Annotated in this window: 107 protein-coding genes, 9 tRNA genes and 1 other annotated feature (1 of these 117 only partly in view); of the genes, 41 read left to right on the top strand and 75 right to left on the bottom strand. The window is 49.4% G+C overall.

What is annotated here, in order from left to right:
• Positions 1-322: the 5' portion of an MFS transporter gene (locus PGR23_RS02635; protein WP_045390297.1), read on the bottom strand. 1,262 nt of this gene lie to the left of the window's left edge; 322 of the gene's 1,584 nt are visible here — the first part of the coding sequence; the start codon lies at positions 320-322; its stop codon lies off the left edge, out of view.
• Positions 323-678: 356 nt separating this feature from the next.
• Between PGR23_RS02635 and uspC the strand changes: the two genes are divergently transcribed.
• A complete protein-coding gene (gene uspC / locus PGR23_RS02630; protein ID WP_045376202.1) occupies positions 679-1,101 on the top strand; it encodes a universal stress protein UspC in 423 nt (140 codons plus the stop codon).
• Positions 1,102-1,129: 28 nt separating this feature from the next.
• Here the strand turns inward: uspC and otsA are convergent, their stop codons facing one another.
• The 5 genes from otsA to PGR23_RS02605 form a co-directional block, all read right to left on the bottom strand.
• Positions 1,130-2,545, bottom strand: coding sequence for an alpha,alpha-trehalose-phosphate synthase (gene otsA, locus PGR23_RS02625; protein ID WP_045390293.1), 1,416 nt, complete (start codon positions 2,543-2,545; stop codon positions 1,130-1,132).
• Complete coding sequence (gene otsB / locus PGR23_RS02620) at positions 2,520-3,323, bottom strand: trehalose-phosphatase (RefSeq protein WP_063416464.1); 804 nt, start codon at positions 3,321-3,323, stop codon at positions 2,520-2,522. The genes otsA and otsB overlap by 26 nt, the downstream gene beginning before the upstream one ends.
• Before the next feature lie 161 nt (positions 3,324-3,484).
• Positions 3,485-4,465 (bottom strand): L-arabinose ABC transporter permease AraH, encoded by a 981-nt coding sequence (araH, locus tag PGR23_RS02615; RefSeq protein ID WP_396279560.1) that lies wholly within the window; start codon positions 4,463-4,465, stop codon positions 3,485-3,487.
• Positions 4,466-4,479: 14 nt separating this feature from the next.
• Positions 4,480-5,994 carry an L-arabinose ABC transporter ATP-binding protein AraG gene (araG, locus tag PGR23_RS02610; protein ID WP_063416466.1) on the bottom strand — a complete coding sequence of 505 codons (1,515 nt, stop codon included), beginning with the start codon at positions 5,992-5,994 and terminating at the stop codon, positions 4,480-4,482.
• Between the two features lie 61 nt (positions 5,995-6,055).
• The gene (locus tag PGR23_RS02605) at positions 6,056-7,036 is read right to left on the bottom strand and encodes an arabinose ABC transporter substrate-binding protein (RefSeq protein WP_045390492.1); all 981 of its coding nucleotides are present in this window, start codon (positions 7,034-7,036) and stop codon (positions 6,056-6,058) included.
• 776 nt (positions 7,037-7,812) lie between these two features.
• Between PGR23_RS02605 and PGR23_RS02600 the strand changes: the two genes are divergently transcribed.
• Positions 7,813-8,316 (top strand): non-heme ferritin-like protein, encoded by a 504-nt coding sequence (locus PGR23_RS02600; RefSeq protein WP_047045546.1) that lies wholly within the window; start codon positions 7,813-7,815, stop codon positions 8,314-8,316.
• Positions 8,317-8,373: 57 nt separating this feature from the next.
• Here the strand turns inward: PGR23_RS02600 and PGR23_RS02595 are convergent, their stop codons facing one another.
• A complete protein-coding gene (locus PGR23_RS02595; RefSeq protein WP_045390283.1) occupies positions 8,374-8,625 on the bottom strand; it encodes a DUF2766 family protein in 252 nt (83 codons plus the stop codon).
• 127 nt (positions 8,626-8,752) lie between these two features.
• On the opposite strand from PGR23_RS02595, the gene PGR23_RS02590 reads away from it, so the two are divergent.
• Positions 8,753-10,177: an MFS transporter gene (locus PGR23_RS02590; RefSeq protein WP_047045543.1), complete on the top strand. Its 1,425-nt coding sequence runs from the start codon at positions 8,753-8,755 to the stop codon at positions 10,175-10,177.
• Between the two features lie 44 nt (positions 10,178-10,221).
• On the opposite strand, the gene PGR23_RS02585 is transcribed toward PGR23_RS02590, so the two are convergent.
• Positions 10,222-10,860: an RpiB/LacA/LacB family sugar-phosphate isomerase gene (locus PGR23_RS02585; RefSeq protein ID WP_047045541.1), complete on the bottom strand. Its 639-nt coding sequence runs from the start codon at positions 10,858-10,860 to the stop codon at positions 10,222-10,224.
• Between the two features lie 383 nt (positions 10,861-11,243).
• On the opposite strand from PGR23_RS02585, the gene ftnA reads away from it, so the two are divergent.
• Complete coding sequence (gene ftnA, locus PGR23_RS02580) at positions 11,244-11,741, top strand: non-heme ferritin (protein WP_047045539.1); 498 nt, start codon at positions 11,244-11,246, stop codon at positions 11,739-11,741.
• 33 nt (positions 11,742-11,774) lie between these two features.
• Here ftnA and PGR23_RS02575 read toward each other — a convergent pair whose 3' ends face one another.
• Positions 11,775-12,014, bottom strand: a complete 240-nt coding sequence (locus PGR23_RS02575; protein WP_047045536.1) for a YecH family metal-binding protein — start codon at positions 12,012-12,014, stop codon at positions 11,775-11,777.
• A 193-nt stretch (positions 12,015-12,207) separates the two neighbouring features.
• Here PGR23_RS02575 and tyrP point away from each other — a divergent pair, with 193 nt between their 5' ends.
• Positions 12,208-13,419, top strand: a complete 1,212-nt coding sequence (gene tyrP, locus PGR23_RS02570; protein ID WP_045390269.1) for a tyrosine transporter TyrP — start codon at positions 12,208-12,210, stop codon at positions 13,417-13,419.
• Between the two features lie 27 nt (positions 13,420-13,446).
• On the opposite strand, the gene PGR23_RS02565 is transcribed toward tyrP, so the two are convergent.
• The 9 genes from PGR23_RS02565 to uvrY all read right to left on the bottom strand — a co-directional run bounded on the left by PGR23_RS02565 (position 13,447) and on the right by uvrY (position 19,594).
• Positions 13,447-14,115, bottom strand: a complete 669-nt coding sequence (locus PGR23_RS02565) for a YecA family protein (RefSeq protein ID WP_047045528.1) — start codon at positions 14,113-14,115, stop codon at positions 13,447-13,449.
• 121 nt (positions 14,116-14,236) lie between these two features.
• Positions 14,237-14,803: a DUF805 domain-containing protein gene (locus PGR23_RS02560; RefSeq protein WP_045390263.1), complete on the bottom strand. Its 567-nt coding sequence runs from the start codon at positions 14,801-14,803 to the stop codon at positions 14,237-14,239.
• A gap of 149 nt (positions 14,804-14,952) precedes the next feature.
• Positions 14,953-15,837, bottom strand: a complete 885-nt coding sequence (locus PGR23_RS02555; protein ID WP_320482771.1) for a dihydrodipicolinate synthase family protein — start codon at positions 15,835-15,837, stop codon at positions 14,953-14,955.
• 224 nt (positions 15,838-16,061) lie between these two features.
• A tRNA-Leu gene (locus tag PGR23_RS02550) sits at positions 16,062-16,148 on the bottom strand.
• 13 nt (positions 16,149-16,161) lie between these two features.
• Positions 16,162-16,235, bottom strand: a tRNA-Cys gene (locus tag PGR23_RS02545).
• Between the two features lie 40 nt (positions 16,236-16,275).
• Positions 16,276-16,351 (bottom strand) — tRNA-Gly (locus tag PGR23_RS02540).
• Between the two features lie 151 nt (positions 16,352-16,502).
• Positions 16,503-17,051, bottom strand: coding sequence for a CDP-diacylglycerol--glycerol-3-phosphate 3-phosphatidyltransferase (gene pgsA / locus PGR23_RS02535; RefSeq protein WP_045390257.1), 549 nt, complete (start codon positions 17,049-17,051; stop codon positions 16,503-16,505).
• Between the two features lie 57 nt (positions 17,052-17,108).
• Positions 17,109-18,941 (bottom strand): excinuclease ABC subunit UvrC, encoded by a 1,833-nt coding sequence (gene uvrC / locus PGR23_RS02530; protein ID WP_047045524.1) that lies wholly within the window; start codon positions 18,939-18,941, stop codon positions 17,109-17,111.
• Complete coding sequence (gene uvrY, locus PGR23_RS02525; RefSeq protein ID WP_015705978.1) at positions 18,938-19,594, bottom strand: UvrY/SirA/GacA family response regulator transcription factor; 657 nt, start codon at positions 19,592-19,594, stop codon at positions 18,938-18,940. Before uvrY ends, uvrC begins: the two co-directional genes overlap by 4 nt.
• 465 nt (positions 19,595-20,059) lie before the next feature.
• Here uvrY and PGR23_RS02520 point away from each other — a divergent pair, with 465 nt between their 5' ends.
• The gene (locus PGR23_RS02520) at positions 20,060-20,284 is read left to right on the top strand and encodes a DUF2594 family protein (RefSeq protein WP_015365908.1); all 225 of its coding nucleotides are present in this window, start codon (positions 20,060-20,062) and stop codon (positions 20,282-20,284) included.
• A gap of 68 nt (positions 20,285-20,352) precedes the next feature.
• On the opposite strand, the gene sdiA is transcribed toward PGR23_RS02520, so the two are convergent.
• Positions 20,353-21,075, bottom strand: coding sequence for a transcriptional regulator SdiA (gene sdiA / locus PGR23_RS02515; RefSeq protein WP_045390253.1), 723 nt, complete (start codon positions 21,073-21,075; stop codon positions 20,353-20,355).
• A 145-nt stretch (positions 21,076-21,220) separates the two neighbouring features.
• Between sdiA and PGR23_RS02510 the strand changes: the two genes are divergently transcribed.
• Positions 21,221-22,579, top strand: a complete 1,359-nt coding sequence (locus PGR23_RS02510) for a CoA transferase (RefSeq protein ID WP_396279559.1) — start codon at positions 21,221-21,223, stop codon at positions 22,577-22,579.
• 3 nt (positions 22,580-22,582) lie between these two features.
• Here the strand turns inward: PGR23_RS02510 and tcyN are convergent, their stop codons facing one another.
• From tcyN to tcyJ, 4 genes are all read right to left on the bottom strand, one after another.
• On the bottom strand, positions 22,583-23,335 hold the full coding sequence (gene tcyN / locus PGR23_RS02505; RefSeq protein WP_045390250.1) for an L-cystine ABC transporter ATP-binding protein TcyN: 753 nt from the start codon (positions 23,333-23,335) through the stop codon (positions 22,583-22,585).
• A complete protein-coding gene (tcyL, locus tag PGR23_RS02500) occupies positions 23,332-24,000 on the bottom strand; it encodes a cystine ABC transporter permease (protein WP_020078444.1) in 669 nt (222 codons plus the stop codon). The genes tcyN and tcyL overlap by 4 nt, the downstream gene beginning before the upstream one ends.
• A 15-nt stretch (positions 24,001-24,015) precedes the next feature.
• Positions 24,016-25,002: a D-cysteine desulfhydrase gene (dcyD, locus tag PGR23_RS02495; RefSeq protein ID WP_316423101.1), complete on the bottom strand. Its 987-nt coding sequence runs from the start codon at positions 25,000-25,002 to the stop codon at positions 24,016-24,018.
• 94 nt (positions 25,003-25,096) lie between these two features.
• Positions 25,097-25,897: a cystine ABC transporter substrate-binding protein gene (gene tcyJ / locus PGR23_RS02490; protein WP_045376245.1), complete on the bottom strand. Its 801-nt coding sequence runs from the start codon at positions 25,895-25,897 to the stop codon at positions 25,097-25,099.
• Positions 25,898-26,098: 201 nt separating this feature from the next.
• Between tcyJ and amyA the strand changes: the two genes are divergently transcribed.
• Complete coding sequence (amyA, locus tag PGR23_RS02485; protein WP_047077744.1) at positions 26,099-27,586, top strand: alpha-amylase; 1,488 nt, start codon at positions 26,099-26,101, stop codon at positions 27,584-27,586.
• A 39-nt stretch (positions 27,587-27,625) separates the two neighbouring features.
• Here amyA and yedD read toward each other — a convergent pair whose 3' ends face one another.
• Positions 27,626-28,045, bottom strand: coding sequence for a lipoprotein YedD (yedD, locus tag PGR23_RS02480; RefSeq protein WP_396279558.1), 420 nt, complete (start codon positions 28,043-28,045; stop codon positions 27,626-27,628).
• A 455-nt stretch (positions 28,046-28,500) separates the two neighbouring features.
• Here yedD and rcsA point away from each other — a divergent pair, with 455 nt between their 5' ends.
• Positions 28,501-29,133 (top strand): transcriptional regulator RcsA, encoded by a 633-nt coding sequence (rcsA, locus tag PGR23_RS02475; RefSeq protein WP_047045514.1) that lies wholly within the window; start codon positions 28,501-28,503, stop codon positions 29,131-29,133.
• Between the two features lie 41 nt (positions 29,134-29,174).
• Here the strand turns inward: rcsA and dsrB are convergent, their stop codons facing one another.
• Entirely contained in the window at positions 29,175-29,363 is a 189-nt protein-coding gene (dsrB, locus tag PGR23_RS02470; protein WP_015365898.1) for a protein DsrB, read from the bottom strand.
• Between the two features lie 134 nt (positions 29,364-29,497).
• Between dsrB and yodD the strand changes: the two genes are divergently transcribed.
• Positions 29,498-29,725: a YodD family peroxide/acid resistance protein gene (yodD, locus tag PGR23_RS02465; protein ID WP_396280097.1), complete on the top strand. Its 228-nt coding sequence runs from the start codon at positions 29,498-29,500 to the stop codon at positions 29,723-29,725.
• Between the two features lie 326 nt (positions 29,726-30,051).
• Here the strand turns inward: yodD and dgcQ are convergent, their stop codons facing one another.
• The 3 genes from dgcQ to PGR23_RS02450 all read right to left on the bottom strand — a co-directional run bounded on the left by dgcQ (position 30,052) and on the right by PGR23_RS02450 (position 32,986).
• Entirely contained in the window at positions 30,052-31,719 is a 1,668-nt protein-coding gene (gene dgcQ / locus PGR23_RS02460) for a cellulose biosynthesis regulator diguanylate cyclase DgcQ (protein WP_047045512.1), read from the bottom strand.
• Between the two features lie 99 nt (positions 31,720-31,818).
• A complete protein-coding gene (locus PGR23_RS02455) occupies positions 31,819-31,998 on the bottom strand; it encodes a YodC family protein (protein WP_396279557.1) in 180 nt (59 codons plus the stop codon).
• Positions 31,999-32,074: 76 nt separating this feature from the next.
• A complete protein-coding gene (locus PGR23_RS02450; protein WP_396279556.1) occupies positions 32,075-32,986 on the bottom strand; it encodes a DUF808 family protein in 912 nt (303 codons plus the stop codon).
• A 183-nt stretch (positions 32,987-33,169) separates the two neighbouring features.
• Here PGR23_RS02450 and yedA point away from each other — a divergent pair, with 183 nt between their 5' ends.
• Positions 33,170-34,081: a drug/metabolite exporter YedA gene (gene yedA, locus PGR23_RS02445; protein ID WP_045390224.1), complete on the top strand. Its 912-nt coding sequence runs from the start codon at positions 33,170-33,172 to the stop codon at positions 34,079-34,081.
• Here yedA and PGR23_RS02440 read toward each other — a convergent pair.
• Genes PGR23_RS02440 through drpB form a run of 4 tightly spaced genes read right to left on the bottom strand, consistent with a single transcriptional unit; the run spans position 34,056 to position 37,023 of the window.
• Positions 34,056-34,541 carry a very short patch repair endonuclease gene (locus PGR23_RS02440; RefSeq protein ID WP_045390221.1) on the bottom strand — a complete coding sequence of 162 codons (486 nt, stop codon included), beginning with the start codon at positions 34,539-34,541 and terminating at the stop codon, positions 34,056-34,058. The genes yedA and PGR23_RS02440 overlap by 26 nt on opposite strands.
• Complete coding sequence (locus PGR23_RS02435) at positions 34,522-35,946, bottom strand: DNA cytosine methyltransferase (RefSeq protein ID WP_213292427.1); 1,425 nt, start codon at positions 35,944-35,946, stop codon at positions 34,522-34,524. The genes PGR23_RS02440 and PGR23_RS02435 overlap by 20 nt, the downstream gene beginning before the upstream one ends.
• Positions 35,947-36,003: 57 nt before the next feature.
• Positions 36,004-36,699 carry a phosphohydrolase gene (locus PGR23_RS02430; RefSeq protein WP_045390215.1) on the bottom strand — a complete coding sequence of 232 codons (696 nt, stop codon included), beginning with the start codon at positions 36,697-36,699 and terminating at the stop codon, positions 36,004-36,006.
• A 42-nt stretch (positions 36,700-36,741) separates the two neighbouring features.
• Positions 36,742-37,023 carry a cell division protein DrpB gene (drpB, locus tag PGR23_RS02425; protein ID WP_045390212.1) on the bottom strand — a complete coding sequence of 94 codons (282 nt, stop codon included), beginning with the start codon at positions 37,021-37,023 and terminating at the stop codon, positions 36,742-36,744.
• A gap of 546 nt (positions 37,024-37,569) precedes the next feature.
• On the opposite strand from drpB, the gene ompC reads away from it, so the two are divergent.
• The gene (gene ompC / locus PGR23_RS02420) at positions 37,570-38,712 is read left to right on the top strand and encodes a porin OmpC (protein ID WP_213797641.1); all 1,143 of its coding nucleotides are present in this window, start codon (positions 37,570-37,572) and stop codon (positions 38,710-38,712) included.
• A 1,127-nt stretch (positions 38,713-39,839) separates the two neighbouring features.
• Positions 39,840-41,588: a hypothetical protein gene (locus PGR23_RS02415; RefSeq protein WP_396279555.1), complete on the top strand. Its 1,749-nt coding sequence runs from the start codon at positions 39,840-39,842 to the stop codon at positions 41,586-41,588.
• 646 nt (positions 41,589-42,234) lie between these two features.
• Here the strand turns inward: PGR23_RS02415 and PGR23_RS02410 are convergent.
• Positions 42,235-42,324, bottom strand: a tRNA-Ser gene (locus PGR23_RS02410).
• A gap of 90 nt (positions 42,325-42,414) precedes the next feature.
• Here PGR23_RS02410 and mtfA point away from each other — a divergent pair.
• Positions 42,415-43,215 carry a DgsA anti-repressor MtfA gene (mtfA, locus tag PGR23_RS02405; RefSeq protein ID WP_161801904.1) on the top strand — a complete coding sequence of 267 codons (801 nt, stop codon included), beginning with the start codon at positions 42,415-42,417 and terminating at the stop codon, positions 43,213-43,215.
• Between the two features lie 100 nt (positions 43,216-43,315).
• Positions 43,316-43,391, top strand: a tRNA-Asn gene (locus tag PGR23_RS02400).
• 52 nt (positions 43,392-43,443) lie between these two features.
• On the opposite strand, the gene ldtA is transcribed toward PGR23_RS02400, so the two are convergent.
• The 3 genes from ldtA to nac all read right to left on the bottom strand — a co-directional run bounded on the left by ldtA (position 43,444) and on the right by nac (position 46,436).
• Positions 43,444-44,385 (bottom strand): L,D-transpeptidase, encoded by a 942-nt coding sequence (ldtA, locus tag PGR23_RS02395; protein WP_045390203.1) that lies wholly within the window; start codon positions 44,383-44,385, stop codon positions 43,444-43,446.
• A gap of 76 nt (positions 44,386-44,461) precedes the next feature.
• Positions 44,462-45,412, bottom strand: a complete 951-nt coding sequence (gene cbl, locus PGR23_RS02390; RefSeq protein WP_396280096.1) for an HTH-type transcriptional regulator Cbl — start codon at positions 45,410-45,412, stop codon at positions 44,462-44,464.
• Positions 45,413-45,518: 106 nt separating this feature from the next.
• On the bottom strand, positions 45,519-46,436 hold the full coding sequence (gene nac / locus PGR23_RS02385) for a nitrogen assimilation transcriptional regulator NAC (RefSeq protein WP_045390201.1): 918 nt from the start codon (positions 46,434-46,436) through the stop codon (positions 45,519-45,521).
• 314 nt (positions 46,437-46,750) lie between these two features.
• Here nac and PGR23_RS02380 point away from each other — a divergent pair.
• The 3 genes from PGR23_RS02380 to PGR23_RS02370 all read left to right on the top strand — a co-directional run bounded on the left by PGR23_RS02380 (position 46,751) and on the right by PGR23_RS02370 (position 48,668).
• Positions 46,751-46,826: transfer RNA gene (locus PGR23_RS02380), tRNA-Asn, on the top strand.
• A gap of 117 nt (positions 46,827-46,943) precedes the next feature.
• Positions 46,944-47,657, top strand: coding sequence for a 4'-phosphopantetheinyl transferase family protein (locus tag PGR23_RS02375; RefSeq protein WP_348875965.1), 714 nt, complete (start codon positions 46,944-46,946; stop codon positions 47,655-47,657).
• 78 nt (positions 47,658-47,735) lie between these two features.
• Complete coding sequence (locus PGR23_RS02370) at positions 47,736-48,668, top strand: nucleoside recognition domain-containing protein (RefSeq protein WP_348875967.1); 933 nt, start codon at positions 47,736-47,738, stop codon at positions 48,666-48,668.
• Here PGR23_RS02370 and PGR23_RS02365 read toward each other — a convergent pair.
• Entirely contained in the window at positions 48,579-50,156 is a 1,578-nt protein-coding gene (locus PGR23_RS02365) for an alpha/beta hydrolase (RefSeq protein ID WP_396279554.1), read from the bottom strand. The genes PGR23_RS02370 and PGR23_RS02365 overlap by 90 nt on opposite strands.
• A 148-nt stretch (positions 50,157-50,304) precedes the next feature.
• Here PGR23_RS02365 and PGR23_RS02360 point away from each other — a divergent pair, with 148 nt between their 5' ends.
• Both PGR23_RS02360 and PGR23_RS02355 read left to right on the top strand, forming a co-directional pair.
• Positions 50,305-50,544, top strand: a complete 240-nt coding sequence (locus PGR23_RS02360) for a histidine kinase (RefSeq protein ID WP_045390193.1) — start codon at positions 50,305-50,307, stop codon at positions 50,542-50,544.
• A gap of 128 nt (positions 50,545-50,672) precedes the next feature.
• Entirely contained in the window at positions 50,673-52,127 is a 1,455-nt protein-coding gene (locus PGR23_RS02355) for an AMP nucleosidase (protein ID WP_045390191.1), read from the top strand.
• A gap of 92 nt (positions 52,128-52,219) precedes the next feature.
• Here the strand turns inward: PGR23_RS02355 and PGR23_RS02350 are convergent.
• From PGR23_RS02350 to PGR23_RS02340, 3 genes are all read right to left on the bottom strand, one after another.
• Positions 52,220-52,295, bottom strand: a tRNA-Asn gene (locus tag PGR23_RS02350).
• A 123-nt stretch (positions 52,296-52,418) separates the two neighbouring features.
• Positions 52,419-53,858, bottom strand: coding sequence for an EmmdR/YeeO family multidrug/toxin efflux MATE transporter (locus PGR23_RS02345; protein ID WP_045390189.1), 1,440 nt, complete (start codon positions 53,856-53,858; stop codon positions 52,419-52,421).
• A 95-nt stretch (positions 53,859-53,953) separates the two neighbouring features.
• Complete coding sequence (locus PGR23_RS02340) at positions 53,954-54,046, bottom strand: DUF5951 family protein (protein WP_221694692.1); 93 nt, start codon at positions 54,044-54,046, stop codon at positions 53,954-53,956.
• A gap of 5 nt (positions 54,047-54,051) precedes the next feature.
• Between PGR23_RS02340 and PGR23_RS02335 the strand changes: the two genes are divergently transcribed.
• The 3 genes from PGR23_RS02335 to PGR23_RS02325 all read left to right on the top strand — a co-directional run bounded on the left by PGR23_RS02335 (position 54,052) and on the right by PGR23_RS02325 (position 55,379).
• A tRNA-Asn gene (locus PGR23_RS02335) sits at positions 54,052-54,127 on the top strand.
• Positions 54,128-54,386: 259 nt separating this feature from the next.
• A complete protein-coding gene (locus tag PGR23_RS02330; protein ID WP_047045889.1) occupies positions 54,387-55,028 on the top strand; it encodes a hypothetical protein in 642 nt (213 codons plus the stop codon).
• 275 nt (positions 55,029-55,303) lie between these two features.
• Positions 55,304-55,379, top strand: a tRNA-Asn gene (locus PGR23_RS02325).
• A gap of 43 nt (positions 55,380-55,422) precedes the next feature.
• Here the strand turns inward: PGR23_RS02325 and PGR23_RS02320 are convergent.
• The 4 genes from PGR23_RS02320 to PGR23_RS02305 all read right to left on the bottom strand — a co-directional run bounded on the left by PGR23_RS02320 (position 55,423) and on the right by PGR23_RS02305 (position 60,270).
• Positions 55,423-56,778 carry a right-handed parallel beta-helix repeat-containing protein gene (locus tag PGR23_RS02320; protein ID WP_396279553.1) on the bottom strand — a complete coding sequence of 452 codons (1,356 nt, stop codon included), beginning with the start codon at positions 56,776-56,778 and terminating at the stop codon, positions 55,423-55,425.
• Between the two features lie 109 nt (positions 56,779-56,887).
• Entirely contained in the window at positions 56,888-58,321 is a 1,434-nt protein-coding gene (locus PGR23_RS02315) for a glycoside-pentoside-hexuronide (GPH):cation symporter (protein WP_047050692.1), read from the bottom strand.
• A 94-nt stretch (positions 58,322-58,415) separates the two neighbouring features.
• On the bottom strand, positions 58,416-59,426 hold the full coding sequence (locus PGR23_RS02310; protein WP_045391623.1) for a LacI family DNA-binding transcriptional regulator: 1,011 nt from the start codon (positions 59,424-59,426) through the stop codon (positions 58,416-58,418).
• A gap of 271 nt (positions 59,427-59,697) precedes the next feature.
• Positions 59,698-60,270 (bottom strand): hypothetical protein, encoded by a 573-nt coding sequence (locus tag PGR23_RS02305; protein ID WP_396279552.1) that lies wholly within the window; start codon positions 60,268-60,270, stop codon positions 59,698-59,700.
• Between the two features lie 131 nt (positions 60,271-60,401).
• Between PGR23_RS02305 and PGR23_RS02300 the strand changes: the two genes are divergently transcribed.
• Positions 60,402-61,292, top strand: a complete 891-nt coding sequence (locus PGR23_RS02300) for a LysR substrate-binding domain-containing protein (RefSeq protein ID WP_047078079.1) — start codon at positions 60,402-60,404, stop codon at positions 61,290-61,292.
• A 46-nt stretch (positions 61,293-61,338) separates the two neighbouring features.
• On the opposite strand, the gene PGR23_RS02295 is transcribed toward PGR23_RS02300, so the two are convergent.
• The 4 genes from PGR23_RS02295 to PGR23_RS02280 all read right to left on the bottom strand — a co-directional run bounded on the left by PGR23_RS02295 (position 61,339) and on the right by PGR23_RS02280 (position 64,658).
• Positions 61,339-61,677 carry a DUF1869 domain-containing protein gene (locus tag PGR23_RS02295; RefSeq protein WP_045391899.1) on the bottom strand — a complete coding sequence of 113 codons (339 nt, stop codon included), beginning with the start codon at positions 61,675-61,677 and terminating at the stop codon, positions 61,339-61,341.
• Positions 61,678-61,686: 9 nt separating this feature from the next.
• Positions 61,687-62,019, bottom strand: coding sequence for a DUF1971 domain-containing protein (locus PGR23_RS02290; protein WP_045391632.1), 333 nt, complete (start codon positions 62,017-62,019; stop codon positions 61,687-61,689).
• Between the two features lie 214 nt (positions 62,020-62,233).
• Positions 62,234-64,150 carry a putative bifunctional diguanylate cyclase/phosphodiesterase gene (locus tag PGR23_RS02285; protein WP_045391635.1) on the bottom strand — a complete coding sequence of 639 codons (1,917 nt, stop codon included), beginning with the start codon at positions 64,148-64,150 and terminating at the stop codon, positions 62,234-62,236.
• 10 nt (positions 64,151-64,160) lie between these two features.
• Complete coding sequence (locus PGR23_RS02280) at positions 64,161-64,658, bottom strand: molybdopterin-dependent oxidoreductase (protein WP_045391638.1); 498 nt, start codon at positions 64,656-64,658, stop codon at positions 64,161-64,163.
• 287 nt (positions 64,659-64,945) lie between these two features.
• Between PGR23_RS02280 and shiA the strand changes: the two genes are divergently transcribed.
• Both shiA and PGR23_RS02270 read left to right on the top strand, forming a co-directional pair.
• Positions 64,946-66,265: a shikimate transporter gene (gene shiA, locus PGR23_RS02275; RefSeq protein WP_289578550.1), complete on the top strand. Its 1,320-nt coding sequence runs from the start codon at positions 64,946-64,948 to the stop codon at positions 66,263-66,265.
• 12 nt (positions 66,266-66,277) lie between these two features.
• Positions 66,278-67,018 (top strand): lipoyl protein ligase domain-containing protein, encoded by a 741-nt coding sequence (locus PGR23_RS02270; RefSeq protein ID WP_396279551.1) that lies wholly within the window; start codon positions 66,278-66,280, stop codon positions 67,016-67,018.
• Positions 67,019-67,026: 8 nt separating this feature from the next.
• Here PGR23_RS02270 and PGR23_RS02265 read toward each other — a convergent pair whose 3' ends face one another.
• On the bottom strand, positions 67,027-67,761 hold the full coding sequence (locus tag PGR23_RS02265) for an HPP family protein (protein ID WP_289578548.1): 735 nt from the start codon (positions 67,759-67,761) through the stop codon (positions 67,027-67,029).
• 199 nt (positions 67,762-67,960) lie between these two features.
• Here PGR23_RS02265 and PGR23_RS02260 point away from each other — a divergent pair, with 199 nt between their 5' ends.
• Positions 67,961-69,070: an adenosylhomocysteinase gene (locus PGR23_RS02260; protein WP_213797632.1), complete on the top strand. Its 1,110-nt coding sequence runs from the start codon at positions 67,961-67,963 to the stop codon at positions 69,068-69,070.
• A gap of 38 nt (positions 69,071-69,108) precedes the next feature.
• Here PGR23_RS02260 and cobT read toward each other — a convergent pair whose 3' ends face one another.
• From cobT to dacD, 7 genes are all read right to left on the bottom strand, one after another.
• On the bottom strand, positions 69,109-70,167 hold the full coding sequence (gene cobT, locus PGR23_RS02255) for a nicotinate-nucleotide--dimethylbenzimidazole phosphoribosyltransferase (protein WP_045391648.1): 1,059 nt from the start codon (positions 70,165-70,167) through the stop codon (positions 69,109-69,111).
• Positions 70,168-70,194: 27 nt separating this feature from the next.
• Entirely contained in the window at positions 70,195-70,935 is a 741-nt protein-coding gene (gene cobS / locus PGR23_RS02250) for an adenosylcobinamide-GDP ribazoletransferase (protein ID WP_063414430.1), read from the bottom strand.
• Entirely contained in the window at positions 70,932-71,474 is a 543-nt protein-coding gene (gene cobU / locus PGR23_RS02245) for a bifunctional adenosylcobinamide kinase/adenosylcobinamide-phosphate guanylyltransferase (protein ID WP_396279550.1), read from the bottom strand. Before cobU ends, cobS begins: the two co-directional genes overlap by 4 nt.
• 172 nt (positions 71,475-71,646) lie before the next feature.
• Complete coding sequence (locus PGR23_RS02240; RefSeq protein ID WP_015365834.1) at positions 71,647-71,970, bottom strand: DUF496 family protein; 324 nt, start codon at positions 71,968-71,970, stop codon at positions 71,647-71,649.
• Between the two features lie 168 nt (positions 71,971-72,138).
• On the bottom strand, positions 72,139-73,197 hold the full coding sequence (locus PGR23_RS02235) for an FUSC family protein (RefSeq protein WP_045391654.1): 1,059 nt from the start codon (positions 73,195-73,197) through the stop codon (positions 72,139-72,141).
• Between the two features lie 101 nt (positions 73,198-73,298).
• Positions 73,299-73,769 carry a DNA gyrase inhibitor SbmC gene (gene sbmC, locus PGR23_RS02230; RefSeq protein ID WP_047036583.1) on the bottom strand — a complete coding sequence of 157 codons (471 nt, stop codon included), beginning with the start codon at positions 73,767-73,769 and terminating at the stop codon, positions 73,299-73,301.
• A 151-nt stretch (positions 73,770-73,920) separates the two neighbouring features.
• Positions 73,921-75,087, bottom strand: coding sequence for a serine-type D-Ala-D-Ala carboxypeptidase DacD (gene dacD, locus PGR23_RS02225; RefSeq protein WP_348875981.1), 1,167 nt, complete (start codon positions 75,085-75,087; stop codon positions 73,921-73,923).
• A gap of 386 nt (positions 75,088-75,473) precedes the next feature.
• On the opposite strand from dacD, the gene PGR23_RS02220 reads away from it, so the two are divergent.
• A complete protein-coding gene (locus PGR23_RS02220; protein ID WP_396279549.1) occupies positions 75,474-76,622 on the top strand; it encodes an acyltransferase family protein in 1,149 nt (382 codons plus the stop codon).
• A 155-nt stretch (positions 76,623-76,777) separates the two neighbouring features.
• Positions 76,778-78,199, top strand: coding sequence for an exodeoxyribonuclease I (sbcB, locus tag PGR23_RS02215; protein ID WP_396279548.1), 1,422 nt, complete (start codon positions 76,778-76,780; stop codon positions 78,197-78,199).
• A 38-nt stretch (positions 78,200-78,237) separates the two neighbouring features.
• Here the strand turns inward: sbcB and fusA are convergent, their stop codons facing one another.
• The gene (gene fusA, locus PGR23_RS02210) at positions 78,238-80,340 is read right to left on the bottom strand and encodes an elongation factor G (RefSeq protein ID WP_047045925.1); all 2,103 of its coding nucleotides are present in this window, start codon (positions 80,338-80,340) and stop codon (positions 78,238-78,240) included.
• Positions 80,341-80,578: 238 nt separating this feature from the next.
• Between fusA and PGR23_RS02205 the strand changes: the two genes are divergently transcribed.
• Entirely contained in the window at positions 80,579-80,890 is a 312-nt protein-coding gene (locus PGR23_RS02205) for an ArsR/SmtB family transcription factor (RefSeq protein WP_047045928.1), read from the top strand.
• 116 nt (positions 80,891-81,006) lie between these two features.
• Here the strand turns inward: PGR23_RS02205 and plaP are convergent, their stop codons facing one another.
• From plaP to PGR23_RS02185, 4 genes are all read right to left on the bottom strand, one after another.
• Positions 81,007-82,365 carry a putrescine/proton symporter PlaP gene (plaP, locus tag PGR23_RS02200; protein ID WP_015365827.1) on the bottom strand — a complete coding sequence of 453 codons (1,359 nt, stop codon included), beginning with the start codon at positions 82,363-82,365 and terminating at the stop codon, positions 81,007-81,009.
• On the bottom strand, positions 82,355-82,417 hold the full coding sequence (yoeI, locus tag PGR23_RS02195) for a membrane protein YoeI (RefSeq protein ID WP_098949253.1): 63 nt from the start codon (positions 82,415-82,417) through the stop codon (positions 82,355-82,357). The genes plaP and yoeI overlap by 11 nt, the downstream gene beginning before the upstream one ends.
• Positions 82,418-82,653: 236 nt before the next feature.
• Positions 82,654-83,535, bottom strand: coding sequence for a LysR family transcriptional regulator (locus PGR23_RS02190; protein WP_289578542.1), 882 nt, complete (start codon positions 83,533-83,535; stop codon positions 82,654-82,656).
• A gap of 37 nt (positions 83,536-83,572) precedes the next feature.
• A complete protein-coding gene (locus PGR23_RS02185; protein WP_045391752.1) occupies positions 83,573-84,397 on the bottom strand; it encodes an SDR family oxidoreductase in 825 nt (274 codons plus the stop codon).
• Positions 84,398-84,573: 176 nt separating this feature from the next.
• On the opposite strand from PGR23_RS02185, the gene hisL reads away from it, so the two are divergent.
• From hisL to hisIE, 9 genes are all read left to right on the top strand, one after another.
• On the top strand, positions 84,574-84,624 hold the full coding sequence (gene hisL / locus PGR23_RS02180; protein WP_009654477.1) for a his operon leader peptide: 51 nt from the start codon (positions 84,574-84,576) through the stop codon (positions 84,622-84,624).
• Positions 84,600-84,722 (top strand) — a sequence feature (His leader region). Its footprint overlaps the gene before it by 25 nt.
• 47 nt (positions 84,723-84,769) lie before the next feature.
• Complete coding sequence (gene hisG, locus PGR23_RS02175; RefSeq protein WP_045379285.1) at positions 84,770-85,669, top strand: ATP phosphoribosyltransferase; 900 nt, start codon at positions 84,770-84,772, stop codon at positions 85,667-85,669.
• Between the two features lie 39 nt (positions 85,670-85,708).
• On the top strand, positions 85,709-87,013 hold the full coding sequence (gene hisD, locus PGR23_RS02170; RefSeq protein WP_396279547.1) for a histidinol dehydrogenase: 1,305 nt from the start codon (positions 85,709-85,711) through the stop codon (positions 87,011-87,013).
• Positions 87,010-88,071, top strand: a complete 1,062-nt coding sequence (hisC, locus tag PGR23_RS02165) for a histidinol-phosphate transaminase (RefSeq protein WP_047066724.1) — start codon at positions 87,010-87,012, stop codon at positions 88,069-88,071. Before hisD ends, hisC begins: the two co-directional genes overlap by 4 nt.
• Complete coding sequence (gene hisB / locus PGR23_RS02160) at positions 88,068-89,135, top strand: bifunctional histidinol-phosphatase/imidazoleglycerol-phosphate dehydratase HisB (protein WP_047066723.1); 1,068 nt, start codon at positions 88,068-88,070, stop codon at positions 89,133-89,135. The genes hisC and hisB overlap by 4 nt, the downstream gene beginning before the upstream one ends.
• A complete protein-coding gene (hisH, locus tag PGR23_RS02155; RefSeq protein ID WP_045391767.1) occupies positions 89,135-89,725 on the top strand; it encodes an imidazole glycerol phosphate synthase subunit HisH in 591 nt (196 codons plus the stop codon). The genes hisB and hisH overlap by 1 nt, the downstream gene beginning before the upstream one ends.
• A complete protein-coding gene (gene hisA / locus PGR23_RS02150) occupies positions 89,725-90,462 on the top strand; it encodes a 1-(5-phosphoribosyl)-5-[(5-phosphoribosylamino)methylideneamino]imidazole-4-carboxamide isomerase (RefSeq protein ID WP_047045942.1) in 738 nt (245 codons plus the stop codon). The genes hisH and hisA overlap by 1 nt, the downstream gene beginning before the upstream one ends.
• The gene (hisF, locus tag PGR23_RS02145; RefSeq protein WP_045391773.1) at positions 90,444-91,220 is read left to right on the top strand and encodes an imidazole glycerol phosphate synthase subunit HisF; all 777 of its coding nucleotides are present in this window, start codon (positions 90,444-90,446) and stop codon (positions 91,218-91,220) included. The genes hisA and hisF overlap by 19 nt, the downstream gene beginning before the upstream one ends.
• Positions 91,214-91,813, top strand: coding sequence for a bifunctional phosphoribosyl-AMP cyclohydrolase/phosphoribosyl-ATP diphosphatase HisIE (gene hisIE / locus PGR23_RS02140; RefSeq protein WP_047045945.1), 600 nt, complete (start codon positions 91,214-91,216; stop codon positions 91,811-91,813). Before hisF ends, hisIE begins: the two co-directional genes overlap by 7 nt.
• Positions 91,814-91,888: 75 nt before the next feature.
• Here the strand turns inward: hisIE and PGR23_RS02135 are convergent, their stop codons facing one another.
• Positions 91,889-93,232: a phosphoethanolamine transferase gene (locus PGR23_RS02135; RefSeq protein ID WP_161801950.1), complete on the bottom strand. Its 1,344-nt coding sequence runs from the start codon at positions 93,230-93,232 to the stop codon at positions 91,889-91,891.
• 556 nt (positions 93,233-93,788) lie between these two features.
• Between PGR23_RS02135 and PGR23_RS02130 the strand changes: the two genes are divergently transcribed.
• Positions 93,789-94,967 carry an acyltransferase family protein gene (locus tag PGR23_RS02130; RefSeq protein ID WP_380377312.1) on the top strand — a complete coding sequence of 393 codons (1,179 nt, stop codon included), beginning with the start codon at positions 93,789-93,791 and terminating at the stop codon, positions 94,965-94,967.
• Between the two features lie 50 nt (positions 94,968-95,017).
• On the opposite strand, the gene PGR23_RS02125 is transcribed toward PGR23_RS02130, so the two are convergent.
• The 8 genes from PGR23_RS02125 to PGR23_RS02090 all read right to left on the bottom strand — a co-directional run bounded on the left by PGR23_RS02125 (position 95,018) and on the right by PGR23_RS02090 (position 104,319).
• A complete protein-coding gene (locus PGR23_RS02125) occupies positions 95,018-96,502 on the bottom strand; it encodes a glycosyltransferase (protein ID WP_049061320.1) in 1,485 nt (494 codons plus the stop codon).
• A 4-nt stretch (positions 96,503-96,506) separates the two neighbouring features.
• Entirely contained in the window at positions 96,507-97,676 is a 1,170-nt protein-coding gene (locus PGR23_RS02120) for a glycosyltransferase family 2 protein (RefSeq protein WP_289578535.1), read from the bottom strand.
• Between the two features lie 165 nt (positions 97,677-97,841).
• Positions 97,842-99,596 carry a glycosyltransferase family 2 protein gene (locus PGR23_RS02115; protein ID WP_430915565.1) on the bottom strand — a complete coding sequence of 585 codons (1,755 nt, stop codon included), beginning with the start codon at positions 99,594-99,596 and terminating at the stop codon, positions 97,842-97,844.
• Between the two features lie 22 nt (positions 99,597-99,618).
• Entirely contained in the window at positions 99,619-100,755 is a 1,137-nt protein-coding gene (locus PGR23_RS02110) for a glycosyltransferase family 4 protein (RefSeq protein ID WP_045391794.1), read from the bottom strand.
• Between the two features lie 6 nt (positions 100,756-100,761).
• Positions 100,762-101,652 (bottom strand): glycosyltransferase, encoded by an 891-nt coding sequence (locus PGR23_RS02105; protein ID WP_047045964.1) that lies wholly within the window; start codon positions 101,650-101,652, stop codon positions 100,762-100,764.
• Positions 101,649-102,800, bottom strand: coding sequence for a UDP-galactopyranose mutase (gene glf, locus PGR23_RS02100; RefSeq protein WP_047045968.1), 1,152 nt, complete (start codon positions 102,798-102,800; stop codon positions 101,649-101,651). Before glf ends, PGR23_RS02105 begins: the two co-directional genes overlap by 4 nt.
• 11 nt (positions 102,801-102,811) lie before the next feature.
• Positions 102,812-103,552, bottom strand: a complete 741-nt coding sequence (locus PGR23_RS02095) for an ABC transporter ATP-binding protein (RefSeq protein ID WP_045391802.1) — start codon at positions 103,550-103,552, stop codon at positions 102,812-102,814.
• Positions 103,552-104,319, bottom strand: a complete 768-nt coding sequence (locus PGR23_RS02090; protein ID WP_045391805.1) for an ABC transporter permease — start codon at positions 104,317-104,319, stop codon at positions 103,552-103,554. The genes PGR23_RS02095 and PGR23_RS02090 overlap by 1 nt, the downstream gene beginning before the upstream one ends.
• Positions 104,320-105,270: 951 nt before the next feature.
• Here PGR23_RS02090 and PGR23_RS02085 point away from each other — a divergent pair.
• Entirely contained in the window at positions 105,271-106,275 is a 1,005-nt protein-coding gene (locus PGR23_RS02085; RefSeq protein WP_045391808.1) for an NAD-dependent epimerase, read from the top strand.
• A 256-nt stretch (positions 106,276-106,531) separates the two neighbouring features.
• On the opposite strand, the gene ugd is transcribed toward PGR23_RS02085, so the two are convergent.
• The 5 genes from ugd to PGR23_RS02060 all read right to left on the bottom strand — a co-directional run bounded on the left by ugd (position 106,532) and on the right by PGR23_RS02060 (position 115,311).
• The gene (gene ugd, locus PGR23_RS02080) at positions 106,532-107,698 is read right to left on the bottom strand and encodes a UDP-glucose 6-dehydrogenase (protein WP_045391811.1); all 1,167 of its coding nucleotides are present in this window, start codon (positions 107,696-107,698) and stop codon (positions 106,532-106,534) included.
• A gap of 223 nt (positions 107,699-107,921) precedes the next feature.
• Entirely contained in the window at positions 107,922-109,286 is a 1,365-nt protein-coding gene (locus PGR23_RS02075) for a TolC family outer membrane protein (protein WP_396280095.1), read from the bottom strand.
• Positions 109,287-109,297: 11 nt separating this feature from the next.
• Positions 109,298-110,629: an HlyD family type I secretion periplasmic adaptor subunit gene (locus tag PGR23_RS02070; RefSeq protein WP_047078091.1), complete on the bottom strand. Its 1,332-nt coding sequence runs from the start codon at positions 110,627-110,629 to the stop codon at positions 109,298-109,300.
• 52 nt (positions 110,630-110,681) lie between these two features.
• Positions 110,682-112,457, bottom strand: coding sequence for a type I secretion system permease/ATPase (locus tag PGR23_RS02065; RefSeq protein WP_396279544.1), 1,776 nt, complete (start codon positions 112,455-112,457; stop codon positions 110,682-110,684).
• 250 nt (positions 112,458-112,707) lie between these two features.
• The gene (locus PGR23_RS02060) at positions 112,708-115,311 is read right to left on the bottom strand and encodes a beta strand repeat-containing protein (RefSeq protein ID WP_396279543.1); all 2,604 of its coding nucleotides are present in this window, start codon (positions 115,309-115,311) and stop codon (positions 112,708-112,710) included.
• Positions 115,312-115,343 lie beyond the last annotated feature (32 nt).

Below are 115,343 nucleotides of genomic sequence, written 5' to 3'. Positions count from 1 at the left end.
ACCCCATATCGCCTACCCACATCATTGAGTAGCTAAAGACACAGGGAATACCGAGCAAAATAAAAAATTTGCGTCTGCCGAATCGCTTACCCAGCCAGGTAGAGCCAAAGTTATCGGTTAAGAAGCCCATCAGGGGGCTAACGACCGCGTCGAGTACGCGCGCGGTGGCGAAAATGAGCGTCGCCTCAATGGGTGATAGCCCGCAGAAAGTGGTGTAAAAATAGAGTAGCCATGCTGCGGTAAGCGCGGTAGTTCCCGCGCCGAGAAAATCGCCGGAACCATAGGCGAGATAATTAGCCAAACCGATTTTTCGTGTTTTCATCGCCGTAAATCCTGTCTCTTTTTTATTAGATAACTTCGGCCTTACCAGGCTATACCGAAGTTTTGCGGATACATGGCTACAGTAAGATCATGAAAACCGGCTTACCTTTGCATTTTTGCCAGTACTAATCATTCAGTGGCAAAAAAACAAAGGGCCGGGCAACATGCGTCACCGATTTATAAAACAGCGTTTCTTTTAAAGCAAAAGAGAGAATCATTTTTGCGAGTCGGCTGCCAGAATCTGATATCACACGGCCGGAGAAAGGCGTTTTTAACCGCGCGAATACCCCTTGTGGAAAGATGGAATTAGGAGTAAAGAAAGTAGAAAGATCCCGTTGCGTATCTCAAGGAGGCTAGATGCCCTACTCTCATCTGTTAGTCGCCGTCGCCCCAACGCCGGAAAGCCGCATGTTGGTCAATAAAGCGGTGTCTATCGCACGTCCGCTTAATGCGCAGGTCAGCCTGATCACGCTGGCGACAGATCCGGAAATGTATAATCAGTTCGCCGCGCCGATGATGGAGAATTTACGTGAGATTATGCAGGAGGAGACACGTAGCTTTCTTAATGAACTCGCCGCCCAGGCGGACTATCCCATCAGTAAAATGACCATCGCCAGCGGCGAACTTTGTCATCACGTGAAGGATTTTTGCCGTCAGCATCACGTCGACCTGGTAATCTGCGGCAACCATAACCAGAGCCTGTTTTCCCGCGCAACCTGTTCAGCGAAGAATATCGTCGGCAGCAGCGGAGTCGATGTGCTGTTGGTTTCCCTGGAATAAGCTGATGCCGAAGCATCAGCCATTTTGACTACGCGGAGGGAGTAACTACGGTTGGCTGCTGGCAGCTATCTTCATGCGACTTTACACGCTTTAGATCGGCAACGAACTGCGCCTGCCAGTTATCAATATCATTATTCTCGATCGCCTTGAGCATTTTGCCATGGCGAATAATTCGCTCCGCAAGCGGCATAGTCAGAGCGCGGTCCAGCGCCGCCGCCACTTCATCGCGATCGTAAGGGTTGACGATGAGCGCGGAAGTCAGTTCATTCGCCGCGCCAGCGAACTGCGATAGCACCAACACCCCAGGGTTTTCAGGGTCCTGCGCGGCGACAAACTCCTTGGCCACGAGGTTCATGCCATCGCGTAGCGGCGTGACCAGCCCCACATCCGAATAACGAAATACCTTCATGAGTAGTTTGCGATCGAAGTGCTGATTCAAATAATACAGCGGCGTCCACCCCAGTTGACCATAGTGGCCGTTGATTCGCCCGGCGGCCGTTTCCAGTTGATGGCGGATATCCTGATAAGCCTGAACATCGCCCCGCGAAGTGGGCGCTATCTGGGTATAGCGAATTTTTCCACGATGCTGCGGGTAGTTTTCCAGCAGCGCCTCGTAAGCCTGAAAACGCTCCGGCAGCCCCTTGGAGTAATCCAGGCGCTCAACGGAAAAAATATTCTTAACTCCTTTTAGTTCAGCTTTCAATTGAGCCAACTTCGGCGGCAGCGGCCCGCTGGCGCTGCGCGCGACTTCCTGAGGTTCGATGCTTATCGGATAGACGGCAGTACGGAACGTCTTACCCCAGGCGCGGTATTGCTGGTGACCCACTTCGCACAAGGTCGTTTGTTGGGCGACGCAATCAACAAATGCCTGCCGGTCGTTTTCGGTCTGAAAGCCGAGTAAATCATAATCACAAAGCTGTTCAAGAAGCTCCGCATGTGGAGGTAAAGCGTTGAATATTTCAGGCGTCGGAAACGGAATATGCAGGAAGAAACCGATGCGGTTTTTGACGCCGTTTTTGCGTAATTCACTGGCAAATGGCAATAGGTGATAATCATGAACCCAAATCATATCGTCGTCGGCTAGCAGCGGCAGCAGTTTTTGCGCCACGGCGGCGTTAACGCGCAGATACCCCTCCCACGCCGGACGCTGAAAATTGACTAAGTCGAGACGATAGTGAAACGCGGGCCATAGCACCGCATTGGAAAACTGATTGTAGTAGAGCTCGTGATCTTCTTCGCTAAGGTTGAATGAGGCCCAGGAAATATCCCCTTTACTCACCTTCTTCAACGGCTGGCTATCATCGCCGATCTCCCCACTCCAGCCAAACCACGTGCCGCCGCTCGCCTTCAGCGCACCTAAAATACCCACCGCCAGGCCGCCAGCGCTGGCCTTTTTATCATTCGGCGTTGCAATACGGTTAGATACTACGACTAAACGACCCATGGTCATCCCTCCCGTTAGTGAATACATCCAGGCATTGCGTATTGTCGACGACGTGACGTAACCACTGATGTACGGCGGCAACATTTGCCAGCCGCCAGCGCGCCTGTGTGTCGCCTTGTCCAACTTTTATCGATACTCCGCCTAATTGATTAACCATAGTAAAACCCGCCTCATCAGTCAGGTCATCGCCGATAAATACCGGCTTTCGTCCCGCAAAAGGCGCTTCCCGCATAAACGCGGCAATCGCTTCACCTTTGTTAATCCCGCGCGGTTTGATCTCAACGACACACTTCCCTTGCTGAATGGCCAGAATCGGATAACGCTGCACGATATCCTGCGCCAATGCCAGGATGGCGCTCTGGTGTTGTGGCGCCTGGCGATAGTGCAGCGCAAAAGCGATGCCTTTATCTTCCAGTTCACTGCCAGGCAGCGCCAGTAGCGCCGAAGTTAATGCTTCGCCGACCTCACGGCTCAGCGCCGGCGGTAGTGATACATCATGTCTTTTTCCATTGATATCGCGGCGTTCAGCCCCGTGGACGCCGGCAAGCGGCAATCGCCAGTGACGGGTAAGTGCGTCGAGCTCTGCGAGTGAGCGCCCTGAAATCAATGCCACAGCGTCATGTTGCTGCTGTGCCAGTAATCGCAACATCTGAAGGACGTCTTCGGGGATAACAACCTGATCGGGATGAGGTTTGATATCGGCAAGCGTGCCGTCAAGATCCAGAAAAAATGCGTGGTTTCCGGTTAGCTCAGGCGGTACAGATATCTGGTCAGCCACCCTGTATTCCTCCTTATCATGGCCAGCATTACGCTGGTTGTTAACTAATTGTTAGCCATGTAAGTATAGACAGTGTGACCAGCCTCGCCATTTTTGATAGTCACCGCCAGCGCAGCGGGCGCTGGCGGGACATTATGAGTAGACTTAAAAGTTGCGCTCAATTAATGCGAACGTTTCGCTTTTTGCTTGTAACGGTCGAAGATAACCGCCGCCAACAATATCACCCCGCGGACCACATATTGCGAGAATGGCGAGATGTTCAGCAGGTTCATCGCATTCTCTACGGTACCCAGAATCAGGATCCCGGCCACCACATAAGAGATCTTACCGATCCCGCCTTTTAGCGATACGCCACCCAGTACGCATGCCGAGATCACAATCAGTTCATAACCAATTGAGGTCATAGGCTGACCACTGGTCATGCGCGAAGCCAAAATGATCCCCGCCGCCGCCGATACCAAACCTGAAAGAACGAAGATGATAATCTTGGTACGAACCACCGGTACCCCTGCCAGACGCGCAGCCTCCTCATTGCCTCCTATTGCCAGAGTATTGCGGCCAAAGGTGGTTTTATTCAGCAGCAGTCCAAAGACAATCAGGCAGGCAACCGTCAGCCAGATAGGCGCCGGCAAACCTAACCAGTTGGCATAGCCCAGGGTGAAGAAACGTTCATCCTCAATGCCAACCGCTTTACCATCGGAAATAATATAGGCTAGCCCGCGGACAATTTGCATGGTGGCCAGGGTCGTGATTAGCGCGTTGATCTTCAAACGCGCAATAACAAAACCATTCACCAGCCCGCTGACCGCCCCTAATAGTAATCCTGCGGCAATACCAATCCACAGGCTTTCGGTGAGATTAATCACCACCGCTGTTGTCACACCGGCGCAGGCAATCACAGAAGCAACTGACAAATCAAAATCGCCTGAAGCCAGGCAGAACAGCATTCCGCAGGCGACCATTCCCGACATGGAAATCGCCAGCCCTAATCCTTTCATGTTGACGAAAGAAGCAAAATTGGGAACAAAGATCACGCAGCCGATGAATAACACGGCGAAGACCACCAGCATTCCAAACTGATCCCAGACTCGGCCGAAACTGAAAGAGGATCGGGCAGCGCTGGGTGTAGTTACAGATGACATCATTCACTCCTTACTCAGGCTACGGCCTGGCTGACTTTAGGCATTGCAAGGCTCAGCGCCTGCTGTTCATTCGCGTCTTCATGCAGCAATTCACCGGCCACTTCACCTTCGCGCATGACGACGATGCGGTCGGCGACGCCGAGCACTTCTGGCAGGTCGCTGGAGGCAAAAACGACCGCCACGCCAGAAGCCGCCAGCGCATAGATAACGTTGTAGATTTCATGCTTTGCGCCAACATCAATGCCGCGGGTCGGTTCATCAAGCAGGATGACCTTCATCTCTTCCGACAACCAGCGACCAAGAATAGCCTTCTGCTGATTACCACCGGAAAGATTCATAATTAACTGCCCAGCTCCTGGGGTTTTAATATTGAGCGATTTGATATGTTGTTCGGCATTACTCGCTTCCCAGGCATTGTTAATCAGGCAGCCGGCATGAATATGCTTACGCCGGGCGCTGATATTGATGTTGTCGCGCACCGAATGTACCGGAATGATGCCCTCGGCTTTGCGATCCTCCGGACACAGCATCATTCCCGCCTGAATCGCCTGCGCGGGTTTGCGAATATTTATCGCCTGACCATCGATATAGACCTGACCGCCGGTAATTCTGCTGCCGCCAAACAGCCCCTTCATTAATTCGCTGCGCCCGGCGCCGACCAGACCAAACAGGCCGACAATTTCACCGCTGCGTACCGATAAACTGATTGGCATTCTGACGCCCGGCGCTTTAACCTCTTCGAGCCGCAGCCGCTCACTGCCATATTCACGCGCTTTCCAGCCGTAGATATCGCCAAGATTACGACCCACCATCGCTTGCACGAGCGCGTCGTGGTCCACCAGCCGCATGTCATCGAAGGTACGCACATAGCGGCCATCTTTAAACACGGTAATGGCATCGCTGAGAGCGAAAATTTCCTCCATACGGTGTGAGACATAAATAATCACTCGCCCTTCTTCACGTAGCTCGCGAATGACGCGAAAAAGGTTGTCGATTTCCCGTGCGGAGAGTGAACTGGTAGGCTCATCAAACGCGATGATCTTCGCGTTACGCGCCAGCGCCTTGGCAATTTCCACCATCTGCCACTGGCCGATCGACAAATACTTCAGCGGCGTTTCCGGGTCGATATCCAACCCCAGATGTTCTAACTGCAGCCGCGCTTCATAATTCAATAAAGACCGGTTCACAATGCCGCCTTTATGCGGCAACTGACCAAGATAGATATTTTCGGCAACGGTCATTTCCGGGATAAGATGCAGTTCCTGATAAATAATCGCCACACCGGCATTTAGCGCCGCGGTGGTATTACTAAATGCCATCTGCTGACCATCAATTTGCAGATACCCGGCAGTCGGAATGTAGTTACCGCTGAGAATTTTTAAGAGGGTGGACTTCCCGGCGCCGTTTTCACCCATCAGCGCGTGGATCTGCCCGCGATAGCAGTCAAAGCTGATATCAGACAGCGCTTTAACGCCCGGGAACGTCATGGTGATGCCGCGAAATGAGAGATAAGGGGTAGATTGTTGCATAACGACTCCGCTCTACTACGCATAACCTCCCGCCAGGGCGGGAGGCGGAATGAACCCGGCCTTACAGCCCTTTCTTCGCCAATTCTTGCTTAAAGTTATCGCGGGTAATCAGCACCACGTCGGTCACGGCGGTAAATTTCGGCGGCTCGGTCCCTTTGGTCACCCAGTTGTAGAGCATCTCACTGGTTTTATAGCCATGAATGTCCGGGCTTGGCAGCAAAGAGCCATAGAACCCCGTCGGCTGGGCTTTCGAAAGTTCGTTCACCGCGTCAACGCCGTTAATGCCGATACCGATAACATCCGGCGCTTTAAAGCCCTGGCCTTCAGTCGCACGTACGCCACCCAACACGGTGTTATCGTTCATGCCAACAATTAACCAGTGTTTGACCTGAGGGTGCTGAACCAACATGGAGTTGCCAGCATCGAAAGCCCCTGGGATATCATTAGATTTGGTTGGCACGCGATAGATCTGTTTTTCCGGGAAACCCGCCGCTTTCAGCGCGTCGATCGAACCGGTAGTACGGCGGCGGGCGGTATCCAGTTCATCGGCGGTAATCGCCATCACGCCGGTATCTTTCACGTCCCAGCCGCGTTTTTGCATCTCTTTATACAATTCCTGCCCCTGACGAGCGCCGATTTCGCTGGCGGCCATCATGACCAGCGGCACGCTCTCCATCGGCTTACCTTTGGCATTAACAAACTGATCGTCGACGGTGATAACTTTCATGTCATAGCCGCGCGCCTTGGCAACAATCGCCGACCCCAGTTTTGGGTCCGGCGTGCAGATGACAAATCCCTTCGCGCCGCTGGCGGCGAGGCTGTCGATCGCATTAAGCGTTTTTTCGCCATCCGGTACCGCGATTTTAATGACATCAAAGCCCAGGTCCTTGCCGGCTTTATCAGCAAATTTCCACTCGGTCTGGAACCAGGGTTCCTCTGGTTGCTTCACCAGAAAACCGAGCTTGAGGTTTTCAGCCATAGCTGATTGTGACATAACCGCCGCGAGGCCAATGGCCGCCAGCGCTTTAGTAAATTTGTGCATGGTAAACTCCAGCTTTATTTCGCTTTTCTGTAGGGAAAAATCGGACTTAAATTTTTTATCGGTCTTAAAACAAGGCATTAGAAAAAACGCAATCAACATTGCCGTTGTTAAAATAGTTTTAACTGGAAATTATTTATCCATACGAGAGCGTCATCACACCGCAGAATTACAGTAATTGCGTACATAAATTCAGCAAAAAATGACATAAAAAAAACGCTAATTGTCAGACAATTAGCGTCATGCGTGACATAATAATCCATATCATCAGCAGACTTATCCTTGTGGCTGCGTCGACGCTATCCCAGGCGACTCTGGCCTTCTATTCTCAGCCAGCATAGACGTTATTCTTCTACCCCTTACAAAAATGATCTATCACAAATTCATTCTCATCTCGCTATTTTCGAATAATGAATAAGCTATGATCGATATATGAAATTATCGTTAAATCAACTTTATTAATACAAATTAACTAGCTCTACGAATAATTAAACATAAGCATTTAAATTCAGATGGTTACAATACAATAATTACAAAAAACCAATTTAAACAATCGCTAAGCTGATGTTGTAACAAATCGTAAATTACTCGCGTTGAGAGTTTCCTTATTCAATATACAAGGGTATTCTTAATGTGTCGGCAGAAACAAATAAATGGTTAAGTGCAAATGGAAAGCACCGTATTTATTTCCTGCCCATTGCATTGCGCCTGCTGTATTCGCCTGTGCAAGGCGATGGTAGCGCGTCATACTTCCCTTGCGGATAAATAAGGATATTGTTATGGCAGTTCCAGGAATGGTTCAGAAATTAAATACCCAGATTAATCTTGAGTTTCACGCCTCAAATGTTTATCTACATTTAGGCGAATGGTGCGCGCAGCAGCGCCTGAACGGTACCGCAACCTTCTTACGTACCCGTGCGCAATCCAGCGTGACGTTAATGATGCAGGTTTTTGACTATATGAAAAAGGCCGGGGCCTGGCCAATAGTGAAAGCCGATGAAAGCTATCCCCCACAATGCTCAACGCTTGAAGAAGTGTTTGCCAAAACCCTTGAAGAGTATCAGCAACGTAGCAACATGCTGTCCGGTCTGGCGCAGGAAGCAAAAGCGCAGCACGATGACACAACGTGGCGTTTTTTGACGCTGCTGGAGAAAGAACAGCAGCAAGATGGACTTTTATTGCAAACCGTCCTTGATGAAATACGGACTGCAGATAAAGCCGGGCTCGGTATGGAGCAAACGGACCGTCGACTTCTCAATCTCATCTCGCCTCAACACCACTAATTGAATCCGGCCGTTCCTGACTGGAACGGCCGGGCAATCAACTGCGCAGTGATAAATCTAGTGCGCTTCACCCTGCGGGGTAAACTTCAGCTCAATCAATGCAATTGCTTTTTGTACTGCGCGCAGCGTAACCGGATCCGCCGAAGCAGGGTTGCTCGCAAAATCAATCGCTTTTAACTGGGCCGCCATTTTTTCGCGCACTTCGACCGGGGCGATAACGTCAATCACATCGAGGATCTGTTTGATGACCAGCTGGCATGCAACGACATCAGATACCAGCTCATCTTGTTCAGTGAAAGGTTGAGACATTTTTTACTCCTATTTTCAGGAGCGTAATAGTAACCTAAATCGCACCAGATAAAAAAACATGTGCGGGAGCGGCGAAAAGAAAACGTACCGCAAAGATACTTATTCACTTTGCTATGGCAACGACTCAATGGGTACAACAACAATTACGCCGAAAGCAGGCGCTTTTTCCGCCCCGGCATTATTGGTGGCTGGCGCTTTCTTTATGGAGTTTCTCGATGGCACGGTCATCGCTACCGCCCTGCCTGATATGGCGAAGGATTTTGGCGTAGCGGCGGTCGCGCTTAATATCGGCATCAGCGCCTACCTGATCACCCTCGCGGTGCTGATCCCCGCCAGCGGCTGGATTGCCGACCGCTTCGGCGCGCGAAAAGTGTTTACGCTGGCACTAGCCATTTTTACCCTCGCCTCCGTTTTCTGCGGTTTATCGCGCAACATCGAAAGCTTTGTGACAATGCGCATTCTACAGGGTATCGGCGGCGCGCTAATGGTCCCCGTCGGGCGACTGGCGGTGTTGCGCGCCACGCCCAAAGATCAGCTCATCAAGGCAATAGCCACGCTGACCTGGCCGGCATTGGTCGCACCGATAATCGGCCCGCCGCTCGGGGGCTTTATTACCAGTTACGCCAGCTGGCACTGGATCTTTTTTATAAACGTGCCGCTTGGGCTACTGGCGATGGCGCTCTCGCTACGCATCATTCCCAGCATCCGTGAAGAAGAACGCCGCCCCTTCGACCTCCCCGGTTTTGTGGCGACGTCATTGGCAATGATAAGTCTGGTGGCAGCTATGGAACGGCTCGGCGACCAGCAGCCACAAAGTTGGCAAACGCCGGCGCTCCTGGCGACGGGTATGGGATGTATGGCTTTTGCGCTACGTCATTTCCGCCGCGCCGCCTGGCCAATGGTACGGTTGGACGCTCTGCAGGTTCCGACTTTCCGGGTAACCATGTACGGCGGTTCACTGTTTCGCGCCTCGATAAGCGCCGTCCCGTTTCTGCTTCCGCTATTATTCCAGGTAGGGTTCGGTATGGATGCTTTTCATTCCGGGCTACTGGTGCTGGCCGTTTTCGTCGGCAATCTCACTATCAAGCCCGCAACCACGCCGCTCATCCGCTGGTTGGGTTTTCGCCGCTTATTGCTGATTAACGGTGCGCTGAATGTCGCCTCGCTACTTGCCTGCGCGCTGTTAACGCCGCAAACGCCGGTATGGCTGATAATGTTGATCCTCTATCTTGGCGGGGTGTTCCGTTCCATCCAATTTACCGGCGTCAGTACGCTCGCTTTTGCCGACGTTCCTTCCGCTCAGATGAGTTATGCCAATACGCTGTTCAGCACCGCTTCACAGCTGGCGGTTGGGCTAGGTATCACTCTCGGCGCCATCGGCATCCGCATCGGTGAACAGTTGAGCGAGTGGTTTAACCTGACGACTCTACCGGGAATTGATTTCCGTATGGCGTTTGTCTTTATTGCGCTGATTTGTTTGGTAGGGATGGTTGATACGTTGCACCTTACGCGAGATGCTGGCAGCACGGTATCCAGCAAAGAAAAACCATAGCAAACAGACCTGCACATGGATGCAGGCCTGTTTGAAAAGCCCTATCAACCAATAATCTGGCGGACAAAAGCTTCGATTTCTTTATCCTGGCAGTTTTCGAAGAAGCATTGCTGGAACCGCGGCCCGGAAACGGCGGTTTTTACCAGTTCCGGATCGATCGCCCGCAGGGTATCAAGATAATTTTCTTTCACCACCGCCGCTTTCACTGTGTTGAGGATGCCCGCGTTGCGTACCTGCGGTTCTTTGCGCTCAGGCGGATAACCTTCGCCATTGCGGCCCGTAAAGGCCTTCTCGAAGATAAAGCGCACGTTCAACTCCGCCCCCCAGCCAAAGCCTTTAGCAAAAGGCAGCGACAACGCGTTACCGTTGTTGATTTGGGCAAACAGGAAGGCATCCGCAGGGTCAATACAATAACCACAGACCACCCCTGGATGAATATTCAATGACATCAACGCGCCCTGACCTGTGCCGCAACCGGTCACCACGAAATCGACCGCTTTAGCGTTCAGCAGGATGCTGGCCATGATCCCCAGATGAATGTAGGTCAGATGATGGTCCTGTTCATCACTCATTCCCACGTTGTAAACCGGAAAGCCTTTCTCATCAGCAACGGTTTTCAACTCGTTGAGAATGATGGCGTTTTTGCTGGCCTGGCTGTTTTCCATCATCAGTGCGATTTTCATGCTTCACTCTCCTGAAAGCTGTGCGGGAGCGGCCCGCGAGTTCATTAGCGTTATCAGGACTCTACTACTTCATAAATGCATTTTCAAACTTTATGAAAAGCTGTTTTATAAATTACGTAGCGCTTCACACTTTAAGATCCGAGGCCCACGTACCGCCACCTTTGCCTCTGCGCCTAACGATGAGTATGTTGTCGTTGGGCTATCACTGACGGAATAATTATTAAATTAAAAGCATTCTCATCCTTTAATATATTGCCAATGCGTTTTATTCCCATTTGCATTTTTAATAATTAAATTTTTTAATTTACTTTTTGCAAATAAATAACTAACAAATTATAGTGGCGCCACACTATGTTTTATTCTTTATTTCCGGAGTGGACGCCATGCTGAAAGCAGAAATGATCGAAAAACTTAATGAGCAAATGAATCTTGAGCTTTATTCTTCTTTGCTTTATCAGCAGATGAGCGCATGGTGCAGCTACCATAGCTTTGAAGGCGCCGCCGCGTTTCTCCGCCGCCACGCGCAGGAAGAAATGACGCACATGCAGCGCCTGTTTGACTATTTGACCGATACCGGTAGCCTGCCGCGCATTAATGCCATTAGCTCGCCGTTTGCCGAATATACTTCACTGGATGAACTCTTCCGCCAGACCTATGAACATGAACAGTTAATTACGCAAAAAATTAATGAACTGGCGCATGCGGCGATGACCAATCAGGATTACCCGACCTTTAATTTCCTGCAATGGTATGTTGCTGAGCAGCATGAAGAAGAGAAATTATTCAAATCTGTTATTGATAAACTGACTCTTGTCGGTAAGAGCGGTGAAGGCTTGTACTTTATCGATAAAGAACTGGCAACCCTCGATACACAAAACTAATTCCCGCTGCGGCGGCTGCTGGCCGCCGCGTGTTCAATGACGGCAGATTTTACTTTCGCTGGTATTGAAGCCCTCTTCCACCGCAATGAATTTACCTTTCCGCTGCAAAAAAGCCACCAGTTGCGCCGCATCCAGCCCCTGCGCCGAACAGGTGTGAAAGCGCGCATCAATACCAAATTGCGTCTTAATTGCCGCTTCGAGACTGGCAACGCTGTACGATTCGCCCGATGCGATCATCATCTGTAATACTTCATGACCGTGAATAGATGACATAGCTCCTCCTGTAAAAACGTGCAGCATATATGAGTCTGCGCCTGGCGGCTTTGCGCCAGCGCAGTGTTTTCTGCCCGCCAGAAGTGTAAAGTTTTAATTACACACAATGTAACCTTCATTTGACGAAATCACTCATTTCACATACTCTGCGCGGCATAATTATTTGTCCATTCATTCACAGATAGAGAAAAGCGTGAAGAACCGCACTCTGGGTAGTATTTTAATCGTTGCCGGCACCACAATTGGCGCCGGTATGTTGGCGATGCCGCTCGCTTCGGCGGGAGTGGGTTTTGGCGTCACCCTGATATTACTGATCGCGCTGTGGGCACTGATGTGCTATACCGCCCTGCTGCTGCTGGAAGTCTATCAACATGTCCCTGCGGATATGGGGTTAGGCTCACTGGCGGCGCGCTATCTCGGCCGCTACGGCCAATGGGTCACCGGTTTCTGTATGCTATTTCTGATGTATGCGCTAACAGCGGCCTACATCAGCGGCGCCGGGGAACTACTGGCCTCTAGTCTGAATCAGTGGCTAAACTGGAGCCTGCCGCCTTCTGCTGGCGTATTGCTCTTTACCGGCATTGGCGGCGCGGTGGTGTGCATCGGGACCTCGCTGGTCGATCTGTTTAACCGCTTTTTATTTAGCGCAAAAATTATCTTCCTTGCGGTGATGCTGGTGCTGCTGCTGCCGCATATTCACCAGATAAATCTCCTGACCCTGCCGTTACAGCAAGGCCTGGCGCTGTCCGCTATACCGGTGATTTTCACCTCGTTTGGTTTTCATGGCAGTATTCCAAGCATCGTTAGCTATCTGAATGGCGATATTCGTAAGCTGCGCCGCGTCTTTATCATCGGTAGCTTTATTCCGCTGGTCGCCTATATTTTCTGGCAACTCGCCACGCTTGGCAGCATCGACTCTCCGGCTTTTACCGCCGTGCTGGCGAAGAATTCCGGCCTGAACGGCCTGCTGGCAGCAATCCGCGATGTTGTCGCCTCGCCGCATGTAGAAGTGGCGGTACATCTGTTTGCCGACTTCGCTTTGGCCACGTCTTTCCTCGGCGTCGCATTGGGTTTGTTTGATTACCTGGCAGATTTGTTCCAGCGTAAAAACACGCCTGCAGGACGTATTCAGAGCGGCATCATCACTTTTCTGCCGCCGCTGGCGTTCGCCCTGTTTTATCCGCAAGGTTTCGTGATGGCGCTGGGATACGCCGGCGTGGCGCTCGCCGTACTGGCGCTGATGCTGCCATCATTGCTGGTGATGAAGAGCCGTAGACTGCACCCGAAGGCGACATGGCGTGTACCCGGCGGCTCGATAGCGCTGTGGCTGGTGTTGAGCTGTGGAGTGGCGATTGTGGTCATTCAATTCTGTATTGTGGCGGGATTATTACCCGCAGTCGGATAAACAACAGGGGCCATTTGGCCCCTGTTGTTATTTAGCTAAGCAACACTGCTTATACTTTTTGCCGCTACCGCAGGGACAAGGATCATTACGCCCCACCTTGGTCTCATTTCTTACCGGTTGCTGCACGGCCGTCGGCTGAGCGTTTTCCATCCAGTAATTATATAAAGCCAGCGCCGCGGGCTTAATACTATCAATGCTTTCGACAAATTCGTCAGCCGTCAGCGTATCGAGCGCTTCGAAGCGTTCTTCCGTTCCGTGTAGCGCAATGGCATCAAGCTGCGGCTGCAGTTCAGCGGGTAACGTCGACCAATCACTGAGAGCAACGCCACGCATGTAGCCGAAGCACCACTCTTCAACAATAGTCAGCTCCTGCCCTTCAAACTCACGGGTGCCGAACAGGGGATCAAACTGCTCCGGATAGTCAGCCAGGCGTTCGGCGATGTCGCTCATATGCTGCAGGGTCAGGTTGACGAAACGGTCGCGCTCGCGATCGTTAGCCCAGCGCGGTACGTTATCCGCTCCGCCCCAGATAGCCAGCAGCCACTGCGCTGGTTCAATTTCGCTCGGTCCGGATAAGATAGCCGTCAGCAGACCATCAAGTTCAGAGACATCAAGGATGGCGCCTTCGGTGGCATATTTCGACAGGATCTCATCCAGCCACTCGAGTTCGCTTTCGTTCAGGGGTCCGGTTTTCATTAACAGGCTCATGATGGTAGAAAAATGGCGCTTACAGTAGCGAAAACGGGAGGAGAAAACCACCCGCTCTCACTATCACAGGTGAATTTATTAACGCCGGGCAGGCCCGGCGGAGAATCAGTTACATATCTTTAATGATATTAGCACGCATCACTTCGTATTCACTTGCGCTAATGACGCCGTCATCAAGCATTTTCTTAGCTTGCGCCAGCCGATCTCTAACATCATCCGCGGCAGAACTCTTACCCATCGTGTTACCACCGACATTGTCGTCGTTCTGTTCATCGCCAAAGCGGTTGCTGCCAATGGTGCCACGGGTGAAAATCATCCAAATCGACATCACCAATGCGGCCAGGCCGCCCAGCGCAATCACCCATACCCATACTGCGGCTCTACCCTCTTCGACGGTGGCGGCAATACCAATCAGGCCGATTAGCATAATGCCGTACGGCGCCAGCAACCACCAACCGGACTTATTGAGATCGTGCAGACGGCGCACCGCAACCGCGATCCCCGGAATGATAATGATTAACCCGAAGATACCGCCAACGACAGGAATCAATCCCAGGATCGCGGACAAAATAAAGTTAGCAATGGTAAAAACCACATATTCCTGGCGCGCGGAGCGGCCGCGGAACGTAGCGTATTTTCGAAAACAGTTCCCGTAGCTTTCAAGCAACGTGGCCATAAGATCCCTCATATATAATTATCATTGCCATTAAGGCTTCACATACCAAAAAGATATCAATACAGCGTTAACATTAACACCAGTGATATATTACCTTAAATAGTTTGTGAATTTCCTGATAAAAATAGGTAAGGGAAACGCGGTTAACTTCAGCGTAGACCCAGCTTATCCATAACCGATTTAACTTCGTTAATGGCCTCCGCGGAGAGTGGGACCAAAGGTCGTGGTAAACACTCTACTTCGGTCAGTTCGAGAATAGAGGCGGCGGCGGCAATCACTTTCAGACTGCCGTGCAGTCTAAACAATGCCCATAATGGCTCCAGACGCTCGCTTAATACCGATGCCAGCTGCCGATCGCCGCTCAGCGCTGCCGCGGTAATATTTTGGGCAATTTCCGGGAACAGGCCACCGCAAACTGAATACCACAAGTTACAGCCGGCGTTTAACCCTGCAGCGGCAAAAGCGTCGCCGCTGACGCCAATACTGACTCGTTGCGGCACGAGCTGACGAAGCGTAGCGACTCTGACACCAACCTGATCATCCGGCAAACCGGGGATCTTTATTGATGCAATATTAGCTAACGAGGCAATACGCTCAACAAGCGCATCAGAAAAGATCCTGTGGGTGGTACGCGGGTTATCATAAATGCAAATGGGTACCGACACATGGCGATCAACCGTCTGGAACAGGGTGAACACCTCGTCATCCGCCAGAGGCTGGTAATTCAACACCGGTAGCAGCAACGCGTCCGCCCCCGCCTGCTGAGCATCCTCTGCAAGACGTAAAATAGTATCCGTCGCCATCGCACCTATCCCGACCATCATCGGGATCCCTTGCGTATGCTGCTTTGCCGCCAACACAACCGTTTTGCGCTGCTCGCGGTTCAAATAGGCATAGCTGCCGGTCGAGCCCAGGATGCCCAGAGAATCAACTCGCGCCGAAACCAGACGATCGATAATTTTTATCAGCGCGCGGCTATCTACTTCATTGTCGCGCAGCGGCGTCAGTGGAAAAGCACACAATCCGGTAAACATATTTCCCCTACTCCTGTTGCCTGGTTCGAAAATCCCATTAAGCGTAGCAAGCACCGCAGGTTTTGTCATAGGACAAATAACGCTATAGCGCTGTGAGTCTATCTCAGCGGGTGGGGGAGGATGTCAGAAATGATGTCAGGAAATGACGCTTCAGAAATGGAAAAACCACCCGGAGGTGGTTTCACGACACTGCTTATTGCTTTGATTATTCTACTTTATCCCAATGGTACCCGGAGTGGGACTTGAACCCACACAGCGCGAACGCCGAGGGATTTTAAATCCCTTGTGTCTACCGATTCCACCATCCGGGCTCGGGATATAAAGTGGAGGCGCGTTCCGGAGTCGAACCGGACTAGACGGATTTGCAATCCGCTACATAACCGCTTTGCTAACGCGCCTTTAATACTTAAACACCCGCTACTGCCGATGCTTTTAATTTGGAGCGGGAAACGAGACTCGAACTCGCGACCCCGACCTTGGCAAGGTCGTGCTCTACCAACTGAGCTATTCCCGCATCATCAAGTAGATTAGCTAATCACTTGATTTTGTTATCGTCTGGAAGACTGTGCCGCCGTTCGATGCGTTGCATTCTACTTATCTCACGCGGTGAGTCAACGGTATTTTTCGCAACTTCGTCTCGTTTGCTGAAATTTGCGTCGAAACGATCACTGTTCAAGCAAATCGCCGCGCGCAGCGTTCAAATATTGTAGCATTGACCACAGCGTCAACACCGCTGCAACCATGAACAGAACGATACCAGCCCATTCCACCCACATATTCGGCCGCCACAGCATCCAGACCAGCGCCGCCATCTGGGCTGTCGTTTTCACTTTACCAATCCATGATACGGCTACGCTGCTGCGTTTACCCAGCTCTGCCATCCACTCACGAAGTGCAGAAATAATAATTTCACGTGCGATCATCGTCGCTGCCGGCAATGTCACCCACCAGGTATGATAGTGCTCGGCGACCAGCACCATGGCAATCGCCACCATCACTTTATCCGCGACTGGATCAAGGAAGGCGCCAAAACGCGTGCTTTGGTTCCAGCGACGCGCCAGATAACCATCGAACCAGTCGGTAACGGCAGCAACAAAGAAAATTAACGCGCAGACGAAAGGCGCCCAGCTAAAAGGCAGATAGAACGCCAGCACGAAAAACGGTATCAAAATAACGCGAAACAGAGTGAGCAACGTAGGAATATTAAATTGCATGGTAACAGGTAACTATATGTTGTAAGTGTAAATTAGCCCTATGGTGCTACAGAGCCCCTAATGTTTCAACGAGTAGAAGATCTTTTCTGCCAGTCCGTGAGATATCCCCGGTACTTGCGCAATTTCTTCTACACTGGCTTTCTGCAAACCCTGCAGACCACCCATATATTTCAACAACATCTGTCGGCGTTTCGGACCAACGCCGTCAATCGTTTCAAGAGTACTGGTACTTTTCACTTTTGCCCGTTTTTTGCGGTGCCCAGAGATAGCATGATCGTGCGACTCATCGCGAATGTGCTGGATAACATGTAAAGCAGGAGAATCCGGCGGCAGACTAAACCCCTCGCCTTCAGGTTCAAAGAATAATGTCTCCAGTCCGGCTTTACGATCGCTCCCCTTCGCTACTCCCAGCAGCAGCGGATGATTTTTGTCCCACGGTACATCCAGTTCGGCAAATACGGTTTTGGCCTGGCCAAGCTGGCCTTTACCGCCGTCGATCAGGATGACGTCCGGGATTTTGCTCTCTTCAATGGCTTTACCATAGCGGCGACGCAATACCTGATTCATTGCCGCGTAATCATCGCCAGGCGTAATACCGGTAATATTGTAGCGGCGGTATTCCGCCCGCAGCGGACCATTGCTATCAAACACCACACAGGAAGCTACGGTTTGCTCCCCCATGGTATGGCTGATATCAAAACACTCCATCCGCTTCACCGCAGGCAGTTTCAGTAACGTCGCCAGGGCCTGCAGACGCTGGCTGACCGTTGATTGCTGCGACAGTCTGGTGGTAAGCGCGACAGCGGCGTTGGTACGCGCCAGCTTCAAATAGCGCGCGCGATCGCCGCGGGGTTTGGTCTGCACATTCACCCGACGACCGGCAAGCTCGGAAAGCGAATCGGCAAGCAGGGTTTTATCGCCAAGGTTGAAATCGAGCAATATTTCCCCCGGCAGCGTTCGCATCTGGCTACCCTGCAGGTAGAACTGGCCTACGAAGGTTTCCACTACCTCCCCCAACTCAGTGCCACCCGGAACTTTCGGGAAATAACTGCGGCTACCGAGTACCTTACCCTGACGAATAAACAGCACATGCACACAGGCCATTCCGGCATCAAACGCCACGCCAATCACATCCAGGTCGTCGCCAGTATTGGAAACAAACTGTTTCTCCGTCACCCGACGTACCGCCTGAATCTGATCGCGGATACGGGCGGCTTCTTCAAATTCAAGCGCCTGACTGGCCTTTTCCATACGGGCAATTAGCTGGGTCAATACCTGATCGTCCTTGCCAGCAAGGAACAGGCGCACATATTCCACCTGCTGTTCGTACTCTTCTTCACTCACCAACCCGGCGACGCATGGCCCTAAACAACGACCAATTTGATATTGCAGACAGGGACGCGAACGGTTGCGATAGACGCTGTTTTCACACTGGCGAATGGGGAAGATTTTTTGCAGCAGCGCGAGCGTCTCGCGGACGGCATAACCGTTAGGGAACGGGCCAAAATATTCGCCTTTGGCGTGTTTAGCGCCGCGGTGCATCGCCAGTCGTGGATGGGTGTCGCCGCTGAGAAAAATAAAAGGATAGGATTTATCGTCGCGCAACAGCACGTTGTAACGTGGCTGGTACAGCTTAATATAGTTATGCTCAAGCAGTAGCGCTTCCGTTTCGGTATGAGTAACGGTTACGTCAATTTGCGCGATCAACGCCACCAGAGCCTCGGTTTTACGCGAAGCCAGGTTGCTGCGAAAATAGCTGCTAAGCCGCTTTTTCAGATCTTTGGCTTTACCAACATAAATGACGGTACCGCCGGCATCATACATACGATAAACGCCCGGTTGGCTGGTAACCGTCTTGAGGAAAGCTTTTGCGTCAAAAACATCACTCACTGACTTGCTAACGACTCCGCATTGCACAGGCCATGGCGAATTGCCAGGTGAGTAAGCTCCACGTCGCCATGAATGTTTAGTTTACTGAACATTCGGTAACGATAGCTATTCACCGTCTTGGGACTCAGGTTTAACTGTTCTGAGATCTCATTGACCTTTTGGCCCTTGGTGATCATCAGCATAATCTGCAATTCGCGTTCAGACAAACTGGCAAACGGCGATTCCGTTTTTTCCGGTTCAATCTGACTGAGCGCCATCTGTTGGGCAATATCGGAAGCGATATAACGCTGACCCGAAGCAACGCAACGAATCGCATTTACCACTTCCTGCGGGGCTGCGCCTTTGCTTAAGTAACCGGCGGCGCCAGCTTGCATAACCTTCGCAGGCAGCGGATTCTCAGTATGCACGGTCAACATGATCACTTTGGTATCGACAATAGAGCGCGCAATTTTACGCGTCGCTTCAAGCCCCCCGATACCCGGCATGTTCATATCCATCAGGACGACGTCCACAGGATTCGCACGGCACCACTTCACGGCATCCTCGCCGCAGCAGGCCTCACCGACAACTTTAATCCCTTTTATATCTTCCAGAATGCGTCGTATCCCTGCGCGCACTAGTTCGTGGTCATCAACAAGAAGTACGTTGATCAAAGGAATAATCTCCAGAATTAGGGATAACGCTACTGATAGTTTATCTCACATATATTACCGGGTTTTATCGTAACTTTAAAAGCCCAAAAAGTGTCCTGGAGAAGATTTCTATCCCATTCATGGCAATTTGTCTCCACACCAGGTGGAAACCTATACAGAACATATAGTTGGATTATGTTTCTTTTTTAACATTCCCCCTACAGAAGGAGCAAAAAAAGCAACAGAACAGCTCGCGGATAAATACGGTTCGAAGGATGTAACAATAATTAACTTCTCCCAAAAACAGCGGCAAAAATTAACGACGACCGTTAAGATGAACAGATATTATTCAGTAAATTTAACCGCTCAGCGCCCGAAACCTGGAACACAAATCACGCGCTCCTTTTTTTTCTACTGCTTGTGGTATACTGCGCCGCCTTAACATTTAGTATTGCGCAACAGCGCCGATAGCAAACGAGGATATCGATGAGCACACCAGATTTTTCCACTGCAGAAAATAATCAACAACTGGCGCAGGAAGTCTCCTGCCTGAAAGCGCTACTGACGCTAATGCTTCAGGCTATGGGCCAGGCGGACGCAGGCCGCGTGATTATTAAAATGGAAAAACAAATCGCGCAGATGGAAGATGAGGCTCAGGCTGCCGTATTCTCCAGCACCGTTAAGCAAATTAAACAAGCTTACCGTCAGTAAGAAAGGACCGGCTGAAAGTTATCACTGACAGCCGGTTTCACGTCTGACACGCAGAACGAACGATTCGCTCAAATTAATCCTGTTGCGACGGCATAACAGGCGATTTGCGTTTTGTTGGGCGCGTTAAATTTGCGCTGCATATTCTTCTGATGAAAATTGACCGTATTTTCTGAAATAGACAATATCATCGCCACCTCGGCGGAAGTTTTCCCTTCTGCGGTCCATTTGAGAATCTCCAGTTCGCGTCGGCTAAACTTCATCTCCGGCGGCATTACCATCTCATCCTCCAGCCGCAACAGCGCCAGCAGGCTGAGTTCGGTGAGCGTTCTCAGGCGCAATTCTAATTCGTCCTCCTGATAAGAACCCGGTTGCGCATTTTTCGCGGAAACCGATAAGAAGCCCAACGCATGATTTGGCAAGGTAAGACACTGCGTCACACCTTTATTTAAACCATGATCGCGCGCGCCATTCCATAATTCCGGCGTATCGCAAAAGAGCTGGTCATTCCACGGCAAATGCCCACGGAGAAAATTTTCTCTGCGCAATACCGGGTCAACAGCAAAATAATTCTCTGCCTGATAATGAGACATCCAGGCCTGAGGATAAGTTGATTGCAGCGTGAGTTTCGGACGCGTAAAAGGCACCGGATGGCGCACACAAAGTGCGTAGTAGTCGTATTCCAGCGCCTCTGTTTGTTGCTGGAGCAGGTTATAAACCGAATCCCCATCATGAGTTGACTGGAATTGTTGCAGCATTTCCCGCCGCCAGCTGAAAAAATCAATGTCCCTCATAACCTACCAAATAACCCCTGATTGATAATCATTATTATAAATACATAAAACTAACACATAAATCTTATTTATATGTATAAAATAACGTAGCCATCGCATTATTCGATTTTCGCTGACGATTATTTATCGAACTCTGGAGGAAAATATGCTCTCGCCGTCCTCGTCTATGCAGCTCTTTTCCCGGATGTGGCAAGACTTTAGCGCAAGCCCTGTCCCGCCAATCGAGTTCCGCCACCCAGGGGCTTTATCTTCTTGTTTTGCTGTCAGTGATTTTGCTGCCGCCTCAATGGGGATCGCCGCCGCTTACCTTACCCGCTTGTGCTCATCATCCGCCACGCCAATAGTGGATCGCCGGCTCGCGTCATATTGGTTTTCAGCCAGCGCCAAGCCGCACAATCGGCCAATACAGCAGCTTTGGGATCCATTAGCGGGAGATTATCAAACGGAAGATGGATGGATCCGACTGCATACGAATGCCGCCCATCACAGAATCGCCGTGGCGCAGATTCTGGGGCAACATGCGACGCGGAAAATGCTGGCTCAACAAGTTCGTCAATGGCGCTCGCATGCGTTGGAACAAGCGGTGGTGGAAAATGGCGGTTGCGCGGCGGCGATGCGCAGCGCGGAAGAGTGGCGAGCCCATCCGCAAGGCATCGCCGTCAGCCGGCAGCCGCTGCTGATAGAAGCAGATTTACCGCCGGGACCGTCGGTTGTTTGGCCTCTCTCCTCCTCCCGTCCTTTGTCAGGAATCAGGATACTGGATTTAACCCGGATTATTGCTGGCCCAGTCGCAACACGTTTTCTCGCGGGATTAGGCGCTGATGTATTACGTATCGATCCGGTCGACTGGCATGAACCCACGCTCGAAGAAGAGATTACGCTGGGTAAGCGCTGCGCCCGATTGAATATAAAAAAACAAATCGATAAGCAACATTTAATCACGTTACTCTCGCAAGCCGACGTCATTGTTCACGGTTACCGCGCTGACGCGTTGGATGCGCTAGGCCTTGATTGTCATACCAGAGCCGCTTTATCGCCGGGAATTGTTGATGTTTCATTGAATGCCTGGGGATGGGGGGGGCCATGGAGAAACCGACGTGGTTTCGACAGTCTGGTGCAAATGGCCTGTGGTATCGCTCATGCCGGTCAACGCTGGCGCGACGCGGATAAACCAATCCCGCTTCCGGTACAAGCCTTAGACCACGCGACGGGGTATCTGATGGCTGCTGCGGTATTAAAAGGGATAGGACAACGCATAGAGAGCGGCAAAGGTTATCGTGCGCGGCTGTCATTGGCGCGCGTCGCCGCCACCCTGATGGAGTGGCCAGGCGCACGGCATGAGATGCCTTTCGCGCCGCTGCAACGTCGTGATTTTCAACCTGCGATGGAATGGTCGACATTTGGTCTGGCTGAACGGCTCACATTTCCCATCCGCCTGTCGGGTACGCCCATTATCTGGTCACGACCGCCCTGCCGTTTAGGGTCGGCCGCGCCAGAATGGTAACATTTACTGCATTAAAAATTTCTCAAGGAACTGACGCGTCCGCGGCTGCTGAGGATTAGCAAATAGCTCTCTGGCCTTACCTTGTTCGACGATACGTCCCTGATCCATGAAAATGGCGCGATCGGCGACATCACGAGCGAAGCTCATCTCATGGGTCACAATAACCATGGTACGTTTCTCCTGCGCCAGCTGGCGTATGGTGTTGAGCACCTCGCCCACCAACTCAGGATCCAATGCAGAAGTCGGCTCATCAAAAAGGATAACGTCCGGGCGCATTGCTAACGCGCGGGCAATTGCCACACGCTGCTGCTGCCCGCCGGATAAACGACGCGGATAGCTATTTTCTTTTCCCGACAACCCCACCTTTGCCAGCAGCTCACGCGCCAGAGAAATGGCCTCGTTCTTATCTTCGCCTTTTACGATAACCGGCCCTTCAATAATATTTTCCAGCACCGTACGATGCGGAAACAGATTGAAGTTCTGAAACACAAAGCCAACATGCTGACGCAGGCGGCGGATCAACCCTTTTTGCTGGCTAATACTACGCGACGTATCGATAGTCACATCACCCACGCGAATGGTACCGCTTTCGGGGTGCTCAAGCAGGTTAATGCTGCGCAACAGCGTGGTTTTACCGGAGCCGCTAGGACCGATAATTGCCACCACTTCCCCTTCCTGAACCTCGAGATCGATACCGTGCAGCACGGTCTGCCCGTGGAATTTCTTCACCAGTTTTTTGACTTCAATCGCACTCATTTTGGATCACGCTCCTGGCGATTCAGCTGATTTTCAAAATAATTCTGCAAGGTTGAGAGTACGGTCGCCATCACCCAATAGATCAGCGAGGCGGCCAGATACATCGTAAAGACCTCCAGCGTACGCGAGGTAATTAACTGCGCCTGACGGAACAGTTCCGGTACCTGAATCGTCGCCGCCAGCGAAGTATCTTTGACGAGGCTGATAAAGCTGTTAGAGAGCGGCGGCAGCGCCACGCGGGCAGCCTGGGGTAAAATAGCCCGTCGCAAGGTCTGCCACGGCGTCATACCGATACTCGCTGCCGCTTCCCACTGCCCTTTATCTATAGAGGCAATTGCCGCTCGCAACGTTTCCGCCGCATAGGCCGCGGTATTCAATGACAGGCCAATCATCGCCGCCGGAATAGGATCCAACTCAATGCCGAACTGCGGCAGACCGTAATAGATCATAAACAGTTGAGCAATCAACGGAGTTCCGCGGAAAATGGAGATATACATCCGCGCCAGCCATCTGATCGGCCAGATGGACGACATGCGCATCAGTGCGAGGATAAAGCCCAGCAGCAGACCAAAGAACATGCCGCCGATGCTCAGTTGTAACGTAAAAACCGCGCCCTTTAACAGGTATGGTGCGGAATCAATGACCAGTTGGATACTTTCGTGCATTCTATTAATTCTGCATTAGACGTGCGGATGATAAGCAAACAGCGCTGGTGCGCCGCCAGTATGGATAAACAGAATCGGCCCCTCATCCTTAAAGCGATTCTGATTAATGCCGTCAATCAGACCGGCCATAGCCTTGCCGGTGTAGACGGGATCCAGCAGGATACCTTCCAGCTGCGCCAGTAGTTTCACCGCTTCCAGGCCTTCTTCATTGGGCGTACCGTATCCGGGAGCGAAATAATCATCCCACAAGGTAATTTCCGCTTTGGCCTGTAATTCAAGGCTATTCGCGACGGCTTGCTGCAGCGCAACCACTTTCGGCAACTGCTCGGCAACGCTACGTGACACGGTCACCCCAATTAATTCTGCGTTCGGCATTAGCTGTTCCAGGCCAACGGCTAGCCCTGCGTGAGTACCCGCGCTACCGGAGGCGACCACTACCGAGGAGATCTCCACCGCCCCTTCACACTGCTGGGCGATTTCCAGCGCGCTTTCGACATACCCCAACGCGCCAAGGGCGTTAGAACCGCCAACCGGAATGACATAAGGGCGATACCCCTGCGCTTCAATACGAGTCGCCAGCTCCTCAAGCTGCGCGTTAGAATCGGTCAATGCATCGCACATCTCGACCTGAGTATTGAACAGATCCAGCAGCAGGCGGTTACCGTTGGTCAGATAATTTTCAGCACGAGTGCCTATCGGATTTTCCAACAGCGCGACGCAGTGCAGACCCAGTTTCGCGGCGACGGCCGCCGTCTGACGCACATGGTTGGACTGAATGGCTCCAGCGGTAATCAGCGTATCAGCGCCCTCGCGCAGCGCATCAGCGGCAAGAAATTCCAGCTTGCGCAGTTTATTTCCGCCCATCGCCATGGGGGTAACATCATCACGTTTAATAAATATATCCCGCCCGAGATGATCGGACAGGCGCGGTAGATATTCGAGCGGCGTCGGCGCGCCAATAAATTCCAGGCGCGGAAAACGCGTTAAATTTTGTAGTGACATGGCACCTCCAGACTCAGTTATCCTTATTATGCACGCAGTTGCGTGCGAAATAAAAAAAGGCGCCATTATCAGCGCCTTTTTTCATCTGCAGACGTTACTTAGTGACGTCAGCACCAAACCATTTTTCTGAAAGCGCCTTCAGGCTACCATCTTTCTGCATATCGGCAATGGCGGTGTCCACCGCTTTCAGCAGATCTTCATTACCTTTACGCAACGCCACGCCGGATTCCTGACGGGAGAATGCTTCACCGGTTACGGCCAGGGTATTGTTGGTTTTCTTCACTAAATCCAACGCTGCCAGGCGATCGACCAGAATAGCGTCAATACGGCCTACGCGCAGGTCCTGATATTTTGTCGGGTCATCATCGTAGGTACGAATATCAACGCCCTGTACATTCTGGCGCAGCCACTCTTCATAATTGGTGCCCAGGCCAACGCCGACTTTTTTGCCTTTCAGGTCCGCTGCGGTTTTAATCACGCCTTCGTTACCCTTTTTCACCAGCGCCTGAATACCAGAAATAGTATACGGGGTGGAGAAGTCGTATTTTTTCTTACGCTGGTCGGAAATAGTGACCTGGTTAATCACCACATCAATTCGTTTGGAATCAAGTGAAGCCAGCATACCGTCCCATTTAGTAGGTTTGAGGTCCGCTTTCACACCGATGTGTTTCGCCAGCTCATTGGCAAACTCAACTTCAAAACCGGTCAGTTTGCCATCATCACCTTGATAACTAAATGGCGGGTATGTGCCCTCCAGGCCAACGCGCAGCGTGCCGCGCTCTTTGACCTGATTAAGCAGATTTTCAGCGGCGAAAGTTTTCACGCTCACACCAGCCATCAATGCTACGGCCATTGCGCCCATCAGCGCCTGACGACCCAGAAGTGCTAGTTTCATAGATACCCCGAATATGATGAGATTTTCGTGTAGTGTAAGGCGTTTAGCAGTAGCCTACCAACATCTATCCGCTACATCTTATGCCAATTTATTATATATGCAGCCATTTAGGGTATAGCGAAAAAGCAACGAAATTATTCATATTTGCCAGTTATCTCCCATACTGCAAAGGTCAGCTTGATGACGCCAGGAGCATGGAAGATGAAAAATCCCACGTTGTTGCAATGTTTTCATTGGTATTACCCGGAAGGTGGCGAGCTATGGCGGGAAGTAGAAGCCCTTGCGCCAAATCTTAACGAAATTGGCATTAATATGATTTGGTTGCCGCCCGCCTATAAGGGTGCCTCCGGCGGTTATTCGGTTGGCTATGATAGCTACGATCTTTTCGACCTCGGGGAATTCGATCAGAAAGGATCGGTTGCCACCAAATATGGCGATAAGGCCCAGTTATTGGCGGCAATTAAGGCGCTAAAAGAGCATCAAATTGCCGTCCTACTTGATGTCGTCGTTAATCATAAGATGGGCGCCGATGAGAAAGAACGCATTCGCGTACAACGCGTTGATGAACAGGACCGCACGCAAATTTCGGAAGAAATCATCGAATGTGAAGCCTGGACTCGCTATACCTTCCCTGCCCGTGGTGGACAATATTCACAATTCATCTGGGACTATAAATGTTTTAGCGGTATCGACCATATCGAAAATCCCGATGAAGATGGCGTATTCAAGGTGGTTAATGACTACACCGGCGAAGGCTGGAACGATCAGGTCGACGATGAAATGGGCAACTTCGATTATCTCATGGGCGAAAATATCGATTTCCGCAACCATGCCGTCACCGAGGAGATAAAATACTGGGCCCGCTGGGTCATTGAACAGACTGGCTGCGATGGTTTTCGCCTTGATGCCGTCAAACATATTCCGGCATGGTTTTATAAAGAGTGGATTGAGCACGTACAGAGTTCCAGCGAAAAACCACTCTTTATTGTTGCCGAATACTGGTCGCATGAGGTGGATAAACTACAGCAGTATATCGATCTTGTAGACGGTAATACCATGCTGTTTGATGCACCACTGCAGATGAAATTCCATGAAGCCTCACGTCAGGGGCGCGATTACGACATGAGTCAAATCTTTACCGGCACGCTGGTTGAAGCCGATCCCTTCCATGCGGTTACGTTGGTGACGAATCATGACACTCAACCGCTTCAGGCGTTGGAAGCGCCGGTCGAAGCCTGGTTTAAGCCGCTAGCCTATGCGCTGATTTTACTGCGTGAAAACGGTGTTCCCTCGGTATTTTACGCCGACCTGTTCGGCGCAAGCTATGAAGATACCGGTGGAGATGGCCAGACTTACGCCATCGAGATGCCGGTTATCGAGCAACTTCATGAGCTCATCGACGCCCGTCAGCGTTTCGCCCACGGCGTACAAACGCTGTGGTTCGATCACCCTAACTGTATTGCCTTTAGCCGCAGCGGTACCGATGAGCACCCGGGCTGCGTGGTGGTACTTTCTAACGGCGATGATGGCGAGAAAACGCTGCCGCTTGGCGAGAATTACGCCAATAAACGCTGGAAGGATTTTCTTAATAATCGCCAGGAGATGATTGAAACCGACGACGAGGGCAATGCCGTATTTACCTGTAACGCTGGTAGCGTCAGCGTCTGGGTCATTGAAGAGGTGCTTTAAAGCACACGGGCCGGCTTAAGCCGGCCCGCCAAAAATCGATTATGGCGCGGTTTTACTCGCCGCCTGGTTCTTTTTCCAGGCCTCTTCGCACTCCGGCGTTAAGCGCTCGACGCGGGTTAACGTCATTCGGTCATATTCCAGCGTATTTCCATTACGTTCAATAGGATAAATATCAAGGCTGCTGGTCACATTGTAGACCTGGTCATCGCGGTTCATTAATTTACCCGGCTCAGCAATCACCCGCTGCCACTGACGGCAATCGAGGGTATCCCCGTCTTTAGTGACGATAAACGTCGCAATCGCCTCAGGGCTTACCATCACGCTTTGCGGTCCCTTCGATTGCCAGAACCCTTCCAACCCTGCAGGCGCTGGCGCTTTAACCACTGCCTGATAGGTATCAACCTGTACGCATCCGGCCAAAGCAAGCAGCGCGCCAGCCATAACAATCTTTTTCATCATCCATCCCACAAACCGATAAAAAAGTATTGTGGCATTAAAGCGTTAAGGCCGCCACCCCTGCACGATGTGCCCGTTGCTTAACCTCACCGCCAATCCCGGCATTTACTCTTACCGATTATTATTAGTTGTATGAAACATGAATGAAAAATGCATTTTTTGAATACAACACCGATAACATCCATTTAATTGACTGCCGCCTCATAAGGATAATCCGAAAATAAATTGAAATAGTCGCGACGCCATGCCCCAGCGCCGGGCATTATTACTGTCAGGAACTGATTATTCTTTTTCTATGGCTTTACTTTAAGAATATTCCTGGCAAATTATGAGTATTATTAGCAAATAGTTTAGTCTGGCTAATGCTTTCCGCATAAAGTCAGGCGTTATAAAAATGGACTTCATCACACGGCCAGGCGCCAGATGAATTATCGTTACGTGTTGATTGAGGATGGGTCATGTCAACGATTATCATGGATTTGTGCAGCTATACCCGGCTAGGTTTAACCGGATATCTGGCAAGCCGGGGAATAAAGAAGCGCGATATCATTGAGGTGCGTAGTGCACTAAGTTTGAAGGAGCGCTGCGAATCACTGCGTCCGGCGGTTGTGTTTCTCAACGAGGACTGTTTTATACATCACGAAGAGAGCAACCAACTTATCCGCGACATCATTACCACCAACCCCGATACCTTATTTGTTATTTTTATGTCCCTGGCAAACATCCATTTTGACCACTATTTACTTGTGCGTAAGAATCTACTTATCAGTTCAAAATCGCTAACGCCGAAAGACCTTGATAACATTCTGGGTAATTATCTACAAACCGATACCGCCAATAATCTAAACCAATTACGCACCCGCATTCCTACTTTATCGCTCAGTCAGGCAGAATCGAATATGCTGCAGATGTGGATGGCCGGGCACGCGACTTCACATATTTCAAGACAGATGAATATCAAAGCAAAAACCGTCTCGTCACATAAAGGTAATATTAAGAAAAAGATCCAGACGCATAATAAACAGGTGATTTATCATATTGTTCGATTGGCTGAAAACATTACTTCCGGCATTTACGTCAATATGCGCTGATGGCAAACTGGCGGGTATCGCCGCCAGTTTCTGAATCGGGCCTACTCAGCTTTCTCAACAAAAATGCCGTCCGGGTGCCCCACTTCATTGAAAAACCAGATCCCCAGCGGGTAGTCTTCCAACGCCACAAGATACATGGTTCCTTCACTAAACGACTCAATTGCCAGTACTACCCCCGAACGACGTGGGCCACCGTCGGTCTTTACCGTGACACGATCGTTTACCTGCATAACTCGCCTCCTCTCGTTTTGAGCCAGTGTAGAACAAAACCTGCCTTCACGCAGCGTTCAGCCAGCGCAACTGGCGTTTTTATAGACCGTCTATACTTAAAGAGGCCCTGTCAGAGCCGAGCGAGGTAGTGATGATGAAATCCGCTAAAGACCGCGGTGTGACGAATACAGACGGGATTGACGTTAATGTCGATGCCCTGCTGGCGGCGATCAATGAGATAAGCGAAAGCGAAGTGCATCGTAGCGAAAATGATCCGCACCATGTCAGTATCGATGGTCGTAACGAACACACCTGGCGCGAGCTGGCTGAAGCTTTTGAGCTTGATATTCATGACTTTAGCGTTACTGAAGCCAATCGCTAAGCATAGGTGAAAAAAATCCCGACTCGCAGGAGTCGGGATCAAACTTGCTAATGCAAGAAGCACTTGAAAATTCGTTACACCGGGAAATCCGATGCATGGAAGACATTATCCTCAATTATTTTGCATGACAAGAAGTATTGATGATGAGAATTATTGAGAAATGCGGCTTATACGTACATCCAATTTAATAACCCAGGCGTGACAAGGCTTGCCCCTTATCGTTCTGTTACGGACGGTGCGGCGAAGCGGTGAGTTTTTTAGGAATTTTCCTATGCCGAACAATATCAACGCTGCAGAAAAGGTGAGCAATTTCACATTATCGAGTCCTATCCAGCCGAACAAACCCGGTTACGTCCATTCTGCTTAGCCAAATAGAGGCGATGATCGGCAATCGACTGCAGCTCCTCAAAGTTAAACTCCTCTGATATCTCGCTACTACTAACCCCCAGCGAGGCGCTGATCCGCAGACTAACGCTGTTGTGCAATAATATCTCCCGGCTATGGATACGCAGACGAATACGCTCAGCAATCGCGCGTGCTTGCGACAGTTGCGTGTTGGGTAGAACGATACAGAACTCTTCGCCGCCAACGCGGCCGGCAATATCCTCCTCGCGGATCTGCCCCATAATGGTGCTTCCCACCAGCGTTAAAACGCGGTCTCCGGCCTGGTGTCCGTGTTTATCATTAATACCTTTAAAATAATCCAGATCCAGCTGAATGACGGATATGGGCTGATTATTCCGCCGGCAGTTTCGGGCCGCCGCAATCGCCCTCTCAAACAGGGCGCCGCGATTTAACAGCCGTGTTAAAGCATCATGCCAGGCCTGCCATTCAAGCGACGCCTGTAACACGCTCATATTGATGACCATACGGCGGATAACCAACCAGGACACGATCAGCATGAGGGTAAACATTAACCACATCAGGGTCAGGGCGATGGAAATCGTCCCGAAATCACCACGCACGCCCTCCTTCAGGGTATGAATATGCAATAGTAGGCCGTCAAAGTTACGGATCTTTTCCCAACTGATATAGCGGGTTAACTGGCGTATGCCACCATGGTTATCATTGGCCAACGCATAGCGCAGTTTTTCTTGTTCCTCGGGCGAGAGCGGCGTCAGCACATCATCCGGCGCCGAAGAGGCCAGCAAGTTGAGCTGCTTGTCATACAGCTGATACTCGCCCATCTGCCCTCCTTTTACCGCACTGACGAGAAAATTCTGCAGGTCGCGGATGGAAAAATCCATCGCCAGCACGCCCAGCCAGTAGTGCTCATAATCCAGAGGAATCGAGGCCGTAACCACCTGCGGTTGCGTATACCCATCTTCCTGCTGGGTGGTTTGCCAGAGGATCCCTCGCCCCGGATTATCACGCTGGGTTTGCCGCATAAACCATGCTGACCCCGTATCTCGCGAAAACTGCGCCAGCACCTGGCTTGAACTGCGCGGAGCATCGGTGGTGGTGTAAAAGCCGCTGCGAGAAACGTAGGACATACGCTCGCTGAAGATTCGGTTATTGTTGGTCAAACGCAGAAGATAGCCAAGCTCAAGGGTAGCCATCAATTCATTGCTGGCCTGAGGATTGTTACGCGACAACAGGTCATCAGCGTCGACAAAAGAATCGGAGACTCCGTATACCGTCAGGGTACGCCGGTTGTTTAGCTCGACTGACCAGATAGGATCGTGACGTTTACTGATGTACTCCTGCTCGGCCCGGCGCAGAATGGCGAAATCCAGCGGGTTCTCCAGCGCCGATTGCATGCTGTTGCGGAAAAAGAGCAGCCGATTAAGATTAAATTGCAACAGCCCATCCATTTCATGGGCCACGTTCTCAAGATTATTACGTTGATTGGCGACGTAGGCCTCTTCCAGTACCCGGATTTCTCGCCAGATGAGTAACGTAGAAAAGAACAGCACCACGATGAAACAGATATTAACCACACGCCCCGGATTGAAGAGGCGACGGAACTTTTTTGGCCACAGCGGCTTATCCATTATTTACTCGCAGTACGGTCAAAGAAACCAACGACATCAACGCTCCTTGTCCGAACGTAATCAATATAAAAAGCGCCCGCACCAGCGGGCGCTGCACATCTAATTATGCTGCGAACGTTGCGCTTCGCCGCGGACCAGCTCATCTTCACGGAAGGCTTCACGCTGTACGACGTGACCGTCATACCACCGGCACTCCACCATGTCGCCGGCGATGCCGGTGACGACCATTCGCGGCCCGCCGCTTTTCCGTCTGACTTCATCACTGACCAACAAGACCATTTTTGCCTCCGGTATCAGGGAGAAACAGTTTCACCTTAGACGACGCCGGCCCATCTTGCGTAACCGGCGCTGGGATTTATTTCGCGTTACCGCGCAATGCGGTTATCGCTTTTACGACGCCAAAGACGATAGCGCCAATGATAAATCCTAGCACCAGATTAGCGACCACAGGCATTATGGATGCCAGCATTCCGCTCAGCCCATAGGCAAGATTTTCGATGAAATGATGCAGCGGCGCTACGCCGTGAACCACGATACCGCCGCCAACCAGAAACATCGCCAGGGTACCGACGAAAGTCAGAATTTTCATCAACCGCGGCGCGATGGCCAGGAGAGCTTTTCCTATCCATTGTGCCAGTACGCTTTTTTTCTCTACCAGCCAATAGCCCATGTCATCCAGCTTGACGATGACGCCCACCAGACCATAAACCCCGACGGTCACGAGAATGGCGATACCGGATAAAATCAGGATCTGATTAAGCAATGGCGCATCAGCCACAATACCCAGGGTTATCGCGACGATTTCGGCTGATAAGATAAAATCGGTACGGATCGCTCCTTTTACTTTATCGCGTTCAAAGGCCTGCGGATCCTGGGCTGCGAGCGTTTCCAGACGCTGCTGACGCAGTTTCGGGTCTTCCTTATTCTTACGCGCATGCAGGTTATGCAGCACTTTTTCAAAGCCTTCAAAGCAGAGAAAAGCGCCGCCGAGCATCAAAAGCGGCGTAATAGCCCAGGGAATAAATGCGCTGATGAGTAACGCCAGCGGCACCAGAATCACTTTATTCAGAAGCGAGCCTTTTGCTACCCCCCATACTACCGGGAGCTCGCGGTTGGCCCTTACGCCAGTGACCTGCTGCGCATTGAGAGAAAGATCATCACCCAGTACGCCAGCCGTTTTCTTGGCCGCCAGTTTTCCCATGACGGAGATATCGTCCAGCAGCGTGGCAATATCGTCCAATAAGGTTAAAAGACTACTTCCTGCCAAAATGTACTTCCTTCAATTTCTGTTTATGAAACATAGAGTATGAGGCAAAAGCGCCCTCTCGCCCAGAGATGTCACTAGTCAACAAAAAAATAACAAAAAAATCACATTGAAAGCGCTCGCCAGCACGTTAGTTTTCACGTTAACTATATGTCCCCTTTCTATCTTTTTTCGTCGTGAGGAAGTATGTCTACCCGTCAACTGTTACCCCTAATCGGCGCGCTGTTTGCGCTGTATATCATTTGGGGTTCAACCTATTTTGCTATCGCGATTGGCGTCGCCAGTTGGCCGCCGTTGATGATGGCCGGGATCCGCTTTCTCTCTGCCGGGGGCGTGTTGCTCATCTATTTGTTGGCCACCGGCCATAAACTCCCGGCCCGCCGGCCGCTACTTAATGCTGCACTGATAGGCATCCTGTTGCTCGCCGTCGGTAATGGCTTCGTCACCCTTGCAGAACATCAGCATGTACCATCAGGTATCGCTGCGGTAATGGTCGCCACCGTACCGCTGTTTACGCTCTGTTTCAGCCGTTTTTTTGGCATTGCCACACGCAAGCTGGAATGGTTCGGTATCGCGATCGGCCTGGCGGGAATTGTGATGCTCAATAGCGGCGGCAACCTCAGCGGCAACCCCTGGGGCGCATTGCTGATTCTGATTGGTTCCCTGAGCTGGGCGTTTGGCTCGGTTTACGGTTCGCGTATTGAATTACCAACCGGGATGATGGCTGGAGCGATTGAAATGCTGGCGGCAGGGATTGTGCTGTCTGCGGCATCGGGGCTCTCGGGGGAGAAACTCACTCAAATGCCGTCCTGGTCCGGTATTTTTGCTGTTGCTTATCTGGCCATTTTTGGCTCGCTTATCGCCATTAACGCCTATATGTATTTGATACGTAATGTAACGCCGGCAGTTGCTACCAGCTATGCCTATGTAAACCCGGTTGTCGCCGTGCTACTGGGAACCGGGTTTGGCGGCGAAAGTCTCTCCTTGATCGAATGGCTGGCGCTGGCGGTGATTATTTTCGCGGTCGTGTTGGTGACGCTGGGTAAATATCTCTTCCCTGCCCGTTCAACCGTTACGCCTTGTCAATCGGATCGATAATACCGATGCCGTGAGTGTCGATCTGCGCGCAATCCCCGCCGCCGCAGATCCACTCCTCCAGACGCTCGTTTAGGGCTTCATCGCTTAATTTCAGCCTCCCGCGGAGCGCGCACTCCCAGACAATAAGCACCCGCCAACCTTGTTCTACCAACAGCGCCAGGTCGCGGCGATCGCGCTGCACGTTAGCACCAATCTTTTTTAGCCAAAAATCGGTGCGCGTCGCCGGTACTTTAAACAGATAGCAGTGGTGATGATGCCAAAAGCAGCCGTGGGTGAAGATAACACAGCGGTAGTCAGGCAGCAGAAAATCAGGCCGCCCAGGAAGCGATGCCGCCTGAACGCTAAAAGTGAACCCGGCCTGCGTCAGTAGCGCCGCCAGCCGCTTCTCAATAGCCGTATCGCGGGTAGCGATAGCGCGCATATTTTTACTACGCGTGGCCTTATCGTGAACGTCCGCCATCGCTCTCTCCGGCAACACGTTGCTTTACCGCGACGGCAATTCGCGGCGCCAGCAGCTTCGCCACCGCGGCAAACACCGGAACAATCACCGAGTTGCCAAACTGGCGATAGGCCTGAGTATCGGAAACCGGAATACGAAAACGGTGCTCTCCCGGCGCTTCGAATCCCATCAACCTTGCGCATTCACGCGGCGTTAAGCGCCGCGGGCGACGCAGTTGATTCTGAGGATCGTCAAAATGCTTTTCGCCTAATGCCTTATCCCAACCGCGATCCACCAGGATCTCAGCGCCATCTTTGTAGTAGCGAGCAGAGAGCGTTCGCGCGACGCTGCCTGGATGAGTCGGGTCGACCAGACCGTAGCCAAAACCGTTGCCACGCGCCTGATGTTTACGCGCGTACCGGTAAAGATACTTCCACAGAACCGGCGTCAGGATGAATTTAGCATCGACGGTCGGATCTAATAACTCACCGAAGGTTGGCCGCTGCGGCGGATACAAACTGGCGATATCGCGCAGCGTAAATCCTTCATGCAACTGTAAGTCACGACGGAAACCCACCAGCACAATACGCTCGCGGTGCTGCGGCAGGAAATGACGCCCATCGATAACTTTGGGATCCTCGGCGCCCGCATGATCGGCATCCGCCACCTCATAGCCAAGCTCATCCAGCGTTTGCATGATAATGCGGAAGGTTCTTCCTTGATCGTGACTCTTCAGATTCTTGACGTTTTCCAGCACGAAGATCGGCGGACGGCGGGCGGCAATAATTCTGACGACATCAAAAAACAGTGTTCCCTGAGTTTCACAGGCAAAACCATGGGCGCGTCCCATGGCATTTTTCTTTGATACCCCGGCGAGGGAAAAGGGCTGGCAAGGGAAGCCCGCCAGCAGCACATCATGTTGCGGGATCGCCTCGCGGATAGACTTCGCCGCCTCTTCATCACTGATATCGCTGCGCTGGCTGAGAGTGATTTCGCGGATATCGGCGTTAAAGCTGTGCTCCTGTGGATCGCAATACCAGTTAGCTTTATAGGTACGTACAGCGTGTTTATTCCACTCGCTGGTAAATACGCACTGCCCGCCAATAGCTTCAAAGCCGTGGCGAATGCCGCCGATGCCGGCGAAGAGATCGATAAAACGAAACGCATAGTCGGGATGATGGCGCGGCGGAATCGGTAAAAGGCTCGCCAGATGCGCACACTCCGCGTTCGTCAACCGGCTTGCCGCACGGCTCACCGTCGCCACCCGTTTGAGTATCGCCGGGCTCCAGTGCTGATCGCCAACAGCAACCAGCTGTGCAACCAGGGTTTTGACATCATATATCGTCATCAGCTGGCGCAATAACGCCTGCGCGTGTTCCCCTGCCGGCTCAGACAGGAGCTTTTCTTTTGGTAAATTTTGCGGCATAACCTCAACCAGCACGGACAATTTTTGCAGAGAGTACCACAAATAGTCGCAACGGATTTAAACCGCAGGCGCAAAGCGGCGCAAAACCGCCTCATCCAACGACAGAGGGTTGCCGCGCAGTTCGGCGCTCAGCTTCGCCATAAATTGCACCAGAAATTGGGCATTATGCACCGCCAGCGCTCTCCCCTGCTCCGTTTGCATGGTCTCAGGCAGGCGTAGCAATTTACTCTGAAAATGGTCGAGGGCATATTTCTTGTCATCAAGATCGCGCTGGTCAGCAAAGGGGTCGTCAGCATCAAACAAAATAGTGTTCAACGCGCCGGAAACGGCAAAGACACGAGCCAGGCCAATCGCGCCCAGAGCCTCCAGACGATCTGCATCTTGCACAATTTTCGCCTCTACGCTTTGCGGTAATATAGCCGCACTAAAGCTATGCGCTTCAATAGCATGCATAACCGCAGGATAACGGTCGGCGGGAAAGTCGGGGAAAGCGCTTTGCAGGATAGACCGCGTTTTTTCTGCCGCCATCCGTGAGGACTGATGACGTTGAGGGTGATTTTTAGCCAGGCTGACAATATCGTGAAAGTAGCAGGCCGTCAGGATAACCAACTGGTCAGCGTCGCTATCGCCGACCAGTTGCTGCGCGGTACTCCAGACACGGCGAAAGTGAGATATATCATGAGCCGCATCTTCCTGCGCATGATGCGCATTTAACCAGTTTTCAAATCGTTGTTGCCATTCAGCTAATAACATGAGCTTTTCCTGATGCCTGGACCCGCTGTGAGCATAGCAACTTTAATCGTGCTGTTCATGTCCCTGAATTTGGGGACGCGTGTACCAGGCTATCGCCCCAAGGATGGACCCCACACCTCCCAGCACCAAGAAACCCAGTAGCGCGCCAATCCATTTGCCTGCCGTTGAACCCAATTCACCATCAATGCTGGCGCCGGGAATGCTTTGAATACGCCCCACTATCCACCAGTACCGCACCATCGCCCATACAAAGTAACCGCAAAAGGCGTAAAAAGCCCATAACGCCAGCTTTCCACCGGGGCTCCGTTTCGCTTTAGTGTCCATTAAATCCTTCTCCATACTTCAACTACTGCGCATGATCTCCAATCACACAATTGTGATGCGCGTCACATTATACAATTATCGTGCTTATCTGGAAGCATGAGTATGGTGCTGAGCGCTTTCGGCCACCCGCGAACGCAGGATTGGGTCGCTCCCTATATACTACGGATGTAGTCATGTTTTTAAATAAGACGATTTGATGAAATGTAGCGCCATTAATTATAAAATAATATTATTCCAAATGTAATTTATCAATATATAACCTGTCATGTTTTATATTATTTACAGTGCAAATGTCATTTCAATGGGTAATTTAAAAAACATTAATATCAACAAGAAAAATAAAACACCAATAAACCACAGAAATATTAATCAACTAAAGAATAAAAAATACATATATTGAATATAAAATAAATATTTTGAAATATTTTAATATACTTTTATTACATTTTTTATTTAATTAAAAATGAACTTAAGCGGCTAGTATCAATTCGTCATTCCACAGGGAATTAGACAATTCATATTAATTATGATTAAAGGGAATACATAATGAAAAGAAAAGTATTGGCTATTATGCTGCCGGCGTTATTAGCAGCAGGCGCGGCGCACTCTGCGGAAATTTATAACAAAAACGGCAACAAGCTTGACCTCTACGGAAAAATTGACGGTCTGCACTATTTCTCTGACGATGCTTCTGAAGATGGCGACCAAACCTACGCGCGTTTAGGCGTGAAAGGCGAAACACAGATCAACGATCAGCTGACCGGCTACGGCCAGTGGGAATACAATATTCAGGCGAACACCACTGAAGATGAAGGCGCTAACTCCTGGACCCGTCTGGGCTTCGCGGGTCTGAAATTTGCTGACTACGGTTCTCTGGACTACGGCCGTAACTACGGCGTTATCTATGATGTCGAAGCGTGGACCGACGTACTGCCGGAATTCGGCGGCGACAGCTACACCCAAACTGACGTCTTCATGCTTGGCCGTACCAACGGCGTGGCGACCTATCGTAACAGCGATTTCTTCGGCCTGGTTGATGGTTTAAGCTTTGCCCTGCAGTATCAGGGTAATAACGAAAACGCTGGCTCCGGCGAAGGCACCAATAACGGCGATGATCGTAAACTGGCCCGTGAAAATGGAGACGGTTTCGGTATCTCCTCTTCCTACGATCTCGGCATGGGCATCAGCTTCGGCGCGGCGTATGCTTCTTCTGACCGTACCAACAATCAGGTGGCCGCAGCGGCCAACAGCGCTTACGCCGGCGGCGATAAAGCCGATGCCTGGACCGTGGGCGCGAAATACGATGCTAACAACATCTACCTGGCCGCAATGTACGCGGAAACCCGCAACATGACTTCCTTCGGTAAATCCACCAGCAATCTTGGCGGCGGTATTGCCAACAAGACGCAGAACTTCGAAGTTGTTGCCCAGTATCAGTTCGACGATTTCGGTTTACCGCTGCGTCCATCCGTCGCTTATCTGCAATCTAAAGGTAAAGACCTGTACAACAGCGGCGACAAAGACCTGGTTAAATACGTTGATGTGGGTATGACTTACTACTTCAACAAAAACATGTCCACCTACGTTGATTACAAAATCAACCTGCTGGACGAAGACGACTACTTCTATCGCGCTAACGGCATCGCGACTGATGACGTAGTCGCGCTGGGCCTGGTCTACCAGTTCTAAGAGCCCCGCATGACCAAAGCCTGCCACGGGCAGGCTTTTTTCGTTTTTAGCAGTCAGCCGATCGCGGCATCGGCATACATCCAGCCATTGAAGTCATTTAAACTTTCGTCCTGGAAATGGCTCCAGCCCCCACGGTTCAGGAAAGCGGGAGATTTGCTCCCCCAATAAAGTTGCCCCTAATCCGCTGTTCAGAACCTATTCTAACGACATAAAAATCAGCTAATTAATAATTTTACTATATTACATTGATTTTACATCCAGCAATATTGGGTTGGCATACGGCTCTTATGAACTATCTGGCAAAATGATTGGCACGATCGGACAGTATTTTCTCGCCCCTGCACTGATGATTATCCGGCAACTCTTCTATTCGATTGCTGGCTGGCTCTCTCCTCTCGCCCCCTACATCTCCCACGATTTCTGCACCGGGATGGAATACCCCTACAAAAATGATCGTTTTGACCGATCGATTTAACAAAATCGATCTGTCATAACAATTATCCACACGAAAAATACGCCTTTAAAATATCCCCTTCACAGGGAAGAACATTTTGTGACTCTTAAACAGGTAATAACCGGGCTGGTTTACGGCGTGGAAGTTATGTCGTGTCGCATCACAACACGTTAAACCTGTTATGAAGAGCATGACTACAGCAGGCTTAGCTGTCTGATATGCATTGATTGAAAAAACGACAAATTGGTATAATTGCAAAGTGAAATTATTTAAATGTAAACACTGCATGCGCTGCGGTAAAAAGCTAGGGTTCTTCGAAAGATTAATGGCTGAGAAAGATTATCTCTGCGATGAGTGTTGTTCTAAAGTAAGCAAATACATGTATGACAAGAGACAATAAGTTTCCAACCGCAAGGCAGGAAAACGACTCAAATTCGCATGGATAAGTCTTATGATATGTAAAATCTCATGACCCGTGAACAAAGTAATGGGGTTCGTTTTCTCTTACAATTGCGACATCAATAGCGACCAATACGGATGGTCAATAATATTGATCAGGTTTGCCATTTGGTTGCGATAGCCAGGTACTAGTATTGTAAACAATCATCTCGGTTAGTTGTTAACCGTCCATTTCAATTTTTTATCGCGCTTTAAATAATCAAAAAGAGGAATAATGGAAACAGCAAAATGCTTACAGCGGTTGGTTATGCCAAACGCCAGGTTTGGGGCTTCTGAAAGCATGTACATCAGAGGGAGCCTTTTTTCATTTTCGGGAAATATCATTACCATATTTCCCGGAGGGAAAATTTCTTTTGATACCTATTACAATGGTTTTTCCACTATTCTCTGGAAAGAAAAATGCGGAATACACGATCTCGCGTTCAATGCATCAGGCACTGGGTTAGCCAAAATCAGCGCGATGCTCATTACAGAAGAAAATTCAAAATATGAGCTAGCATCGGCGACCGTGGCACTGGATAACCTCACTCGAGAAATATTCACCCTGGATTTGGGCAACACTCTCAATCGAGGCATTATATATATTGAAATAATTCCGATAGATGGAATTGTCTCCCTTAATAGCTGGGAATGGTTTACCACACAGTCTCCCCGCAGAGAGGTTAAGCTTGGGATATCAATTACACATTTTGATAGAAAAAAATACGTTATCCCATCAATGATGAGAATAAAGCGAGAAATATTAGAAGATGATAACTATCGTGGACTAATTGATTTTACTGTTATTGATAACTCCAATAATATAACAGCTAATGAGGCTAATGGAATTAAGGTCATTCCAAATAAAAATACCGGAGGTGCGGGTGGATTTATGAGAGGCCTACTTCATTACATTGATGAAGGTGATTTCACCCATACATTATTCATGGATGATGATGCAAGTTGTGAAGCTGAATGCATTAAAAAGACATACTCGATATTGAGTTATGCGTTAAACGACAATGCTGCAGTTTCTGGTTCGTTATTCGCAGGTGCGCGCCCCGACTCTTTAGTTGAGAAGGGAGCATTTTTTGATAGGGTATGTCATCCTATTTACTCAGGGTGGCGATTAAATGATGTGGAATCCCTGGTAAAAACAGAAACTCTAATACAATTCCCTAATTATGGCGCGTGGTGGTTCTTTGCATTCCCGATAAATCACGTCAAGAGTTTTGCATTTCCTTTTTTTGTTCGCGGTGATGATATCTTATTCGGCATGATGAACGATTTTGATATATTAACAACAAATGGCATTGCTTGTTACGCGGAGGAAGATTTCTCCTCTAAGACCTCACCGTTGACCGCCTACCTTGATACGCGAAATCATCTCGTGAATATGTTATATTTTGGCCGACCAGTTAAAGACATAATTGGTACATATATTTCATTTCATCTAAAAAGCCTGCTTGCTCATCAATATGGTAGTGCAGCCGCCATCAACCTGGCTTTCAAACATGTTTATGGCGCTCCCGATTTTTGGGGAAATAATGCAGACATGAAGGATGTTCGAGAAGAATTAAACTCTATTACTTTTAATGAAAAAATGAAACCGATATCTCCTCCAGATAACAGTATAGAGTTTAAGTGTAATTTCGAAAAAAAATCACGGCGATTTTTCAGAATTATTACGTTAAATGGATTTCTGGCGCCTTCAAAAAACAAAATTATTTATCAGGAAAAAACATCAGGCGTGTCGCTGAGACAGATTTTTAGGTACAAGAAGATCTTTTATTACGATCGAAGCACTAAAAATGGTTATATTGCTGAAGCATCAAAAAAACAGCAGGCCTTAGGGTTTATCAAGATACTCTTTAATACCTTAAAGATAATTATTACATCAAAAGCACAGCGAAAAAAATATTCAGAAGTGACTTGCAAGCTCACAACAGAAGGGTTCTGGAGAAAGATACTTCTTCGCCAATAAATACTCTTTCTCTCTTATTCGAGTGAATCCTATCCCGTAAGAAAAGAGTTTTTATTCTTACTGGCTATCAACGCATCAGATCTTTTTATAGTTGCAGGAGTTGAAGTATCAACAAACTGCAACTTTTTAATGTAATCCATTCACCCCGTCAAGCTGACTATACACGCTAGCATGTTTACGATGGTAAATTCAGTGAATCGATTTTATGCAGAATAATCATCACCGCACTACACATGAAGAGGCTCTGTTACGTAAATTATCGCTCAAGTCGTGTAGTGACAAGATGAGTTCATGACCACGTTTTTACCGGTGGGTGGCTGACAACTTACCGGCCCTGACATTTTATGAGCCTGCGGGCAAACCAGTTCCCTATTCTGAAGCCTTTTAGGGTTGCCTGGTCGCGATACTTCTTACAACTGCTATTTGTGTGAAATTCACGCGAAGTTAAACAACTTTCTGCGGTGATAAAACAGAGCGTCAGGTACGGGTTTATGACCGCAAATTGACCGTTTCGCCGACACTGGAGCAACCGATTTTCGAGGATTCAGAAGATGATGATTGATAAAAATATAGCGACGGAATATACCAACAGTATACCAAGTGTGATGGATGTCGTTGAAGGGATTTGGCGTAAGTGATTGAATAGTGGCGGAGAGAGGGGGATTTGAACCCCCGGTAGAGTTGCCCCTACTCCGGTTTTCGAGACCGGTCCGTTCAGCCGCTCCGGCATCTCTCCGCTGTTGAGGTTGCTATAATGCCAGGTTCTTTGGCATTTTAATAGCTCCAGTCCCTTAAATTGAGTTCAAGTGACGACTTTGCGAGCGATATGATGTTTAAATGGCCGTGGAAAGCAGAAGAACAGACAGGCAATGGCGAAATCCCATGGGAACAAGCGGTTGCCATTCCGGTTTTAGCGAACCTCACTCAACAGGAACAGCAGCAGCTGTGCCAAATGGCGGCACGTTTTTTACAGCAAAAACGTCTGGTGCCGTTACAGGGATTTGAGTTAACCCCCCTGCACAGCGCGCGTATCGCACTCCTCTTTTGCCTGCCTGTACTGGAACTTGGCCTTGAATGGTTAGATGGCTTCCATGAAGTCTTGATCTACCCTGCCCCCTTTGTCGTCGATGACGAATGGGAAGATGACATCGGCCTGGTACATAATCAACGCGTTGTCCAATCCGGCCAAAGCTGGCAACAGGGCCCCATTATCCTTAACTGGTTAGATATTCAGGACTCTTTCGACGCCTCCGGCTTTAATCTGGTGGTACATGAGGTCGCGCACAAACTGGATTCGCGCAACGGCGACCGCGCCAGCGGCGTTCCTTTTATCCCTCTGCGAGAAGTGGCTGGCTGGGAACACGATCTGCATGCGGCGATGAACAACATTCAGGATGAGATCGATTTGGTCGGCGAAAGCGCCGCCAGCATTGATGCTTATGCGGCAACCGATCCGGCTGAGTGCTTTGCAGTGCTATCTGAATATTTCTTTAGCGCCCCAGAGCTTTTCGCCCCCCGTTTCCCGGCGCTATGGCAGCGGTTCTGTCAGTTCTATCGTCAGGATCCGCTACAGCGTTTACGGGAAAACGATCTGCTGGATGAAGACGACGTGCGGATTGTTCATTAAAAGCTCGCTTTGAACTAAACTTAGCCATTCGAATCAGTTGCTTAAATTTAGCGTTGACACAAAAATGCGAGGCCAGTAGTATGCGCCTCGTTCACACGATTCCTCTGTAGTTCAGTCGGTAGAACGGCGGACTGTTAATCCGTATGTCACTGGTTCGAGTCCAGTCAGAGGAGCCAAATTTAAAAAGCCTGCTTTCGAGCAGGCTTTTTGCTTTTTAACGTTCATGGCTTAAAAACTGGCTTCCCCCGCTGAACTGCTAATATTCACCGGCATCCCGGATCGCCGCTGTAGTGCATAATCCGCACGACCGACGTTTACACCCGCTCCCTGCACAAACTCGCGTATTGCCGGGGTATACGGCAGCGGCACTTTGCGGTCTGACTCAAATTCCGAACGATTACGCGACAATGGTTCATGAACTTCCAGCCAGCGGCTGCCGTCCGGCTCGGTAGTGTACTTCACCGGCTGATCGATTATCTGTACTCGCGTGCCGACCGGCACATTATCGAACAGGTATTTAATGTCATCGTTGCGCAGGCGAATACAACCCTGGCTCACCCGCAGGCCAATGCCAAAATTGGCGTTGGTACCATGAATGGCATACAGCCTGCCGATATAGATAGCATATAGCCCCATCGGATTATCTGGCCCGGGGGGCACCATCGCCGGCAGGGTTTTACCTTCTTTGGCGTACTCACGACGGGTATTCGCCGTCGGTACCCAGGTAGGTCCTTCCTGTTTACGTTCCACCGTCGTCACCCAGTTGCGCGGCGTTTCACGCCCCGCCTGGCCAATACCGATCGGCAGCACCTCGACGGTAGTGCCCTCGGGCGGATAATAATAAAGCCGCATCTCGGCGACGTTGATTACGATACCGCTCCGTACGGTGGCAGGCAGGATCAATTGCTGCGGGATAATCAACGAACTACCGGATTTAGGCAAATAGACATCGACGCCGGGGTTAGCCTCCAGCATGTTGCTGAGCCCCTGCCCGTACTGCGCGGCAAAGGTTTCCAGCGGCTGGGTGTTACGCTCGGGCACGCTAATTTTAATCGGGCTGCCAACCAGACGACTCCCTTCCGGCGGTAACGGATAACTTACCGCCAACGCGCTGTAGCTGGCCAACATCATCACCAGAGAGCAAAGCAACTTCATACGCCGCACCATCATTTTCCCTTCCTCAGTCGCGACTCACGTGAATGAATTATAGCTGCTTTGGCACCTCCCGCTGACCTGCTGTCCGCACTCAGATTTGATAATCGATAGCCACTTCCTCCGGTTCCATCGCCTGGCGTTTAATCTCATCCAATGATAACCCGGCATTGCACAGTTCAATGAAACGCCAGACATAGTTACGCTGTAACTGACCGCGTTTTAACCCCAACCAAACGGTATTAGCATCAAAGAGATGGCGTGTTTCCAGACGGGTAAAGGTATCCGCTTCGCGAGCATCGCCGGATTGCTCCGCCACCAGCCCCACGCCCAAGCCCAGCTCCACGTATGTTTTAATGACATCGGAATCCTGAGCGCTGAGAACGATATCCGGCATCAGCCCTTTACGGGTGAAGGCTTCATCAATACGCGAACGTCCGGTGATCCCCTGCCGATAGGTAATTAACGGCCAGCGTGCAATAGCCTCAAGCGTCAGCGGCGTAACCTCAATCAGCGGATGATCTTTTGGCACTAACAAACTGTGGTGCCAGCGGAACCAGGGGAATGCCACCAGCGTCGGATCGTTACTTAAGCGCTCGCTGGCGATACCAATATTCGCCCCGCCGTTGTGCAGCAGCGCTTCGATTTCCTGCGGCGTCCCTTGCACTAACTCCAGCCGCACGTCGGGGAACAGTTCGCGAAAAGCTTTAATCACCGGAGGCAGGCTATAGCGTGCCTGAGTATGCGTGGTGGCAATGGTTAATACGCCTGAAGCGTCGTTGGTAAAAAGGTCGGCCAGCCGGCGGACATTGCTGGCTTCGTTGAGGATCCTTTCGGCAATTGAGAGCAGCGCTTTGCCAGGTTCAGTCATCCCCAGCAGACGCTTACCACGACGAATAAAGATTTCTATCCCCAACTCTTCTTCCAGCTCACGAATATGGCGGCTGACGCCAGATTGCGAGGTGTACAGCATGTTAGCAACCTCCGTCAGGTTGTAATCCCGACGGGCCGCCTCACGAATAATTTTAAGTTGCTGGAAATTCACCTTTTCCCCCAGGTCTTCAGACATAACATGATGTCTATTGTTAAAGTCTGTTTACCCGGCAAACAAATAATAAAAACCAGCAACTTATTCCTTAAAAGAATATAACCTAACTGACCAGCTGTAATTCACGATTCTCCAGGGACGGACGACTAACCAGCGACAGCAGGATATCTTTGACGGCCTGTGCTTGAGGAGATAAGCCGCCACGTGCCGAGGTATTCAGTGATAACGACAGACTCATCGACGGCGTGCTGATGCGCGCCATCCAGCCATTAGCCGTAGCACACAGCGCGCGCGCCGCCGATTCCGGCAATACGGTAACGCCCATTCCACTGGCGATTGCCGCAGTTAATGTGGTGATGGATTCGATCTCGCCAATTACTTTTGCCGACAGGCGGCGTAAAGTGAAAGCTTCGGTGACCCGGGCGCAAACGGCGCTATAGTCGCGCGGTAAAAACAGGCTCATTTCCGCGACGGCTGAAAGGTCAACGCTTTGCCCCGGACAGTTTTGCGTACCGACCAGATACAAATCCTCTTTCAGCAGCGGCTGGCTGACCACTCCCGCCACTGGCGAACGCTCATACAGCACCGCCATGTCCAGCTGACCGCCAAGCAGCTTGTCATTCAATACGCTGCCGCTGCACTCCTGCAGATATACGTTAACCTCGGGAAGTTCATTACGCACCGTTTGCAACAGCGGCATGGTGATCGCCGAAGCCGCAGTTCCCGGCGCAAGGCCAATTGCCACCTGCCCGCTCAGCGTCTGGCCAACGTTATGTACCGCCAGATGCGCCTGTTCACACTGACGTAAAATGGTCCGCGCGTGGGTATAGAGAATCTTCCCCGCTTCCGTTGGCGTGACGCCTCGCTTGGTGCGGATCAACAGTTTCTGCTCCAGTTCACCTTCCAGGGTCGCTACCTGCTGGCTCAGCGCCGGTTGTGCGATGTGCAAGACTTCAGCGGCCTGGGTCAGACTGCCGATATCGACGATTTTCACAAAATACTTCAGTCGTCTTAAGTTCATTTTGCCTCCTGTAAGGGAATGCCACTACTGGCCATTAAGTTACAGGTATTTTGCAAGATGCTTGCCAGGTTTTACGTCGCGACATCATCACCCTGCTGGTGCGGCAAAATAAGGGTTTGTGATAATACTGGTGGCTTCCATGAGCGCATGATATGCCCCATTAGGGGTATAAATGCACCATCACGGTGCATTGCGGCATGATTTATCATAAAAGGCTTTTGATTGTTGAAATTGTCAGCAGTCGCACGCTTTATGGCGATTCAGCCTTTGACAACACCGTCAGTCATCGATAATATGCGCCCCGTTCACACGATTCCTCTGTAGTTCAGTCGGTAGAACGGCGGACTGTTAATCCGTATGTCACTGGTTCGAGTCCAGTCAGAGGAGCCAAATTTAGAAAAGCCTGCCTTCGAGCAGGCTTTTTGTTTTATATTTCACACAACTCTTCTGCTTCGTTCATCACCTGCGCTATGGTAGCGCCATACTGGTTTTTCCTGATGAGTCTGCATGTTTATCGTTACCAACAGCTTTCACGATCTCCCCTTTATTCAGCACGCCGAATGCGGCTATCTTCGTGCTGACCCGGCGTTGACATTTTGTCGGGTACGTTTCGCCAGATCGCAACTACAGGACGCTCTTTTTAGCCAGTACGCCATCCCGCTCCCTCCTTCTCTTACTGGCGCCGTCGCAAAACGGAAAGCCGAATATTTGGCCGGGCGCTACTGCGCGCGCTATTTGCTGCAACAATCAGGTTGTTTCGAACCGGTGTTAACCGCTACGGATCGTGCGCCAATTTGGCCGGCAGGCTGGCGAGGAAGCGTCTCGCACAGCGAAGATATTGCCATCGCGGTGGTTAGCGCCGAGGACGACGGTTTGTATCCCGGGGTCGATATCGAGCATCTGCAACCGGGGATCATGCTGGAAAGCGCCGATATGTTTGTCTCGAGACCGGAACAGACGCTGCTTTCCTGTTGTGGTCTGGATAAGGAGTGGGCGCTGCTGCTGGCTTTCTCGGCCAAAGAAAGCCTGTTCAAAGCGCTTTATCCGCGCGTACAGCAGATGTTTGATTTCGATGCCGCCGCTATGGTCGCACTCGACCCGGCAAATCAGCGTTTCACGTTACGCCTTAATAAAACCCTCAGCGACGAGTTGCCCACAGGTAGCCAGTTCAGCGGCGAATACCACTTCCGTGAAGGCGCTGTTCTTACCTGTCTACGCTAACACACGAAAGCATGTTCATTTTGCCCCTTCAGGATTATGATGGCGCTAACTATTTGACCTGCATACAGTGATAGATAAATGGATGTCATCGGCATCATTATGTCAGCGGGAAAATCCTCCGTCGACGTAGCGCTTTATACCTTGTTACCCATTATGGTCGTCATGCTGATCATAATGAAATATCTCGAAGTCCGCGGAATTCTCGACATCATCGTGCGCTGGCTGGCGCCGCTGCTTAAGCCCTTTGGACTGACCGGCATGAGCGCCTTCGCGCTGATTCAGATAAATTTTGTGAGTTTTGCCGCCCCGCTCGCCACGCTGGCGATTATGGATAAACGTGGTGTTTCCGACCGACAAATAGCCGCCACCCTGGCGATGGTGTTCGCCATGGGCCAGGGCAACGTTTTCTACCCCTTAACGCCGTTCGGCCTGCACTGGCTGGCCGCAATCACCATTTCGATTGTCGGTGGACTCTGCGCCGCAGCGGTCTGCTGGTACGCCACCGGGCGTAAGTTATCCATTGTCGAGAGCAGCCGGGCAGAAGTGCTCCCGGAAAGCGAACAAAATAATCACGGGCTGATTGCGGTCATCAATAGCGCCGGCGCCGACGCTATCCGCCTGGCGCTTGGCGCCGTGCCGATGCTGATTTTATCTTTGACCATCGTCGGCCTGATGCAGGCGGCTGGCGTCATCGAGATGCTGCAGCGCGTACTGATGCCGCTGCTGCTATGGCTACATATCCCCGAAAACTTCGTCCTACCCGCGCTGGTGAAATGCGTGGCGGGCGGTACCGCCTATTTTGGGGTTATCTCCGAGCTGGCGCAGCAGGGTAAAGTGACGCTCAGCCAGATTAACGCCTCCGCAGGGCTCCTCATCCAGACCTTCGACCTACCCGGCATCGGCATTTTCCTTGGCGTCAGCTCAAGATTTGTGCGTCTTTTCCGCTTCGTCGCCCCTGCCGCCCTCATCGGTATTGCGTTGCGCACGGTATTGCACATCCTGTGGTTCTGAGAACGACGGCAGACGCTGATTGATCCGCTGCAGCAGATAGGGGAAAAACGGGTTAGAAGTAGCGCGCATTAACGCATCAAGGCCGACGCTCAGCGTCGCGGTCTCGCCGCGTAGCGAAATGGTGCCAAGGCTAATACCGCTAAGGTTTTTCTCCGTCGGCTCGCGGCCATACAGCGAATCGGTGATGGGGAATGGCACCGCAATATGCGAAAGCGAGTACATATCCTGCGGCCAGGCCAGATGCAGCGCCTGCGTTCTCTCTGCGGTTTGACCCGCCAGCGTCAGGCGCGCGACGGTATCAAGGGTGTGCTCAGTCGCGTTCGTCACGATAGTCGTAGAGTACGGACGCGGCGCCGGAGGTAACAAGGTATTCACCGCTGAGTAGGTCGCCGGGCGAAACAGCGCCCGCAGGTTCGCCGCCTGATTAATATCGAAAATCACCAGTTCGCTGCCGTTGTCCGGCAAATAGCGGTACAACGAATCAACCACCGCCCGGGTGCTGACTGTAGAATCAATCACCGATTGAAAGGTTAACACCGGGGCGAGAGAGGTTAAGCGTTGGCTCTGCGCCGCCGCAAGAATCTGTTTTTGCAAGGACTGGGTCAGCAACCACGACTGGCGCGCCGCCTTAACCGGAAAGGAATTGTACTTATAGGGGTTAAACTCCGGAACGACGTTTAGCCACGCCGCACGCGCAAAGGCGGGAAACACCGAAGGCAGGCCGGCAAGTCCTGCGAAACGGGCAAAAGCGGTTACGCCAATCATCGGCGATAACAGTATTATCTGCTGCGGCCTGACCAGCGATTTATCGGTCAGTTCATCGAGCGCATACTTCAGCGCCAACGCGCCGCCGTTAGAATATCCCACCAGATGCAGCGGCACATCCCCACCGGCAAGTCGCGTCGCTTCCCGAACCGCCAGGCGCGTTGTCGCCAGCCACTGTTGCCAATCAACGTGGGTTAATGCGCCCGGGGCGGTACCGTGGCCGGGTAAGCGCGGCGCCACTGCAATAAACCCCTGCCGTTGATACTCTTCCGCCAGATAGCGCACGCTGTAGGGGGAGTCGGTTAAACCATGCAGTAGCACCACCGCACCACGCGGTTTGCCGGATGGCAATAGTATAAAGGAGCGATTCCAGTCAGGCGTAAAGCGTGGTGGATAGACCAGGCTGTCGCGATAAAAGCGGTTTATCGGCGTTTTGTCAGCGGCAGGCAGTTGGTCACTGACCTCACGCCGCAAATCGGCGAAAATCTCATCTTCCCGTTTGAGATAGCTGGCAAAACTGGCGCGGTCGATTTCATCAGCGGTCATCTCATCGCCAGACCAGGTATGCCAGCGCTGCAATGCAGGTCCACGTTCCGATTCATATATTCGTCCGATGAAAAATACCACCACCACAATAACCGCCGCTGCCAGCGTTTTTTTCGCTAGCGAGACTATTCTTAATTCAGAATGATTCAGAAACTTGTTAAGCCGCATCAAAGCCATAAGCGTTATTTGCCTGTCCCGCTGCATCGCAGAGTTAAGATTTAACAACGTGAGCTAAACGTAAATTAAACCAATGGGTAGTTTCAGTTGTCTTTAAAGCGATAACACGTCAATTATCATGCCGAGTGTATCAAGCCAGGGTGAAAAAATGGAATGGTGGGTAAAAAAAGTACGGAAAAATTCATCTCCAGCAAGAACTTGCGTGGTTCTACAGAGCGGTCAGATCGTGGTGATTGCTGAAATCGAAAGCCGATGCAAACTGCAGGAAGGTGATAAGTTAACGCCTGGTCCTAATGCGCTTTATTACATCAACAATAACAGCGCGGCGACATTAAGAGTGATAAGCGCAAGTAATTTTAGCGCCGAACGCTGGGCACAGACTGCCTGACCCTGAGCGGCTAAGCTTTTATTATCAACGCGTTTGAATATTTACCCGGGACAGTAATTTTCCTTCGCCATTTTCACGCTGTAGCATACTATCGACAGTATCAGCAGACCTGAAACAAGGAGCGAATGATGAACCAGAAGGCCGTCAGTCTGACCCCGGAGCAGGCGCTTTCCCAGCTGGAAGCGCAGTATGAAAGAGCGGTTAACGCGTTGCGTAAGGCCATTGGCGAGTACATTCACCACAATATCCTTCCTGATGAAATAGCCCGTGCTGAAGGCTTATTCGTCTATCCTCAACTGTCTGTTTCATGGGATGGCGCCGAGCACAAAGCCTTAAAAACCCGTGCCTGGGGGCGATTCACCCATTCGGGCTGCTACACCACCACCATTACTAACCCAAAACTCTTTCGCGCTTACCTGCTGGAACAATTAACTCTGCTGTATCAGGATTACGGCGCGCATATTAGCGTTGGCCATTCGCAGCACGAAATTCCCTTTCCTTACGTGATTGATGGCTCAGCCCTGACGCTGGATCGCTCAATGAGCGCTGGATTAACACGTTATTTTCCAACCACCGAACTGTCGCAGATTGGCGATGAAACCGCCGATGGTCTGTTCCACGCTACCGAGTATTATCCGCTGTCGCATTTTGACGCCCGCCGCGTCGATTTTTCGCTGGCACGTCTGAAGCATTATACCGGCACGCCGGTTGAGCACTTCCAGCCGTATGTATTGTTTACCAACTACACTCGTTACGTCGATGAGTTCGTCAGCTGGGGCTGTAGCCAGATCCTCGATCCGGATAGCCCGTACATTGCCCTCTCCTGCGCAGGCGGGATTTGGATCACCGCCGACACGGAGGCCCCGGAAGAGGCGATTTCCGATCTGGCGTGGAAAAAGCACCAGATGCCGGCCTGGCACCTGATCACTAACGACGGTCAGGGCATTACGTTGATCAACATCGGCGTCGGCCCGGCGAATGCTAAAAATATTTGCGATCACCTCGCGGTGCTGCGTCCTGACGTCTGGCTGATGATTGGCCACTGTGGCGGCCTGCGTGAGAGCCAGTCGATAGGCGACTACGTGCTGGCGCACGCCTATTTACGTGATGACCACGTGCTGGATGCGGTGCTGCCGCCGGATATTCCCATCCCGAGCATCGCCGAAGTGCAGCGCGCGCTGTATGACGCCACTAAACAGGTTAGCGGCATGCCGGGCGAAGAGGTCAAACAGCGTCTGCGTACCGGTACGGTGGTGACGACCGATGACCGCAACTGGGAGTTACGTTATTCCGCCTCGGCGCTGCGCTTTAATCTCAGTCGGGCGGTGGCGATTGATATGGAAAGCGCCACTATTGCCGCACAGGGCTACCGTTTCCGCGTTCCTTACGGCACGCTGCTGTGCGTCTCCGATAAACCGCTGCACGGTGAAATCAAACTGCCCGGACAAGCGAACCGCTTTTACGAAGGGGCGATTTCCGAGCATCTGCAGATAGGGATCCGCGCCATCGATCTGCTGCGCGCCGAGGGCGACCACATGCACTCCCGCAAGCTGCGTACCTTCAACGAACCGCCGTTCCGTTAATCCCAGGAGAGCCCTGCGCGCTATGTGCGCAGGGAAAAATTGTATGGATGCAGAAAAGCAAAAAGCCTGCTCGAAAGCAGGCTTTTTAAATTTGGCTCCTCTGACTGGACTCGAACCAGTGACATACGGATTAACAGTCCGCCGTTCTACCGACTGAACTACAGAGGAATCGTGTGAACGGGGCGAATATTAGCGAGCACGCTCAGCCATGTCAAAGATGTTTTTTATAATGGCGATCGTTTGCCTATTTATTCCTCACTTCGTCTAAAAAGTAACGCTTTTTCAGTATATTCATGACTTTTCTTCCAGCCGAGCCTTTAATCGCGGGTACTTCCACAACCAACGCCCGGTGATCATCCGACGATAGAACAACAGGCCGCGCACCGCCCAGTCAAGCACCATACCCAGCCAGACGCCGATAACGCCCATACCCAGCATGATCCCCAGCGTATAGCCAGCAACCACCCGGCAGCCCCACATACCCAGCATCGACACCCACATGGTGTAACGCACGTCGCGTGCGCCTTTAAAGGCACAGGGCAAGGTCCACGAAAGCGACCAAATTGGCATAAACAGGGCATTGAGCCACAATAATTCTTTAACCACTACTTTTACATCTTCTTCGCTGGTATAGAACGAAGCGATCAGGCCGGCGAAAGGTGCGGTGCCCCAGGCGATAAGCGTCAGGATAATGGTCGACAGCCAGAACACGAACCAGGCCTGACGTTCCGCCTGGCCGACTTGCCCTTTCCCCAGACGTTTACCGGTAATAATGGTGGAGGCCGATCCCAGCGCGTTACCCGGCAAGTTAATTAACGAAGCCACCGAGAAGGCAATAAAGTTTCCGGCGATGACGTTGGTCCCCATACCGGCAACAAACATTTGCGTCAGCAGCTTGCCGCCGTTAAACAGTACCGATTCGATGCTCGCCGGGATACCAATACCCATCACTTCCCAGATAATGGCAAAGTTAAACGGTTTAAAGTAACTCTTCAGCGAAATGCGCAGCGCCGGGTTAAAACCGGTCATCAGTACCCAGATTGTTGCCAACGCACCAATATAGCGGGCAATAGTCAGCCCCAGTCCAGCGCCGACAAAGCCGAGCCCCGGCCAGGAAAAGAGGCCGTAAATCAGGATACTGCTGATAATAATATTGAGAATATTCATCCCACCGTTAATTAGCAGCGGTATTTTGGTGGTTCCCGCGCCGCGAAGCGCGCCGCTACCAATTAAAGCAATGGCCGCCGCCGGATAGCTCAGCACGGTCAGTTCGAGATAGGTTAGGGCCAGCGCTTTAACCTGAACCGTGGCGTCTCCGGCAACGATATCGATAATCTGCTGACCAAAAGCGTGAATAACCGCCGCCAGCACAATCGAGAACAAGGTCATGATCGCCAGCGACTGCCGCGCAGCCGCCCTCGCCCGCTTTCTATCGCGCTTGCCGAGGCTGAAGGCCACCACCACGGTGGTGCCAAGGTCAATCGCGGCAAAGAACGACATAATCACCATATTAAAGCTATCGGCTAAGCCCACCCCGGCCATCGCTTCTTTGCCGAGCCAGCTAACAAGGAAAGTACTCAGCACACCCATCAATAACACGCAGGCATTTTCCAACAGGATCGGTACGGCAAGGGGACTGATTTCACGCCAGTAGAGCACCCGATAGCTCTTGCGTTTTTTAAACCAGGACGTGCGCGCTACGGCCTGGCGTACTGCTGAAGTGACGTTCAAGGGAGACCTTAGTGAGAAGAGTTGAAACAACATTTCAAATGATGATTGAGAACTGCTAATCCTGCAAAGTATTTTTCCTGATAATTTGTTGGCAATTACGACAATTTGTTGAGAGATGCAGCAAGCGAAGCCCCACCACTGAATTGATATTTGACAAATTTTTTTTCGCCGCTAAGATACCACTCCACACGATTCCTCTGTAGTTCAGTCGGTAGAACGGCGGACTGTTAATCCGTATGTCACTGGTTCGAGTCCAGTCAGAGGAGCCAATTTTAAGAAAAGCAGACGTTCAGCGACGTCTGCTTTTTTGCTTTCCACTCTCTTCTGTTCGTTCGCTTCATCCACAGACATCAAACATAACGACTAAACCTGCTGAGCACCGTCGAAATGACTATTCCTTCCAGCGTTTACGCGCCAACAGGAATAGCAAGGTTTACTGTCTTCGTGGTAGCATAGAATCAAGTTAGTCTGAAATATTTAGATACTTTGAGAAAATATTTTTAACACACATATACCAGGATTAAATACATGGATAGATCATTATTATTTTTTTATTGCCTGTGTGGGTTTTTCCTGACTTACTTTTTATTTAAATTTGCAAAAGAAAAATATAAATTACAAAGCTTAACATTTATCTTTTCGTTAATAATAAGTTTAGTTATCGCATCTTCTTTTTCGGTTTTATCAACAGGAGAATGGTTTTTAGTAGTAATAGCATCAACGGTTACCCTTTTATTTTTATTAGGATTCTTCACGGCTCTACTAAAACAATTTGTAATGTACCGATACATTCTTCGTTGTGTTGATAATTTGAAACGTCTATCCCCTGCCGAAATGGTTGAATCTTTAATTAACAACCATAATAAAAAACAGTGGTACGTTTTATATTTTCCTGTAGAAGGCGTCATTGAGATTGGCGTTAATTTATTCGCTGAAAACCCTATTGTTGGCAGAAGATTATACATTAGAACTATGACAAACCGCCAAATGTACATTATTCCTGAGAACATCTCCAGCACTATAGATTTACAATCTAATATAGCTTGTACGTTACATGAATTTTACACCCTCGCCCCGCAAACTAAGAGTTTAATTGAAGATTATTTAACCAGAATTAAAAATGGTCATTTGCAGCCATGGCGGCTAAATGCAGAACCCGATGAAAAATAATCCATTCACGTCTCAAGTTACACCTGTATTGTAGGCTGGTGTATCCGAATGACGATTGTACTCTCATCGTCTAAATGACTCTTTAATGCAACTGCGGAATAGAGTGTTTTCCGGATCCACTTGTGAGTCTTCCCGCTTTTTTACTGCTTAAATCTTCGCTTAAGTGCTGAAAAAATCGCTGCCATTGATGATTTTACCAGCGAACAATCGCAAATGACGCAATCTCCTTTGACAACCCGTCACTCACTCGTTAACATGCGCCTCGTTCACACAATTCCTCTGTAGTTCAGTCGGTAGAACGGCGGACTGTTAATCCGTATGTCACTGGTTCGAGTCCAGTCAGAGGAGCCAAATTCAGAAAAGCCTGCTTTCGAGCAGGCTTTTTGCTTTTCTATTATGACAAGCCGGGTACCGGCGTTGCTCTAAACGCATTGACCGCTTTATCAAGCACAACCTGATCGTCGCTTCCGGAATCAAGTATGGTATTACGTTGAGATGCTGCATCGACCTGTACGGTCGTCACGTCGAGAACTTCCAACCCCTTTAATGCCAGCAGCGCTCTAACTTGTGTAGAGAAACAAGATTCTGCATGACCTTTTAACGATGATGTATCGGTGGTAGCAACAATATGATTGTCAGAAATATAGTTACTATCTCCTGATGCCAACCGTATTATCACAGGTGTAGCGCCAACGGGAACGATATACTGTTTATCAATCGATTCAGAAATATGGTTAGCAATGATCGAATTATTCTCACCCTCTATATATAGCAACCCATACAAGTCATCTAAACCATTACTATACGCCTGCATAGGTTCCCAAGGTTCATGTTCACGGAAAAAGTGGTTTGCCGTCACCAGGTTTTCTGAACAGCTTTTCTCAAAAACCAGCATCCCTGGATAGAATGAATGAAACCTGTTGCTGCTAACTGCAGAACGGACGACACCAGAAAAATGAATACTGCTTTTACCGCGGGGAAAAATGTTGTTTGCTGTAACCAGAAGGCCACCAAAGTTCTCTGCATAAATAGAATATCCTCTATAACCGGCACCTATCAAATTATCAGTTACTTTTGAAGCCTGTCCCGACCCGCGGAGTTCTATACAATTACCGCACTCGGCAATAAAGTTATTATGTATCGCCAATGCATCGGCATTATATATAGTGATGCCGTGTTCAAGATATACGAATCCCATTCCACTAATACGGAATGAGTCCTGCGCACTGGCAATATAAATACCCGTTTTACCATTGAGGTAGGTGTTTTCAGGGTCGTTATTTCCCGAACCATCATCTACAAAATGTAACCCATCAATGCAAAAATCAGCAAACTCAACTGAGCTTATTCTTGGGTCACCGCTACGCTCAATATAAAAAGCCGCCCCTTCCGCTTCCGGAGTCGTAGCTGATGGTGTTATATCAACAAGTATACGGCTACCGCCTGGCCACAATTCATGCCAACTTGCCCACTCATTTTCCGGGGTATTAAAACGGATACTTGAAGAGGTAAACCCATGTCCGTCCCCTTTAATTTTCAAATAACTGACGTCTATTACTACCTGAGTGAGCAAATGATAGTCTCCAGGTGGAATAAAGATCACGGCCCCCGGCTTCCCGCCATCATTAACATCTGTGTCAGTCTGCCGTTTTTTAATATCAGCAATAATACTATTAATCACAAAACCGATATCTTCAAAAGGGTTACCTTCACTCCACTCTGTTACATCATAATAATTATTACTCGACATGCGTTATTTCCCTCTACATTATTAGGATAGATAGATATTATGGTTCTAGTGACCTTCTGAACATTATAATAAGTAACACCTCCCCTGATTTCTTTCAGAAGAATTTTCACTAATGATTAACCACTGTGGTCGTATCTCGCCCGATGTCATGATGCGGTGAAGAACCGTTATTAAGTTCACGCTTAGCGAGTTCCACTTTAATTTGCTCAAGAAAGTGGTTATTCAATTTAAAGTATCTAACTACAAATGCACTAAGAAAATAGGTAATCATTGGCAGTAAAGAAAACATAATAATGATACCTTCGATAGTCTCTGTGTTTTGTTGAGGTTTATTAGCGATGTAACCCGTTAATGATAATATCCACGCAACAATCGCACCAGCAACTGCCAGGCCCATTTTTAACATAAACAAATTACCGGCAAATGAAATACCGGTAAGGCGTTTACCGTATTTCCAGTCACCGTAGTCATCAACGTCGGACATCATAGCCCATAATATTGGGCCTGATTGAATTAAATGCAGGATGTTAATGATGATAAAGAGTGTAAGTAGTGGCAGCAAAGACCTGGGATCGACAAACCATAGAGCTAAAGAAAGGAAGCCAAGAACGATATTAATCGAACGGAACAGCTTAATTTTATCAAAACGATCGGTGAGTGGTTTCGCTATAACACTACCTAGCATGTTACATGCAACACCAAGAGCCAAAAAAAACGTAGTAAATCCGACGGAGGCTTGCATAACATAGGTAGCATAATAAATAGTCACTGCACCACGAATAAATGCCGGAAAAACATTAAGGAAAGTAATACATATCATCAATAACCATTGATCGTTTTTGATGATATCTTTTAGATCATTTATTAAAGAGTCATTAACTTTAATTGCAGTAACACGTTCTTTGATACTGGCAAAACAAAAGAAGAACATTAGTGTCGCAGCGCCTCCCATGATTACCATAGTCAACTGAAAACCAGCCGCTCTGTTACCGTTACCTAACCAGTCTGTTAAGGGTAAAATTGAAGAAGAGACAATTAGCGTCGCCAATCCATTGAGGAAAAATCGCCATGACAAACAGCCTAAACGCTCTTTCTGGTTTAGCGTGATCACACCAGCTACTGAGCAATATGGAATATTGATAGCAGTATAAATCAATGACATCACAAGATATGTCACCCAGGCATAAACAATTTTTCCATTCATACTTAAATCGGGCGTTGTGAACATCAGTACTGCTCCCAAACCAAATGGCAATGCCATCCATAATAACCATGGTCGGAATTTACCCCATCGGCTACGAGTACGATCGCAAATCGCCCCCATAACCGGATCGCTAAAGGCATCAAAAATACGAATGACCAGAAACAAGGTACCGACAACACCGGGAGCTAAGCCATAAACATCTGTGTAGAACCATGTTAGATATAACGCCAGTACACTCCAAATCATACAAGAACCAGCATCTCCCATTCCATAACCAATTTTTTCTTTTAAATGCAGTTTGCCGTAAACACCTTGCCTTTCGATTGAGTTTGCAGACATAGAAAACCTCTAGAGTATACAGTCATAAGTGTTCAACAGAGGTTAGTAAACCAATGTTAGTTTATATTTATAAGTTAATAATGGCGTATATAGATTAAAACAAAGTAATATTAATACTCACGCTACTCTCCCGAATAATTAACCGAGAGACAATTTCGTGCATTTCAATACTGCCTTGCTTCGTTTCGTTGTTAATCATTTGAAATGCCAGATGGGCGATTTCACTTATCGGTTGCGCCACACTGGTAATTTTTTTAGTTTGTGCCAGTAAAGTATTATCAAAACTAGCGATGGCAATATCTTTAGGCACAGATATTCCTTTTTCTTTTAACCCATCAATAATATAACTAGCAGCCACATCGTTATAAACCCAGAGAGATGAGCAATGATTTATTCTCGCGGCTAGCCTGACAATAATATCATCGAGTATACTAATATGCCCTGACGTTTTCTCACCCTCACCTTTCGCTATCCAAAACTGATTTTCTTTATCTATAGACAATCCCTGGCCGGTAATTCGTTTTGCCCATGAAAAAACCTTTCGGTTATCCGCGCCTTCCTGCGCTACAAATCCAAACGTGGTATGACCGGTCTGAATAAAATGCTCAGCTATAACTTCCGCCCCTTTACTTTGATCGATAGAAACAGAATTGAAAAATCGCGATACCAGCGTAACCACGGCAACGGGGATATTAGTTGCGATGAGCCATTCTGCAAGTTCGCTTTCGGCTTCTGTTGGTACCCATAGCAAACTGTCAATACCCATACTAATAAGCGTATATATAATTTGCTTATCTAGCTGCGGTTGATTCTGATGAGTTTTGACGATAACCGTTTTACCGATGTATCTTGCCTCTTCTTCAAATGTCGCCAGCAGTTCACAAAAATGTGGGTTGACAAGGTTTGGCAGAACAACAGCAATCAGCCCAGAACATTTCCCACTCAATTGAAACGCACTCTTGCTGGGCACATAGCATAAGAAATCCATTGCCTCACGAACTGCTTTGCGAGTTTCTGGAGCCACGCTGGGATGATTATTCAGCACGCGTGAGACCGTAGCGGTGGATACTCCAGCTTTTATTGCTACGTCTTTAATGGATGCCATAGTAAATAACTGCGTCGACCAAGAATGACGTAACTATAAAGTGTGATGAAAGTCAAAAATGTAAGCCACTTCACATGTTGTCACGTTACATAAAACAGCGATTTTTCTCTCAATTCTGCTGTCACCAAAATGACTAAGTGTTCACGACTTATATTTAATGGATTCACTGACAAATAGAGGAGTATGGGCACCACGCCAAAACCAAAGTCGTCGTGGTGTTACGCTTGCGTAGATGATAGGTAGGATTTGCCATGGTAAATAACAGGCCGATTTACGACATTTCCTGCTGCCTAATTTTCACCAGCACCGCTCCCAGCAAGGCCAGATCCACCAGGACCGCCAGTGCGTAGACAAAACCTCCCTTTCCCGAATCCGCATAGTGATTGGTTAGCAGAGTCGCCAGGATAATAATAACGATACCCGCTATCATCGGGATGTTCGCCATCATGCCCGACGAATATCTTGCTGTAGCATTGTTTTGCCAGACGATGCCCGGACCTAATCCACCAAAGGCGATCCCCGGAATTTGAGATAGCCAACCGTGTCCGCTATTCCACAGCACCAGTAACATTAACCAGCCCATAGCGGACAGCACAAAGGCGTAGCACGATACCCTAACGCTAAAACGTGCTGACCACGGCTGCCAACGCGCGATTGCATAGCCAACGGCAAAAGCTCCCACCAGCGTCAGCAGAGACGCCAGAGTACCGATAGCGCCAATCATGGAGGAAACGCTCAATAGCAGCGCCCCCGCCGCGAATACGCCACTTAGCGCGATAGCTTGCGTGAACGGGACTACGCAAATTGTTGCCCCACCGGCGTGCTGATTAGAATAGATACTCATTATTCACTCCTGATAATGGCAAACGCTGATGAATTAAACTCAGCGTCTATTTCACATATCAGTAGGCTACCGCCTGTATAATGAGTACAGCAAACGCATAGATTTCAGCCATAGATGAGAAAAATTCAGCCATGAGAAAAACCCGCCTTCCTCCGCTGGGCGCGCTGCGCGCCTTTCATGCCGTGGCCCGCTGCCGCAGTTTTAAACGCGCCGCCGATATGCTCGGAGTGAGCGCTACTGCGGTGAGTCATCAGATAAAACTTCTGGAATCTGTGCTGGAGTGCCGGGTCTGTGAACGCAACGCCATGGGCGTCAGCCTGACCGACAGCGGCGAAATCCTCTACGCAGGCACGCAACGCGCCTTTAGCGCGCTGGAAGAAGCGACTACGCAAATTGTTCGCTCACACCAGCCGCCGTCGCTCACCGTCACCACCACCTCCAACTTTTTGACCCACTGGCTGGTACCGCGGCTGGCAGCATTTAAAGCGGAATTTCCCGCCATTGACCTGCGGCTCCATACCAGCGTCGAGCGTGTGGATCTCAACTTGCGCAGCGTCGACGTCGCGATTCGCTATCGTGAAACGCCGGAGCGCGAACTGCACTGCACCTTGCTACATGAAGACCGCTTTATCGTCGTCGCCAGCCCAGCGCTGGGTATTACACGGCTGGAGGATTTGCGTCACGCTACCCTGTTCCACGTTGAACATCGTCACGTTCCGGCAGATTCGCCAGACTGGGAGAACTGGCTGCGCCACTACGGGCCATCACAACTGAATACCGGCGCAGGGTTAACCTTCAGCGACGAGACGCATGCGCTCCAGGCGGCTGTGGCGGGACAAGGCGTGGTTATTGCCAGCGAACTGCTGGCGCGCGATCTGCTGCAACGCCGGGTTCTGGTAGCGCCATTTGAGATGTCCTTACCCGGTGCGAACTATTATCTGGTGGCGACACCAGATATAGCCCAGCGCGGCGATATCAGCGCGTTGCGGAACTGGCTACTGCGGCAGATCGCGCTTAGTTGAAGCCTGTGAAAAGGCAGATATCGGGCGATATCTGCCAGACGGCGTATTACCAGCCGCAGACGTTAGTCTCTTCGTCAGACTCATAGCCGCGCACAATATTGATGAGCTCTTTCACCGCGTCAGCGGCGATCTGCGGGTCCTGTAAGGAGTCAAGCGAGTCAAAGTCTTTATCCACCGACACGCCATTATTATTATTCGTTACCGTCAGACTAACCCCTTTACCCTGTAAATTATCGCTCGAAATCCCAGAGAGTAATTCTGCTACGGCCTGAGCCGCGATATCAGGAACATAGAGCGCCATCGGCTTTAAATAAACTTTCTCATATTTTTCGTGATTGTTGCCATTGACTATCGCTAATGAATAACCTTTATTTTCACTGTTCATAGACATAGCTTATCCCTCAATCAGAATTTTAGGGTCGACGTAAAAATCGACATTAAATACGGTATCGTCAGATAATGCCTCAATGCAGTGCCACTTTTCCGCAGGGAAGACACCAAACTGCCCCGCTTCGATAGTCATCGTTTCAACAGGGTCTGGGCTCGTTTCATCGGCATAACCATAATAGCGTATTGCACCCTGCATCACCGACAGACGCGGATAGACGCCCTGTCGCGTGCCGGCATCAAGATGGCGTTTCCAGATAGACGCGGGTGCGGTCTCTTTGGTCCACATAGGGGTGGAACGGGTCTGAACATAATGGGTAGGTATAATGATTCGCTGCATGATTTGCCTCTCTTTCCGCGCCGTGAAATAACGCCGCGAATGGAACGATATATTGCATATCATATACCCCTTTTAATTGCTAAGGGTATTATTTTTTCGAATCTATTACTTCTACCCCTATTTATACCCATTCCGGATTAGCTTTATTTAAAATATAAAAAAGCGCCTGCGATAGTTCACAGGCGCCAGTTTAAAGACCGAAGATGATCTTTTTTCAGTTGTTATTTAACAGCCCCGGCTTCCCGATCAAATATCCCTGGACGAGATCGCAACCTAATTGTTGCAGCGAAGTTAACTGCTCCTCGGTTTCAACGCCTTCGGCGACGATGCGCATATGCAAGCTTTTCCCCATACTGATAATCAGGCGCACAATATCAAGGTCATCTTTTTGCATAGGTATATTGACCACAAACGAGCGATCAATTTTGATCTTATCGAAAGGGAAATAACTCAGACGCGACAATGACGAATAGCCGGTACCAAAATCGTCAATAGAGATCTGAATCCCCTGCTCGCGCAACTGGCTGAGGATCTCCAGCGAGCGTGTATTTTCGTTAAACACATCAGACTCCGTAATCTCAAGATCAAGGCGTCGCGGGTCGAGTCCGGTCTTCTTTAGCACCGCTGCCACCGTCTCGGTAAGCGAAGTATTAATAAGTTGAATCGGTGAGACGTTAACCGAAACCTTCAGCGGCTGTTCCCAGCGGGCAGCCTCCTCACAGGCAGTTTTCAGCACCCACTCGCCAAGTTGGTTTATCAGGCCGGTTTTCTCCGCCACCGGAATAAACTCAACGGGCGGTACCATACCGCGTAGCGGATGGAACCAGCGTACCAGCGCCTCGTAGCCGTAGATTTCACGCGACACCGTGTCGGCGATTGGCTGGTAGTAAACCTTGAACTGGTCATTTTCCAGCGCATGCAGCAGATCGTCCTCAAAGGATTTGTTTTCCTGTAAACGTTGCAACATGCCAGGACGGAAAATCTCCACGTGGCCCGCGCCAGACTTTTTCGCTTCATACAGCGCCAGATCGGCACATTTGTATAAGTAATCGGTACGACTTTCACCATCGGAGATAACGATGCCGATGCAAGCGCCGATGTTAATCAATGAATCGTAGATATAGTAGGGCTGGCTGATTTTCTCGCGGATCACATCCGCCCGCTCCAGCGCCATTTCTTCGCTCAGATCCTGCGATACCAGGGCAAATTCGTCGCCGCCAAGCCGGTACAGCGTTTCTGATGTTTTACGGAAGAACGACAGGCGGCTGGCGAGCTCCTGCAGCAGTTTGTCACCCGCATCATGTCCCAGGGTATCGTTAACATCTTTAAAATTATCCAGGTCGAACAACATAACCACAGCGCAACCATTATAAGGTTTTACGTGATTAACCACTTCCTGCAGCCTCTGCCAGAAAGAGAGGCGGTTAGGCATGCCTGTTAACGAATCGTGATAAGCGTCATATTGCAAACGGCGGTTTTGTACCTGCAGTTTCTCTTTCGACAGCTGCAAATCGTTAGCTAACAACTTCATGCGCACATGCGCTCGACGCAAGTTATTATTTTGCCGAAGCATCAATAAACCCAGAGAAATACACATCGTAATCAGCAAGATTGAAATCACCGAATAGATGTAATAAAGATGCTGAATCTTATCGTGCGTAAGATTAACGACATCAAAGTCCTGCGCCAGGGTCATGGAGGCCAGTGAGGTCATCGGGCCATCCAACTTACTCATGGTATGCAACAGAGTCACCATCTGCTCAGGCGTCATGGTGTCCAGTTGCCGATCGAGTTGATCGAGGATCTGAATCAGACTGGTAACCGTGGCCTGCCGCTGCTCGCTTTTTCTGATGAACTGGCCCAGATCGCCCTGCTGTAGCAGCTCGATCTGGCTCATCATTATTTCCAGGCGCAGGCGTACCTCATCGCGGTCGGTCCCCTTCACGTTCAGCGCCAGGGCGCTTAAACGAGCCTCAAGACGCATATATTCAGAGACCATCTGGGATACGGACCACGAGTCGGTGTAACGTGTTAATTTTTGCAGCTCACTCTGCCGCTCATGCACCAGATAGGTAATGTATCCGGTGACAATAAAAAGCGACAAAATAATGGCAGTGAGTATTCGATTCAAGATCAGAGCCTTACTCAATTATAATCTTTGAAACCTGCCATGCCGAGCGGGAATAATAGATTTGGTTCTGTAACTCCGCGCTACTATCGTAGGGATAAACAATAAAAAGCGGCCCTTTGTCACGAATGCGCATATATTCGCCATTCATCTTCAGCGCGAGGATCACCGGGAATTTATGAAAATCCTCCACCGGCACCTCGGTTGTATAATCATTCAGAGCCATCACTTTCGCCGTCTTACCTTGCGCACCCACTAAGTCCATAAGTTTGCTAAGTGAAATACCGTCAAAGCGCACTTTTCCTGAATACCAGGGTGTGGTTGTGATCACTGTCTCATTGCCCAATTTTTCTAACGCGGCAACATCAAATACGGCGGTATCGCCTTCGTTTGTATTGGTAATCTTTCCTGAAATGGTTAAAACGGGTTTGCCCGTTGGCGCAGGCAGTTTTTCTGCGAAAGCATTAGGTAAAACTAAAACATAAAATAAAACTGCAAAAATTAGACGCATATCACCCACCATATCCAGCGTTGGAGATAGTAATTGTAAACCATTTACGTGAATTCTTAAAAGCTGTCCCAGTGGGGCGACAAAAATAAAATAGCAGTCATGGTCAACAGTTAACCCGCGCCAGCGGTGGAAATTAAATGTTCGATTTAGACATTTTTTACTTTATTGTCTTTCCTGCAGGTAAAAAACTTTTCAGTTGCGCTTGTGCGCGGTAATCTCCCTAACGGCGCGAAGATAAGAAAACGTCTCATTCAAATAATAACAAATTAGCAACAAACAGGACAGACATGGACTCAACACTTATTTCACCCGACTCCGGCAAGGGGGTTGGTTCTCTTAATCGCGCTCGTCGCGCGGCATGGGGCAGCTTTGCCGGCGCCGTCGTCGACTGGTACGATTTTCTGTTGTACGGCATCACCGCCGCACTGGTGTTCAACCGCGAATTTTTCCCACAAATTGGCCCGGCGATGGGCACGCTGGCAGCCTTCGCGACTTTCGGCGTCGGCTTCCTCTTCCGCCCGCTCGGCGGCATTATCTTCGGCCATTTTGGCGACCGTTTAGGCCGTAAGCGCATGCTAATGATGACCGTGTGGATGATGGGGATCGCCACCGCTTGTATCGGCCTACTGCCTTCCTTTAACCAGATTGGCTGGTGGGCGCCGGTTTTGCTGGTGATTTTGCGCGCGGTGCAGGGCTTCGCCGTCGGGGGCGAATGGGGCGGCGCGGCGTTGCTGTCGGTTGAAAGCGCGCCGAAAAACAAAAAAGCGTTCTATAGCAGCGGCGTGCAGGTGGGTTACGGCGTCGGTCTGCTGCTCTCTACTGGGCTGGTATCGCTTGTCAGCAGTTTCACCACCGATGAGCAGTTCCTGAGCTGGGGCTGGCGCCTGCCGTTCCTGTTTAGCGTAGTGCTGGTACTGGCGGCACTGTGGATCCGCAACGGCATGGCCGAGTCGGCGGAGTTTGAACAGCAGTTGCAAAAAACGCCCGCCGCGGTGAAAAAACGCCTGCCGGTACTGGAAGCGTTGGTACGCCATCCGGGTGCCTTCTTATTAATCATCGCCCTGCGCCTGTGTGAACTGTTAACGATGTATATCGTGACCGCATTCGCCCTCAACTACTCGACGCAAAACCTCGGCCTGCCGCGTGAACTGTTCCTCAATATTGGGTTGCTGGTGGGCGGTATTAGCTGTTTTACCATTCCCTGCTTTGCGTGGCTGGCGGATAGGTTTGGCCGCCGTCGGATCTATATTACCGGGGCGCTGATCGGGACATTAAGCGGCTTCCCCTTCTTTATGGCGCTGGAGCAGCACTCATTGTTCTGGATCCTGTTTTTTGCCCTGATGCTGGCCAACATCGCCCATGATATGGTGGTCTGCGTGCAGCAACCGATGTTTACCGAAATGTTTGGCGCCAGCTATCGCTATAGCGGCGCAGGCGTCGGATACCAGGTGGCCAGCGTGGTCGGCGGCGGTTTCACGCCCTTTATCGCCGCCGCGCTGGTCACTTTCTCTGGCGGCTCGTGGCACAGCGTGGCGATTTATCTGACGGTCGGCTGCCTGATCTCTGCCGTCACGGCGATGTTGATGAAAAATCGCCATCCGGCATAAAAAGGGGGCTTCGTGATAACACCACAGAATACGGACTGCTGGCCTGACGGGTTCAACGCCGACGAATTGCCCATTGTCCGCTGCAATGATCCAACGCTCGCCGAACAGCCTTTGTTCGAGCGCGCACGCCGCGGTGAAGCCGTCGCTCAGCTCTGGCAGGCGCCGCAGGGGTTCGTGGTACCCGGCAGTTACCGGAAATTCGCCAATCTGCCCGCGGTCAGCGAAGCCTTTGCCGCCCGCGGCTGGCCGGTATGGATCCGTCGCTCCGGCGGCGGGCTGGTGCCGCAGGGGCCGGGGATCCTCAACCTGAGTCTTGCCTGGCCGGTAACCCAGCCGTTAGGCGAAGCCGCCGAGCCTATTTATCTGTTGTTGTGTGGAATATTGCAACGCACGCTGGCGACCTTTGGCGTCGAAAGCCAATTTCAGGCCGTCAACGGTTCCTTCTGCGACGGGCGCTATAACCTTGCCTGCGGCGAGGGAGAGAACGCGCGCAAGATTGCCGGTACCGCTCAGTACTGGCGGCCCGTAGCCGAAAGCCAGGGGCACATCGTTCTGGCCCATGCGGTGATATTACTGGATACCGACCTGCAGGCAGCGCATCAGGCGGCCAACAGTATTGAGGCGCAGCTCGGTAGCGGCAAGGTCTATGGCGCGGACAAAACGATTACGCTTGCCGAATTATTGCCGGGTGAAACCGACCTCATCGAGCGATTCAGGCTGGCGCTCGCTAAGACGCTGCAACGAGTGGGTTAACAGCGTCACTAGCGCGCTTTTTGATCGGCGGCAAGACGCAACCGAGCCTGCTGTTCGATATTCTCCAGTAGCTCCTGAACATCGTCCTCATCGATATCGAGGAATTGCCCCTCCAGCAGCGCGGCATGAATATCTGCACGAGTGACTGTAATCCCCATCGGTACCGCATTCGGCTTCACTTCTTCCGCAGCCAGCGGATGCGGGTAGCGGCGACCGACCAGATTGTTGAAGACGATCGCCAGCAGCGCCAGCATCATGGAGTTCAGTAATACCGGGGTCAGCACAAACTGATAGCCTTCACTGTGTACGCCGGCGCCGCCAAGTATGGCCGTGAGCGCCACCGCGCCGCCAGGCGGATGCAGACAACGCAAAAAGTACATCCCGGCGATCGCCAGCGCCGCCGCCAGGCCGCAGGCGATTGCCGTATCCGGCACCAGTAGTCCGACGGTGACGCCGATCAGCGCCGAAAGCACGTTGCCGCCAACGATAGACCAGGGCTGAGCAAGCGGGCTGCTGGGTACGCCAAATAGCAATACCGCCGAGGCCCCCATCGGTGCAATAAACCACAGATTCACCTCGCCCAACAGCCAGTGGCTGAACATACTGGTCACAGCCAGTCCGGTTCCCGCACCGATCGATCCCAGCACAATATGCTTTTTAGCAACGGGTAAGGCATGAGGTTTTAAACGGCCGAGAAAAATACGCGCACGAGAAAATAGCGGGCGCTGTAAAACGCGTAACATCGAACGAATCGCTCACATCATAGGAATAAATGATGTTTCATTGTCTTAATTTAACTCTTCATTAACAACCATGTATTTATGATGCCTATTATTTGCAACTTTATCGGGCAGTGCGGGTTATGTGATTTTTGCACGCTGCGTTAGAATCATCTTCCCCACCGGGGTTAAACCCACTCTACGGATTAAAGGTCACAATACGGTGAATAATAAGACAAATTTAACGAAAGAAGTGGCATGGGCCAGCCAGAATATGCCGCGTACCCTGCGCCAGGTGGCGGCCCTTCCCGACCTCAGCCATGTACGCCTGGCCTGCTGTATGCATCTGGATATGAAAATGATCCCGCTGGTGCAGGGGCTCCTGGAGAAAGGGGCGAAAGTCTTTTTGACCACCTGTAACCCAACCACCGTGCAGGATGAGGTCGTCGCCTGGCTAGTAGAACGCGGCGCGGAAGCTTGCGCCTGGCGCAATATGAGCGATGCCGACTGGCAGCAATCATGGGAAAAAGCCATCGCCTGGGGGCCAACTCACCTTTGTGAGATGGGCGCAGATATCACCACCCTGCTCCACCAGCGCGGCGAATTCGGCAATGTCGTCGCCGGCCTTGAAGCCACCGGCTCCGGCGTCAATCGTCTCGGTGATATCCGCCCCGGCTATCCAATTTTTAACTGGGATGATCTGCCGGTCAAAGAAGGGCTACATAACCGCCATATGGTTGGCCTGACGGCCTGGCACACCTTCTTCCAGACCACTCACCTTACCCTACATGAGAAAAAAGTGCTGGTGATCGGCTACGGCCTGGTCGGGCAAGGCGTCGCGGCGGCGGCAAAAGCCTTCGGCGGCCAGGTCATGGTGGCGGAAATCGATCCGGCGCGCCGTTTACAGGCCGCTTATGACGGCTGGCATGTCGTGGATTTACAGGATGCAATCGCATCAGCCGACGTCGTAGCCACCGCCACCGGCGGCAAGAAAGTGGTCAACAGCCTGGCGCTGGACAGCGCTAAAGATGGCGTGTTTATTCTCAACGTCGGCCACGTGGCGGAAGAGATTGACTGCGAACACCTGCGCCAGTTCCCGCATGAAGAGGTTATGCCCTATATCAACGCTTATCGGCTGCCGGAGAAAACAATTTATCTGATGGCCGATGGCTCAATGCTCAACCTTACCGCCGGTTTTGGCGATAGCCTGAATGCGTTTGACGTCACCCTTGCGGTGATGGCCAGCGGCATTCGTCACATCGTCACCGACGGCATGCAAGCAGAAGCGGATGTTTATCTGCTGCCGCAAAGCGTGTGGCAGCAGGCGCTGTAAGCACTATTTCGGGGGGCCGGTCGGCGCCCCGAAGCCGGTTAACGGGTTTCCGGCAGCACGATATTGCTCTCCGCCAGCGTCCCCATATCGTTGAACATTGCCCCTGCCGCCTCGACCAGATGCATCGCTAACGCCGCGCCGCTGCCTTCGCCTAAGCGCATCCCCATATCCAGATAAGGCTTCAACTGCAGATGCTCCAGCGCAATATGTGCCCCCTTCTCCGCCGACAGATGCGACGGAATCAGATACGGATGCAACTGTGGGGCAATCCGGCAGGCCGCCAGTGCCGACGCGTATGATAAGAAACCATCAAGTATCACCGGCAATCCGCAGGAAGCGGCGCCCAGCATGACCCCGGCCATCCCGAGCAAGTCAAAACCGCCCACTTTTGCCAGCACGTCGAGACCATCGCCCGCTGAAGGCTGGTTGACCGCTATCGCCCGGCGTACGACTTCCGCCTTGTGCGCCAGCTGCGATACCGGAAGGTTCGCGCCGATGCCCACAACATCGCCGGCATCATGATCGGTCAGCACGCTGACTACTGCCGCAGCGGGGGTCGTGTTAGCCATTCCTAATTCGCCCACGCCGAACAGACGCACGCCCTGCTCCGCAAGCTGACGGGTGTAGCGCATGCTCGCCAGCAGCAGCGTTTCGGCCTGCTCCCGGCTCATCGCCGCGGTGCAGGCAATATTGCCGCTACCGCGCGCCACTTTCATATTCACCAACCCCGGGATCGGTTCGGCGTCAATCCCGACGTCAATCACCTGAACATCAGCCCCCGCCTGCGCTGCCAGCACGCAAACGCCGGTATTCTTACGGGTCATATTGACCGCCTGAATCGCGGTCACCGCCTGTGGCGAGACGGTAACGCCTTCATGCCAGACGCCGTGGTCGGCGCACATAACCACAATAGTTTTACGTGGAAAACGTAACGCGCCCTGTAGACCCGGCATGCCTGCCAACTGAATCGCCAGCGATTCCAGACGCCCCAGGCTGCCAGGCGGTTTCAACAAGCCGTCAATATGCTCACCTGCGCGCGACATCGCGCTTTCGTCCAGTCGCGGGATGGCTGCTAACCATTCAGTTAATGTATTCATATGCTTCCTGTCAGCGCGGTATATGCTCTATAGCAACGCCAGTAAAAAGATAACTTCGCCCAGTTCAATGGCCGCCCCAAGCGTATCGCCGGTTTGCCCGCCCAGCGTGCGCTTCAGCGCCTGACCAAGCGCCGATATCACCAGCAGCGTTATCACCGCAGCCAGCAGGCCATGCAGGCCCAGCAGCAGCGTTGCCAGCGCCAATGATAGCGTCAGGGTAATGACGGTCTGTCGGAAAGTCACCTTGCCAATAAATACGTTACCAAGCCCCTGCTCCCGGGCATAGCGCTGGCGGTACATCAACAGCACCGACATTCCTCGCGCCACGGCACAAGATGCGGCCAACGCGGCCAGCATCGAGGTGCCGCGTAGCGCCAGTTCGCTAATGACGAGAACCTTCGCCACCAGCACAAAGATCAGCGCCAGTCCGCCGTGCGTCCCCAACCGGCTATCGCGCATGATCTCCAGCATCCGTTCGCGGCGGCGGGCGGAAAAGATCCCATCGCAGGTATCCGCCAGGCCATCAAGATGAAAACCGCCGGTCAGCAGCGCCAGCGCCAATACGGCAAACAGCGCGGCCAACGGCAGGCCGCACCAGGCATGAAGCGCCAGCATCACCAGCCCGGCAATCGCGCCAAGTAGTAACCCCACCAGTGGGAAAGTGACGATCCCGCGCTCATATTGATCGATTTCCAGCCCCTGTGACCAGCGCGCCGGAACCGGCAAGCGGCTCATAAAAGAAAGCGTGGCGAAGAACGATTTAATCATTTGATTTTGACTCCTATCCCTGAAACAACCAGCCACACCTCATCGGCGGCCGCGGCCAGCATCTGATTCACGCGCCCGGCAATATCGCGAAAATGCCGCGCCAGCCGGTTATCCGGCACTATTCCCAACCCCACTTCATTGGTGACCAGCAGCACCGGCGACGGGCAGGCGCGGCAGGCAGCAATCAGCTGTGTGATTTCTTGCATGACTATCCTTTCCAGCGCTGCATAATCCCATTCATCAGGATCCGTTTCCCCACCTTCAGCGAATAGAATATTGGTGACCAGTGTAGTGACGCACTCCAGCAAAATGGCTTCATCGGGTACATTATCGGGGGTAATGAGTGGTGCCAGGTCACGGCTGCGCTCTGCAGTGCGCCAGTGCGCCGGACGGCTATTACGGTGATGTTGAATGCGTGCGGCCATTTCATCGTCAATAACGGCTGAAGTGGCGATATAGAGCACCGACGCGCAGGATTGGAGTAATGATTCGGCGTGACGGCTTTTGCCGCTACGCGCGCCGCCGGTAATTAGTATCATCGCGGCGGTACCTGAAGCTGGGACTGCATGTGATAAACCCTTCCGGTATCAATAAGTTCACGGCGGCAGTATAACAAACTGTCGGCTTAAAGGGCGATGCTTATACGGAGGTTTAAGGCGGGAAGATGGAGGAATCCGGCGGCCTGCTATGCCGCCGGAAGAAGTAGGTATTTTATTCGCCGACTTTGGCTTCACCCATCACTTTGAGTTTTTTGGAGATATCGCGACGCTCTTTCGACAGCTCGGCGTTTTTGATGATGTAATCGTCAACGCGGTCTTCGTAGTCGGTTTTCATGCTGGCGATGATACCCTGAATGGCTTCAACGCTCATACCCGGCTTGATATAATCGCTGAGGTTGTCCAGCAGCAGGACACGCTTCTGGTTATCACGGATCTTTTTCTCAACGTCCTGAATTTCACGCTGCAGTTTGTTCTTACGACGGAACAGACGAACAAACTCCAGAACGTCCTGGAAAGAAGGCTTAGTTGTTTCCATTTTTACACCCCTAATATTTGAGATTCGGATTCGCTAAAGCGACTGCCCTATAGGGCTAACATAACTGCTAGCAGTCGCTGATGACAATGTTTTTTCCTTTGCGTTTATCATAACCCTAAATGCTGCTGAATCGAAGCAACCTGTTCACTTCGCGCACGTATCTGCCTTTTATTTGCGCAGCGCGCGGCAAATAAGGTGCGACAGCAGCTCAAGCTGGCGCGCCAGCTCAATGGTCAGCCAAACATAGCCGTGAATCGGCGTTTCCGACAGATTATCGTCCTGATGCTCTTTGATAAGCTGTCGCAACTCGACCACGATCTCGTTGAGCTTTTCGGTGTTGGCGCGAACAGGCTGCGGGTTTCCCTCATACAGGGCATGGGCGATAGTCAGCAACGTTTGCTGGGTCATCCGTTGGGTTTCGCGCAAAGTCTGGGCGTTAAGCATCACAAAATGGCCCTGACGAGAGGCCCAATAAGCGTTGATTTGCAGTTCCAGCATGCATACCAGATTACGGCTGACGGTCTGGATGGCTTCGAAGATTGCTTTCTGAATATGCGTTTCTTTGCTAGCCGGGGTTATCAACCCGCGCATTTTCACCACGTCATTGAGCGCTTTCTGAAGATGTTTTTCCAGCCGCGGGCGCTCAACCAGATTTGGCGAAAAACCGGCCTGATACAGCCGATTAAACGTTGTGACATAATTCGCCATCTGGATGCGCCAGTGCAAAAACGCCCGCTGCGGCCAGATACCGGTAAACAGCATCGCCAACAGTGAACCAAAGATAACATCGCCGCTTCGCCACAACGCGGTGTTCATATCGCCCGGCGGCGCGCCCACCACCACCGCCAGCGTAATGCCGATCAGCAACGCCTGATAGGGCCGCTTGCCGAGCGCCAACCAGCCGCAAAGGAACATCGCCACCGCGCACCACAGCACCATGATTGGCAGTGAAATAAGCTCAAGTTTGAGCGCTACCAGCCCCAATACCGAACCAAGGATAGTGCCGCCAATACGTTCGAAGGCCCGCGGCACCACATTGCCCCAGAAAGAGATAGGCCCCATCACCACCACCAGGGTGATCAAAGGCCAGGTGCCCTCCGGCACGTTCAGCAGACGCACCAGCAAGAAGGTCAGAACAAAAGCCAGCGCGATGCGGATACCGTGCACAATTCGGTAATGACGATACAGTCGGATCTCAAATGGCTTAAGTGATTTATCAGCGCGCACGGCCTGCTCCGGCAAACAGAAAAAGCCAATTGTAGCCGCTTTTTTCGCAAGCGCACTGCGCTAGTGTAAGAAACCTTGTCAAAATCAGGGATAAAGGTTTATTAGCCGACGCGATTCACCGCTACGTACATCTCAATATCCCAGTGACCGTCCTGGTTGCCGTCGTTAAGGTAGATTTCAAAACAGGGTTTATCGGCAATTTGAAGATCGCTGCTCTCCAGCAGGCTGTCAAAGAACTGCAGCCACGGCGTGGAGAAATCATGGTTAATGACCCGCGCGCTGGCGCAGGCGTAGTCGCCGCCGGCGATCGCGGTGAGGATGACTCCTTCGCTATTCGGCGGGATGACGTAATCATCCGCCACGGTAACAACGGTGTCACAACGCAGTTTTTCCGCCGGTACCTGCTGCGGATTATCGTAATAAACCGCCACCCACTCCTGCGCCGGCACCTGATGGTGACTGACCCACGCCGCCAGTTGTTCAAACCCCTGCTTTACGGTCTGCTCCCACGGGCCAACCATATGAAACCCGGCAATCTTGCGGGCGTCGAGAGATTGAATGCTGTAGTTCATAGCGCCTCCAGTGTTGATAGAATACTGTATAAATATACATCAAATTTAGCAGCCGGATGAACAACAGTATGTGCGCGGATTCACAGAGTCGCCACAAGCGCGAAATGAATGAAGCCCGCCGCAGAGCGCGGCGGGCCCATGGGTACAGAGATTAAATGCCGTGATGCAGATAATCGCTCAGACGGGAAAACACCCCGCCCTTGCCAACGCTTTCAAGCGTCACCAGTGGCCAATGACCGACCACTTTGTCGCCATCGTAAAGCGAGATTTCGCCCACGCGTTGGTTAGCGGCGATAGGCGCTTCCAGATCCTTAGTATCCAGTACATATTTTGCTTTGATCCGCGGAACTTCAGATTTCGGGATCGCGAGCCAGAAGTCCTGATCTGTGCCGAGCTTGATCTGCTCTTTGTCGCCATACCAGATATGTTCGACGCCAACCTGCTTACCTTTTTGTAGCACCTGGACGGTGTCAAAATTCTGTTGGCCCCAGTGCAACAGCTTAGCCGCTTGCTCTTCTCGCCCTTTTGGACTATCGGCCCCCATCACCACGGCAATCAAACGACGCTGGCCATCGACCGCCGAGGCAATAAGATTGAAGCCCGCTCCTGAGGTATGGCCGGTTTTCAGGCCATCGACATTCATGGTTTTGTCCCACAGCAAACCGTTACGGTTCTGCTGGGTGATACCGTTCCACGTCAGGCTTTTTTCGCTATACATGTGATAGACATCCGGCTCGCCGTGAATAATCGCCCGCGACAACACCGCTAAATCATAGGCGGAGCTATGCTGGCCAGGCGCGTCGAGTCCGTGGACGGTTTCAAAATGGGTGTCTTTCAGATGCAATTTTTCAACGTAGCTATTCATCAACGCGACAAATTGCGGTTGGCCACCGGCGACATAGTCAGCGAGCGCGACGCAGGCATCGTTACCGGAATCGACGATCAGTCCGCGGCTAAGATCGCGGACGCTAACGCGATCGCCCGCTTTAAGGAACATCAGCGAAGAACCGTTAAACACGGGATTGCCCTTGGCCCAGGCGTCTTTGCCGACGGTGACCATATCATCAAAGGTAATACGATGGCTGTCGATGGCGCGGTCGACGACGTAGCCGGTCATCAGTTTGGTCAGGCTGGCGGGGTTACGCTGTTGGTGTTCATTACCGGCGGTCAGGATTTGACCGGTAGTGTAATCCATCAGCACCCAGGAACCGGCCTGGATCGAAGGCGGCGTCACGGTGACGGGCAAATCAGCAGCGGCAAATGCGCAGGAAACGCTCGAAGCGAGCAAAGTTACAGCAAATAAAAAACGGCCTTTCAACGGCATATCCTCAAGATTTACAGATTCGCCGTCCTTTTTACGGAAGTTCGCCTGAGAGATCAGGGTTAAATTGCAAGAAAATATGACATGGTAGATTTATCGATGCTCATAATGAATAAAAAGCATAACAACTAACCTATCTAATATAACGCCATTTATTTTAACGAGGCTATTAACACCCATAATTAGCATGGGATTTAAAAACACTCAAACACAAAAAGTAATTAAGAAAAAACCTAAAAATGCATGTCATAAAAAATTAATATGAAAAACCTTCATGAGGTTATTCTTAAATACTTTCCATAAACAATTCCTATGTAGACATTTCAACTGATCATATATTATCTATTAACATCTAATTCACAAACATATTCATTGGTGTAACGATGAGCCAGAATAAAAACTGGTCTCCTGAGCTTGATGGCTTACGAGGCTACGCTTCCTTGTGGGTCCTGCTCGGTCACATTTGTATTTTGACACGATGCAACATCCCTATCCTGAGCAACCCGGATTTTGGCGTCGATCTTTTCATTTTGCTGTCCGGTTATCTGATGGCTAAAAATTACATTGAAAGGCAGCATGTCGAACCCTGGATGTCCGTTAAAACGGTAACTTCATTTTGGACAAGGCGCTTTTTCCGAATCGCTCCGCTTTATTATGTCCTTCTAATTGTGGCATTTATTTTCGGTGAAACCTTTGGTCACTACCGGGATGCTATCGCGCTGGCATGGCCTGAAACGCAAACTGAGACCGCGAGATATACCGACTCATCAATGGCGAACGTGTTAACGCACATCTCATTCACCTTTGGTTTCCTTCCTTATTATTCATTCAGGACAGTCCTTCCTGACTGGAGTATTGGGCTTGAAATGCAATACTATGCCCTTTTCCCGTTTATCATGATGCTGGTCATGGGGATTGGTTTCATTAGGACTTGCCTGGCATTGATTGTAATGTGCCTAATGGCTGCATTTATTTTCCCTGGATATTTCTCAGCATTCCCGATGCCCTCGATGATTTTATTCAAACTACCTTTATTTATATCAGGAATGTTGCTCTATAAAGCCGTAGCAGAGAACCGTAAGATCTACGTTATGGTTGCATTACTTTCTCCACTCGCTGCATTTTTGATGGGTTACTTTACTTCACCTATCCGTATGATCATTGAGGTTATGATAATCCTTGGGATGTCGATTCTTCTGATGCCTCATAGTGATAAATCGCCACTAAAAGGTATTGTCTTCTTTAGCAGAAAGTTACTTTCCGCCCGCTTCAGTCAGTTCCTCGGTGACGTATCATATTCGGTATATCTGTTGCATTTGATGATTGTTATTCCGATGATTGGATGGCTTGTTCAACATCAGTCCTACGTGCAACTTCCTGCATTGCTCCGTTTTGTTATTGCTGCTGTGATAATTTTACCAATAACTTATAGCATTGCCATCAATCTATACAAATACATTGAGAAGAGAGGAATTGCACTGGGTCGTAAAATTATTAAGCCTAACAGCATAAAAGTGAATGAAGCGGCTTAAACAACGGCTATAAACAATGTGAGGACGTGGCGATATTATTTAAAAATAATATCGCCACGACATTAAAAACCGCGACAAACTTTAGTTGCGCCTTCAATGTTAATAAGGGAAAATCAGGCTATCAAATAGATTATCAGAGCGATTACATTTCAATTATGGCTGACCGCGAACAACAATCCTTCCTCTTCCACGACTACGAAACCTTCGGAACCAGCCCTTCGCTCGACCGACCGGCGCAGTTCGCCGCCATCCGCACCGATAGCGATCTGAATGTCATTGGCGAACCGGAAGTCTTCTACTGCAAGCCTGCGGACGACTATCTGCCGCAGCCGCGGGCGGTAATGATTACCGGTATTACGCCACAGGAAGCGCTGGCCAAAGGTGACAACGAGGCCGCTTTCGCCCGCCGCATCAACGATCTGTTCACGGTGCCGAAAACCTGTATCGTCGGCTATAACAATGTCCGCTTTGATGACGAAGTCAGTCGCAATATTTTTTATCGCAACTTTTACGATCCCTATGCCTGGAGCTGGCAGCATGATAATTCGCGCTGGGATCTGCTGGATGTCATGCGCGCCTGCTATGCCCTGCGTCCGGAAGGTATCAACTGGCCGGAAAACGAAGAAGGATTGCCAAGCTTCCGCCTTGAGCATCTGACCGTCGCAAACGGTATTGAGCATAGTAATGCCCACGATGCGATGGCCGATGTGTACGCCACCATCGCGATGGCGAAACTGGTGAAGACCCATCAGCCGCGTCTGTTTGAATATCTGTACAGTCATCGTAATAAACGCAAGCTGGCGACGTTGATCGACGTGCCGCAGTTAAAACCGCTAGTCCACGTTTCCGGTATGTTCGGAGCCGCCCGCGGCAACACCAGCCTGGTCGCGCCGCTAGCCTGGCATCCGGATAACCGCAATGCGGTGATTATGGTTGATCTGGCGGGGGATATGTCGCCGTTGTTGGAGCTCGATGCCGATACACTGCGCGAACGCCTGTATACTCCACGAGATGAAATCGGTGATTTACCGGCAGCGCCAATTAAGCTGGTACATTTAAATAAATGCCCGGTGCTGGCGCAGGCCAATACGTTGCGCCCGCAGGATGCCGACCGTTTAGGTATTAATATTCAGCGCTGCCTGGAGAACGCCCAACTGCTGCGCGCAAATCCGCAGGTACGCGAAAAGGTAGTCGCGCTATATGCCGAAGACGAACCGTTCACGCCATCGGATAATGTTGACGCCCAACTTTACAACGGATTCTTTAGCGATGCCGATCGCGCGGCGATGAAAATTGTGCTGGAAACCGAACCCCGAAATCTGCCGGCGCTGGATATTACCTTTGCTGATAAACGCATTGAACGCCTGCTGTTTAACTACCGCGCGCGTAACTTCCCCGGTACGCTTGATGAAAACGAACAGCAGCGTTGGTTAGAGCACCGCCGCAACGTCTTTACGCCGGAATTTTTGCAGGCCTATGCCGATGAACTGCAGTTGCTGTATCAACAGTACGCTGACGATAGTGAAAAACAGGCCCTGTTGAAAGCGCTGTGGCAATATGCGCAGGAAATCGTTTAACCCGGGCCAGGCCGTAACCGTAGCCCGGGAATACTGACTTAACTTTTCGCGCGGCTGGCGATGATATCGTCGGCCACGTTACGCGGCGCTTCCGCGTAATGATGGAACTCCATGCTATAGGTCGCGCGGCCCTGCGACATCGAGCGCAGCGTAGTAGAATAACCGAACATTTCGGCCAGCGGCACATCGGCACGAATAATCTGGCTACCGAAACGCTCCTCCATCCCCTGCACCATCCCGCGACGGGAAGAGAGATCGCCCATAATATTCCCCGCGTACTCTTCCGGCGTCTCCACCTCGACGTGCATCACCGGCTCCAGGATCACCGGGTCCGCTTTTCGCGCCCCTTCCTTGAAGCCGAAAATTGCCGCCATACGGAAAGCCATCTCGGACGAATCGACGTCATGATACGAACCAAACGTCAGAGTCGCTTTAACGTCGACGACCGGATAGCCCGCCAGCACGCCGGCGCCCATCGCTTCACGCAGCCCTTTCTCCACAGAAGGGATGTATTCACGCGGTACCACCCCACCTTTGGTGGCATCTTCAAATACAAAGCCGCTCCCCGCCGCCAATGGCTCCAGTGTCAGCACGACGTGCCCATACTGCCCCTTACCGCCGGACTGACGCACAAATTTACCTTCCACATCCTTCACCGTTTTACGGATGGTTTCCCGATAGGTAACCTGCGGACGGCCAATATTCGCCTCAACGCCAAACTCGCGTTTCATACGGTCGACGATAATCTCCAGATGCAACTCCCCCATCCCGGAGATAATCGTCTGTCCGGACTCTTCATCGGTGTGCAGGCGGAACGACGGATCCTCGGAAGCCAACCGCTGCAGCGCAATGCCCATTTTCTCCTGGTCGGCCTTAGTCTTCGGTTCAATCGCCAGCGAAATGACCGGTTCCGGGAACTCCATGCGCTCGAGAGTGATGACCGCATCCGGATCGCATAGCGTATCGCCCGTCGTGACATCTTTTAGACCAACACAGGCGGCAATATCGCCGGCATGCAGCTCGTCGACTTCGTGGCGATCGTTGGCATGCATCAGCACGATACGCCCGATACGCTCTTTCTTGCCCTTCACCGGGTTAAAAACCGCATCGCCCTTTTTCAACGTCCCGGAATAGACGCGAATGAAGGTCAACTGGCCGACGTAGGGATCGGTCATGAGTTTAAACGCCAGCGCCGACAGCGGCTCATCGTCGCTCGGGTGACGTTCCGCCGGTTGCCCCTTGTCATCAATACCCTGAATAGCCGGAATATCCAGCGGCGACGGCATGAATTCAACGACCGCGTCGAGCATCCTCTGTACGCCTTTATTTTTGAAAGCGCTACCGCAGAGCACCGGCTGGATCTCGCCGCCGACCGTGCGTTTACGTAGTCCGGCCACAATTTCCGCTTCGCTCAGTTCACCGCTCTCAAGATATTTATCCATCAGCTCATCACTGGCTTCCGCCGCGGCCGAGACCATTTTTTCCCGCCACTGCCGGGCCGTCGCCAGCAGGTCATCAGGTACAGGCGCGTAACTGAACGTCATCCCCTGCGTTGCATCATCCCACTGAATGGCCCGCATCTTTATCAGGTCAACGACGCCGGTGAAATGCTCTTCGGCGCCAATGGGGATCACAATCGGCACCGGATTGGCCTTCAGGCGGTCGATCATCATTTGCACCACGCGGAAGAAATCGGCGCCCGGGCGGTCCATTTTGTTGACGAAAGCCAGTCGCGGTACATGATACTTGTTGGCCTGCCGCCAGACGGTCTCCGACTGCGGCTGCACGCCGCCGACCGAGTCATAGACCATCACCGCGCCATCCAGCACGCGCATCGAGCGTTCTACTTCGATAGTGAAGTCCACATGCCCCGGAGTATCAATGATATTAATACGATGGGGCTCAAAGCTGCGGTCCATCCCGGGCCAGAAACAGCTAACCGCTGCGGAAGTAATGGTAATCCCACGTTCCTGCTCCTGCGCCATCCAGTCGGTAGTCGCCGCGCCATCGTGTACTTCACCCAGCTTATGGCTCATTCCGGTGTAAAACAGAATGCGCTCAGTGGTGGTGGTTTTACCGGCATCGATATGCGCGGAGATACCGATGTTGCGATAACGTTCGAGGGGGATGGGTCGGGGCATGATGCGTCCTTAGTCATTTTGACTGTCAATGAGCGGCTAAATCTGCCGCGGTTAGGTTTACGGCATCCATAATAGTACAATTGTACGAGTATATTCGAACTGTTTTCTCTATCACTGTTATCGGTCAGGTTGCGACGGCGCGCGTGGCGCAAGAAAAGGAGTTTGGGTATATTAGCCGCCAGCCGCCGATACGGACTGCTGTTCGCGTAAACAGCACAACCGCCGACACAGGAATATTATGATCGCCAATCACCCCGAACGTGAACAAATTCGCCTGGAAAATGTCCTTTTTGCCCTCGGCAACCCCTTGCGGCTGGAAATCATTCGCACGCTCGCCGACGGCAGCGAGCAGAGTTGTAACGCATTGCGCAAAGAAGATATCGCTAAATCCACCATGACTCACCACTGGCGGGTGCTGCGCGACAGCGGCGTGATCTGGCAACGTCCTCAGGGGCGTGAAAATCTCATTTCGCTACGCCGCGACGATCTGGATGCCCGCTTTCCAGGGCTGTTAGATACGCTGCTTAACGTGATGCGACAGGAGAAGTAAGCGCTCCATCCCCTGTCCCTCCGGTAAGGCGACAGCCGCCACCGGGGATATTCAGCGGACGCCAGAAACAAAAAAGCCGGAGGTTTCCCTCCGGCTTTTGTTAGCATAAAGCGTGATTACGCAACGTCTTCGTATTGCGGTACCGGGTTGCGGAAGCTTTTGGTTACGCACGCCAGGTAAATCAGACCGATACCGGCCCAGATCAGACCCAGGATCATCGAGCTCTCTTCCAGGTTAACCCACAGCGCGCCGACAGTCAGAGCGCCGCACATCGGCAGGAACAGATACTGGAAGTGGTCTTTCAGCGTCTTGTTGCGTTTCTCGCGGATCCAGAACTGCGAGATAACCGACAGGTTAACGAAGGTGAACGCCACCAGCGCGCCGAAGTTAATCAGCGCGGTCGCCATTACCAGGTCAAAGTTAATCGCCAGCAGCGCGATCGCGCCAACCAGGATGATGTTCATCGCCGGAGTGCGCCAGGTCGGATGCACGTAGCCGAAGAAGCTTTTCGGGAATACGCCATCGCGGCCCATTACGTACATCAGGCGCGCAACGCCAGCGTGCGCCGCCATACCGGAAGCCAGCACGGTGATAGTGGAGAAGATCAGCGCGCCCACCTGGAAGGCTTTACCTGCCACATACAGCATGATTTCAGGCTGTGAGGCATCCGGATCCTTAAAGCGCGAGATATCCGGGAAGTACAGCTGCAGGAAGTAGGTAGCAAAAATGAAGATCAGGCCGCCAATCAGCGCAGTCAGGAAGATAGCGCGCGGAATAACGCGTTCTGCATCTTTGGTCTCTTCAGACAGATTGCTGATGCCATCAAAGCCGGTAAATGAGAAGCAGAGTATCGTCGCCCCGGTAATCATCGGGATAACGTGCGCATCGCCGGACCAGAACGGACGGCTGCTGGCCAGCGTACCGGCGCCTTCGCCTTCAAATACGCCATACACCACCATGCCGAGGATCACGGCAATCAGTACCACCTGCAACACCACGATAACGGTATTGAAGTTGGCAACGGACTTGATGCTGCGCAGGTTAAAGGCGGTCATAAACGCGACCAGCGCGATAACAAACACCCACGATGGAATCGAAGGCACCAGCGCTTCAAAGTAGATTTTCGCCAGCAGGATATTGATCATCGGCGCGAACAGGTAGTCGAGCAGAGAGGACCAACCCACCATGAAGCCAACGGTCGGGCTAATGGATTTCTGGGCGTAGGTATACGCTGAACCCGCGGAAGGATAGCGGCGTACCAGCTTCCCATAGCTCAGCGCAGTAAAAAGAATAGCGATTAACGCAAAGGCGTAGGCCGTCGGCACGTGGCCGTCGGTCATACCAGAGACGATACCGAACGTATCGAACAGCGTCATCGGCTGCATATAGGCCAGGCCCATCATTACAACCGGAACTAACGTAAGGGTTTTACGTAATTCCACGCGAGAGGTATTTGGAGTAGCGTTATGCGACATAGTTATCCCCTTTTACGGCGAAGGCCAGCGCGTAAGCAAAAAATTGCCCCATTTCTTTCTATTCCTCAGCGACAACGACTGTCGGTTTTTAGTAAATATCTATCCGGTACGAAGCCCGGCCTCTTGGTATTGAATGATGTGTCTTTCGACCAAAAAAATAACCGACACTTTAAAAAAAGCGTCGGCTAGTCTCTGGTTTTCAGGCTGCGTATTTTGCAACAACTTCTGGCTTAATGACAAGATGTTGTAAGGTTTATTAATAGGCTAAGAATTCTAACCGCCTAATATTCATACTATTTTAGTATTGTAGATCTGACGAATAGCACTATTTGCTAATATCGCTTGTAACCACCATTGCGCGGCAAGGCCAAAAACGTCTTCATTCCAGCCAATCCATGCCCGATGCAGCCGCGCGGGTGTGGTAATGCGTTTCTCGACCAATTTGCCCTTCTCCAGCCAGGCCTTAGCCAGATAACGCGGCAAGTAGGCCCAGCCCAGCCCGGCGCATACCAGCTCCAACAGGCCGTTCATATCAAAAACCGTCACACTCTCCTGCTTTTCGCTTTGCAGCAAACCGGCATCGCAGATAATCGCCCGATATCGCTGTAACACCCGCAAATTCAGCGGTTCCTTAGCCTGCGCCAGCGGATGATTAATCGCGACCACAAAACACAGATCCAGCTCGCCAAGCAGACTAAAACCATAACCCACCAGCGTTGGCGGCTCGTTAAGCGCGCCCAGCACCATGTCGACCTCGCCTGCCGCCAGAGCATCCCAACCGCCAGCACTGGTGAATTGCAAACGGGTCACGTTGTGCTGTTGATAAAACTGTTCCATGAGTGAAGTTAAAAGAGAGAAAGGAAAAGTCATATCGACGCTGATGGTCAGGGTATTTTCCCAGCCCTGATGTAACCTGATAGCCTGCAGCTCAAGTTCACGAGCGGTATGAAGTAGCTCACGCCCCTTTTCCAACAGCATCTGCCCGGTGCAAGTAAAGCGCGCCCGATGGCCGCTACGATCCAGCAGTTGGATATTTAGATCGCTTTCTAGTTTATGGATGGTGTAGCTCAGCGCCGAGGGGGTTTTATAGAGCTTTGCCGAGGCCGCGGCAAAGCTCCCCTCTTTTTCTAAGGCATCAAGAATAACGAGGACATCCAGCAGTGGTTTCATCGCCCCCCCCTTACGGTACGCGAATGCCTGCTGGTGGTTACTCCATCGGCATCACCAGCGGATCGGGGTACTGGTATTCAAAGCCAAGCTCATAGCAGATCCGGTTGCCATCAATGATTTTGCCTTTACCGCCTTCCGGGTTATCGGTAAATACCGGTAACGGCAGCCCAAGTTCACGGGCCATCTGCGGATAAAAGACGCCGCGCGCCGGATGCATTGGCGCACATATATTATAGATGTGTCCGCCTTTCGGAGCCTGAAGCAATAACTCAATCGCGGCAATAACATCCTGCAGATGCACCAGATTGACCCCGTGCTGGCCATCCGGAGCCGATTTACCGGCAAAGAAACGCCCCGGGTGGCGAGAAGGCCCCACCAGCCCGGCGAGACGCAGAATATCCACTGAGGTACCCGGCAACGCATGCAGCCAGTCCTCCAGCTCTTTCAGAACCCTGCCGCTGGCGGTTTGCGGATCGCGCGGCGAATTTTCCTTCATCGTCCCTTCAGTATTGCCATAAACCGAGGTCGAACTGGTAAAAATAATGCGTGGAATATGCCGCGAGAGCGCGGTATCGACAATCTCCTGCACCGCCTGTAGATAAAAATCTTCCCCGGGGCCCGTGCGCCGCGCTGGTAACGTGATGACCAGCGCATCGACGTTCATCATCGCGTCCAGATCCTCAGCATCACAGATCAGCTGGGGGTCAAGACGCAGCGGATATCCTTCAATACCGCACATCCGCGCCGCCTCTACGCCATCCTGCGTCGTTTTACTGCCGGTGACATGCCAACCACGCGCGCGCAATGACAACGCAAGCGGCATGCCCAGCCACCCTAATCCGACAATCGCGACCTTTTTCATACCCTGGCTCCTGACTCATTCGCTGTGCTGATACTAGGCTACGCCAGCCTGCGAGACCTGACAATTTGTTCGACGAATATGAAATGAATTAATGATGGAAAAAAGGGCTTGCTTTATGCGCCGGAACTGGTTTAGGTTAAAAGACATCAAATGCATAGTCATTCAAAGAGAATTTTATGAACAGCGTTCAATTTAAAAACCACCATCATCACCATCATCCTGACTAGTCTTTCAGGCGATGTGTGCTGGAAGACGTTTGGATCTTCCAGTGGTGCATGAACGCAAAGAGAGCCCCCGGAAGATTCACTTCCGGGGGCTTTTTTTTGGACCGAATTCGGACAGATTCAGACAGGTATTCAGAGGAAAACAACAATGTTAGACAACACCCGTTTACGCATAGCTATTCAGAAATCAGGCCGTTTGAGTGAAGATTCACGCGAACTGCTCGGCCGTTGCGGCATTAAAGTCAACCTGCACACCCAGCGTCTGATCGCCCTTGCGGAAAACATGCCGATCGACATTCTGCGCGTTCGCGATGACGATATTCCGGGGCTAGTGATGGACGGCGTTGTCGACCTTGGCATTATCGGCGAGAACGTGCTGGAAGAAGAGCTGCTGAGCCGCCGCGCGCAGGGCGAAGACCCGCGCTATTTCACCCTGCGCCGTCTCGATTTTGGCGGATGCCGCCTGTCGCTGGCGACACCGGTGGATGAAAACTGGAATGGCCCGGCGGCGCTGGACGGTAAACGCATCGCCACCTCTTACCCGCACCTGTTAAAGCGCTATCTCGATCAGAAAGGTATCTCCTTTAAATCCTGTCTGCTGAACGGCTCCGTCGAAGTCGCCCCACGCGCTGGCCTTGCCGATGCCATCTGCGATCTCGTTTCTACCGGCGCAACCCTCGAAGCCAACGGCCTGCGCGAAGTTGAAGTGATTTATCGTTCCAAAGCCTGCCTGATCCAGCGCGACGGTGAGATGGACGATGCGAAACAGCAGCTGATCGACCGTCTGCTGACCCGTATTCAGGGGGTTATCCAGGCCCGCGAATCGAAATACATCATGATGCACGCGCCGACCGAACGGCTGGAAGAAGTGGTGGCGCTGCTGCCGGGCGCAGAGCGGCCAACTATTCTGCCGCTGGCAGGCGACAAACAGCGGGTAGCGATGCACATGGTCAGCAGCGAAACCCTGTTCTGGGAAACCATGGAAAAACTGAAAGCGCTGGGCGCCAGTTCTATTCTGGTGCTACCGATAGAGAAAATGATGGAGTAATCCAGCAATTCGTTTACGGGACAAACAGGGGAAATGACCATGAGCTTCAATACCATTATCGACTGGAATAGCTGCAGCGCCGCACAACAGCAACAACTATTAACGCGCCCGGCGATTTCAGCTTCCGAGAGCATCAGCAAAACGGTAGCCGGGATCCTCGCTAACGTAAAAGAGAATGGCGATGCCGCCTTACGCGAATATAGCGCCAAATTCGATAAAACCACCGTCACAGCGCTCAAAGTGTCTGACGAAGAGATTGCTGCCGCCGGCGCGCGCCTCAGCGACGAGCTCAAACAAGCGATGGCGGTGGCGGTCAACAATATCGAGATCTTTCACAACGCGCAGCAGTTGCAGGTTGTCGATGTTGAAACCCAACCCGGCGTTCGCTGCCAGCAGCTTACCCGCCCTATCGCCTCCGTCGGCTTATATATTCCGGGCGGTTCGGCGCCGCTGTTTTCAACGGTGCTGATGCTCGCCACACCGGCGCGCATTGCCGGCTGTCAGGAAGTGGTACTGTGCTCGCCGCCGCCGATTGCCGATGAAATCCTTTATGCGGCGCAGCTTTGCGGCGTGCGTAATATCTTTAACGTCGGCGGCGCGCAGGCTATCGCGGCAATGGCCTTCGGCACGGAATCGGTGGCGAAAGTCGCTAAAATCTTTGGCCCTGGCAACGCCTTCGTCACCGAGGCCAAACGCCAGGTCAGCCAGCGCCTTGACGGCGCGGCTATCGATATGCCCGCTGGCCCGTCGGAAGTTCTGGTGATTGCCGACAGCGGCGCGACGCCGGATTTCGTCGCCTCCGATTTACTCTCCCAGGCGGAACATGGCCCGGATTCCCAGGTTATCTTGCTTACCCCGGACGCCGACATGGGCTCCCGGGTCGCCGCAGCGGTTGAACGTCAGCTAGCGGCCCTGCCGCGTGCCGAAACCGCGCGTGAAGCGCTTTCCGCCAGCCGTATTATTGTCGCCCGCGATCTCGCCCAATGTGTAGAGATCTCAAATCAGTACGGACCGGAGCACCTGATTATCCAGATCCGTAACGCCCGTGAACTAGTTGACGGTATCACCAGCGCCGGTTCGGTATTCCTCGGTGACTGGTCGCCAGAATCGGCAGGTGATTACGCCTCCGGCACCAACCACGTGCTGCCGACCTACGGCTACACCGCGACCTGTTCCAGCCTCGGTCTGGCGGATTTTCAAAAGCGCATGACCGTACAGGAACTGACGCGTGAAGGCTTCGCCGCCCTCGCCCCGACTATCGAGATCCTGGCCGCAGCCGAACTGCTGACCGCCCACAAAAACGCCGTAACGCTGCGCGTAGCCGCCCTTAAGGAGCAAGCATGAGCATTGAAGACTTAGCCCGCGCCAATATCCGCGCGCTGACGCCGTATCAATCCGCCCGCCGTCTTGGGGGGAAAGGCGACGTGTGGCTGAACGCCAACGAATTCCCCACCGCCGTGGAATTCCAGTTGACCGAACAGACATTAAACCGCTATCCAGAACCACAGCCGAAGGCGGTTATCGAAAACTACGCGCAATATGCCGGCGTAAAACCAGAACAGGTACTGGTGAGCCGCGGTGCTGACGAAGGCATCGAGTTGCTGATCCGCGCCTTTTGCGAACCGGGCGAGGACGCTGTCCTTTATTGCCCGCCAACCTACGGCATGTACAGCGTCAGCGCCGAAACTATCGGCGTTGAGTGCCGTACGGTGCCGACGCTCGCCGACTGGCAGCTCGATTTGCCGGGTATCGAAGCGAATCTCACCGGCGTGAAAGTGGTGTTTGTCTGCAGCCCCAATAATCCGACCGGGCAGATAATCAATCCGCAAGATTTCCGCGCCCTGCTGGAAATGACGCGCGGTAAAGCAATCGTGGTAGCGGATGAAGCCTATATTGAGTTCTGCCCCCAGGCATCTCTGGCGAACTGGCTAAACGAGTACCCGCACCTGGTTATCCTGCGCACTTTATCGAAAGCCTTTGCGCTGGCCGGGCTGCGCTGCGGTTTTACGCTGGCTAACGCAGAGGTGATTAATGTACTGCTGAAAGTCATCGCGCCTTATCCGCTCTCGACGCCGGTCGCCGATATCGCCGCCCAGGCATTAAGCCCGGCAGGCATTGCCGCTATGCGCGCGCGTGTGGCGCAGATCCTGGATGAACGCGCATACCTGGTCAATGCGCTGCGCGGCATCGCCTGCGTCGAGCAGGTTTTCGATTCCGAGACCAACTACCTGCTGGCGCGGATAACCGCCTCCAGCGCGGTGTTTAAATCTTTGTGGGATCAGGGCATTATCTTACGTGACCAAAATAAACAACCCTCATTAAGCGGCTGTTTGCGTATCACTATCGGTACCCGTGCAGAGAGCCAGCGCGTGATTGACGCTTTGACTGCGGAGAATGTATGACCCAGAAGTTTCTCTTTATTGACCGTGACGGTACGCTTATCTCTGAACCGCCGGTTGATTTTCAGGTAGACCGGTTTGAAAAACTGGCCTTCGAACCGCAGGTGATCCCGGCGCTGCTTAAGCTACAGCAGGAAGGCTATAAGCTGGTGATGATCACCAACCAGGATGGCCTTGGTACCGATAGCCTGCCGCAGGAGGAGTTCGACGGCCCGCACAACCTGATGATGCAGGTCTTCTCCTCGCAGGGCGTTAACTTTGAATCCGTGCTGATTTGCCCGCACATGCCTGGTGATAACTGCGACTGTCGTAAGCCGAAGACCCAACTGGTATTGCCGTGGCTGGAAGAGGGCGTAATGGATAAAGCCCACAGTTACGTCATCGGCGACCGCGCCACCGATATAGAGTTAGCGGATAACATGGGCATCATCGGCCTGCGCTATAACAGTGAAACGCTGAACTGGCCGACCATCTGCGAACAGCTGACCCGTCGCGACCGCTACGCTCACGTTGAGCGCATCACCAAAGAGACCCAGGTTGACGTTAAAGTCTGGCTGGATCGTGAAGGCGGCAGCAAGATCCACACCGGCGTGGGTTTCTTCGACCACATGCTCGATCAGATTGCCACCCACGGCGGCTTTCGTCTGGAGATTAACGTCGGCGGCGATCTTTACATCGACGATCACCACACCGTAGAAGATACCGGCCTGGCGTTAGGCGAAGCGCTGAAGCTGGCGCTGGGCGATAAGCGCGGCATTAACCGCTTTGGCTTCGTGTTGCCGATGGATGAATGCCTGGCGCGCTGTGCGCTGGATATCTCAGGTCGCCCACACCTCGAATATAAAGCTGACTTCACCTATCAGCGCGTCGGCGACCTGAGCACCGAGATGGTCGAACACTTCTTCCGCTCGCTCTCCTATACCATGGCGGTGACGCTGCACCTGAAAACCAAAGGTAAGAACGATCACCACCGCGTCGAGAGCCTGTTCAAGGCCTTTGGCCGTACGCTGCGCCAGGCCATTCGGGTCCAGGGCGACACGTTGCCATCTTCAAAAGGGGTATTGTGATGAACGTGGTGATCCTCGATACCGGGTGCGCCAACCTCAACTCGGTGAAATCTGCAGTGAGCCGCCATGGCTATGAGCCAGTGGTCAGCCGCGAGCCGGATGTTGTTCTGCGTGCCGATAAACTTTTTCTGCCCGGCGTCGGCACCGCGCAGGCTGCGATGGATCAGCTGCGCGAACGCGAGCTCATTGACTTGATTAAAGCCTGTACCCAGCCGGTGCTGGGGATTTGTCTCGGCATGCAGTTACTCGGTGCGCGCAGCGAAGAGAATAACGGTGTTGAGCTACTGGGCATTATTGATGAAGAAGTGCCGAAAATGACCGACCACGGACTGCCGCTGCCGCATATGGGATGGAACCGGGTCTATGCCAAAGCCGGCGATCGCCTGTTCCGCGGCATTGAAGAAGGCGCTTATTTCTATTTCGTCCATAGCTACGCCATGCAGGTCAATCCGTACACTATCGCCCAATGCAACTACGGCGAGGCCTTCACCGCGGCGGTACAGAAAGATAACTTCTTTGGCGTACAGTTCCACCCTGAGCGCTCAGGTAGCGCCGGTGCGCAGCTGCTGAAAAATTTCCTGGAGATGTAATGATCATTCCAGCTTTAGATTTAATTGACGGTACCGTGGTGCGCCTGCATCAGGGCGACTATGGCCAGCAGCGCGACTATGGCAACGATCCGTTACCGCGCCTGCAATCCTATGCGGATCAGGGCGCGGAAGTATTGCATCTGGTTGATCTGACCGGGGCGAAAGATCCGGCAAAACGCCAGATTCCGCTGCTTAAGACCCTGGTTGCCGGCGTTACGGTACCTGTGCAGGTCGGCGGCGGCGTACGTACGCAAGAAGACGTTGCCGCACTGCTTGATGCCGGCGTGGCGCGCGTGGTGGTCGGTTCAACGGCAGTGAAATCGCCGGAGGAGGTCAAAGGCTGGTTTAAACGCTTTGGCCCCGAGCATCTGGTGCTGGCGCTGGATGTACGCATTGATGCCGAGGGTCATAAACAGGTGGCGGTGAGCGGCTGGCAGGAAAACTCTGGCGTCACTCTGGAAGAGCTGGTGGAAAGCTATCTGCCGGTCGGCTTGCAACATGTGCTGTGTACCGATATCTCCCGTGACGGTACTCTGGCGGGTTCCAACGTCTCTCTATATGAAGAGGTCTGCGCGCGTTATCCGCAGGTGGCGTTCCAGTCTTCCGGCGGGATCGGCGGTCTCAGCGATATCGCCGCGCTGCGCGGAACCGGCGTTCGCGGGGTGATCGTCGGCCGCGCGCTACTGGAAGGTAAATTTAACGTAACGGAGGCCATTCAATGCTGGCAAAACGGATAATCCCCTGCCTGGACGTCCGCGACGGTCAGGTAGTAAAAGGCGTGCAGTTTCGCAACCACGAAATTATCGGTGATATCGTTCCGCTGGCAAAACGCTATGCCGATGAAGGCGCGGATGAACTGGTGTTCTACGATATTACCGCCTCCAGCGATGGCCGGGTAGTCGATAAAAGTTGGGTATCGCGCGTAGCGGAAGTGATTGATATTCCGTTCTGCGTAGCCGGTGGAATTAAGTCGCTGGAAGACGCGGCGCAGATCCTCTCCTTTGGCGCCGACAAAATTTCAATTAACTCGCCTGCGCTTGCGGATCCAACGTTAATCACCCGTCTCGCCGATCGCTTTGGCGTGCAGTGCATCGTGGTAGGGATTGATACCTGGTTTGATGAACAGACCGGAAAATATCACGTTAATCAGTACACCGGCGATGAGAGCCGAACTCGCGTCACCCAATGGGAGACGCTGGATTGGGTACAGGAAGTACAAAAGCGCGGAGCGGGAGAAATTGTTCTCAACATGATGAACCAGGACGGCGTGCGCAACGGTTACGATCTGGATCAGCTCAGAAAGGTCCGTGAAGTGTGTAACGTTCCGCTGATTGCCTCCGGCGGCGCCGGTACCATGGAGCACTTCCTTGAGGCATTCCGCGACGCCAACGTCGATGGCGCCCTCGCCGCTTCCGTGTTCCATAAACAAATTATTAATATTGGCGAATTAAAAACGTTCCTGTCAGCCCAGGGCGTGGAGATCAGGGTATGTTGAGTGAACAGCTGGATTGGCAAAAAACCGACGGCATGATGCCGGCCATCATACAGCACGCTGAATCTGGCGAAGTGTTAATGCTGGGATATATGAATGAGGACGCGCTGGCGAAAACGCAAGAAAGCGGCAAAGTAACCTTCTACTCGCGCACCAAACAGCGCCTGTGGACAAAGGGTGAAACCTCCGGCAACTTTCTTAATGTGGTCAGCATCACCCCGGATTGCGATAACGATACCTTGTTAGTGTTGGTCAACCCGATAGGCCCGACCTGCCACAAAGGGACTTCAAGCTGCTTTGGAGAAACCGGACACCAGTGGCTGTTCCTCTATCAACTGGAACAACTGCTGGCCGGGCGCAAACATGCAGACCCGGAGAGCTCATACACTGCGAAACTGTATGCCAGCGGCACCAAACGTATTGCGCAAAAAGTTGGGGAAGAAGGCGTAGAGACCGCCCTGGCCGCGACGGTAAATGACAAGTTTGAACTGAAGAATGAAGCGTCAGACCTGATGTATCACCTGCTGGTACTACTTCAGGACCAGGGGCTGGATTTAGGGGATGTTATCGATAATCTTAAGTCCAGACATAAGTAAATCGAAACATGCATTGAAGGGACTCTGGTTTAATATGATCATCCTTTAAACCAGAGTCTATGTATTAACCGCCGATTAAGGATGTTGCGGTAAGGGCACATCCCTTAATTCAGAGAAACGAATAGCGTCTTCTTTTTCATTCAGCACGAAATCAGAATTTTTTACCGCGTCTTTCATATGCTCATCAGAAACAGCATAACCCATCATTTCTAACACCAGGAATTTGGTTAAATCAGATGAGAAGTAGTGGTTGTTGTTGCGCAATTGTTCAGCCTTCGCACACCAGGACGCATCATTCATCAGCAATGGAATTTTATACATTTCATTATCACTGGATGGAAAACCATGTCCCTGCCCCACAACTTCCCCATGGTCTGATACATAAACCAACTTGTAATCTTTAAGATAGGTATCAGCAAGGGTAAAAATACTCTTTAAGGTATCATCGACGTTATAAATAGACGCATCATAATCATCAACCATCGGGTTGTCCGCTTCCCCTCTACGGTCAGAATAAGGCAAATGGTTACCCATCAGATGAATGACGTAAAAATTTCTCTCTTGCGATTGCTTAAAATAATGCTTGATTGCCGGTAATAACTTTTCGTCCTGCCCCTCGTTAACTGGGAAACGGGTATTATTATCTTCCGGAGTTTGCAGTACTTCAGCATATTTTGCCAGATAACCGAAAGGCTTGTTCCACATGTTGTTTTGCATCTGAGAGTCGAACCAGTACGTATGGTAGCCCTGCAATTGTGCCATCTCGATAAGATTCTTAAATTTAAACAAGTTGCCACGCTGCAAGGGCGTTTCAAAAGAAACCAGCATCGGTACAGCAAGTCGTGTTTGCGCAGCCGGAGAGTGAACGTTATTAACGACACATATTTGTCCATCTCTATCCATCTGCGATAAGTTTGGCGTAGTATCTTTTCCATAGCCGTAAATACCATAGCGGCCAGGGTTAGATGATTCGCCAATCACATATATAATGTTCTGGCTACCTTCAGTCTCTTTTTTAATATAATCAGGATATTCTTTATGCTCTATCTTTTTGTATTTAACATCATCAACTATATTTTCAGCGATAATCGACACTGAGGAAACAAGAGGTCCAAAAAAAATCTTGTACTGATCGATGTATGGCTGCGAAATAAAAGTTGGTGAATATTCGATATTATTGATAAAGAATTTAGTCCCCCAAAAACTAACACCATCTATCACAGGCTTTGAAAGAATAAGGATAAGACTAATAGTCAAAATAACACGTTCTTTAACAGAATAGCGTGCTTTTGGTATTTTAATAGATAACAACGAAAGCGCAAAAAGTATGAAAAGAAAACCTACCAGAAATTTTAGACCAAAGGTTTGTACGGTACCTAATGAAACGGAAAGGCCAACCCCGAAGGTTGACATAACCATACTAGTTGAGAGTCCACCATATTTCTGATAGATAAAGTAAGTCAAAAACGTGATCAATGAAACAAAAACCACCAGACTATTTCTGATTATTTTATTACGAATACAAAAAATCAAACGCAAGAAAATAAAAACAGAGAAAAAAGTGGTAAAAAATATATTTGTAGGTTCAAACCAACACAACACAAGGGACAGAAAAAACAGTATAAAATATAAAAAACGTCTGGTTTTTAAATACTCTAAACATCTAAAAAAAACGCTCATGCAAACTCCGAAATAAAGCAACTTATTATTGTGCATTGTAATGTTGCTATTTTAACACACTGAACCTCACTGACAAATATCACTCCATTGATCCTGGATAATGAAAGCGTTTAAAAATAATTTATTCGGCATGATGGGTGCTGCACTCCGGGCTTAATTTCACATACTTAAGCAAATTTAATGTTAAATCAACTATCGTGAGACCGATCACAACAACAAAAAAATAACTACCAGTTAACATCAGTGTGGTAATATAAACAAATACCGTCAGGTTCTGCTTCTTGACGCGTTGGTTATGGAACACAACAAAAATAAAGCCAAACAGGCTACGGGGTCTCACTTGCAACATTATAAACATCTCGACGGACTCCGCGGAGTCGCGTCGCTTGTCGTCGTGCTTTACCATATGGATGTATTTATGGGGGTGCTGGTATCGCCAAATGGATTATATTCGCAAAACTCAGTATGGTGGCAGATATATCGAAGAATTTTGGATGGGAACTTCTCAGTTTGTCTATTTTTCGTAATGAGTGGTTATGTGTTGCTCATTGGCTTTTATAAGCGACAAAACGACCTTTCTTATCTTAAAGAAAGCTTTATAAAAAGATACTTTAGACTTACCCCACTGGTACTCGCTTCAGTCATTCTGGCTGTTGTTTTACAAAATACGATAGGCTTCCATAATGCCGAAATGGCGGCGATCGTCGGTGGACACGAGTGGTTAAAATCTAACTATCAATCAGAACTCACACTAACTGGAGCCATATACAATGGTCTGTATTCTGCTTACATAGGCGATACCTCCTATAATGGCCCACTCTGGACGATTAAAATAGAGTTAATGGGGTCACTTTTTCTGTATCTCTATGCCGCATTATTTTTTGTCAAAAAAAACAGTGCCCACATTATTATATCAGCAATACTTATCTATCTGATTGAACCGACACTTGGCTGCTATTTGATACTATTTATCATTGGCGGTACTATTTTGGTATATAACATAAAACTTGAACCTAAGTTTATTCTTCCAGCCAGTATATTAACAGTTGTTCTTGCAACAGAAAATCCGTGGACAATTGAAATTAACTTCTTAAATGAACTCACAGGTTTTAGTAAAGAAGGTTTGGCCACGTTCTGTCACTCAATCGCAGCAGTAGTTTTATTATTAATAGCTAATACATCATCAAAACTTTCAAATTATCTGTCCAGACCTGTATTTACTTTTCTGGGTAAGATCTCATTTTCCTTATATGTATTTCATATCCCTATCATCATGAGTATTGGAACGGCATTATTTGTTTATTTACATGATGCAGGTATTACTAACCAATTTGCTAGTATAATAAGCACATTAGTCAGTTTATTATTTTGTGTTCTTATCTCATGGTTTGGCTATACATTCATTGATAAACCATCTACAAAAATTGCATCTTTAGTAGGCGACAAGCTGAATATGAGAGCCAGCCAATTATAAAAAAAAAGCCGCGAAAGAAATCTTTCGCGGCTTTTAATAAGGTAGAAGAGTTAGAATGTTTTGGCTTTTAGTAGCTTTAAATAAAACATAAATCTTTCTCTTCCTTTATTTTTGGCTATTACCAGCATATCAAATTTAGACAAAATCTTCTTAGATGCAAAAATTTGCGCCAGGACCTGCTTAAAATATTCATCCTTGAATTTCGCTTCAATGACACTCCAGGCCCAGAAGTGGACATCGAGTTCTAACTCAAATAATTTACGCTCTTCATCATAGTTGAACGTATCCGAGTTACGACTGTAGATCCAATCAAAAATAGGGAAATGAACATAAAGTCGGTCATCTCGCACAGAAATATCCTGACCTAAGCGCCCTTGACGATAATAGTAATAATCAAAAGGTATATTAGCAATAATCTTGGCGTTTAAAAAAGTCTCGAACTGGAAAGGTAAATCATCAAACCGACGAATATGCTCAGGGAAAGAAATTCCTTTGTTTTTCAGCATGTCAGCAGAGTAAATACGACGCCACATTGTTGGGCGCTCGCGTAGTAAATCCAGACGGCTGAGATTAATGTCCAGGGGGAATTTAACTATTTCACCAGTCTCATAAGCTTCTTTATAGCCACACTGGGAAATGTCAGCATTTTTCATCACCGCGGCACGGAACAAATCTTCATACATCTGAAGATCGCACCAATCATCGCCGTCAACAAAACCAATATATTGCCCTTTGGCCTGGCTAACGCCGGCATTTCGTGCCGTCGCGCACCCACCATTGGCTTTATGGATAACTTTCACTCTGCCTGGGTATCTCGCAGCCCAGGCGTCAGCTTTCTCACCGGAATCATCCGGTGTACCATCATCGACGACTAAAATCTCTATACTTTCAATAGACTGATTCGCCAGGGACTCAATGCACTGATCGATATAGGCGCTGATATTGTATGCGGGTACGACCACTGAAACTTCATACTCATACTTCTGGCGACTACCCGTGAGAGGTTGGTGTTGATCCTGAATGCGCCAGTAAAAAGTATCCGCCGCGCGCGCGCATTGACGATAAACAATTAATGGATCAACATCGTACTGATTGAATTCACCACAAATATGGTCAAGTTTCCACTGTGCAGTAACATACTCCAGAGCTGCCCGGGTAAATGCAGGAAGAGAAATACGAACGCTAACGTGACGCTCACCAATCAACTCATTAATTTCAGGATTGGAGAAATTATCAAACAGATAGACGCGTTCTTTCAATTCAGGGTTTTTATTTAATAGTTCCTGAATACGTTTAAACTTGCTTGCATTAGATTCAACAACAATTATCGCGCGCGGCTTACTGTTATAAAATGCAACCAGAAGCTCCAGACCGGTATAAGTACCGACAAAAGCCAAAACATCACTTTCGCAAGAAAACAAATCTACGCCAAAAAAGCTTCGCTCGATGATATGCTTGTGTTGTGCTAACTCATCATGGCTAATTGCTGAAGGTAGTTTATTTAGATATGCATTCAATTGTGTTCTATTGATCATTTTATTAACCTACTACCCGTTTTCCGAACTTATTTTTTGCAAAACGCAAAGCTTTTTTGAAGATCAATTTATTGACATCAATGTTTGCAGTAGAAATAGCCTTCAACAGTTTAAATTTAGTTGATAGCGTTTGCTTACCAGTACTGTACTCTGTAAGAAAATCCGTTGCGCCATTGAAAAATGCCAACATGAGAATAAACTCTCTGTTACGCTCCGCAAAACCTAAGGATTTTTTTAAGCGCGAACGCACGCCCGGATTTGATACAGAAAACAGTTCCACACCTTGCTGGAAGTAACGACGTCGATCACTCAGAGTTGTATATCTACCACACCAGAAAATCATTTTAAATATTAGCGACATTACGCAATATTGTTGATATGCATTGAGACCTTTAACTTCAGGTTTCTGCAGTAACTCTTTCGCGGTCTTAATTATATCAAATCGCTTTTCGCTTTTTTGATCCGTAATCTTTCCTTCACGATTAACTCGATAAAAATAGCCGACAGTATCTATCATGCCAATTTTTGTTGCGTTAACCAGACTTACAATATGAGGAGTAACGTCTTCAAAATGAATCCCTACCGGGAAGATAGTTATATACTTGTCAAAAAACTCTTTCTTAAGGATTCGGTTGTTGGTATTAGGTTCAAGACTGAGGATTTGCGGATATGCTGCAATGTTTACTGTCTTCTTCAGCTCACCACCTAAAATATAATCCCAAGTCGCTGCATCATAGAACGGATACGAATCTTTTGTTTGGTTGTCGTAAACGTATGAACGATATAAGACAATATCAAGATCGTCAGACTCGGCAAATTCCAGGGAATCAAGAACAGCTTTTTCGTTCAACCAGTCATCACTATCACAGAAAGAAATATATTGGCCATTCGCGTAGCGTAAGGCCGTGTTTCTGGCCTCTGATAGCCCTTTATTTTCCTGTGATACGAAAATTGCGTTACCTTTATAGGTATCAAGCCATTGCTGAACAACTTCGACACTATTATCAGTACTGCCATCATTTACAATGATAAGTTCTATTTGATCATTACCATTTTTATCAAATGAAGATAAAGTCTTCTCCACAAAACCAGAAGTATTATAGACTGGTACTATAATAGACAATTTTGGTATAACCTTTGATTGTCGAGTATCACAAACTATCATGTCGCTCATTACTGTCTCTTGTATAAATATATTTAACTTCAGACTAGATTGTAGAAACTAGTCAAATCAAAATGTGTATCTTCCGTATAAATAAATATCCTAAACCCTATCCGCAAGAGAAATATTTAACTATGACAATATTATCATTACGAATAAAGAACAAGCCATCAATATTTAAATAAAATATTTCTTCCAAAAATTCTCAGACGTTAAATACGAGATCTTCTTTCCATACTCTTCTGCAACAGCATTATAGGTAAAGAACCCTTTGCTAATGGCCCACAATGTTTTGATGATCAACTTAGCACAGCGTAATTTATCCTGCTTCAGTACGATAAAACTACCCTCAGTAGTTTCATAGTAAACTTCAGCATTCAAAAAAACCTGTTTTGTCGGATGAATTTCTGTGTTAGGGATTCGTACCCTATTTCCAGCCGTAATAAACCCAGGAACCAGATGACCATTGAGAAGAAACAGCCTGATTATCTTCGCCCATTTGGACTCAGGGCTATCACGGTCAGTTTTTTTCACGTCGTTACCCTGCTCGACTTCACCTGGCAATTCATCTTTCGACAGCACACTAATCCGTCTACGCGCTTTTTGCGCATCCGCATCGTCAATCCAGAAATCAGGGCCTTGCATAACATCTGAATAAGCTTCAATGATAGCCTCAGCCGAAGAATAACGGTATGAAAAGCATAGCAAAAGTACTTTTGCTAATATCCAAAAAGCTATCTGTCTTCTTTTCTGTGATGACGGGTATACAAATGCAGGAACCAACAGACCTCTAACGCTCAAATATTCAACTAATGCGCTATATTTTTGATTAAAATTCATCTGCCACGACGCAATGCCATTGAGAGTAACGATCGGGTAAGCATGCATTATCCCGAATAAAATGTCATCGCCGCGGACGAAGAAAGGAAAAGCATAGTATTTTATCGCTGATACTTTGAAAGCGCAGAACCACCATGCTGCGTAATTGGCTTGTTCGTCTTCTTTATTAAACACATCCAGGCCACTTGGTGTTGAGACATCAACACCATTTTTTAAAGGCCGCATTCGTATCTGTTTATAAGGATAAATAGCACCTGCCTCGTAAACCGTTTGAGGTTTATCCTCATATAGCATACTGCCTGCTATCATCTGTTCATCGTTTTTTGAAAAACACATGAACCAATATGCTCTTTTAATACTTTCGATTTCACAGGATGCATCATCATCCATAAAGATACAATAAGTTTCTTTATTGTTCTTTTTGACCTCAAATAAACCACGAGTGAAACCACCAGCCCCCCCCATGTTTTTATTTTTTATATAAGTAACATTAGGTCTTGGCTCTAAATCTAAATTGCATCCATTATCAATAACATATACATGAAATTTTGATTGACCAACACTGTCGGAAAATAAGTTTTTCTCAAATCTCGACAATGTCGATAATAATGCTGCCTGTCGATTATAAGTAGTGATGACAATCGCTAGCTTACCAAAATCCTCTACTGCCCCATATGTAGTAAAAGAAAAACTCCTGATTTCACTATCATCAATCGACGACCAGTAAAAATAAAGCCTACCGTCACGACATTCAGTTAATTCTAAATTATCTAGTGTGAATGCCCCTTCAATTTCGCGTTGAAATACTTTCTTTAATATATCTTTCGTTTTTAAGAAAATTGTGGCAATACCTCTGCCAACAACATCAACTTTGAAGCCAATCTGTTTAACTGTTGTGTGTTTCGACCACTTCTGGAGATCAAATGAATTATAAAAAGTATCAAAGCAAATGTCATGATTCCTCGATACTCTGACGTACCCTGCATCACTATAGCATGTAGATACATTATCAGATAAAAAATACAGAGCGCTAATTTCACGGTGGTGTATATCAGGGAATACTGATGACTGTAATGCAATATTATTATTCATAACCTAACCGCATGAGTATTTTTCAGCGCTGAAACAGCTCTTCATATACTTGTAATGTTTTATCAATAACAATTTCTGACGTATAATGATTGACAATATTTTCCCTGGCATTGATACCCATTTTTTGTCTGTCATCATCTTCATTTATCAATGCTTTAATTCTCGCGGCCAGTTCTTTGACATTTTTGCGTTCAACTATATAACCATTATAGCCGTCTTTAATTAGTGAATTGCACCCACCATTATCATAGACAACACAAGCTCTACCCACAGCACCAGCCTCAAGCAGAATTCGCGGTACACCTTCGGGATATACAGAAGGAAGAGCAACAATATTTGCCCCAGCAATCAATTCTCTAATATCATCTCGAGTACCTAACCAGACGATATCACCTGCTGCGTGCCATTTTTCTATTTGCCCCAAGGTAATTCCATCGTCATCATTCTCAACAATGATACCTGCTACCTGAATAGTACAATCTATCCCTTCTAACTTCAGGATCCTTTTTGCCTTAATGAGATCAAGTAATCCTTTACTATGTAGCATACGACTGGCAAAAAGTATTATTCCATGAGTCAATTTCGGTTCTTGCTGGTATGAAAAATAACTGATATTAACCCCGGCGCCATCAATGACCTTTGCTTTCTCTTCTTTGACTCCCAGCAGAGAAAGTATTTTTCTTTTATCTTCTCGATGTTCAAATATTATTTTACAATCAACATTTGAGAACAAATATCGATACAACCTGAGGACAAGCCAACGTAATATTTTAAAAATGAGTTGCTCACTCTCAAACACTCGCCCTAGCCCTACAAAACTATAAACAAGTTTAGTTTTGTGATATTTGGCCCACAGACAACTTATGATCCCAGGTTTAATCGTAATGCAATGAAGGATATCAGGATTAATGCCTTTCAATATCCTCGAGGCATTAATAAAGCCTTTGATAAAAGCAAAAGGATTGATGCTTTTCTCATTAATTTGACTATTAACGCAGTGAAATCCTAATGCGGTGAGTCTGTTTGAAATTGCATCATCTACAAAATTTGCAATAACATAGACATCATATCCATTATTTAATGCAGCAATTCCTCTTTCGAGCCAATGAAGTTCAAAATACCAGGCAGAGTTAACAAAATAGCATAATTTCTTTTTCATAGCGGATTATGCACCTCTACCTTTTGGCTTCCAGAAACCATCCTTGATTCCATTATAGACATTAATCATACATTCTTTCCGCTTTTCATGCTTCAGTGCTGTAAATATATACTTCAACAACCTTAATGAAACATCAAATAAGGTGAAAGGCGAATTATCCTGGAATATTTTACGGGACAAGATAAGGTTTCTACTTAAATAATATAGTTTCCATGGGGCTATTAATTGATTAGTAGTATCAATATCATGGACAATACATAATTCAGGAAGGTAAATAATAGGCGTACGCTGCAGGACCAGATGATGACCAAAATAAACATCGTCAAAATAGATAAAAAGCTCATCATATATAAACGATATAGATTTCTTTAGTGTCTCCTGACTTATCAACATTCCTACAAATGAAACGCTCACCACGGTCTCTTGCTGGCTTCCGTCAGGAATAAAACGTGCAGGATTAACTCTGTAAGCGATATTTCCCCAAAAACCATTAGGAATTTTCTTCCAGGGTATATTCATCTTGCAGCATTTGTCTGATGTATCCACCACCGTGCAGACATAGACATTTTCACTCGATAAATCAAGTGACTGAAAAGCTACGCCAAAATCTTTCTTCGGATACGCATCATCATCGTAAAATAGAACCCAATTAGTGTTCAAATTTTGCGTTATCCATTGCGCTCCATATTTAAAACCGCCAGCCCCGCCATCATTCATCTCCCGATGTAAAACTATAACTCGTTCATCGCAAACAGAATTAAGATAGGCTTGAGTGTCGTCGGTTGATGCATTGTTAACCACAACTATATATTGAAAAGGCAACGCCAGCGTTGCCTCTATTGTTGTTTTTAACTTTTCTAACCGATTATAAGTGACGATTAGAGCAGCTACATTCATCTGACTTTGACCGTGAACACAGGCATCACAGAATTCTGTTCTAATGACTTAAGATAAGTTCGCCCAGTTTCCAGAGCTTCAGCAATAGTTACATCCATATCAAGATAGCGGTATGTACCCAGACGACCAACAAAGGTAATATTTGCTTCTTTTTCGGCGCGATCGAGATAGTTTTGCAGCATAGCCATCTCCCCTACCTGACGAATTGGGTAATACGGAATATCCTCAGGCTCACATGAGCGACTAAACTCGCGATAGCAGATTGATTTTTCATGACTTTCCCATGGCGCAAAGTACTTATGCTCAGTAATACGAGTATAAGGCACTTTTTGCTCACCATAATTCATTACCGCACATCCCTGATAATCACCGTCGGTTCGGAAAGCATCGAAATCCAGGGTGCGATAGCCCAGACGTCCCATATCATATTTATAAAAACCATCCAGCGCGCCACTATAAAATACATGGTCATATTCGCCACGAGTGGTTTCATCAAACAGGGTGTTTAAAGCCACTGAAATATTTTTATGATCTAATATCTTATCTACGATTACCGTGTAGCCGTCTTTTGGCATTCCCTGATATTTATGATTAAAGTAGTTATCATCATAATTAAATCGTACAGGCAGACGCTTAAGAATTGAAGCCGGGAGCTCCGACGGAGACATCCCCCACTGTTTGATTGTGTAACCTTTAAAAAAGGCTTCATAAAGTTCTTTGCCGACAAAACGCAGTGCCTGCTCTTCAAATGTTGCAGGTTCTTCTATCGTTTTATCACTCTTTTCATCAATTAATTTACGTGCTTCGGTTGGGGAGCACGTGGTATGGAAGAACTGATTAATTGTGTGTAAGTTGATTGGTAAGGAAAATACTTGCCCATTGACCGTCGTCTTCACCCGGTTCACATAAGGCATCATTTCCGTGTATTGGTTGATGTACTCCCAAACCTCAGCATTGTCAGTATGGAAAATATGAGGGCCATAGGTATGAACCATAACGTTGGTTTCACTATCCCGCTCACTGTAGCAGTTACCAGCAACATGCGGCCGGCTGTCAATAATCGTCACCTGATGACCTGCTTCAGCCAATAAGCGACCAATAACCGCGCCTGAAAATCCTGCGCCGACAATAAGTACATTCTTCTGCATTAGTTTTTCCATCAAGCCATTGAGGCTACATATTCATCAACAATAGAGCTTGCCTCACCGATAGCTTTCAACCGGTGATTTTCAACCCACACAACTTTATCGCAAATCTGCATAACATCTTTCATGCTGTGGCTAACAAACAGGATTGTTACCCCACGTTTTCTGAACTCATTGATTGTTTCAATACATTTCCGTTGAAATGCGATATCCCCAACCGCGAGAACTTCGTCGATAATCAATACATCTGGATCAACCTGGCTAATAACGGAAAAGCCCAGCTTCGCCAGCATGCCACTGGAGTATACGCGAATAGGCTCATCAATGAACTCACCTAGCTCTGAGAACTCGATAATTTTATCAAGCCGTTTATTAACTTCTGCTCTGCGTAACCCCAGTAAGGTGGCATTAAGTTTGATGTTTTCACGCCCGGTAAGTTCCGGATGAAAACCGCCTCCCAGCTCCAACATCGAAGCCACGCGGCCGACAACTTTTACCTCGCCCTTACTTGGCTTTAGCACACCAGCAACGAGACCAAGGGTCGTACTTTTGCCAGCGCCATTGCGGCCAATCAATGCAACTGATTCACCCTTATTGACGGTGAATGACACATTCTCGATAGCCAGATACTTACGGCCTTTTAGCAAATTAAAGGCCCGACGCGGATGAAAAAACAAGTCTTTAATGCCAGAGCCAATATGATGATATAGAGGATACTCTTTTGTTACATTGCAAAATTCAATAACAGCGGTCATCACAAAATCTCTGCAAATCGATATTTTAATTTATTAAAGACCCACACTCCTAGCAGCAACACAACCATGCCTGATGAGTATAGATAAGTGATATGCACATAATCCAGGTTGCCATTCATAAGCAGATCTCGCCAGGCCATAATCATGCTAGCCAGTGGGTTATAATCAATGATCCAGGTAAATTGTTGCGGGATCATATCTGAATTATAGAGTATCGGGGTACAGTAGAACATCAACATAATGCCCAAGGCGACAAATCGCTCCAGGTCACGGAAAAACAAATTCAGCGTTGAGAAAATTAGAGCAAATCCAAATGTAAAAATAATCTGTCCGATCGCCAGTAGAGGAATGCCCCAGAACCAACTCAGCGACGGTGACATACCATAAACATATAGAAACACAGCGATTACAGGAATTGTACACAAGAAGTGCAGCCCTTCCATCATCACATTACTCAAAGGAATAACCGAGCGCGGAAATACTGTTTTTTTAATGATCTGCGCATTAGAAATAAATGAGTACAATGAATTGGTTGCCGAACTTGCGAACCATTGCCACGGGAACAACCCAGTAATCAGGAAAACGGTATAATTTGGAATTTGTACTCTCATTACCATTTTAAAAATAAAATAGTAAATCATCGCAAATAATAAAGGGTTTGCGATAGACCATAAATATCCAAAGATGCTACTTTTATAGCGAACTTTTAAATCTTTATTAGTTATCACAACAAGTAGATCAAATAAATATCCTAATTTAAACTTCATTATTTGCACTCATTTTTTTGAAATCGACCACGCAATCATTCTTTCCTCTGGCACCTTGAGGAAATTGTGCACAGCTATAATATCAACATAATTATAATAAATTAGCCAAAAGCAGTCGTTGCCTCTATATCCACGGTATAGAGAAACCCTTCTTAGCAACCATAAGTAGTTCCATATAATAGCGTACTCTATACCATCATTTGGAGTATGTTACGGGGGTGACTATACGACTACAAACGATTAGCTTTGTCTAGCTGACTCGCAACAGCCAACGATCACATCAATCAGAGACACGCTACCGCCATTGGCTATCGCAACCAAAGCGCGCAAAACAAGCTTAGCATTTGATAAATCGTCATAAACCTCAAAGCATTACTACCGCAAGAGTCCATGATTTTGCTCTGTCTCAAGCCTCAAGTTGAGCTCAATCTGAGAGCGGTCACTCTCGCCGCTTTAGAGGCAACTTGCCATCAGGTTAGTCTCATTTCAGGCAACGGACCTGGCAACTGAGTTACTTAACTTTATACAAGTTGCCCTATTCAGCAGCGTCATTAATGTCAGTGGCATACCTGCCTATTATGGTAATAAAATCAGAAAGTTGCAATGTGGGCATCTTAAGTTAATACCATATGAATGAAACAGCAGCATAGTATACTCCCGGACTATAAGATTAAAAGCGAAAAAGCAGTATTGGCTGGCAAAGAAGAGATATATACCAGGTAAGTACAATGCCGTTTAAACATTTGTCTACAACTAAAAACACTTGCTAACCAATGAGAGTGATTTTCACTCTCATATTGGAGATGGCGTCCTTGCTACGGTAGGTTTAGCTTTAAATGTTATTCTCTCCAACCTTTCCGAACCAATCAGTAAACAAGATGATCGATACCTCCCCCCTGTGTAAAATAGGCCCTTATAGGCAGTGGGACATAATGATCCTGGAGGATATAAATGAAATTTTTAGTCACTGGTGCTGCTGGCTTCATCGGCTTTCATGTATGTAAACGCCTGCTGGAAGCTGGTCATGAGGTTGTCGGAATCGACAATATGAATGACTACTACGATGTGAGCCTCAAACAAGCCCGCCTGGATCTTCTGAAAGCACCTTTGTTCAGTTTTCACAAAATTGATCTCGCCGATCGGGTCAGCATGGAGCAGCTTTTTGCTACGGAGAAATTTAACCGCGTAATCAACCTTGCCGCTCAGGCCGGCGTGCGTTACTCGCTGGAAAACCCACACGCTTACGCTGACGCTAACCTGATGGGCTTCCTGAATATCCTTGAGGGTTGTCGCCATACTAAAGTTGAGCACCTGGTCTACGCGTCATCCAGTTCCGTCTATGGCTTAAACCGTAAGATGCCCTTTTCAACCGATGATTCGGTAGATCATCCTGTATCGCTATACGCGGCAACCAAAAAAGCCAACGAATTGATGGCACATACTTATGCGCATCTGTATGGAATTCCAACAACCGGGCTGCGGTTTTTTACCGTCTACGGACCCTGGGGACGCCCGGATATGGCACTATTCAAGTTCACGAAAGCCATGCTCGAAGGGCAATGTATAGACGTCTACAACTACGGAAAAATGAAGCGGGACTTCACCTATATTGACGATATAGTTGAAGCAGTTGTTCGTGTTCAGGATGTTGTTCCGCAACCGAATCCAGACTGGACGGTTGAAGGCGGGTCTCCGGCGACCAGTTCCGCCCCCTATCGGGTATATAACATTGGTAATAGTTCGCCTGTAGAACTGATGGACTACATCACTGCGCTTGAAGAGGCGCTGGGAATGGAAGCTAAGAAAAACATGATGCCGATGCAACCAGGCGATGTTCTGGAGACAAGCGCTGAAACTCAACCGCTATATGATCTTGTTGGTTTCCGGCCACAAACCACAGTTAAGCAAGGCGTGAAGAACTTCGTGGATTGGTATAAAGACTACTACGCAATTTGATAGTTTCTTATCTTCTATTTTACCGCAATCAAAAGATTGCGGTATATTAACCGCCAATAGTGTAATCAGCCTAGTATTATCCCTACGCTATATATTTCTAATTCGACAGACGTTTCTTTCGATGTAGAAGACAGAGATAGTCTCGCAAATGCCACGGTAGCATTAGTATTTTATTTCAGCACATAATGATGCTGCGTTTTTTCTTTATAAAAAATTAAGACAGGTAATTTTGCAAACTACCTGTCATTATGGAAAGTTAATCGTTACCAAAGAGGTCACGAGTATATACTTTATCTTTCACATCCGCCAATTCTTCTGCCATGCGGTTAGAGATAATAACATCTGATTCCTGCTTGAAAGCATCAAGGTCGCGAATAACGCGTGAGTTAAAAAACTCATCTTCCTTCATCACTGGCTCGTAAATAATTACAGGTATACCTTTCGCTTTTATCCTTTTCATTATACCTTGAATAGAGGAAGCACGGAAATTATCAGAACCGCTCTTCATAATTAACCGATACACACCAACAACTTTCGGGTTTTTCGCCAGAATGGAGTCTGCAATAAAATCTTTTCGGGTGCGATTAGCATCAACAATTGCCGAAATAATATTATTGGGCACCGACTCATAATTCGCCAGCAACTGTTTGGTATCTTTCGGTAAGCAGTACCCACCATAGCCAAAAGAGGGATTGTTGTAATGATTACCAATTCGCGGATCCAGACATACACCCTCAATAATTTGTTTACTGTTTAGTCCCTGGCTTTCGGCGTAGCTGTCTAACTCATTAAAATAGGCAACACGTAGTGCTAAATAAGTATTAGCAAAGAGCTTAATAGCTTCAGCTTCAGTTGAATCAGTAAAAAGGGTCGGAATGTCTTTTTTTATCGCACCTTCTTTCAATAGGTCTGCGAATCGCTCAGCACGAGCAGAACGCTCACCAATGACAATCCGTGATGGATATAAATTATCGTACAAAGCACGCCCCTCGCGGAGAAACTCCGGCGAGAAAATGATATTTTCAATGCCAAGGCGTTCTTTTATGCCACGAGTGAAACCAACTGGGACCGTTGATTTTATAACCATAACAGCTTTCGGATTGATAGCAGTCACATCACGGATGACAGCCTCAACAGAAGACGTATTGAAGTAATTTGTCTTGGGATCATAATCTGTCGGCGTAGCTATAATAACGTAATCAGCGTCATGATACGCATCGAGTTTGTCTGTTGTTGCACGAAAATTAAGCTTTTTTTCCGTTAAATATTGTTGGATCTCATTATCTGCTATAGGTGAAATTTTCTGGTTAAGCAAATCTACTTTGGCCTGAATGATATCCAAAGCAACCACTTCATGGTTCTGGGCAATCAGAACACCATTCGATAAACCAACATAGCCTGTACCGGAAATAGTAATTTTCATAGAGCAACACTTCTACAGTTAACGGGTGATGGCAAATCGCCACAGTAATCATGGATACTGCTGGCGTTTTACTCTTTGCGAATAGTGAAGTCAAGACGGGGACGGGTCTTAAGGGTCCCCTTCATGTGAGCATACAGATTGAAGCGTAGTATCGATACGGGTTTCAGAGATGCAAAAAACAAACTATTTTACACTCTTTCTGTTTCCGACTTCATAGCTTAACTCAAGAACGATGGAAATACCCCGCGACTTGCATAATATCTTTTTCGCTCAGCGTACCTGAATCTCCAAGCAACGTAATCCAGGCCTTAATATACGTGTATTTGGCCTCTGCTAAATCTCGCTGTGCAGCGTAAAGCTGCTGCTCCGCATTAAGCACATCAACGTTAACCCTCTGCCCTGCAAGCACACTTTGCCGCGTGGCCTCAACCTGCGTCGTCGCAGACTTTACAGCCAGTTCGTAAGCCCTAAGCTTCGCCTGACTACTAATACATTGATTAAACTGTTTACGCAGATCGTTCATTATCGAACCGACCTGGGCATCCAGTTCATACTTGGCCTGACCATAACGTGCCGCGGCCTGCCTTGTCGAGGCAGCAACCCCCCCGCCAGAATAAATTGGCATTGATACCTGAACCCCAACGCTATCTGTTCGATATTTTTGATTTACGGTGTTGTCGCTGCTGGAATCATTTTCCGAATGTGATGCGTATAGCTGTACCTGAGGCATAAATCCAGCCCGGTTGCGTTCTACATCATAACGCGCTGCATCCACGCCATGACGTGATGAAGCTAGTTGGGGATTTCGTTCCATGGCTAATTTTTGCCAATCATCGAATGCTGTATAACGTAGCGGCGAGACCTGGAATTTGCCTTGCCGTAACGTCTGCAATGCATCTAACTGATCAAGTGGAATTCCGATGATGACTTCAAGTTCACGCTGAGCTGAGTCTAAGACATCCCGAGCCTCGATAACCTGAGCTTCGGCCAAACTGTACCTTGCTTGAGTCTCAGCAACGTCCGTTACAGTACCCTCGCCAGCTGACATCAGGCGATCATTTAAAGCAAGTTGTTCTTTATAAGCAGCTTTCTGCGCCTCAGCGAGTGCAATTTGATCTTTTGCATATGCAACACTGACATAAGCCGAAATGACCCGGACTGCAAGATCGAGGTATTTACTGCGATATTTTTCGTCGGCCATCAAACTTTGTGCGACTCCCGTTTTATATTTCGCATAAGCCTCATAATCAAATAGAGGTTGCGTTAAGGTCACGGAACCAGCATAACTGCGGTACTGCTGTCGTTTAGTCACATCGCTGACATTGCCAAAAATATCACTCGTCTGATATTTTTGAGTCTGCCAATTTCGTGGTGCATTCTGATAATTGAGAGAGACTTTTGGTAGCAACCCTGCTCGTCCGATATTCCTTGCCTCATCACCAGCTTCTTTTTCTTTAATCGCCGCCTGAAATGTTGGGTCTTTTTCCAATGCAAGCGAATACGCATCCAGAATACCCAATGCATGCACCGGTGAGCATATCACCCACACTATCGAACTAAGGGCTAGATTAATCATCTTCCTTTTCATGAAAATCACGATTATTCCTCGGTCAATGAAGTACGCGCACGATCCAAAATAGGTTTAAAGAGATAACTTAACAACGAACGTGACCCCGTCCTTACGAACACCTCGACAGGCATCCCAGGTTTTATTTCCTCGCCCTGGAGCATTTTAATGCCTTCCGGAGTGACGGTTACCTGCATCTGATAATAAGCTTCCCCATTTGCTTTGTCGATTAAACGGTCTGCAGAAACAAGCGTTACAGTACCAGGTATTTTAGGGGTCCTGTTCTGGTTAAAAGCAGTAAACATAAGCTCAACGGGAAGTCCGGTATATACTTTATCGATTAGTTGTACTTTTAATTGAGCATCCACAACCAGCGCAGCTTCACTGGGAACCACATCCATAAGATGATCGCCTGCCCCCACTACTCCCCCTTGGGTAAATATATTCAGCCCAACAACTGTTCCATCAACTGGCGAAATAATTTCCGTATTCCCTAGTTCAAAATTAGCCATATCAAGTTTGTTTTTATAATCATTTACATCCATTTGCGTTTGAGCTAACTGTGTTCTCACTTCACGCTGATAATCCGCATAACGCTGGTCTATTCGTTGTTGCGACTCTAGCAGTTGTTTTTGTAACTGTCCGATCCTGCCAATCGTCTCATCAATGCTGCTACTGATCTCTGCAAACTGACGTTGAGCCTCCAGATAACGATTCCTCGGCAAATACCCTTCAGCAGAGAGCTGTTTCATACTGGTCATCTGCTCACGAATACTGTTTAGCTGAATCTGTTTATTCGCCCGGGAATCCTGTAATCCCTTAAGCTGGAAACGGATGCCATCAATAGATTGTTTAAAACCATCAACTTCACTACGTAATGCCTGTCGGCGCGAAATAAAAAGTTGTTGCTGCAAGGCAATGATTTCCGCTGCACGAGGCTTGTCTTTGATAGCATTGAAAACGTCAGAGAATTTTATGGTATCCAGGTTATCTCTTTCGGCCAACAGACGCCCTTCTGTTGCCAGAGTGGTATAATATTGAATCTTCAGAGAATCCACCTGCGCCTGCGCCTGAACCTGGCTCATTTGAACCAGTACCTGCCCGGCTTTGACCTTATCCCCTTCTTTAACCGCAATATTGCTAATAATACCGCTAGTTGGAGACTGGATTGTTTTACGGTTTCCTGAAACTGTTACCGACCCTTGAGAAGCAACGCCTTTATCCAATGGGGCAAAAGCTGCCCATAAAAGGAAACCGCATAAACCAATAGCGATCACCAACCAACCGAAACGCGTATACTTCCGCTCATCAGTAGAATCTGATGAGGTATCGCCACGAAGAGACTGATTAATGTGAGAAGACATATTCCCCCCTTTAACAACAGATAGTTGCAGCTATTATTTGAGAAGCCGTTTTTTAGTTTATTTGTGTTTTAGGGGGTGCCCCGTTGCCGTCATGCGATTCATTATTAACTGCATGCATTGCCTGTTGCTGTGCTGACTGAGTTCTCTGAGCATTATTCAAAGCATGAAGTACCTGCTGGGTGGTACCAAATGCGTTAACCTTACCAGTGACTAACAATAACAACTTACTGGTCATTGAAAGCAAGTTAGTTCGATGCGTAATCAGTACCACCGTTTTTTTCCGCTCTCTAAGAAAGGCAATAGCCTTATTAAGAGCTAATTCGCCAGCGTCATCCAGATTAGAATTAGGTTCATCAAGAACAATCAACGAGGGATCGCCATATAAGGCCCTTGCAAGACCAATTCGTTGCTTTTGACCTCCGGAAAGTCCGTTTCCTCCGTTGCCAATAACTGAGTCATAGCCATGTGGAAAACGTAAAATCAGTTCGTGTACCCCTGCCAGTTTCGCGGCAGCAATCACTTTCTCAGCATCGACATCATTAAATCTCGCAATATTCTCCGCTATGGTTCCGGCGAACAATTCAATGTCTTGTGGTAAATAGCCAATATGGGGGCCCAGTTCATCTTTATTCCACTGATAAATATCTGCGCCATCCAAACGAACAATTCCTTCACTTACCGGCCAAATCCCAACTAATAATCGTGCCAGGGTCGATTTTCCGGATGCACTAGGGCCAATAATGCCAAGCACATCACCCGCCTGTAAATTAAATGACACAGCGTGTAGTACCGGTTCACCCTGCGCGCCCGGCGGTTTCGCAGATACATTTTCTACGCTCAGTACTCCTTCAGGCTTCGGTAGAGACATCCCGGTGCCACGGGGTGGATTACTATCGAGTAACTTCACCAACCGGCCATAAGATAGTTTTGCCGAACTCCAGCTTTTCCAGACGTTAATCACTTGTTCTATCGGAGCAAGCGTTCTTCCCATCAAAATAGAACCTGCGATCATCATCCCCGGAGTAATATGGCCATCAATGGCCAACCAGCCCCCCAGCCCGAGCACCAAAGATTGCAAGGAAAGACGCACAAACTTTGTAATAGAATTGATACGGGAAGCTCGTTCGCTCGCGACTCGCTGACTGTTCAGAAATCGTTGATGTAAACTAAACCATCGTCCCTTGATATTTGGCAACATTCCTAATGCTTCTATAACTTCCGCATTACGCAAGTTGGTGCTGGCAAGACTTCCTGATTGCAACGCAAGCTTACTCGCTTCAGCCAATGGTTCTTTTGAAACTATTTCATTCACCACGGCCAACGCTATCAGTATTAATGAGCCAATTAATGCAAACAACCCCAACCAGGGATTAAACAGAAAAATGACCAACAAATAAATCGGGAACCAGGGCGCATCAAAAAAAGCAAAAAGCGCGCTGCCGGTCAAAAACTGACGCATGTTAGTAAGATCGTTAAGCATTTGCCCGGCATCAGCAGATTTGTTTTTGAGATTATCTTCGTATGCTGCGGTATAAATACGTGTATTTAAACGCATATCTAGCTGTGCGCCAATCCGTATTACCACCATGCTACGGACGTACTCCAGCAATGCCATCATACCAAACATGGCAAGCATGATAAGGGTTAGCATCAGCAGAGTAATTTCATTACCAGAGGGTAGCACCCGGTCATAAACCTGGAGCATATAAATCGAAGGTACTAACATTAAGATATTAATGAATGCGGTGAAAACACCAACTGTCCAGAATATTTTACTGCGAGTGCGTATTACGTCCGCAATTTCATTGCGCGGTAAATAGTGCTCCACTGCTTTTTCCCTTAATTTTGTGTACCTTCAGCCACACCTCTACCGACAGTAGAGCAATCAGATCCCAACAACTCAGGCTGGAGATATTTATAATATATAGATAGGAAAGTACTAAAATATCAAGCTACCAAAAAAATATTTTTTAATCCATACGAAAATTAATGTTAATAAAAGCACGACAGAGATCACAATAAAAAGGGGAAGAGCGACCTCCCCCTTTCTTTATAAAACATCCATCACATCACGCTACTTAAGCGTAGTGCAAAGTATCAACCAACTGCTGATGGGTTTGCCCGTTGAGATACACTACTGTATCGTTCGCATCCAGGGTATGGTCGTTGTTGTTATCAATGATCAAATAGTTACTGGCTTCATGAGAGTTATCAGTCCAGATGACTGACGCCACACCAACTTTCGCAGTGAGGTCCCCACTACCACCGATACCAAGGATTTGACCTAACAGACCGACAACGCCGCCAACCACACCACCAACCAATGTACCTAATAACGAGTCAACGACATCAGTCGTACGTGTACCATAATCAGCTACCTGGGTATGCGTGACATCATTGTTAATAGTCAGACCTGAGGCGGTGTCAAAAATGCTATCTTTACCACTATTAAAATCTGAAATAGTCACACCAGAGTTGACGGTGCTCGCTTTCAACTGGTAAAGGTTCGCGCCGTCACCACCTGAAACAATGGTGTTACCGAGAACCTTAAAGGTGTCCGTAACGCTAGTTCCTTGAACCGATAAGTTATGCCCGCCACCTAACCCCAACAGATTAATAATCGTTGTTGTCACGCCTGCTGCGGGAAGAATGGTAAGGAGTTGATAAAGGATCCCTTTACCAGTTCCCCCCACATTAGCATCCAAATTCAATCCTGCAGAATTTGCTGAAGCATTGATAGTCTCCAGGTTGCCGTAACCTGTGCCTACCGTCAGATTAAGCAAATGGTCTCCAGTAACATTAATTGTCTGTACTTGACTATTGGTTCCCGCCAGCGCAATGCTGTTTGCAAAACTGCCTGTACCACCAGAACCAATATTCAATGTTGTCAATGCGGTACCAAGTAGCGAATTACTGCTATTAAGGGCCAGTGCTCCCGCATTAATATCGCTATTACTGGTTGCTGTAAAATTAACATTAAAGTGATCCGTGATATCCTGTCGGAATGTAATATCGACACTACTTGCCGCAGTCGCGTTACCTGTGACTTCAAGTTGCGCGGAATTGCCACCTGCAGCATTAATCACATGGACGTTACTTGCCAGACCCGATAGCACAAATCCTTGTGAGCCGACTGTTGAAGTTCCAGCCTGGGTGATATTTGTCCCAAGAGTACCAGTCAAACTCGATTCGGTGGTTGCATTACCCGTTAATACGCCAAAGTCAAATGTATGGGCCTGCGCAGTAGATCCAGAACTAACAGTTGCCTGCCCTACATAGCCAGCAAGATCCAGCTTTTCGAAGTTACTAAATTGCGCGGAGTTAGAAGTGATGACCGCAGTTCTGTTTAGAATAGTCCCACCCATAACGACATTTTTCGTAATAAAGTTAGCCGAAATGGTATCAATCCCAGCTCCACCATCAGCGGTGACAGATGTGCTCACCGTATTTGCCCCGCCAGTAGAGTTACCGGCCCATTTCAGCGTATCGTTACCCGTTCCGAGGTTAAACTTAGCCGTGGCGGTGGTCATATTAACAAGGTTACTCACAAGAACATCATCAGCGCCGGAACTGGCATTGAGGATCACGCTGCCGTTGTTAACAACGATGTCCACTCCAGGGTTTACCCCATTATCGGACAGGTTAACAGTGGCTGCGCTTGAACCATTAATGGTGAGATTAGCCAAATGATCCGCGAATTTGAGGTTAACGGTGCTCGCCACGTTAGCATTGAGTTGCGCGTTAGTCAGAACCGCAGTTTCAGCATTGGTGAGCTGATGGCTGGCATTAGTGTTAACAGTACCTGTCGCGTTGCCGCCTGCGGCGCTGGCGCTGAGGACTGCGCTGGTTTTATAAAGTAGCCCGGTGCCAATCTGGTATTCAAAAGCATGCTGATTGGTTACAGTTGCCGCATCTGTAGCCGTAGAACCGCGTAAATCGTTAATGATTGCCTGAGTAATGGTTGCCTTATTGGTACCAAGAGCGCTGTATTGCGCTAAAACCGCTGCGCTAGGCGCGACGCCGTAAATTCCTTGATAAACATGTGTGATAAAGGCATCACCAGTTAAGTTAGATCCCTTGCTTTGAAACTCGGAAGATGCGATTAATTTTGTCAGTAATGAACTATATGTATTCCCACCGGTGGCGAGATAATTAGTCCAGTCGCCAAGCCCACCCATATCAACTGAACGGCCAACTAAAGAAATGTACGCAGCTTCGACTTGCTCCTTGCTACTTAAAGCGACGCTCCATGTATTCCAGTTCGCTGAGCCATAGTCTTTGTACATGACTTTATTCAGTGCATTATCAAAGCTATTTTGTGCAGTTAGCGTCGCAGAATCGAATCCTGTATAATTAAGAACGCCATTAATTACATTATTAAGTGCAGCATTTAAATTTGAGCCTGTTAAAAAGGTTTGGGCGACACTATCTGCTGGGGTACTTCCCCAAATGGACGCATAGACAAGTTTAACTATCTCAAGGTCAGTTTTGCCAGAATACAAAGTCTGACCCGCTGTGGATGCTAACAGGTTAGAAATATATTGTTCTTGGCTAATCGCCCCCGTACGAAACTGGCCTGCTACGGCATCATAGGTGGAAGCCGTCGTATAGGTGTTTTTCCCAAGAATTGCAAATTGTATAGCTGCAACTGCTTTTTGTGTGAGTAGCACTTGAGTAACCATTTAAGAATCCTCAAAATTTCGTATCAGGAGCA

It is taken from the genome of Klebsiella sp. 141162 (assembly GCF_050600755.1).
GTDB classification, from domain to species: domain Bacteria; phylum Pseudomonadota; class Gammaproteobacteria; order Enterobacterales; family Enterobacteriaceae; genus Klebsiella; species Klebsiella aerogenes.
Note: the sequence above shows the minus strand (reverse complement) of the source record. Positions and strands in the feature narration are given on the sequence as shown.

What these genes read in the sequence shown, in the direction of transcription:
- uspC (WP_045376202.1), top strand. Translation starts at nt 679, where the DNA reads ATGCCCTACTCTCATCTGTTAGTCGCCGTCGCCCCAACGCCGGAAAGC.
- otsA (WP_045390293.1), bottom strand. Translation starts at nt 2,545, where the DNA reads ATGGGTCGTTTAGTCGTAGTATCTAACCGTATTGCAACGCCGAATGAT.
- araH (WP_396279560.1), bottom strand. Translation starts at nt 4,465, where the DNA reads ATGTCATCTGTAACTACACCCAGCGCTGCCCGATCCTCTTTCAGTTTC.
- araG (WP_063416466.1), bottom strand. Translation starts at nt 5,994, where the DNA reads ATGCAACAATCTACCCCTTATCTCTCATTTCGCGGCATCACCATGACG.
- PGR23_RS02605 (WP_045390492.1), bottom strand. Translation starts at nt 7,036, where the DNA reads ATGCACAAATTTACTAAAGCGCTGGCGGCCATTGGCCTCGCGGCGGTT.
- PGR23_RS02600 (WP_047045546.1), top strand. Translation starts at nt 7,813, where the DNA reads ATGGCAGTTCCAGGAATGGTTCAGAAATTAAATACCCAGATTAATCTT.
- PGR23_RS02595 (WP_045390283.1), bottom strand. Translation starts at nt 8,625, where the DNA reads ATGTCTCAACCTTTCACTGAACAAGATGAGCTGGTATCTGATGTCGTT.
- PGR23_RS02590 (WP_047045543.1), top strand. Translation starts at nt 8,753, where the DNA reads ATGGGTACAACAACAATTACGCCGAAAGCAGGCGCTTTTTCCGCCCCG.
- PGR23_RS02585 (WP_047045541.1), bottom strand. Translation starts at nt 10,860, where the DNA reads ATGAAAATCGCACTGATGATGGAAAACAGCCAGGCCAGCAAAAACGCC.
- ftnA (WP_047045539.1), top strand. Translation starts at nt 11,244, where the DNA reads ATGCTGAAAGCAGAAATGATCGAAAAACTTAATGAGCAAATGAATCTT.
- PGR23_RS02575 (WP_047045536.1), bottom strand. Translation starts at nt 12,014, where the DNA reads ATGTCATCTATTCACGGTCATGAAGTATTACAGATGATGATCGCATCG.
- PGR23_RS02565 (WP_047045528.1), bottom strand. Translation starts at nt 14,115, where the DNA reads ATGAAAACCGGACCCCTGAACGAAAGCGAACTCGAGTGGCTGGATGAG.
- PGR23_RS02560 (WP_045390263.1), bottom strand. Translation starts at nt 14,803, where the DNA reads ATGGCCACGTTGCTTGAAAGCTACGGGAACTGTTTTCGAAAATACGCT.
- PGR23_RS02555 (WP_320482771.1), bottom strand. Translation starts at nt 15,837, where the DNA reads ATGTTTACCGGATTGTGTGCTTTTCCACTGACGCCGCTGCGCGACAAT.
- pgsA (WP_045390257.1), bottom strand. Translation starts at nt 17,051, where the DNA reads ATGCAATTTAATATTCCTACGTTGCTCACTCTGTTTCGCGTTATTTTG.
- PGR23_RS02520 (WP_015365908.1), top strand. Translation starts at nt 20,060, where the DNA reads ATGAGCACACCAGATTTTTCCACTGCAGAAAATAATCAACAACTGGCG.
- sdiA (WP_045390253.1), bottom strand. Translation starts at nt 21,075, where the DNA reads ATGAGGGACATTGATTTTTTCAGCTGGCGGCGGGAAATGCTGCAACAA.
- PGR23_RS02510 (WP_396279559.1), top strand. Translation starts at nt 21,221, where the DNA reads ATGCTCTCGCCGTCCTCGTCTATGCAGCTCTTTTCCCGGATGTGGCAA.
- tcyN (WP_045390250.1), bottom strand. Translation starts at nt 23,335, where the DNA reads ATGAGTGCGATTGAAGTCAAAAAACTGGTGAAGAAATTCCACGGGCAG.
- tcyL (WP_020078444.1), bottom strand. Translation starts at nt 24,000, where the DNA reads ATGCACGAAAGTATCCAACTGGTCATTGATTCCGCACCATACCTGTTA.
- dcyD (WP_316423101.1), bottom strand. Translation starts at nt 25,002, where the DNA reads ATGTCACTACAAAATTTAACGCGTTTTCCGCGCCTGGAATTTATTGGC.
- tcyJ (WP_045376245.1), bottom strand. Translation starts at nt 25,897, where the DNA reads ATGAAACTAGCACTTCTGGGTCGTCAGGCGCTGATGGGCGCAATGGCC.
- amyA (WP_047077744.1), top strand. Translation starts at nt 26,099, where the DNA reads ATGAAAAATCCCACGTTGTTGCAATGTTTTCATTGGTATTACCCGGAA.
- yedD (WP_396279558.1), bottom strand. Translation starts at nt 28,045, where the DNA reads ATGATGAAAAAGATTGTTATGGCTGGCGCGCTGCTTGCTTTGGCCGGA.
- rcsA (WP_047045514.1), top strand. Translation starts at nt 28,501, where the DNA reads ATGTCAACGATTATCATGGATTTGTGCAGCTATACCCGGCTAGGTTTA.
- dsrB (WP_015365898.1), bottom strand. Translation starts at nt 29,363, where the DNA reads ATGCAGGTAAACGATCGTGTCACGGTAAAGACCGACGGTGGCCCACGT.
- yodD (WP_396280097.1), top strand. Translation starts at nt 29,498, where the DNA reads ATGAAATCCGCTAAAGACCGCGGTGTGACGAATACAGACGGGATTGAC.
- dgcQ (WP_047045512.1), bottom strand. Translation starts at nt 31,719, where the DNA reads ATGGATAAGCCGCTGTGGCCAAAAAAGTTCCGTCGCCTCTTCAATCCG.
- PGR23_RS02455 (WP_396279557.1), bottom strand. Translation starts at nt 31,998, where the DNA reads ATGGTCTTGTTGGTCAGTGATGAAGTCAGACGGAAAAGCGGCGGGCCG.
- yedA (WP_045390224.1), top strand. Translation starts at nt 33,170, where the DNA reads ATGTCTACCCGTCAACTGTTACCCCTAATCGGCGCGCTGTTTGCGCTG.
- PGR23_RS02440 (WP_045390221.1), bottom strand. Translation starts at nt 34,541, where the DNA reads ATGGCGGACGTTCACGATAAGGCCACGCGTAGTAAAAATATGCGCGCT.
- PGR23_RS02435 (WP_213292427.1), bottom strand. Translation starts at nt 35,946, where the DNA reads ATGCCGCAAAATTTACCAAAAGAAAAGCTCCTGTCTGAGCCGGCAGGG.
- PGR23_RS02430 (WP_045390215.1), bottom strand. Translation starts at nt 36,699, where the DNA reads ATGTTATTAGCTGAATGGCAACAACGATTTGAAAACTGGTTAAATGCG.
- drpB (WP_045390212.1), bottom strand. Translation starts at nt 37,023, where the DNA reads ATGGACACTAAAGCGAAACGGAGCCCCGGTGGAAAGCTGGCGTTATGG.
- ompC (WP_213797641.1), top strand. Translation starts at nt 37,570, where the DNA reads ATGAAAAGAAAAGTATTGGCTATTATGCTGCCGGCGTTATTAGCAGCA.
- PGR23_RS02415 (WP_396279555.1), top strand. Translation starts at nt 39,840, where the DNA reads ATGGAAACAGCAAAATGCTTACAGCGGTTGGTTATGCCAAACGCCAGG.
- mtfA (WP_161801904.1), top strand. Translation starts at nt 42,415, where the DNA reads ATGATGTTTAAATGGCCGTGGAAAGCAGAAGAACAGACAGGCAATGGC.
- ldtA (WP_045390203.1), bottom strand. Translation starts at nt 44,385, where the DNA reads ATGATGGTGCGGCGTATGAAGTTGCTTTGCTCTCTGGTGATGATGTTG.
- nac (WP_045390201.1), bottom strand. Translation starts at nt 46,436, where the DNA reads ATGAACTTAAGACGACTGAAGTATTTTGTGAAAATCGTCGATATCGGC.
- PGR23_RS02375 (WP_348875965.1), top strand. Translation starts at nt 46,944, where the DNA reads ATGTTTATCGTTACCAACAGCTTTCACGATCTCCCCTTTATTCAGCAC.
- PGR23_RS02370 (WP_348875967.1), top strand. Translation starts at nt 47,736, where the DNA reads ATGGATGTCATCGGCATCATTATGTCAGCGGGAAAATCCTCCGTCGAC.
- PGR23_RS02365 (WP_396279554.1), bottom strand. Translation starts at nt 50,156, where the DNA reads ATGGCTTTGATGCGGCTTAACAAGTTTCTGAATCATTCTGAATTAAGA.
- PGR23_RS02360 (WP_045390193.1), top strand. Translation starts at nt 50,305, where the DNA reads ATGGAATGGTGGGTAAAAAAAGTACGGAAAAATTCATCTCCAGCAAGA.
- PGR23_RS02355 (WP_045390191.1), top strand. Translation starts at nt 50,673, where the DNA reads ATGAACCAGAAGGCCGTCAGTCTGACCCCGGAGCAGGCGCTTTCCCAG.
- PGR23_RS02330 (WP_047045889.1), top strand. Translation starts at nt 54,387, where the DNA reads ATGGATAGATCATTATTATTTTTTTATTGCCTGTGTGGGTTTTTCCTG.
- PGR23_RS02320 (WP_396279553.1), bottom strand. Translation starts at nt 56,778, where the DNA reads ATGTCGAGTAATAATTATTATGATGTAACAGAGTGGAGTGAAGGTAAC.
- PGR23_RS02315 (WP_047050692.1), bottom strand. Translation starts at nt 58,321, where the DNA reads ATGTCTGCAAACTCAATCGAAAGGCAAGGTGTTTACGGCAAACTGCAT.
- PGR23_RS02310 (WP_045391623.1), bottom strand. Translation starts at nt 59,426, where the DNA reads ATGGCATCCATTAAAGACGTAGCAATAAAAGCTGGAGTATCCACCGCT.
- PGR23_RS02305 (WP_396279552.1), bottom strand. Translation starts at nt 60,270, where the DNA reads ATGAGTATCTATTCTAATCAGCACGCCGGTGGGGCAACAATTTGCGTA.
- PGR23_RS02300 (WP_047078079.1), top strand. Translation starts at nt 60,402, where the DNA reads ATGAGAAAAACCCGCCTTCCTCCGCTGGGCGCGCTGCGCGCCTTTCAT.
- PGR23_RS02295 (WP_045391899.1), bottom strand. Translation starts at nt 61,677, where the DNA reads ATGAACAGTGAAAATAAAGGTTATTCATTAGCGATAGTCAATGGCAAC.
- PGR23_RS02290 (WP_045391632.1), bottom strand. Translation starts at nt 62,019, where the DNA reads ATGCAGCGAATCATTATACCTACCCATTATGTTCAGACCCGTTCCACC.
- PGR23_RS02280 (WP_045391638.1), bottom strand. Translation starts at nt 64,658, where the DNA reads ATGCGTCTAATTTTTGCAGTTTTATTTTATGTTTTAGTTTTACCTAAT.
- shiA (WP_289578550.1), top strand. Translation starts at nt 64,946, where the DNA reads ATGGACTCAACACTTATTTCACCCGACTCCGGCAAGGGGGTTGGTTCT.
- PGR23_RS02265 (WP_289578548.1), bottom strand. Translation starts at nt 67,761, where the DNA reads ATGTTACGCGTTTTACAGCGCCCGCTATTTTCTCGTGCGCGTATTTTT.
- cobT (WP_045391648.1), bottom strand. Translation starts at nt 70,167, where the DNA reads ATGAATACATTAACTGAATGGTTAGCAGCCATCCCGCGACTGGACGAA.
- cobS (WP_063414430.1), bottom strand. Translation starts at nt 70,935, where the DNA reads ATGATTAAATCGTTCTTCGCCACGCTTTCTTTTATGAGCCGCTTGCCG.
- cobU (WP_396279550.1), bottom strand. Translation starts at nt 71,474, where the DNA reads ATGATACTAATTACCGGCGGCGCGCGTAGCGGCAAAAGCCGTCACGCC.
- PGR23_RS02240 (WP_015365834.1), bottom strand. Translation starts at nt 71,970, where the DNA reads ATGGAAACAACTAAGCCTTCTTTCCAGGACGTTCTGGAGTTTGTTCGT.
- sbmC (WP_047036583.1), bottom strand. Translation starts at nt 73,769, where the DNA reads ATGAACTACAGCATTCAATCTCTCGACGCCCGCAAGATTGCCGGGTTT.
- PGR23_RS02220 (WP_396279549.1), top strand. Translation starts at nt 75,474, where the DNA reads ATGAGCCAGAATAAAAACTGGTCTCCTGAGCTTGATGGCTTACGAGGC.
- sbcB (WP_396279548.1), top strand. Translation starts at nt 76,778, where the DNA reads ATGGCTGACCGCGAACAACAATCCTTCCTCTTCCACGACTACGAAACC.
- fusA (WP_047045925.1), bottom strand. Translation starts at nt 80,340, where the DNA reads ATGCCCCGACCCATCCCCCTCGAACGTTATCGCAACATCGGTATCTCC.
- PGR23_RS02205 (WP_047045928.1), top strand. Translation starts at nt 80,579, where the DNA reads ATGATCGCCAATCACCCCGAACGTGAACAAATTCGCCTGGAAAATGTC.
- plaP (WP_015365827.1), bottom strand. Translation starts at nt 82,365, where the DNA reads ATGTCGCATAACGCTACTCCAAATACCTCTCGCGTGGAATTACGTAAA.
- PGR23_RS02190 (WP_289578542.1), bottom strand. Translation starts at nt 83,535, where the DNA reads ATGAAACCACTGCTGGATGTCCTCGTTATTCTTGATGCCTTAGAAAAA.
- PGR23_RS02185 (WP_045391752.1), bottom strand. Translation starts at nt 84,397, where the DNA reads ATGAAAAAGGTCGCGATTGTCGGATTAGGGTGGCTGGGCATGCCGCTT.
- hisG (WP_045379285.1), top strand. Translation starts at nt 84,770, where the DNA reads ATGTTAGACAACACCCGTTTACGCATAGCTATTCAGAAATCAGGCCGT.
- hisD (WP_396279547.1), top strand. Translation starts at nt 85,709, where the DNA reads ATGAGCTTCAATACCATTATCGACTGGAATAGCTGCAGCGCCGCACAA.
- hisC (WP_047066724.1), top strand. Translation starts at nt 87,010, where the DNA reads ATGAGCATTGAAGACTTAGCCCGCGCCAATATCCGCGCGCTGACGCCG.
- hisB (WP_047066723.1), top strand. Translation starts at nt 88,068, where the DNA reads ATGACCCAGAAGTTTCTCTTTATTGACCGTGACGGTACGCTTATCTCT.
- hisH (WP_045391767.1), top strand. Translation starts at nt 89,135, where the DNA reads ATGAACGTGGTGATCCTCGATACCGGGTGCGCCAACCTCAACTCGGTG.
- hisA (WP_047045942.1), top strand. Translation starts at nt 89,725, where the DNA reads ATGATCATTCCAGCTTTAGATTTAATTGACGGTACCGTGGTGCGCCTG.
- hisF (WP_045391773.1), top strand. Translation starts at nt 90,444, where the DNA reads ATGCTGGCAAAACGGATAATCCCCTGCCTGGACGTCCGCGACGGTCAG.
- hisIE (WP_047045945.1), top strand. Translation starts at nt 91,214, where the DNA reads ATGTTGAGTGAACAGCTGGATTGGCAAAAAACCGACGGCATGATGCCG.
- PGR23_RS02135 (WP_161801950.1), bottom strand. Translation starts at nt 93,232, where the DNA reads ATGGTTATGTCAACCTTCGGGGTTGGCCTTTCCGTTTCATTAGGTACC.
- PGR23_RS02130 (WP_380377312.1), top strand. Translation starts at nt 93,789, where the DNA reads ATGGAACACAACAAAAATAAAGCCAAACAGGCTACGGGGTCTCACTTG.
- PGR23_RS02125 (WP_049061320.1), bottom strand. Translation starts at nt 96,502, where the DNA reads ATGATCAATAGAACACAATTGAATGCATATCTAAATAAACTACCTTCA.
- PGR23_RS02120 (WP_289578535.1), bottom strand. Translation starts at nt 97,676, where the DNA reads ATGAGCGACATGATAGTTTGTGATACTCGACAATCAAAGGTTATACCA.
- PGR23_RS02115 (WP_430915565.1), bottom strand. Translation starts at nt 99,596, where the DNA reads ATGAATAATAATATTGCATTACAGTCATCAGTATTCCCTGATATACAC.
- PGR23_RS02110 (WP_045391794.1), bottom strand. Translation starts at nt 100,755, where the DNA reads ATGAAAAAGAAATTATGCTATTTTGTTAACTCTGCCTGGTATTTTGAA.
- PGR23_RS02105 (WP_047045964.1), bottom strand. Translation starts at nt 101,652, where the DNA reads ATGAATGTAGCTGCTCTAATCGTCACTTATAATCGGTTAGAAAAGTTA.
- glf (WP_047045968.1), bottom strand. Translation starts at nt 102,800, where the DNA reads ATGCAGAAGAATGTACTTATTGTCGGCGCAGGATTTTCAGGCGCGGTT.
- PGR23_RS02095 (WP_045391802.1), bottom strand. Translation starts at nt 103,552, where the DNA reads ATGACCGCTGTTATTGAATTTTGCAATGTAACAAAAGAGTATCCTCTA.
- PGR23_RS02090 (WP_045391805.1), bottom strand. Translation starts at nt 104,319, where the DNA reads ATGAAGTTTAAATTAGGATATTTATTTGATCTACTTGTTGTGATAACT.
- PGR23_RS02085 (WP_045391808.1), top strand. Translation starts at nt 105,271, where the DNA reads ATGAAATTTTTAGTCACTGGTGCTGCTGGCTTCATCGGCTTTCATGTA.
- ugd (WP_045391811.1), bottom strand. Translation starts at nt 107,698, where the DNA reads ATGAAAATTACTATTTCCGGTACAGGCTATGTTGGTTTATCGAATGGT.
- PGR23_RS02075 (WP_396280095.1), bottom strand. Translation starts at nt 109,286, where the DNA reads ATGAAAAGGAAGATGATTAATCTAGCCCTTAGTTCGATAGTGTGGGTG.
- PGR23_RS02070 (WP_047078091.1), bottom strand. Translation starts at nt 110,629, where the DNA reads ATGTCTTCTCACATTAATCAGTCTCTTCGTGGCGATACCTCATCAGAT.
- PGR23_RS02060 (WP_396279543.1), bottom strand. Translation starts at nt 115,311, where the DNA reads ATGGTTACTCAAGTGCTACTCACACAAAAAGCAGTTGCAGCTATACAA.